Origin of the sequence: Amycolatopsis sp. NPDC051045, assembly GCF_040682955.1 — a bacterium.
Classification (GTDB): domain Bacteria; phylum Actinomycetota; class Actinomycetes; order Mycobacteriales; family Pseudonocardiaceae; genus Amycolatopsis.
Genome location: NZ_JBFBCC010000008.1, coordinates 269204 through 380532, shown reverse-complemented (window position 1 = coordinate 380532; position 111329 = coordinate 269204). Strand labels below are relative to the sequence as shown.

Sequence of the window (111329 nt, the reverse complement as noted above, 5' to 3'; positions counted from 1 at the left end):
TGACCGCGTCCGGGCTGTCGTTCGCCCGGGCGTTCGTCTCCGCCGGCACCTACGACGACCCCCTGCCCGGCACCGAGCAGGGCGAGGTCGAGTACGAGATCACCCGGGCCGCCTGGCGGGAACGGCTAGGTCGGTAGCCCGCCGGGGAGGCTCTGCGCCGTCTTCTTGCGGCGCAGCCAGACCCGGCGCGTGCCGTCGGCGTAGAGCCGCACGGTGCGCAGTTCCCAGCCCGCGAACTCCGCGTGGATGGAGAGCTGGATCGCCGCCGCACGCCGGGACACGCCCGGGGGGAGGTGCAGACGGCGATACTCCCAATCCCCTTCGACCACCGCCTCGCTGACCGCTGTCATGGCTGGATCACCTGGGTCCCTTCTCCGGCGGCCGAGCCGACGATCACCCGGCCGCTCTTCTCGTCCACCCCCACCGAGTCCGGCTGGCGCACGGTGGGGAACCGGTACTTCTCCACGGGCTCGCCGCCGCGGACGTCGAACCCGGCCACTTCGTTGCGCGCGGTCAGCGTCACCCACGCCAGGCTCCGCGTCGCGTCGTAGGCGATCCCGTACGCCCCGCCGGGCACCGGGTACCGCTGGCGCAGGATCAGCGGACCGGCCGAGAACGCCAGCAGCGCGCCGGCCCGCGCGTCGGTCACCAGCACCCGCCCGTAGGAATCGGCCACCGCGTTCGCGGCGCCGTCCCCGGCACGCAGACCCTCGCCGACCTTGCCGCCGGCGACGTCCACCGAGAACACCGCCGTCCGCAGCCGGTCCAGCACCACCACGCCGTCCCCGGTGTCGACGACGTCGTCAGCGCTGTAGAGCTGCCCGCCGATGGTCCGCGCCGGACCCGCGGCCGGCAGCACCTGGATGTCCTTCGCCGCCCCCATCGCCACCAGCCGGTCCGGCCCGTAGGCGATGCTCGACGCCGGCTGCCCGCCCGTCTTCGTCTCGGCCAGCTTCCGGTCCGGCAACGTCAGCTGCTGGACCACACCGCGGCCCGGCTCGGCGATCTCGACCCGCCCCGGCGTCACGGTCAGCTTCCCGGCCTTGCTGTATAACGGCATATTCACCGGGGGTGACGCGAGCGCGTTCAGGTCGTACAGCCGCAGCGATGGCGGCTCCGAAACCGCAACGACGAGGGTGGCCGTCTTCTCGTCCACGGCGACGGCCGACACCGATCCGGAGCCGAGCACCTGACCGGCGGGCCGCACGGTCACCGCGGGGGAGACGGCCGGGCGCGCGGCGACGGGGTTCGCCACGATCTGCAGGTCGTCGGTGGTCGACTTGGCCGACGAGCAGCCCGAGAGCACCAGGACACCGGCGAGCGGGAGCACGATCCACGACACGGCGGCGAACCGACGCACGTTGCTGCCTCCAGGTGTCCCTCGGCGGGCGGTCTTCACCAGCATGCTCCTTGATCCCCGTGCCGTCACGTGCGTGTCACCGAACAGACACCTGGTGCTCATCGCGGCCAGCGTTCGGGGTAGCCGACCTCGATCGCGCTGACGTCGTCGAGCGCGGACCGGATGGCGGGCGGGAGGGTGATCTCCTCCGCCGCCAGCGAACCCGTGAGCTGGCCGGTGTCGCGCGCGCCGACGACCGGGGCGACCACACCCGGCCGGTCGCGGACCCAGGCCAGCGCGACGGCCAGCGGCGACGTGCCCAGCCCGTCGGCGGCGGTCGCGACGGCCTGCACGATCCGGGCGGCCCGGTCGTTGCGGTGGTGCTCGACGTACCCGGCGTAGGCGCTGTTCGCGCCGCGCGAGTCGGCCGGCGTCCCGGTGCGGTACTTGCCGGTCAGCACGCCGCGGCCCAGCGGTGCCCACGGCAGCAGCCCGATGCCGTGGTGCGCGGCCGCGGGCACGACCTCGCGGTCCACCCCACGTTCCAGCAGCGAGTACTCGACCTGGGTGGAGACGAGGGGAGCGACGGCGGAGGCGCCCGCCGCGGCGGTGGCCAGCTGCCAGCCGGCGTAGTTCGAGACGCCGACGTAGCGGACCTTCCCGCAGGTCACGGCGTACTCGAGGGCGGAGAGCGTCTCGGCGAGGGGCACGCAGTCGTCCCAGGCGTGCAGCTGCCAGAGGTCGATGTGGTCGGTGCCGAGGCGTTTGAGCGAGCCGTCGAGGGCGGTGAGCAGGGCGCCGCGGGAGGCGCCGCCGCCGAACGGGCCGTCGGTGCGGCGGGCGACCGCCTTCGTCGCGAGGACGACGTCGTCGCGGGGCACGAGGTCGCCGAGCAGCGACCCGAGCACCCGCTCGCTCTCGCCCTCGCCGTAGATGTCGGCCGTGTCCACCAGGGTGCCGCCGGCGTCGACGAAGGCGACCAGCTGGCTGGCCGCCTCCTCCGCGTCCGTGTCGCCACCCCAGGTCATGGTGCCGAGCGCCATCCGGGAGACGCGCAGTCCCGAGCGGCCGAGCAGTCGCTTTTCCACGACCGCCGAGCCTAGTGGGCGGCCCGGTTCCGGGGAGACCAAGGTGAGTCGTGTCGCGATCATGGCCCCCGTTAGGGTCGGGCCCCGTGCGACTCGGACTGAATCTCGGCTACTGGGGAGCGGGGAACGACCCCGCGAACCTGGCCCTGGCGAAACAAGCGGACGAACTCGGCTACGCGGTCGTGTGGGCCGCGGAGGCCTACGGCTCGGACGCGGTCACCGTGCTCTCGTGGATCGCGGCGCAGACCTCGCGGATCGACGTCGGTGCCGCCGTGCTGCAGATCCCGGCGCGCACCCCGGCGATGACCGCGATGACCGCCGCGACCCTCGACACGCTGTCCGGCGGCCGGTTCCGGCTCGGCCTCGGCGTGTCCGGCCCGCAGGTGTCCGAGGGCTGGCACGGCGTGCGCTTCGCCTCGCCGGTGGGCCGCACCCGTGAGTACGCCGAGATCGTCCGCACGGCCCTGCGCCGCGAGCGCCTGAAGTTCGAGGGCGAGCACTTCACGCTGCCGCTGCCGGACGGGCCCGGCAAGGCGCTGCGGCTGACCGTCCGTCCCGCCCGCAAGCACATCCCGCTCTACCTGGCCGCGATCGGCCCGAAGAACCTGGAGCTGGCCGGCGAGATCGCCGACGGCTGGCTGCCGGTGTTCTTCTCGCCGGCGCACGCGGGGGAGCAGCTGGCCCACGTCCGCGCCGGTGCCGAGCGGGCCGGCCGCACGCTGGACGGCTTCGACGTCGTCCCGTCCGTGCCGCTCGTGCCCGGTGCGGACTGGCGGACCTGCGCGGACGCCGTGCGCGGCTACGCGGCCCTCTACCTGGGCGGGATGGGGAGCAAGGAGAAGAACTTCTACAACCGGCTGGCGTGCCGGATGGGTTTTGCGGCCGAGGCCGCCGAAGTGCAGGAGAAGTACCTGGCCGGCGACCGGGTGGGGGCGATGGCGGCGGTGCCGCCGGAGTTCCTCGACGCGACGTCGCTGCTGGGTCCGAAGGAACGGATCGCGGAGAAGATGAAGGAATACGCCGAAGCCGGCGTGACGACCCTGTCAGTGTCGCCGTACACGCCGGAGCCGGCCGAGGCGCTGTGCACCGCCGTCGAGGCGCTCGAGCTGGCGGGGGTGGCCTGACGTGGGCTGGTTCGAAGCACTGGTGCTGGGCCTGGTCCAGGGCCTGACCGAGTTCCTGCCGATCTCCTCGAGCGCGCACCTGCGGATCGTGGCGGCGCTGGCCGGCTGGGACGACCCGGGCGCGGCGTTCACCGCGGTCACCCAGATCGGCACCGAGCTGGCGGTGATCATCTACTTCGGGCCGAAGATCGGGAAGATCCTGCGGGCCTGGTTCTTTTCGCTGTCCAAGCCGGAGTGGCGCCGCGACCCGGACGCCCGGCTGGGCTGGCTGATCATCGTCGGTTCGCTGCCGATCGTGGTGCTCGGGCTGCTGCTGCAGGATCAGATCGACAGCGCGTTCCGCGACCTGCGGATCACCGCGACCGTGCTGATCGTGTTCGGCGTGATCCTGCTGGTCGCCGACCGGATCGGGAAGCAGGACCGCACGCTGGACGATCTGACCGTGCCGCACGGCCTCGGGTTCGGCTTCGCGCAGGCGCTGGCCCTGATCCCGGGGGTGTCGCGCTCCGGCGGTACCACCAGCGCGGGCCTGTTGCTCGGCTACACCCGCGCCGAGGCGGCGGAGTACTCCTTCCTGCTGGCGCTGCCGGCGGTGTTCGGGTCGGGTGTGTACAAGCTCAAGGACATCGGCTCGGGTGACGTGCCGGCCCAGTGGGGCCCGACGATCCTGGCCACGCTCGTCGCCTTCGGCGTCGGCTACATCGTGATCGCCTGGCTGATGGCCTACATCAAGAAGCGCAGTTTCGTGCCGTTCGTGGTGTACCGGCTGGTTCTCGGCGTGCTGCTGTTCGTGCTGATCTTCGCCGGCGCCCTGGACCCGAACGCCGGCCCCGTCGGGCACTGAGATCCCGCTGATCTCCCCGCGTGGGGACCGCTTGATCGGTCCCCACGTAGGGTGGGGCCCGTGAGTACGGTCATTCTGCTCCGGCACGGCAAGTCGACGGCCAACGGCTCCGGCGTCCTGGCCGGGCGAGCCCCGAAGGTCAACCTCGACGACACCGGCCGCGCCCAGGCGGAGAAGCTGGTGGCGCGCCTCGACGGCGTGCCGCTGGCCGGGCTCGTCGTCTCGCCCATGCTGCGGTGCAAGCAGACCGTCGGCCCGCTGGCCGCCGCGCGCGGGCTCGACAAGGTGGTCGAGCCCGGGTTGTCCGAAGTGGACTACGGCGACTGGACGGGCAAGGAGCTCAAGCACCTGGCGAAGGAGCCGCTCTGGCGGGTCGTCCAGGCGCACGCCTCGGCCGCGGTGTTCCCCGGCGGCGAGGGCCTCGCCCAGATGCAGGCGCGGTCGGTGGCCGCCGTCCGCGCCCACGACCGGCGGATCGCCGCCGAGCACGGCGACCACGCCGTCTGGCTGCTGTGCAGCCACGGCGACGTCATCAAGTCGATCCTGGCCGACGCGCTCGGCCAGCACCTCGACGCCTTCCAGCGGATCGTGGTCGACCCGGCGTCCATCTCGGTCGTGCGCTACACCGAGACGCGGCCCTTCGTCATGCGGGTCAACGACAACAGCGGCGACCTGCGCGGCATCGTGCCGCCGGAACCGAAGCCGAAGCGGGGCAAGAAGGCCGGTAAAGACGCTGTGAGCAGCGACGCGGTGGTGGGCGGTACCACCGGCCGGTGATCCTGGCCACCTCCGGAAAGCGCTGACGTCCGCGCCGGGGAACCCCGTAGGGTGGCGGGACCGAGTGTTTTCCCCGACCAGGAGCCTGCCCGATGATTTCGCCGGACAATCCGTTCGCCGCACCCAGCGAGCTGCCCTACGCCCTGCCGCCCTTCGACCGGATCTCCGACGAGCACTACCGGCCCGCGTTCGAGGCCGGGCTGGCCGAACACGCGGCGGAGATCGAGCAGATCGCGGCGCAGGACGCCGAGCCGACGTTCGAGAACACGATCGTGGCCCTCGAGCGCGCCGGTGAGCTGCTGAGCCGCGTCGCGAGCGTGTTCTACAACCTGGCCGGCTCCAGCAGCACCGACGAGATCCAGGCCATCCAGGCCGAGTTCGCGCCGAAGCTGGCCGCCCACCACGACGCGGTCCACCTGGACCCGCAGCTGTTCGCCCGGATCGACGCCCTCCACGCGCGGCGCGGGGAGCTCGGCCTGGACGAAGAGTCCCTGCGGCTGCTGGAACGGCGGCACACCGACTTCAGCCGGGCCGGTGCCGGCCTCGGCGAGGCCGAACAGGGCCGCCTGCGCGAGCTCAACGAGCAGCTGTCCACCCTGCAGACCCGGTTCCAGCAGAACCTGCTCAAGGACACCAACGACCTGGCCGTCGTGCTCGCCGACCGCGCCGAGCTGGACGGCTTCGGCGAAGGCGCGATCGCCACCGCGGCCGAAGCGGCGTCGGCCCGGGGCGAGGACGGCAAGTACGTGCTCACGCTGAGCCTGCCGACCAGCCAGGCGTCGCCGCTGGAGACGCTGCGGAACCGCGACGTCCGTGAGCGCATCCACGCCGCGTCGATGGCGCGGGGCAACCGCGGCAACGCCTGCGACAACAACGCCGTGGTCGCCGAGATCGTGCGCCTGCGCGCGGAACGGGCCGCCCTGCTCGGCTACCCGAACCACGCCGCGTACGTCATCGCGGACGAGACGGCGAAGACGGCCGAAGCGGCCGCCGGGCTGCTGGAGCGGCTGGCACCCGCCGCGGTCGCGAACGCCCGCGCCGAAGCCGCGGAGCTGCAGCAGCTGCTGGAAGCGGACGTGCCGGGAGCGAAGCTGCGACCCTCGGACTGGCCGTTCTACGCCGCCCAGGTCCGCCGCGAGCGCTTCGACGTCGACACCGAGGCACTGCGCCCGTACTTCGAGGCCGACCGCGTGTACCTCGACGGTGTCTTCTTCGCCGCGACGAAGCTGTACGGCCTGACGTTCACCGAGCGCGACGACCTGCCGAAGTACCACCCGGAGGTCCGGACCTTCGAGGTCTTCGACGCCGACGGCACCCCGCTGGGCCTGTACCTGCTCGACCTGTACACCCGCGACGCCAAGCGCGGCGGCGCCTGGATGAACACCTTCGTCGACCAGTCCGAGCTGCTCGGCCGCAAAACGGTCGTGGTCAACGTGCTCAACGTGAACAAGCCGCCGGCGGGGGAGCCGACCCTGCTCACCTTCGACGAGGTCGTCACCGCCTTCCACGAGTTCGGCCACGCCCTCCACGCGCTCGTTTCGTCGGGCCGCTACCCGACGTTCTCCGGCACCAACGTGCCCCGCGACTTCGTCGAATACCCCTCGCAGGTCAACGAAATGTGGATGCTGTGGCCGGAAGTCCTGGCCCACTACGCGAAGCACCACGAGACGGGGGAGGCCCTGCCGCAGGAGCAGGTCGAGAAGCTGCTCGCCGCCCAGCAGTACGGCGAAGGGTTCTCCACCACGGAATACCTCGCGGCGTCCCTGCTCGACCAGGCCTGGCACGGCCTCGGCGTCGACGACCGGGTGGGGGAGGTGCAGCCGTTCGAGGCGGAGGCGCTCGTGAAGGCCGGCGTGGCCGTCGACGCGATCCCGCCCCGCTACCGCACGACGTACTTCGCCCACATCTTCAGCGGCGGCTACAGCGCCGGGTACTACTCCTACATCTGGAGCGAAGTCCTCGACGCCGACACCGTCCAGTGGTTCCGCGAGAACGGCGGCCTCACCCGCGAAAACGGCGACCACTTCCGCCGCACCCTGCTGGGCCGGGGCGGAAGCATCGACCCCATGGACGCCTTCCGCGCCTTCCGCGGCCGCGACCCCGAGATCGAACCCCTCCTGGCCCGCCGCGGCCTCGGCGGAGTCCGATCTTCAACTGTATAACGACCTATACGGCGGGGCTGGTTTTTAAAACAAGCCCCGCCGTAACACAAAAACAAAGCAGAGAAGCAGGTCAGGCCGTCTCGGCTCGCGCGCCCGCGACGATGTGGTCGACGAAACCGTAGGAGAGGGCTTCGTCGGCGTCGAACCAGCGGTCGCGGTCGGCGTCGGCGGTGATCCGCTCGACGGTCTGGCCGGTCTGCCTCGCCGTGATCTCCGCGATGCGGCGCTTCATCTTGCCGAACACCTCGGCTTGGATGGCGATGTCGGTGGCGGCGCCGCCGATTCCGGCCGACGGCTGGTGCATGACGATCCGCGTGTTGGGCAGGAGGTAGCGCTTCCCGGGGGTGCCGGAGGAGAGCAGGAACTGGCCCATGGAGGCGACGAACCCGAGGCCGTACGTGGCGACGTCGGGCTGGACGAGCTGCATGGTGTCGTAGATGGCCATGCCCGCGGTGACCGAGCCGCCGGGTGAGTTGATGTAGAAGGTGATGTCCTTCGCCGGGTCTTCGGCGGCGAGCAGGAGCATCTGGGCGACGATCCGGTTGGCCACTTCGTCGTTGACCTCGGTGCCGAGGAAGACGATGCGGTCGCGCAGGAGCTGGTGGTAGACCGTGTCGTCGGGTGACTGGGTGGGTGTCTGCATGTCGGGTACGGCGAGAAGGGTCATGGGCCTGACGGTAGGGCGCAAGATCAGGTTTCCGGGGCCGGTTTCGCTGTGAGCGTGTGGTGTTCGCCGGGCGCGAAAAGGGGCCGCCGTCCGCAGTGGACGGCGGCCCCTTCCGGTGCGTCGGGTGTCAGATGAGGCCGAGCTTCTGCACGGTGTCGCGCTCCTCGACGAGCTCCGCGACGGAGGCGTCGATGCGGGCGCGGGAGAAGTCGTCGATCTCCAGGCCCTGGACGATCTCGTACTTGCCGTTCTTCGCGGTGACCGGGAAGGACGAGATGAGGCCCTCGGGGACGCCGTAGGAGCCGTCGGAGGCGACCGCGGCGGAGGTCCAGTCGCCGGCCGGGGTGCCGTTGACCCAGGTGTGGACGTGGTCGATGGCGGCGGAGGCGGCCGAGGCGGCGGAGGAGAGGCCGCGGGCTTCGATGATCGCCGCGCCGCGCTTGGCGACGGTGGGGATGAAGTCGTTCTCGAGCCAGGCCTGGTCGACGGCGTCGGCGATGCTCTTGCCGCCGAATTCGGCGTGCTGGACCGAGGGGTACTGGGTGGCGGAGTGGTTGCCCCAGATGGCGACCTTCTTGAGCTCGGTCACCGGGACGCCGAGCTTCTTGGCGAGCTGGGCGAGGGCGCGGTTGTGGTCGAGGCGGGTCATCGCGGTGAAGCGCTCGGCCGGTACGTCGGGGGCGTGCGAGCGGGCGATGAGGGCGTTGGTGTTGGCGGGGTTGCCGACGACGAGGACCTTGATGTCGTCGGCGGCGCCGGCGTTGATGGCTTCGCCCTGGGGCTTGAAGATGCCGCCGTTGGCTTCGAGGAGGTCGCCGCGCTCCATGCCCTTGCTGCGGGGGCGGGCGCCGACGAGGAGGGCGATGTTGGTGCCTTCGAAGGCCTGCTTGGGGTCGTCGAAGATGTCGGTGCCGGCCAGGAGCGGGAATGCGCCGTCTTCGAGCTCCATTGCGGTGCCCTCGGCCGCCTTGACCGCCTGCGGGATCTCGAGGAGCCGCAGTTTCACCGGGACGTCCTGGCCGAGGAGCTGACCGGACGCGATGCGGAACAGCAGCGCGTAGCCGATCTGGCCGGCGGCGCCGGTGACGGTCACGTTGACAGGGGCTTGGGTCATTGCGGTTCTCCAGCTTGAGACGACTTTGGCTAGTGCAGTGGAGCCTATCCCTCCTGGGCGTCGCCGGTCGGGTGCGTCCAGTCACTGTTGTGAGGATCGCTTTTGGGGGGTCCGGGTGGCGAAGCCCCCGGCCCGGGGCCAAGCCCCGGTTGTCACAGCTCGCTTTCAGGTGTCGGTGACGTTGTGGGCGAGGCGGGTGAGCAGGTCGGCGAGCTGGGCGATCTCGGTGTCGGAGAAGCCTCGGCGCATGCGCTGGTCGTGGGCGATGGCGGCGGTGGCGAGGCGGTGGAAGAGCTTTTCGCCGTCGTCGGTGAGTTCGACGAGGTGGACGCGGCGGTTGGCGGGGTCGCGGCGGCGGGTGACGAGTCCGGCGGTTTCCATGCCGTTGAGGTGGTGGGTGAGGGTGGCGCCTTGGATGCCGACGGTGTCGGCGAGTTCGCGCTGGTTGGCGGTGGATGTGGTTTTGAGGGAGATGAGGATCTGCCAGATGGGCTGGGAGCCGCCGGCGGCGGCGAGGGCCTGGTCGAAGGCGCGGCCGGCGGTTTTGGCGGTGCGGGCGAGGACGACGCCGATGGGGGCGGTGGTGGGTGGTGGCACGGTCGGACCCTACCGCAGTTGCTGAGAGCCCTAAGCGTTTGACATCTAATGGTTAGACTTCTAACGTTGAGGCATCGAACGGAAGGGGAAGGCGATGAGCACCGAAGAGCAGGTCCGTGAGTTCGGCCGGGTGTGGGCCGCGGCGGAGGAACGCGGCGACACCGAGGTGTTGGCCGGCCTGGCCACCGACGGGTTCCGCCTGGTCGGACCACTGGGGTTCGTGCTGGACCGCGAGCAGTGGCTGGCGCGCTACGGCGACGGCGGGCTGGTCACCGAGAAGCTGGACTGGGCCGAGGTCGAGGTGCGCGACTTCGGTGGCGCCGCGATCGCGATCGGGCTGCACGAGCAGATCGCGACGCACCGGGGGGACCCGGTGAACGGCCGGTTCCGCGCCACGCACGTGCTGGTCCGCGAGGACGACCGCTGGCGGCTGGCCGGCATCCACCTGAGCCCGATCGGCGGCCTGCCGCCGTTCGCTTCCGGGGGGCCGCGGCGATGAGCGTCGAGCTGGAGCTGCTGACGAGGGGGTAGACCCCGGAACACGCGTGTCGACCCTTCCTGCACCGGGCGGCCGGGAGGAAGACGGTTCCGCGGCCGGACGTCGCGGGGGTGATCGTTGCCGGTGGCCGGGGTACCGGTGGCGCGAAATCGTTTTCCCTCCCCCTTTTTCCGCGTTCGCCGGAATGTGGGCGGTCGAAAATTGTCGAAACATGAGCAATGTCGCGTGGTGGGACGGCTACGCGGCGTTGCTCCGTTCAGCGGGGTTTGCTTCCATGATCCTTTCGCTACCATGGTCGACGCCCCCGTCCCCAATTCGCGTGTATTGGGAAGGATTCCGATGCTGTCTGCGGTCGTTGCTGCCGTAATGGCGCTGTCCTCTGTGGTCACCCCGCATGCGTGGAACACTCCTCCGCCACCCGACAAAATCGTCATCGACGTCGTGAACGCCATCGGCAGCGGCTGCCCGCTCGGCACGTCCGCGGTCGCTGTTTCGCAGGACAACACGGCGTTCACCGTGACCTACAGCGCTTATACGGCGTTGGTCGGGGTCGGTGCCGGGCCGCTGGACGCCCGGAAGAACTGCCAGATCGGCCTGCGGGTGCACGTACCACAGGGGTTCACCTACGGAATCGCGCAGGCGGACTACCGTGGATTCGCGCACTTGGAAAAGGGTTCCACGGGCCTGGAGAGAGCGAACTACTATTTCCAGGGCAATTCGCCGACGGCCTACATTCAGCACCCGCTGACGGGGCCTTTCGAGGACGACTGGCATTACACCGATTCGACGGAGGTGGGCGCGATCGCGTTCAAGCCGTGCGGTGAGGAACGCAACCTGAACATCAACACGGAATTGCGGGCCGCGGCCGGGACGTCGGATCCGAAGAAGACGACGAGCTACGTCACGATGGACTCGACCGACGGCAGCATCACCACGACGTACCACTTCGCGTGGCTGACCTGTCCGTGATCGGCTCCGGGTGACCGGAGGTGGAGAGGGGCGGCGCGGCGGGATGGCTGCGCCGCCCCGGCCGGTCACGGCTTCGCCGGGGCCCGGGGATCGGTGGCCTCGACGCCGAAGACGCGGCCGAGGGAGACGAGGGCCTCGTCGAGGTGGCTGAGGCTGGAGAGGACAGCGCGGGTCTCGGCCGCGTCGACGCGGTCGGAGACGGGGGTGCCGTCGTCGCGCACGAGCGTGCCGGGTGTGGGGCCACCCGGGGCGTCCAGTGCTTTGCGGAGCACGTCGATGTTGGCCAGCAGCCGCCCGGTGAACCGGCGGAGCCGGTCGGCGTCGGCGCCGATGAGCTGGCCCGGCTGGGCGCGGGCGGCGACGTGGCGGGCCCGGAAGGCGATGGTTTCCAGCGTGGTGAGCACGTGCCAGCCGTAGTCGCGGCGGGCGCTGCGGAGGTTCACCGGGTGGGTCAGCGGTTCGATGGTGGTGCGGACCTGTTCGACGCCGCGGTCGAGGTCGCGGGAGAGTTCGATGATGTTGACGTTCTCCTCGCCGGCGAGGAGGCCGCGGGTGTGTTCGAGGAACTCTTCGAGGTCGTCGAGCACCTCGCCGATGTCGTCGAGCATGACCGAGCGGGTGCGGACCGGGACGATGACGACCGCGGCGAGGATGCCGGCGGCGGCGCCGACGGCGGTTTCGGCGACCCGGATCCAGAGCACCTCGAGGCTGAACGTGCCGAGCAGGCTGTAGAGCAGGCCGAGCATGCTGGTGACGAAGAAGGCCATCACCACCTGGGAGATCCGGGCGGTGTAGACCATTCCGAACACGCACACGAGGATGAGGCCGAGCGTGGCCGGGGTGTTGCCGCCGACCAGCAGGGCGAGCAGGACACCGCCGACGATGCCGATCAGGGTGCCGCCGAGGCGGCGGACGCCCTTGACGAAGGTGGCGCCGGCGCTGGAGGCGCCGATGAACACGACGAACACCGTGAGGACGGCCCAGTACCAGCGCTGGTGGGAGACGAGTTCGCCGCCGAGCACGGCAAGGCCGCCGCCGACGACGGCCTGGATCGCGCTGCGGGTCCGGTTGTCGTAGGCGAACTTCGGCGTCGGCTCGGCGTCGTCGGGCTCGAGCGGGTCCGGCGTGGACTCCGGCGCGGCGGCGCGCTGGGCGCGGTCGTCGGCCAGTGCCAGTTCGGCCAGTGCCCTGCGGACGCCGTCGCCGGGAGCGGCGTGGGAGTCGATGCGGCTGCCTTCGACGAGCATGCGGCTGTATTCGCCGGTCTCGCTGATCAGCGGCAGCTCGCGCGGGTCGCGTTCCATGAGGGCGCGGAAGCGGGCGAGCCGGGCGATGAGGTCGTCGCGGACCTCGACGGTGAGCTCTTCGGAGCAGGTGCGCTGGACGGTGCTGGCCAGCCAGCCGACGGCGAGCTCGACTTCGATGGCGCGGCGGCGGAGCCGGTCGGCGGCGCGGGCGTCGACGACGTCGGGGGCGGCGTCCTCGATGAGCAGGACGCACTCGTGGAGCCGGCTGATGGCCGAGCGCAGCTGCTTGCGGGTGCGCTCGCTGCCGTTCACGGCGAGGTAAGCCTCGGTGGCGCGGACGACGGCACCGAGGCGGGCGCGGAAGGCGCGGCGCACGCGGAGGAACTCGGCTTCGGCGTTGTGTCGCAACAGGACGAACCGGACGACGGCGTTGGCGAGGACCCCGACGCCGAGGGCCATCAGCAGCTGCGGCACCTGCTTGACGTGCGCCTGCAGGAACATCGGGAAGAAGAACAGGAAGAAGGCGATCGAGCCGAGTGCGGTGCCGCGGGCGCCGAAGCGCTGGGCGTAGACGGCGACGAAGATCAGCAGGACGAACACGATGCTGTCGAGCGGCGCCAGGGCCGAGCCGAGGCTGGCGACGGTGATCGACGCGGCCCCGGTGAGGAAGGCCAGGACGAGGGTGACGGCCTGGCCGCCCGGGGTGGGGTCGTTGACGGTGAACGCGGTCATCATCGCGGCGATGGCGCCGACGAGCATGACGGTGAGCGGGACGTGCGCGGGCAGCAGTGCGGCCACGGCGAGGACGATGCCGAGCACGGCGGAGCCGGCCAGGCGCAGCCGGACCAGGCCGGGGTCGGCCGCCGCGAGCCGGTCGAGGGCGGCGGTGCGGAAGTGGTTCATCGGGCGAGCAGCTCCCACTGGGCGAGGGTGGCGCGGCGGCCACGGGTGGCGGTGATCCGCAACCGGTAGCGGGCGTGCGCGGCCGGGGTGGCGAGGACGAACGGGCGGGTCTGGCGGCGCCAGCGGAACAGCTCGCCGTCGCGTTCGTCGAGGGTGGTCCATGCGACGCCGTCGTCGGACCCTTCCAGCACCCACGCGCTCGCGTCGCCACGGCGGGCGCCGGAGGTCAGGGTGTACATCGTGACTTCGCGGGGTTCGCCGGTGACGGTGAACTCGATGGCCGGGGTGGCGCTGCGGAAGGTCACCTGGGTGCGGGTGGTGTCGTCGAACAGCGCGCCGACGCCGGTGCCGTCCGAGCTGGTCGCGGTGCCGGTCAGGTCGGTGACCGGGTGCGGGTGCTCGGCGGGGGGCGGCGGGGCGCCCCAGCCGGTGGGTTCGGTCGTCAGGTCGAAGACGAGTTCGGCGCCGCGGGCGAGGGTGGCGTGGGCGATCGAGGTGCTCTCGTGCGGTTCGCCGTCGACGGTGAGCCCGCGGACGTAGACGGTGTCGCCGGTGTTGCCGGGGGCGTGGACGACCAGTTTTCTGCCGCCGCCCAGGTGCACGGTCGCCTTTTCGAACAGCGGTGAGCCGATGGCGTAGTGCGGGCTGCCGACGGCCAGCGGGTAGAAACCGAGGGCGCTGAAGACGTACCAGGCGGACATCTCGCCGTTGTCCTCGTCGCCGGGGTAGCCCTGGCCGATTTCGCTGCCGAGGTAGAGCCGCCGCAGCACCTCCCGCACGACGGCTTGCGTCTTCGCGGGTGCGCCGGCGAGGTGGTAGACGTAGGGGATGTGGTGGGACGGCTGGTTGGAGTGGCCGTACTGGCCCATGCGGACGTCGCGGGCCTCGGTCATCTCGTGGATCAGGCCGCCGTACGCGCCGGGGCGGCGGCCGGTTTCCGGGGTGGCGAAGAAGGTGTCGAGCTTGGCTTCGAGGCCGGCGGTGCCGCCGTGGAGGGCGGCGAGGCCGGGGCCGTCGTGGGGTGCGGTGAAGGCGGTGTTCCAGGCGTTGGTCTCGACGAAGTCGCCGCCCCAGGCGGCGGGGTCGTAGCCCTCGGGCGCGAACTTGCGGCGGCCGTCGCGGTGGCGGCCCTGGAAGAAGCCGATCTTCGGGTCGAAGTGGTGGACGTAGTGCTTCGCGCGCTCGCGGAAGTAGGCGGCGTAGTCGGCGTACATCCGGGCTCGTGGCCCGTCGCTTTCGCGGGAGAGGGCTTCGGAGAGGTTGGCCAGGCCGAAGTCGTTGAGGCAGCCTTCCAGTGCCCAGGACAGTCCTTCGTGGACCGATACCGGGGTGTAGTGGAGGAAGATCGACTCTTCGAGGCCCTTGCGGCCGACCGCGCGGCGCGGCGGGGTGACGGTGGCGTTCTTCAGCCCGGCGTCGAAGGCGGCCTCGACGTCGAACTCGCGGACGCCCTTGAGGTAGGCGTCGGCGAAGGCGACGTCCGAGCTGGTGCCGGTCATCAGGTCCGCGTAGCCGGGTGAGGACCAGCGGGAGATCCAGCCGCCTTCGCGGTACTGCTGGACGAAGCCGTCGATCATCCGGCCGCAGCGTTGCGGGGTGAGCAGCGCGTAGGCGGGCCAGGTGGTGCGGTAGGTGTCCCAGAAGCCGTTGTTGACGTACAGCTCGCCGTCGACGACTTTCGCGCCGGTGCGCCGCCCGGTGCTCGGCCACCACCGGCGCGTGACCGGGCTGGCGTGGCGGATGCCGTCCGGCGTGTTCTCGTGCGCCACGTTCGGGTACAGGAACAGCCGGTAGAGGTTCGAGTACAGCGTCGTGCGCTGGTCTTCGGTGGCGCCTTCGACCTCGACGCGGCCGAGCTCCTCCTGCCACAGCCCGCGTGCCTGCGCCCGCACCTGCTCGAACGTCGTCCCGGCCGGGATCTCCAGCTCCAGGTTGCGCTTGGCCTGGGCGAGGCTGATCAGCGACGTCGCGATCCGCAGCGTGACCTCAGGACCGTCGAACTCGAAGTAGCCCGAGACCCGCCGCCACGGCGGGAAGCGGACCTTGGCGCCGCGGGTGGCCGGGGCGTCGGTCACCGCGTAGACGAACATCCGGCGCGCCCCGGCCGACAGCCGGCTGCGGACCCGGGTGTACCCGGTGATCACGCCGGTGTCGGGGTTCAGGCGGACGCGGCCGCGGTTGCGGACGTTGTCGAACAGCAGCCAGCCGTGCTTGTCGGGGAAGGTGAACCGCATGATCGCCGCGTGCGACGTGGGCGCGAGGTCGGCGGTCATCCCGTTGGCGAACCGGACGCCGTAGTGGTGCGGCGAGTCGGTTTCGTCGGCGTGGGAGAAGGCCAGGGCGCGCTTGCGGCGGTCGGGCTCGACCGGGCCGGTGCCGGGCATGACGTGGAAGGTGTGCCGGTCGCCCATCCACGGGCTGGGCTGGTGGGACAGCGCGAACGCCTGCAGCGCGGGACGGTTCCGGTCGTCGTTGTGGCGGTGGTAGGAGTAGAGCCAGTTGGTCACACCGGCGTCGGTGACCGGGGTCCAGAAGTTGAACCCGTGCGGCACGGCGGTGGCCGGGATGTTGTTGCCCCGGGAGAAGTCGCTACTGGAGTGCGTGCCGCGGGTCGTGCGGACGCAGTCGATCGCGTCGCGCGGCGGCTCGGGGCGTTCGGCGATCCGGACGTCGTCCAGCCAGCCGGTGATCTCTCCGGGCGCGTCGGTGCGCAGCACGATCCGGCTGATCCGGCGCCCGGCGAAGGCGCCCAGCGGGCGGCGGACGAGGTTCCACTGGTCCACCCACAGCGTCTTGTCGTCTTCCGGGGCGAACCCGGCGGAGGTGCCGTCGGCGAACTCGATGTCGAGGCTGACGCGGGTGGCGTGGTAGGCGGGGATGTCGCCGTCGGCCACCGGGAAGACCACATAGGACAGCTCGGTGCGCCCGGTCACGGGTGCGTCGAGTTCGAACAGGACGGCGCGGGGCCGGGCGGTGTAGCGCAGGGCGTGCGTGCCGGTGAAGCCGACGCCGGTCTTGGCCGTGGGAGAGCGGTCCGGGCCGCTGCCGACGTGCAGGCCGGGGTCCACCGGCTGCGGGTCACCGGTTTCGAAGGAAGAGAAGAACACGGCGTCGGACATGCGCCCACCGTAACCGCCGCCGAACGGCGCAGCGTGTTGAACGCTGCTGCCCGCACCGGTGCGGGCAGCAGCGTCCTTTCTAGACGACGGCGGTTCCCTCCAGCTCGACCAGCTGGCCCGGGATCGCCAGCCGGCTCACCCCGAGCATCGTGGTGGCCGGGGCCACCCCGGCCGCGCCCAGCCGCGCGGCCAGCACGCCGTAGTGCGGGAACAGCCGGTCGACGTCGGTGGTGTAGACGTTGAGCCGGACGAGGTTCGCCAAGGACATGCCGGCCTCGGCGAGCACGGCCTCCAGGTTGTCCAGGCTCAACGCGAGCTGGGCGGCGATGTCCCCCTCGTGCTGGGGCTTGCCCTCGGCGTCCATCGACGTCTGTCCGGAGCAGTACAGGGTGCGGGTCTGCCCCGAGACGACCTCCCCCTGGTTGAAGCCCAGCTCCAGTGACCACGTCACCGGGTTGACCGCCGTTCGTTCCAGTGCCACATCAGCTCCGTTCGTTGCGATTGCTGCACGGAGGAGCTTTCCGGCGAATCACGACATCCTCTGTCGGGTATTCGCTACGGTCTCGAGGTGCGTGCCGACCGGCTGGTCTCCCTGGTGCTGCTGCTCCGGCAGCGCGGCCGGTCGACCGCGGAGGCGCTGGCCCGCGAGCTGGAGGTGTCCACCCGCACGGTGCTGCGCGACATCGACGCGTTGTCGGCGGCGGGTGTCCCCGTCTACGCCGAACGCGGCCGCCACGGCGGGTTCGCGCTGCTGCCCGGCTTCCGGACCGAGCTCACCGGGCTGAACCACGACGAAGCCCTCGCCCTGCTGACCACCGGGCGCGCTTTCGGCCTCGGCCCGGCGCTGGCCTCGGCCATGCGCAAGGTGGCCGACGCCCTGCCCGCGACCCACCTGGCCACCGCCGGGCGGTTTCTCGTCGAGCCGGAGACCGACCTGCTCTCCCGCCACTCAGCTGCCGAGGAGGTGGACCGCCCGACGATGGTCGAGGTCCGCCGCGCGGTCCTCGATGGTCGCCGGCTGCGCCTCCACTACGCGGCCACGGGCCAGGAGCCGCAGTGGCGCACGGTGGACCCGCTCGGCCTGGTCACCGTGCGCGACCGCGGGTACCTGCTGGCCACGAGGGCGGGCGCGGACCGGACGTACCGGCTGTCGCGGATCCTGGCCGCCGAATCGCTCGGCGAACCGGCCCAGCGGCCGGACGAGGTCGACCTGGACCGCATCTGGCGCCAACGCTGCGCCGCCTTCCTGGCCGACGGTCACCTCGCGGTGCAGGTCCGGGTCCGCCCGGCCCGCCGAGAAGACCTGCTGGGCACGGCGGTGGCGGTCCGCGCGGAGGAATTCGAGGCCGACGGCTGGCTGCGGTTGGAGGTCACCTACCAGGACGCGTGGCACGCGGAGTGGGCGCTGTGGCAGCTGGGCACGGACGCCGAAGCGATGGCTCCGCAGTCGCTGCGCACGGCCTTGCGCGAGCGAGCGGCGGCGATCGCCGCGCGCTACGGGGATGACCAACCCCGGAAACGGTGAAGGCCACCCCGGGAACCCCGGGATGGCCTTCACCGCACTACCGCGGACCTACATCTTCGTGCACTGTCCGACGGCCGGGCCGCGGACCGTGTTCGGCAGGTCGTGGTCCGTCGGCGCCGGGGTGTTCACCGCGCAGGCCAGCGGGCCGGCGATGGTGCTCGAGGTGAGCACCGGCCCGTGGTTGCCGGTCAGCGCCACCGGGCCGCCGATGTCGGTCAGCTCGATCGACACCGTCCCGGTCGCTCCGGTGATCGCCACCGGGCCGCCCACCTTGGTCCGGTTGAGTACGACCTGGCCGGCGCCGGTCGCCGCGAGCGGGCCCTTGATCTGGCCGCCGCGGACGATCAGCGAAGCGCCGCCGGACACGGTGACCGGGCCGGACACCGTCGCGTCCTGCAGGCAGACCGTGCCCGAATTGATCGACAGCGGACCGGAAGACGGACCGGTGATCGTCTTCGTGCAGGCGGCGTCCGGCTTGCCCAGCAGCTCGAACTCGGCCAGCTGCGCCGGGGCGCCGGTGCTGGTCGCGGTCACTTCGAGCCGGTAGTAGGCGTAGTGCGCCGGGTCGGCCACCTTGAACGCGCGGGTCTGCTGCCGCCAGCTGAACGCCTGGTCCGTCTGCCGGTCGGCCACGGCCCAGGTCTTGCCGTCGTAGGAGCCCTTCAGCACCCAGCTCTTCGGATCGCCCGCACCGGTCTGGGACGTCAGCGTGTAGTTCGTGACGGCTTCGTCGGTGTTGTTGAGCTGGTACTGCACGGCGCCGGTGACGGCGGCCTGGGTGCGCGAGGTGTTGTCCACCAGCGCGCCCGCGTTCGAGCCGTCCGAAGTGGACAGCGTGCCCCTGCCGGGGCCGGTCTCGTCGTGCAGCGGCGCCGGGGCGGCGTCACCCTTGGTGATCGACGTCGGCGCGTCGTTCGGGCCGGTGCCCCAGGACGAGGGGTTCGGGCCCATGTCGAAGTCGATCTTCCCGCCGCGCGCGATCAGCTCGTGCGGCAGCGACGTCGAGGAGTACGCCTTGCCGTTGACCTTCACGCCCTGGACGTAGACGTTTTTCGCGCTGTTCTTCGGCGCGTTGATCACCAGGTCCTTGCCGCCGGCCAGGTGGATGGTGGCCTTCTTGAACAGCGGCGACCCGATCGCGTAGTTCGGGCTGCCCATCTGCAGCGGGTAGAAGCCCAGCGCGCTGAACGTCCACCACGCCGACTGCTCGCCGTTGTCCTCGTCACCGGCGTAGCCCTGGCCGATTTCACTGCCGGTGTAGAGCCGGGAGAGCGCCTCGCGGACCTTCTCCTGCGTCTTGGCCGGCTGGCCCGCGTAGTCGTACATGTAGAGCGTGTGGTGCGAGGCCTGGTTGGAGTGGCCGAGCTGGCCCATCCGGACGTCGCGGGCCTCCCGCATCTCGTGGATCACCCCGCCGTAGGAGCCCGGGAAGTTCGCGGTCTCCTGGTCGGCGAAGAACGCGTCCAGCTTCTTCGCCAGCCCCGCCTTGCCGCCGTAGAGGTTCGCCAGGCCCTGACCGTCCTGCGGCACGGAGAACGCCATGCCCCAGCCGTTGGTCTCGGTGTAGTCGATGCCCCACACCCGCGGGTCGTAGTCCTGCGGCGACCGGCTGAACTTGCCCGCCGCGTCGCGGCCCTGGAAGAACCCGACAGCCGGGTCGAACAGGTTGACGTACTGCTGCGCGCGGCTGGTGAAGTACTCGTAGTTGGACAGGTACTCCTGCTTGCGCGGATCGCTCGCCGGGGCCTCGTCGTAGAGCTTCTTCGACAGGTTCGCGATGCCGAAGTCGTTGACGTAGCCCTCGATCGACCACGAGAACCCGTGGTCGGCGGTGTTCGGCGCGTAGCCGAGGAACATGCCCTCGTCGACGCCCTTGCGGCCGACCGCGTTGTTCGGCGGGGTCACCGTCGCATCCTTCAGCGCCGCGTCGTAGAACGACTTGACGTCGAAGTTCTTCACGCCCTTGAGGTAGGCGTCGGCGAACGCGACGTCGGCGCTGGTGCCGGTCATCAGGTCGGCGTAGCCCGGCGAGGACCACCGCGAGATCCAGCCGCCGTCGCGGTACTGCTGCACGAACCCGTCGACCATCTTCCCGGCCATGTCCGGCGTGAGCAGCGAGTACGCCGGCCAGGTGGTGCGGTAGGTGTCCCAGAACCCGTTGTTGACGTAGGTCTGGCCGTCGACGATCTTCGACCCCGTCTGCGTCGGGGTGTCCGCACCGGCCTTCGGCGAGACGAAGCTCGCGTACCGGTAGACCGGCTTCTCGGGCGTGCCGGTGTTCTCGAACCCGGAGTTCGGGTAGAGGAACAGCCGGTACAGGTTCGAGTACAGCGTCGTGAGCTGGTCCTTCGACGCGCCCTCGACCTCGATCACCTTCAGCTGGTCGTCCCAGATCCGCTGGGCGGCGTCGCGGACGGTGTCGAAGGTCGCGGTCGGCGCGATCTCCTGCGCCAGGTTCTTCCTCGCCTGCTCGACGCTGAGCAGCGACGTCGCGATCCGCATGGTCACCGTCTTGTCGGCGCCGGCGGCGAACCGCAGGTAACCGGTGACGTTGTCGCGACCTTGCCCGGTGAGCTTCCCGCCCGCGGTGACCGGCTTGTCGAAGGTGGCGTAGACGAACATCCGCCCCGCACCGGCCGACAGACCGCTCTTGGCGTCGGTGAAGCCCGACAACGTGCCCGTCGCCGGGTCGAGCGTCAGCCCGCCGGAGTTGTTCACGTTGTCGAAGATCAGGCTGGAGTCCGCGCCCGGGAAGCCGAACCGCATGACCGCGGCGTGGTCGGTCGGGGCGATTTCGGTCTTGATCCCGTTTTGGAACTGGACACCGTAGTAGTGCGCCCGCGCCGTTTCGTCGCTGTGCTTGAACGCCAGCGCCCGCTTGTCGCGTGCGGCGTCCGGTACCCCGGCCGCCGCGGACGGCATCACCTGGAAGCTCTGCCGGTCACCCATCCACGGGCTCGGCTCGTGGCTGACGCTGAACGCCTGCAGGGCCGGGAGGTTGTCGGCGTTGTTCTGGGTGCTGTAGTTGTACAGCCAGCTGTCCGACCCGGCGTCGGTCACCGGCGTCCAGAAGTTGAACCCGTGCGGCACCGCGGTGGCCGGGAAGTTGTTGCCCCGGGAGAAGGTGCTGTTGGCCATCGTGCCGCGCGTGGTGAGCACGTTGTCGGTCGGGCGCGTGCTGGCCGGCGGGGTCGGCGTGGCCGAGATCTTCACGTCGTCGAGCCAGCCCTGCAACGAGCCGGGGCCGTCCGGGTTGTCGAAGCCGACCAGGATCCGGTCGATCGTCTTGCCCTTGGCGACCGTGCCGATCGCCGAGCGCACCAGGTTCCACTGGTTGGTGTAGAGCACCTTCGAAGCGCCCTGGCCCTCCGGCGTCAGCGGGAAGCCGTACTGGTCGGTGGCGCCCAGGTCGCGCAGCCGGGTGCCGTCGGTGAAGACCAGGTCGATGGCGACGTTCGTGCTCTGGTACTTCAGGTCACCGGTGATGAACTGCGGCTGCACCTTGTACGACAGCTCGGTCGAGGGCACGACCGGGACGTTCACGTCGAAGACCTTGTTGTAGGACCAGCCGTGCCCGGCCGCGGTCTGGCTGCCCGAGTAGCGGAACGCCTTGAGCCCGGTGAAGCCGACGCGGTTCTTGTTCGTGTACCCGCTGGTCGGGCCGGCGTCGGTGAAGCTGCGCATGTTCGGCAGGGGCGGCGGCGCCGGCTCGTCGTTGGCCAGCAGCAGCTCCGACAGCTGCAGGATGGGCCCGCCGTTGTTGCGGGTGATGTCCAGCCGGAAGAACTTGTACGGCGCGCTCGGCGCGGCCAGCTGGTAGTCCTTCTGCTGGAACCGGGCGGTGAACGCCTGGTCGGCCTGCTTGTCCAGGTCGGTCCAGGCCAGGGCGTCGTTGGAGCCCTGCAGCGTCCAGTCCCTCGGGTCGCGGTTGTCGAAGTCGTTGGCCGAGGAGATCGCGTAGTGCGTGATCGAGGTGGCTTCCGACAGCGTGACCTGCGCCGACGCCGTCGGGTCCCAGGAGAGCCACTTCGTGTCCGTGGTGCCGTCGAAGAGGTTCGACACCACCTCGCCGCCGCTGGTGTTCTCGCTGCTCGCGCTGGTCTCGGTCACCTTGCCGCGGATGTCGCCGGGGATGGCGGTGCCGTTCGCGCCGTTGATGCCGGACGCGCGCGGCTTGCCGGCGGCATCGGTGTCGACCGTGTCGGTCCACGTCGGCTGGACGTCACCCGCCTCGAAGGAGGACGAGAAGTCGGGGGGAAGGGCGTCTTCGGCGGCGGACGAGGCCGCGGGGAGGGCGACCAGGCCGGCGGCGACCACGGCGGCGGTCACCAGGAAAGCGACCGGCGGTCTGGCGCTTCGGGGCATCGTTGCTCCAAGCTCGGGAGTGGCGGATTCAGCAGCGCCGCGCAGGCGGGGACCGGCGGCGCCAACGAAGGGAAACGCGCGGGTGACATCGATGTCAAGACCGCCCGGCAAACCTGGCCAAAAACAGACAACGCGGAAAACGGGGGCCCGATGAGACCAGTCAAGATCTTCACCGCCATCGCCGCACTCACGCTCGTCACCACCACGTTCACCCCGTCGGCCGCCACCGCCGCGACCGGCTCCACCGTCCGGCCGGTGACCGCCTGCGCCGACCTGGTCCGCGGCTTCGCCCTCCCGGGCGCCGCCACCCACGTCACTTCGGCGGCCGTCGTCGCCGCGACCGCCACCGACCCCGAATACTGCGGCGTCGAGGGCTACGTCGAACCCGCCGTGCACTTCGACCTGCGGCTGCCCACCAAGACCTACGCCGGGCGCTACCTGCAGTACGGCTGCGGCGGCTTCTGCGGCACCATCACCCCGCCGGAATTCGCCGACTGCGGCCTGCCGCACGGCGCCGACGTCGCGGTCGCCGCCACCGACGACGGGCACATCGGCAGCACCCCGTTCGTCGTCGACGACGGCAGCTGGGGCGCGAACGACCAGGCCGCCCGCGACGACTTCGCCTTCCGCGCACCCCACGTCGTCTCCCGCGCCTCGAAGACGATCATCCAGGCCTTCTACGGCGCCCCGCCGCGCAAGTCCTACTTCACCGGCTGCTCCGACGGCGGCCGCGAAGGCCTCCTGCTGGCCCAGCGGTACCCGGCGGACTTCGACGGCATCGTCGCCGGCGCGCCCGCGGGCTACTGGGACCCGCTCGTCGGGGTGTACCAGACCTGGCTCGCGCGGGCGAACACCGCCGCCGACGGCCGGCCGATCCTCACGGCCGCGAAGCTGCCCGCCCTCCACGACGCCGTCGTCGCCGCCTGCGACCGCCTCGACGGGCTCGCCGACGGCCAGCTCGACGATCCGCGCGCCTGCCGCTTCGACCCGGCGACGCTGGCCTGCACCGGCCCCGACACCCCGGCGTGCCTCACCCCGGCGCAGGTCACCGCGGTCCGCAAGCTGTACTCGCCGCCCGTCGACGAACACGGCAAGCTGCTCTACCCCGGCGGCCAGCAGCCGGGATCCGAACTGGCGTGGGCGGGCTGGATCATCGGCGTGCCCGAGACCGGCGGAGCCGCCTTCGCCCGCAATCTAGGCGACAACTACCTCCGCTACCTCGCCTACCCGATCGGCGCGCCCACCTCCACCGTCGACACGTTCGCCTTCACCAGGCGGGAATTCGACCGGCTCACCCCGGAAGGGGCCCGCTCCAACGCGATGAGCCTCGACCTCACGGCGTTCCAGCGGCGCGGCGGCAAGCTCGTGCTCTGGCACGGCTGGGCCGACCAGGCCATCCCGCCGACCGGGACGCTCGACTACTACCAGCGGCTCACCCACGGCCGTCCGCAGGATTGGGCGCGGCTGTTCATGGTCCCGTCGCTCTACCACTGCGGCGGCGGCACGACGCTCACCGAGTTCGACCCGTTGCGCGAGCTGGTCAGCTGGGTCGAACGCGGCACCGCGCCCACCCGGGTGACGGCGACCGGCCGGGACACCGCCGGGAACGTCACCCGCACCCGGCCGGTGTTCGCCTACCCGCAGCGGGCGGTCTACGACGGCACCGGCAGCGTCGACGACGCGGCCAACTTCCGTCCCGCCCCGCCCGCCGCCCCGACCCGCGACGTCGTCCACTGGGCAGGGGAGCAGCTGTACCGCATCCCCGGGCCGGTCGCGCCGTAAAACCGGTCACCCGGGTCCGGCGTCGTCGCTAAGGTCACGATCATGACGACGCCGGACCCCGCCGACCGCGTACTCGCCCGAGCCTCCCTCGCCGAGGGCAACCCCACCGGGTGGTTCGAGCAGCTCTACACCGCCGCCTCCCGCGGCGAGGCCGACTTGCCCTGGGCCCGCAACGTGCCGAACCCGGAACTGGCCGGCTGGCTGCGCCCCGGCGAGGGCCGCCGCGCCTTGGTCGTCGGCAGCGCACTCGGCGACGACGCCGAACACCTGGCCTCCGCCGGCTGGGCGGTGACGGCGTTCGACGTCGCGCCGACCGCGATCGAGGCCGCCCGCACCCGGTTCCCGGAGTCACGGGTGGACTACGTGGTCGCGGACCTGCTGAACCCGCCGGGTGCCTGGCACCAGGCGTTCGACCTGGTCGTGGAGATCATGAACATCCAGGCGATGCCCCGGGAGTTCCGGCCCGCGGCGGTGGCGTCCCTGGCCGGGTTCCTCGCCCCGGGCGGCACGGCGCTGGTCTGCGAGGTGGCGGAGGAGAGCACGGACGTCGAGACGTGGGTGGGCCCGCCGTGGCCGTTCAGCCGCGCCGAGATCGAATCGGTCGCCCAGGGCGGCGTCCGGCTGGTGAGCCTGCAGACCATTCGCGCGGGCGCCCGCTACTGGGCCACCTTCACCCGTTAGCCCGGTGACGGCCGGGCGTGGTCCCGACGACGGTCGTGAACGCCGCGATGAAGTGGCTGGGGTTGGACCAGCCGCAGGCGTGGGCGACGTGGGTGGTGTCGTGGCCGTCGGCCAGCAGGACCAGCGCGTGGTGGATGCGCAGCTGGGTGCGCCACTCGTAGAACGTCATGCCGAGTTCGTCGCGGAACAGGCGGCTGAGCGTGCGGGCGCCGGCTCCGACCGCCGGCCCCAGCCGCGCGAGGGTGGTGTTGTCCCCGGGCTTTTCGTACAGCACCCGCGCCAGGGCCCGCAGCCGGTCGTCGCGGGGCTCCGGCAGCTGCAACGGCTGCTCGGGCGCTTCCCGCAGTTCGTCGACCAGGACCCGGCGGAGGCGAGCGCTCGCGGCGCGGTCGTACTCACGCGGCCCGGTGAGGGCGAGCAGCACCTCGCGGGCCAGGTCCGAGGCGGTGAACACCGCGGGACGGCCGGGGACGAGCCGGGCCAGGGAAGCCGGCAGGAAGACGATCCGCATGTCGGTGTCCCCGTGCGCGCGGTGCCGGTGACCGAACCCGGCCGGAGTCCACGCGACCCGGTTGGCCGGCACGATCGACGTGCCCCGCCCGGTGTGCACCGACAGCACGCCCCGCGCCGCGTACACCAGGTGCCCGCGGGAATGCGAGTGCACCGGGCTCGTCCCGCCCGACGGCCACGAGTGCACCCCGCCGGACGGCCAGAGCCGCACCACGGACGGATGGCGGCCGATGGGCATGGCTTGGCATTCTACCGGTGGCCGGCCACCGCTCCCGCCGGTGACAGTGGGACGCATGAAGACGATGCGAGCGGCGGTCTGTGTCCGGGCGGGCGGCCCGGAAGTGCTGGAACTGCGGGAGCTGCCGGTCCCGGCGGTCCGGCCGGGCTGGAGCCTGGTGCGGGTGCGGGGCGCCGGCCTGAACCGGTCGGAGCTGAGGACCCGGCAGGGCCATTCCCCGGCCGTGACGTTCCCGCGGGTGCTCGGGATCGAATGCGTGGGCACCGTGGCTGTCTCGACCGACCCGCGGATCCCGGACGGGACGACCGTCGCGGCGGTGATGGGGGAGATGGGCCGGGAGTTCGACGGCGGCTATGCGGAGTACGCGTTGCTGCCGAACTCGCTGCTGATGCCGGTCACCACCACCCTGTCCTGGGAAACCCTGGCCGCGCTGCCCGAGACGTACTTGACCGCGCAGGGCGCGCTGGACGCGCTGGGGATCCGGCCGGGTGAGCGGTTGCTGATCCGCGGCGGCACCTCCTCGGTGGGACTGGCGGCCGCGTCGATCGCGGCCGGCCACGGGCTCGAGGTCGCCGCCACGACCCGCCGGCCGGACAAGGCCGGCGCACTGACCGCGGCCGGAGCCGCCCACGTGCTCATCGACGACGGCGGACCACTGGCGGCGCTCTGGCCCGAAGGCCCCGACCACGTCCTCGACCTCGTCGGCGCGACCACGGCCACGGACTCCCTGCGCCTGGTCCGCCGGGGCGGCACGGTGTGCGTGGCCGGCTCGCTCAGCGGCTGGCTCATCCCGGACTTCGAACCGATCGCGAAGATCCCGTCCGGCACCAAGCTGACCGCCTTCCACAGCAACGACCGCACCGGCAGCACGGCCCTGCTGCAGCGGATCGTCGACGAAGTCGAGGCCGGCACCCATCGCCCCCACCTCGACCAGGTCTTCGACCTGGACGACATCGCCGCGGCGCACCGGTACATGGAAGAGAACCGGGCCGCCGGGAAGCTCGTCGTGCTGCCCTGATCAGCAGCTCTCGAGGAACCGGGACAGCACCCGGGTGCCGAAGTGCAGGCCCTCCACCGGCACCCGCTCGTCCACCCCGTGCGCCATCGCCCGGTACGGGAACCCCTTCGGCAGCCACAACGGCGCGAACCCGTAGCAGTCGATCCCCAGCTGCGCGAACGCCTTCGCGTCCGTCCCACCGCCCAGGCAGTACGGCACCACGACGGCTTCCGGGTCCTCCGCCCGCAACGCCGCGGCCATCGCGTCGAACCACGGGGAATCCACCGGCGCCTGCACCGGCGGCTGGCGCGCGACGAACTCGCGCGTCACGCCCTCGCCGAGCAGCTCGTCCAGCGCGGCGAACAACGGCTCCTCGGTCCCCGGCAGCACCCGCACGTCGATCTGCGCCGTCGCCGTCGAGGGGATCACGTTCACCTTGTAGCCCGCCTCGAGCATCGTCGGGGTGGTGCTGTTGCGGATCGTCGGGACCACCAGCGCACCCGCCGGGCCGAGCGCGGCCACCACAGCGTCCACAGTGTCCCTTTCGGACAGATCCACGGGGACACCCAGCGCCGCACCGGTCCGCTCCAGGAACGCCCGCACTGCCGGCGTCAGCGACACCGGCCAGCGGTGCGCGGCGATCCGGTGCAACGCATCCACCAGCCGGGTGACGGCGTTCTCGTCGTTCGGGCGCGACCCGTGCCCCGCCCGGCCCCGCGCGGTCAGGCGCAGGTGCGCCGTCCCGCGCTCGGCCGTCCCGACCGGGTACAGGTGCACGTCCCGGCCGTCGGCGGCGGGCACGTGGTAGGTGTAGCCGCCGGACTCGCTGATCGCCGCCGCGCAGCCCTCGAACAGCTCCGGGTGCTCGGCGACCAGCCAGTGCGCGCCCCAGTCCCCGCGGTCCTCCTCGTCGGCGACGAACGCCAGCACCAGCTCGCGCCGCGGCCGCACACCGCCGGCGAGGGCGGCGAGCACCATCGCCACGAAGTCCTTCATGTCGGTCGCGCCGCGGCCCCACAGGTACCCGTCGCGCACCTCGCCGGCGAACGGCGGCACCGACCAGTCCGCGCCGTCCGCCGGAACGACGTCCAGGTGCCCCTGCACCAGCAGCGCCGGCAGTGACGGGTCGGTGCCGGGCACGCGGGCGATCACGCTGGCCCGCCCCGGCGCGGCTTCGAGGATCCTGGACCGGATGCCGAGCCCGTCGAGGAACGCGGCGACGTACTCCGCGGCCGGCCGCTCGCCTTCGGCGTCGTTCCCCCCGCGGTTGGTCGTGTCGAACCGGATGAGGTCCGCGCACAGCTCGACGACGTCAGCCATAGATGCCCTGCACCGCCCCCGCCGCGATCGCCGTGACGACCTTGAACGCCTTCATCGCCTCGGTCATGTTCACCGCGTCGAAGCCGACCCGCCGCGTCCCGATCTGCTCCACCGTCGGGATCACCGCCGTCGCCTGGGCCAGGTGGCTCGCATCGAACTCCACCTCGATCCGGTGCCCGCCGACCCGGCGTTCCTCCCGGCCCGCGCGCGCCATCGCGTCGGCCGCCGCGCCGGTCAGCAGCTCCGCCGTGCGCGACGGCGGCAGGCAGATCGCCGCGTACCGGCTCACGCACTCCTTCACCTGGACGAGCTCCGCCTCCGGTGCGTAATCACGCGCGTCGTCACACGTTTTGTCGTCACCCGAAACGAGCAGGACAGGCACGCCGTACTCCGCGGCCACGCCCGCGTTCAGCCGCCCCTCGCTCGCCGGGACGTCGTCCAGCCACACCCCGGTGATCTGGTTCTCCAGGTACGTGTGGGAAAGCACCCCGTCGAAGCCCGCGCCGGCGTGGTAGCCGAGGAACACCACACCATCCACCCCGGAATCGATGCCCTGCATCATCGACAGCGGCTTGTGCCGCCCGGTGAGCATCCGCGCCCGCGGATCGAGGTCCTCCAGCAGCAGGTTCCGCTGCGACGAATGCGCCTCGTTGACCAGCACGTCCGTGGCCCCGGCCGCGAACAGCCCGGCCAGCACGGCGTTGACGTCGCCGGTGAACAGCCGCCGGAAGCGGTCCCACTGCGGCGAACCGGGCACGACGTCGTCGGTCCAGGTGACGCCGGTGGCGCCCTCCATGTCCGCCGAGATCATGATGCGCATGCCGGGCACTCTAACCAGGGCGCCCCGGCCCCGGGCACGGAAGCTCCGATTACCCTCGGTCACGAAATCCGATCGATAACGATCGGACACCTGCCGAGGCGGCAACATATTGCGCGGTTGTCCCGGTATGTGGTTACTTCTCGTCCTTGGGGAGGTTCACAGCGAATGATGGGGTGGTTTTCGGTGCAGTTCCAACGCAGGACCGGGCGGTTCGCCCGAGTGGGCGCGGTCGTCGCGGCCGCGACCTTGACGGCGATCCCGCTCGCCGTTCCCGCTCAAGCCCAGCAGGGCAAAGTGCTGCGGGTCGCGCTGACCACCGGCATCGACCACCTCAACCCCTTCACCGCGGTGCTGTCGGCGTCGACGCAGATCGGCCGGTTCACCTACGAGTTCCTCACCGTCCCGAACGCCGAGAAGGCCGAGGCCTCGCCCGCGCTCGCCGAGTCCTGGACCCCGTCGCCGGACAAGCTGACCTGGACGTTCAAGATCCGCAGCGGCGTCAAGTGGAGCGACGGCAAGCCGGTGACCGCCAAGGACGCGGCGTTCACCTTCAACCGCATGCTCACCGACGAGAACGCCCGCACCGCCAACGGCAACTACGTGGCCAATTTCGAGACGGTCACCGCGCCCGACGACACCACGCTGGTCATCAAGACCAAGACCGTGCAGGTCAACATGAACCTGCTCGACGTGCCGATCGTGCCCCAGCACATCTGGGAGCCGGTCAAGGACCTCAAGGACCCCAAGACCGATGACCTGGCCGTCGCCGGCGTCTCCGACGGTCCCTTCCAGGTCACCGAGTACAAGCCGAACGAGTACGTCAAGTTCAAGGCCAACAAGGACTACTGGCGCGGCGCCCCGAAGATCGACGAACTGCAGCTGCTGCAGTTCAAGGACACCGAGGCCGCGGTCAACGCGCTCAAGCAGGGCGAAGTCGACGTCATCAACCGGCTCAACCCCAACCAGTTCGCCGCGCTGCAGGGCCAGCAGGGCATCACCACCAACGCCGCGCCCGGCCGCCGCTACGACGAGCTGTCGATCAACTTCGGCGTCACCGACAACGCGAACAACCCGATCGGTGACGGCAACCCGGTCCTGAAGGACATCAACCTCCGCAAGGCCATCACCCAGGCCGTCGACACGCAGTCCATCGTGGACAAGGTGCTCAAGGGCCTCGGCCAGGTCGGCGGCGGCGTCGTGCCGGCGATCTACGCCGACTACCACTGGGACCCCAGCGACAGCGAGAAGGTCAAGTTCGACCTCGCCGCCGCCAACGCCACCCTCGACCAGGCCGGCTACGCCAAGGGCCCCGACGGCGTCCGCACCGCCCCCGGCGGCGCGAAGCTGGAACTGCGCCTCACCGGCCACGCCAACCGCAGCTACGACCAGGGCGTCGCCCAGTACGTCACCGGCTGGCTCAAGGACATCGGCATCACCGTCAAGCAGGACCTCGTCTCCGACGACGAGCTGTCCGACCGCACCGCCGTCGGCAAGTACGACCTCGCCATCGGCGGCTACGGCACCAGCCCCGACCCGGACTACGCGCTGTCGCTGCACACCTGCGCCGCGCGCCCCGCCCCGGACGGCAAGGGCGGCAGCACCGACACGTTCTTCTGCGACGCCCAGTACGACGACCTCTACCGCAAGCAGCTCACCGAGACCGACGACGCCAAGCGCGCCGAGTACGTCAAGCAGGCCCAAGCCCGGCTCTACACCCAGCACCCGACCATCGTGCTCGACTACCAGAACGCGCTCGAGGCCTACCGCTCCGACAAGTTCGCGGCCTTCACCACCCAGCCGCAGCCCAAGGGCGCGATCCTCGAGCAGTCCGGCTACTGGGGCGTCTACGGCGCCACGCCGGCCGGCACCGAGAACACCGCCGGCTCCGGATCCGGCAACACCGTGCTCTGGATCGTCATCGGCGCGGTCGTCGTGGTGGTCCTCGTCGGCGGCGGCATCGCGTTCAGCCGCCGCGGCAAGACGGCGGAAGACCGCGAGTAGAACATGACCACGCCCGATCAGGCCGCGGTGCTCGTCGACCCCGACGAGCACCGCGGCGGGACCGGTACGGCCCGGTTCGTGCTCAAGAAGGTCGCCGAAGCGCTCATCAGCGTCGTGCTGGTGGTCGTGCTGTTCTTCTTCCTCTTCCGCATGCTGCCGGGCGACCCGGTCGCGGCGATGACCCGCGACCGCGTCACCAGCCCCCAGCAGATCGCCGAACTGCGCGAGAAGATGGGCGTCGACAAGCCCGTCTTCGTCCAGTTCGGCCAGTACTTCTGGAACCTGCTGCACGGCGACCTCGGCGAGTCCCGGCTGCTCAACAACGGCCGCCCGGTCGCCGACATGATCGGCGAACGGCTCTGGCCGACCATCCTGCTCGTCGGCAGCGCCACCGTGCTCGCCGTGCTCCTCGGGCTGTGGCTGGGCATCCGCGCCGCCTGGCGCCGCGACAGCGTCTTCGACCGCACCCAGACCGGGATCGCGCTGACCCTGTGGTCGGTCCCGCAGTTCTGGCTCGGCCTGATGCTGCTCGTGGTGACCAACGGCCTGTTCCCCAGCCGCGGCATGCACTCCCCGGACGCCGCACCGGACGCCTTCTCCCAGACCCTCGACGTGCTGCACCACCTGGTGCTGCCGTGCGTGACGCTGCTGGCGGTGTTCTACGCCCAGTACATGCTGATCATGCGGTCGTCGCTGCTGGGGGAGATGAACGCCGACTACCTCACCACCGCCCGCGCCAAGGGCCTGCGCGACGACCTCGTCCGCCGCCGCCACGCCGTCCCCAACGCGCTGCTGCCCACCACCACGCTGGTGTTCATGCAGATCGGCTCGGTCGTCGCCGGCGCGGTCACGGTCGAAGCCGTGTTCAGCTGGCCCGGCCTCGGCCAGCTCACCTACGACGCGCTGCACGGCCCCGACCTGCCGGTCCTGCAGGGCGTGTTCACCGTGCTGGCGAGCGCGGTGGTGCTGATGAACCTGCTCGCGGAACTGCTCTACCGCGTGCTCGACCCCAGGGTGCGTACCTCATGACCACCGCCGAGACACCGCGGCAGATCGCGTGGAGCCGCCGCCGCGCGTCCATCGCCCGGACCTGGCAGGAGTTCGCCGGGCAGCGAGCCGCGCTGATCGGGCTCGTCCTGCTCGGCGCCACCGTGCTCGTCGCGCTGCTCCTGCCGCTGATCAGCGACGAGAGCGGCCTCGACGTCACCAAGGCCACCGGGCAGCCGCTGTCCCCGCCGAACGCCGACTTCTGGCTCGGCACCGACAACTTCGGCCGGTCGGTGCTGCTCATGACGATCTGGGGCAGCCGCGTCTCCCTGCTCGTCGGGTTCTCCGCGGCCCTGCTGTCGGTCGTCATCGGCACCCTGATCGGCATCACCGCCGCGCACTTCGGCGGCTGGGTGTCGGGGACGCTGCTGCGGTTCACCGACTTCTTCCTGGTCCTGCCGTCGCTGATCCTCGCGATCGCGCTCTCGGCGGTGCTGCCCAAGGGCGTCGGCACGATCATCCTCGCCATCGGCCTGACCGCGTGGCCCAGCACCGCCCGGCTGGTCCGGGCCCAGACGCTGACCATCGAGAGCCGCCCTTACATCGAGCGCGCCCACGCACTCGGCGGCGGGCACCTCCACATCATCGGCAGGCACGTCCTGCCCGGCGTGATGCCGCTGGTGCTGGCCAACACCACCCTGGTGGTCGGCAACGCCGTCATCGCCGACGCGACCCTGTCGTTCCTCGGCGTCGGCGACCCCAACTCGGTCACCTGGGGCCTGGTGCTGCAAAGCGCGCTCAACGACGGCGCGATCAGCCGCGGCGCCTGGTGGAACGTCCTCCCGCCGGGCATCGCCATCGTGCTCGTCGTCCTCTTCTTCACCCTGGTCGGCCGGGGACTGGAGACCGTGTTCAACCCGAGGTTGAAGAAGTGACCCCGCTGCTGCAGCTCAAGGACCTGGCCGTCACCTACCGCGTGGGCGACCAGGACGTCACCGCCGTGCGCGGCGTCGACCTCACCCTCGACCCCGGTGGCACCCTCGGCGTCGCCGGCGAATCCGGGTCCGGCAAGTCCACCGTCGCGATGAGCGTCCTGCGGCTCCTGCCGGGCACCGCGAAGATCACCGGCGAGATCCTCCTCGACGGCGAAGACGTCACCGCCATGAAGTGGGGGCGCCTGCGCGCGCTCCGCTGGGCCGAGGCGTCCGTGGTGTTCCAGGGCGCCATGCACGCGCTCAACCCGGTCCGCAAGATCGGCGAGCAGATCGCCGAACCCCTCCGGCTGCACCCGCCCGAGGGCAAGGCCCTCACCGACGCCGCGGTCGACGCCCGCGTCGCCGAACTGCTCACCCAGGTCGACCTGCCCCCGAGCCGGGCCGGCGCCTACCCCCACGAGCTCTCCGGCGGGCAGAAGCAGCGCGTCATGATCGCCATGGCCCTGGCCTGCTCACCCCGGCTGATCATCGCCGACGAGCCCACCACGGCCCTCGACGTCATCGTCCAGGCCCAGGTCCTGGCCCTGCTCTCGCGGCTGGTCGCCGAGCAGGACATCGGGCTGATCATGATCAGCCACGACCTGTCCGTGCTCGCCGCCACCTGCGAGCGCATCGCGGTGATGTACGACGGGCAGATCGTCGAAGAAGGCCCCAGCGCCGACGTCATGGGGTCGCCGAAGCACGAACACACCCGGGCGCTGGCCGCGGCGTTCCCCACCGTCGGCGACCCGGTGTCCCGCTTCGCCCCCGCCACCAGCACCCCCCTGCCACCCGAACCCGAGGACCGCGTTCCGAGCGGGGAGCCGCTGCTGGCCGCGGAAAACCTGCGCGTGTCCTTCCGCGACCGCACCGGCAAGCGCATCGACGCCGTCGCCGGGGTCGACCTCACGGTGTCCCGCGACGAGATCGTCGCCCTGGTCGGCCAGTCCGGCTCCGGCAAGACCACTCTCGCCCGCACCCTGCTCGGCCTCCAGAAACCCGACTCCGGGGTGGTCCGCTACGCCGGGAAGCCCGTCCCCGCCGGCGGCGCCGGGCTCAAGGCCTACCGCCGCCAGGTCCAGCTCGTCCTGCAGGACCCCACGAGTGCGCTGAACCCGGCCCACACCGTGTACGAAGCCGTCGCCGAAGGCCCCCGCATCCACAAGCTCGCCGACGAGCGGGACGTCGTCCACCGGGCACTGGAAGCCGCCGAGCTGCGGCCCGCCGAGAAGTACGCCGACCGGCTCCCGCACCAGCTCTCCGGCGGCCAGCGCCAGCGCGTCGTCATCGCCGGGGCACTGGCGCTCGCACCGTCGGTGGTGGTGGCCGACGAGCCGGTCGCCTCGCTCGACGCCTCCGTCCGCGGCGAAATCCTGGCCCTGCTGCTGCGGTTGCGCCGCGAACTCGGCCTCGCCGCCCTCGTGATCACCCACGACCTCGGCCTGGCCTGGAACATCGCCGACCGCGTCGCCGTGATGTACCGCGGCGAGCTCGTCGAAACCGGGACCGTCGAACAGGTTCTGCTCGACCCGCACCACGAATACACGAAGTCCCTGCTGGCCGCCCTGCCCGGCGGTACCGCCCAGCACCGGACCGTCGACCGCTGACCCGCGCGGCTACCCCGGACTGTGCCCCCCAAAAAACCGGCACTGCGGTCAACCCGCGCGAGCGCAGTGTGTAATCTCCGAACGGAAATGGCGACCACCACCGACCCCGCACAGACGCCCTCGGCCGGACTGGCCGAGCGGCTCCGCGTGCCCTCGCGATTCCCGTACCGCACGATCGCGATGGGCACGGTCGGCAGCACCCTGCTGATGATCGCCGCCCTCGGCGCCGGCGGCACCCTGATCTCCGACCCCGTGCTCGGCCACGGCCCCCTCTCGTGGGTCCGCTACGGCCACGGGCGCATGCTCGCCAACGCCGTCCTCTACACCGGCTTCGGCATGGTCGTCTGGGCGTGGGTCCGGCTGGGCCGCTACGTGCTCGCCGGCCGTGTCGGCAGCCGCCCGGTCCTGGTCGCCGCCGGCTGCTGGATGGCGCCGCTGCTGGTCTCGCCGCCGCTGTTCACCCGCGACGTTTTCTCCTACCTCGGCCAAGGTGCCCAGCTGCTCTACGGGCTCGACCCGTACGCGAACGGCCCCGCCGAGCTCGACGTGCTGCCGAACGTGGTGCAGAACGTCCACCCGCTCTGGCAGACCACCCCGGCCCCGTACGGGCCGCTGTTCCTGCTGATTTCGAAGGGCGTCGTCGCCACCACCGGCGACAACATGATCCTCGGCGTCATCCTGATGCGCGTCGTGCTGCTCGCCGGCCTCGCCGGGACGCTGTGGGCGCTGCCACGGCTGGTCAAGCACCTCGGCGGCAAGCTCCCGGTCGCGCTGTGGCTCGCGGTGGCCAGCCCGATGATGGTCATCCACCTCTTCGGCGGCCCGCACAACGACCTGATGATGCTCGCCTTCCTCACCATCGGCGTCCTCGCCGCACTGGAACGCAAGCACGTGCTCGCGGTCGTCCTGGTGACGATCGGCATGCTGATCAAGCCCACCGCGGCCATCGCGCTGCCGTTCATCGTCTGGATGTGGGCCAACCACCTCACGGGCGAGTCGAAGGTCCGCAACTTCCTGCGCGCCGGCGCCGCCTCGGTGGGGCTGTTCCTCCCGGTGTTCGTCGCGGGCACCTGGATCTCGCTCGGCTCCCTCAACCTCGGCTGGTGGTCCGGGCTCAAGGCCCCCCAGCTCATCGCCAACTGGCTCAACATCCCGACCGGGATCGGCGAGGTGTTCTACAACCTCGTCCACCTGATCGTCGACGTCCAGGTGTCCCCGTTCGTCACGGTCGCCCGCGCGGCGGGCATGCTGCTGCTGATCGGCTTCGGCATCCGCCAGTGGTGGCTCGCCCGCGGCGGCGGCACGGAAGCGGTGTACCGGGCCGGGATCTCGCTGCTGGCGGTCGCGATCCTCATGCCCCCGACCCTGCCGTGGTACCTGACCTGGGGCTTCGTGCTCCTCTCGGCGTTCAAGTGGCAGCCGCGCCACCTGGCACTGGTCGTGGCGGTGTCGGTGTTCGTGACGCTCGTGTACTACCCGACGGGCGAGCAGGCCCTGTACGACTGGTGGTTCATCGCGCTGGTCGTGGTGGCGAGCCTGTACTCGGCGGCTTCGCTGCTGCGCCCGGACCCGCTGGCCCTGATCGACGCCTGGCGCCGCCCGGAGAAGTTCCTCCGCCACTAGCCATCAGCCGGAGCCCGCCCAGCCGCGCCAGGTGTGCACGTCCGTGACCACCGCCGCGTGCTCCGGCGGCCGCGCCGCGTACTGCTCGTACTTCGCGACCAGCCACGACACGGGTTCGGCGCGCTCGGTGTCGGGAAGCACCCGCGCGACGCCGTCCGCGCGGACCCACCACAGCCGCGACCAGTCCTCGTCGTAGCCGTCGGTCAGGAAGCACACCGCCGGGTTCTCCGCGATGTTGCGCAGCCGCCGCAGCGACGTCGTCGACTTCGGCTTGTGGTCCACCGCGAACACCACCGTGTCCCCGTGGACCGCGAACGTCACCGGCACCAGGTGCGGCACCCCGTCCGACGACACCGTCGCCAGCCGGGCCACCCGCGCGGCGGCGAACCGCGAACGAGCCTCCGCCGACGACAGCCTCATGTCAGCGCCGGGGCGTCGAACGTCAGCGTCCCCAGGTCCGCGTCGAGGGTCACCGGCACCCCCAGCGGCAGCGTCGGCGACGACGCCACGTGCCCGAACCCGAACTCCTCGACCAACGGCACCCCCAGCGGCGCCAGCCGGTCCACCATCAGCGCCCGGATTTCCGCAGGGTCCCCGCACGCCGCCCACGAGCCCAGCACGATCCCGCGAACCCCCTCGAACCAGCCGCTGCGCAGCAGCTGCGTCAGCATCCGGTCCAGCCGGTACACGCTCTCCGTCACGTCCTCCAGCAGCACGATCGCATCCCGCGCCGACCCGTGCTCCGGCGTCCCGATCCCCGCCGCCAGCAGCGACAGGTTCCCACCCGTCAGCACCCCCGAAGCCCGGCCCGGCACCAGCGCCGACCCGCCGCGGACCACCAGGTTCCGCTCGGGGTCGAACAGCCAGCGCCGCAGGTGCTCGACCGCGAAGTCGTCGAACAGCACACTCGCCGGCATCGGCGAGAACAAAGTGGACAGTCCCAGGTGGACGTCCACCGCCCGGTGCAGCGCCGTGATGTCACTCGACCCGGCCAGGACCTTCGGGCCCGCCGCCCGCAGCGCCGCCCAGTCCACCAGGTCCAGCATCCGCTGCACGCCGTAACCGCCACGCGCCGCCAGCACGCACCGCACCCCGGGGTCCAGCCACGCCTCGGTGAACTCCGCCGCCCGCGCGGCGTCGGTACCGGACAGGTACGGCGGCGCCCCCCGCTCCGCCCGCACGCACGGCCCGACCCGCACCTCGACGCCCCAGCCGCGCAGCACCGGCAATGCCTTCTCCAGCAGGTCCGCCGGCACCGGCCCGGCCGGCGCCACCAACGCCAGCGTGTCGCCGGCCCGCAACCGCGGCGGCCTCACCGCGACAGCTCCAGCCGCGCCACACCCGGGGTGTCGAAGCCGAACACCTGACCGTAGAACGACAACTCCGCCTCCAACGCCGCCACGATCGTCGAAGCCTGCCGGAACCCGTGCTGCTCCCCGGCGAACCGCTGGTAGGCGTACGGGATCCCGCGCCCGGCCAGCCGGGCCACGAACCGGTCGGCCTGCTCCGGCGGGCAGATCCGGTCCTCCAGGCCCTGCTGGAACAGCACCGGCCCGGCCAGGCTCCCGGTGTTCGCCAGCGGCGAACGCTCCTCGTACCGCTGCCGCGCTTCGGGCAGCGGCCCGACCAGCCCGTCGAGGTAGCGCGACTCGAAGTCGTGCGTGTCGCCCTCCGTGCCGGTCCAGCCGGCCAGGTCCAGCACCGGGAACATCACCGTGCCCGCCCGGTACGTCTTCGTCGTCGTGAGCGACGCGGCCGCGGTGAACCCGCCCGCGCTGCCGCCGCGGATCCCCAGCCGGTCGCCGTCGGCCAGCCCGGCCGCCACCAGTGCTTCGGCCACCGCGACGCAGTCGGCGACGTCCACCACGCCCCACTGCCCGCGCAGCCGCTCGCGGTAGGCGCGCCCGAACCCGGTCGACCCGCCGTAGTTGACCGCCGCCACGCCGATGCCGCGGCTGGTGAAGTACGCGATCTCCAGGTCCAGCACCGGGAACTGCTGCCCGGTCGGGCCGCCGTGGACGTGCACCAGCAGTGGCGGCCGGTCACCCTCGGGTGCGGTGAAATCCGGGTTCCGCGGCGGGTACAGCACGACGGGCACGGTCTCGCCGCCGTCGGTGGTGAACACCCGCTCCTGCGGCTCCGGCAGGAACGTCGCGGGCAACTCCGGTTGCGGCGTCAGGTCAGTCACCGTGCCGTCGAGGGAAACCCGCACCACGGCGGACTCCCGAGCCGGGCCGCCCGCGACGCCGAAGACCGCGTCGCCGAGCGCCGCGAACCCGGTGCTCGACCAGGCCGTCAGCTCGTCGGCCACCGGCGTCACCGACCTGTCCGCCTCGTCGAGCACCGCCAGCCGCCCCGACGCGAGCACCGCGTGCCGCCCGCCGCCGAGCGGCACGAACCACCGCGACCCGGCCTTCCACAACGGCCCGCCGAGCTCCTGCTCCACCGGCGCGAGGGGCACCACCGAGCCGTCCAGGCCGACCCGGTGCAGGTTCCACCAGCCGTCCGGGTCCAGCAACGCCAGCAGCGCCGCCGGCGTCTCCCACTCGACCTGGCACACCGCGACGTCCGCGCCGCCGGCGAGCACCCGGTGCGGCCCGAACGACCCGTCGGCGGCCACCTCGGCCACGCACAGCTCGGTGCCGTCCCACGGCATCCGCGGGTGGTCCCAGCCGAACCAGGCCGCGTGCCGCCCGTCCGGCGACAGCTTCGGCACCGTCAGGAACCGGTGGCTCGCGGCCAGCACCCGCTCGCCGCCGCCGTCCACGGCGATCGCCACCAGTTCCCGCTCGACGTCGGTCGGCCGCGGCCCGGTGCTGCGCTCCCGGACCGCCCACACCTCGCCCGGCCGCCCGGCCCGCAGATCGCCGTACCGGACGCTCTGGGGCTCGGCGGGGGAAGGCGTGAGCGGCACCACGCCGGTTTCGCTCTGCGCGTACACGCGCTGATCGGCCCAGTGCGTGAACACCACGGCACCCCCGGCGACCGTCCACGGCCGACCGCCGTACTCGTGCAGCCGGTTGCGGACGTTCCACGGCGCCGGCAGCACGTCCTCGGTGCCGCCCGGCACCGCCCGGACCAGCGCGACCCGGCCCTGCTCGCCCGGCCGCGCCTCGGCCCACCACACCTCGTCCCCGACGACGTCGAGCCATTGCGGGCCGCCACCGGCGGCGGCCACCTCGGCGGCGGTGATGGGCGAAGACCAGGTTCCGTACGGGGAGATCCGAGACACCCCCCGAGGCTAGCGGCCCGCCAACGGTGGGGCGGCGGATGCCGATCATGCGCCGGTGGCCTAGGGTCGTCAGTGCTATGTCTCGCGTAATCCACGTCTTCCGCCAGCCGGATCGGTTCGTCGCCGGCACCGTCGGTGAGCCCGGCGATCGCACGTTCTACCTCCAGGCGTCGGAGGACGTGCGCACCATCAGCGTCACCATCGAAAAACAGCAGGTCGTCGTCCTCGCGGAGCGACTGAGCTCACTGCTGGAGGAGGTCGCCAGCCGCTTCGGCGCCGACGTGCCCGACGACGCCCCCGAGGACCTCGTCGACCTCGACCCCCTCACCGTCCCGGTCGAGGAGGAGTTCCGCGTCGGCACCATGGGCCTGGGCTGGGACGCCGACAGCAGCGCGGTCGTCATCGAGCTGCTCGCCATCACCGAGGGCGAGGTCGACGAAACGGTCGTGCTCGACGACACCGAGGAAGGCCCGGACGCCGTCCGCGTCTTCCTGTCCCCGGCCGCGGCCCGCGCCTTCGCCGAGCGGGCCGACCGCGTCGTCAACGCCGGCCGCAAGCCGTGCCCGCTGTGCGGGGAGCCGCTCGACCCGACCGGGCACATCTGCCCCCGGCAGAACGGCTACCGGCGCGAAACCGACGCGGGCGAAGACTGACCATGCCGCCCACCCCGGCCGACCCCGCGGCCCGCGAGCTCGTCACCCACGGCCGCATCGACGTCGAGGGCCGGCTCGTCGACGCCTCCAACGTCACGCTCTTCTGCGCCATCGAGCTCGACGGCGTCACCGGCCGGGTCGTGTACAAGCCGGTGTCGGGGGAGCGGCCCCTGTGGGACTTCCCCGACGGCACCCTGGCCGGGCGCGAGGTCGCCACCGCGATCATCGCCGACGCCGCCGGCATCGGCGCGATCCCGCCGACCGTGCTGCGCGACGGGCCGTTCGGGCCCGGCATGGTCCAGCTGTGGGTCGAAACCACCGAAGACGACCTCGTCGACGTCATCACCCCGGACGAGGTCCCCGACGGCTGGCGCGTGGTCCTGCACGCCCACGACCGGCTCGGCGAACCGGCGGTGCTGGCCCACGCCGACCACCCCGGCCTGCGCGACCTGGCCGTGCTCGACATCATCGCCAACAACACCGACCGCAAGGGCGGCCACCTGCTGGCCGGCGCCGACGGGCACGTCTACGGCGTCGACCACGGCATCTGCCTGCACACCGACCCGAAGCTGCGGACCGTCCTGTGGGGCTGGATCGGCGAACCGGTGCCACCGGACACGGTCGAGAAGCTGCGCAAGCTGCGTTCGGAGCTCGACGGCAGCCTCGGCAAGACCCTCTCCGAGCACATCACCAAGTTCGAGATCCAGGCCCTGGCCGAACGCACCGACCTGCTGCTCGCCGAGGGCATCTTCCCCGAACCGGGCGACGACTGGCGCGCCATCCCGTGGCCCCTGTTCTGATCGACGCCCCGGCCCGCGCCCGGCTCGCCGACCGCTTCGGCCCCCAGCTGGCCGAACCCTGGTGCGACGCCCTCCCGGACCTGGTCACCCGGCTGGCCGCGAAGTGGCAGCTCGAAGTCCGCGAAGCCCGGCCCGGCAACACCGGCCGCACCCTGCTGTGCACCGGCCCCGGCGGTGACCTGCGGGTCCTGAAGCTGACGCCGGACCCGGAAGTCGCCCGGCTCGAATTCACCGGGCTGAGCGCCTGGGCCGGGTGCTCCCGCGTCGTCCAGGTGCTCGACGCCGACCTCGACGCCAACGCCATCCTGCTGGAAGGCCTCGTCCCCGGCACCCAGCTGACCGGCCGGGACGTCCCGTGGGCCCAGCTCGGCGACCTGCTGAACCAGCTCCACGCCGTCGAGCCACCCCGTGGGTTCCGGCGGCTGGCCGAGGGCATCGAGTTCATCTTCACGCTGTCGGAGCGCCGCCGCCGCGAGTCACCGGCCGCGGCGCACCTGAGTGCCGAAGTGCTGGCCAAGGGACGGGAACGCGCGCTCGCGCTCGCCACCAGCGGGCCGGTCACGCTCGTCCACGGCGACCTGCACCCGGCCAACGTCCTCGACGCCGGCCCCGGGCGCGGCATCGTGGCGATCGACCCGCGGCCCGGCCTCGGCGACCCCGCGCTCGACGTCGTCGACTGGATGTTCCTCCCCATGGCGGCGGGCGGCACGCTCGACGACGGCCTCGCCGCGCTCGCCCCGCACGTGACCGGGTTCGACGCCGAGCGCGTCCGGGCCTGGTGCGTCGCGATGGCCCCGCTGGTCGCGCTCGCGCCGTTGCGCAGGGGCGAGCGGACGCCGTTCACCGACGCCGTCCTGGAGTTGGCGCGCTGACCGGCGTGGCATAACCCGTCCGGAGCGCCGCGGCCACTAGGTTGCCTGGTCGTGCGCCCCCATTCCTATGACGACGTACTCGCCGGCCGCCGCCGCAAGAAGGTGCCGGAAGTCCCCGCCGAACCCGGTCTGGTGGTCGAAGACCCGGCCGGCGGCTACTGCGGCGCGGTGGTGAAGATCGAGTACGGGAACGTCGTGCTCGAGGACGCCAAGGGCCGCCACCGCGTCTTCCCGCTCGTCCCCGCGGGGTTCCTCCTCGAAGGCAAGCCGGTCACGCTGGTGCCGGTCAAAGCCCCGGCGAAGGCCCCGGTCCGGCAGATCTCGGCGTCCGGGTCCGTGCGCGTCCAAGGCCTGCAGGCCCGCGTCGCCCGCGACTCGCGCATCTGGGTCGAGGGCAAGCACGACGCCGAGCTCGTCGAGCGCGTCTGGGGCCACGACCTGCGCGTCGAAGGCGTCGTCGTCGAGCCGCTCGACGGCGTGGACGAACTCGCCGACCGGATCGCCGAGTTCGGCACCGGCGCCGGCCGTCGACTGGGTGTGCTGGTCGACCACCTCGTGCCCGGCAGCAAGGAATCCCGGCTCGTCGAGGCCGTGCACGACGAGAACGTGCTGGTCACCGGCCACCCCTACATCGACGTCTGGGAGGCCGTGCGGCCGGAAGCCGTCGGCATCGAAGCCTGGCCGAAGATCCCGCGCGGCACCGAGTGGAAGCAGGGGATCTGCGACGCGCTCGGCTGGGGGCAACCTTTCGAAGGCTGGCAACGTGTGCTGAGCGGGGTGAGCAGTTTCCGCGACCTCGAGACCCCGCTCATCGGGGCCGTGGAACGGCTCATCGACTTCGTCACCGAGCCGACGGAAGAGGGCTGAATGTCCGGTTTGTCCAAGGTCACGCGTGGGTCACGTCCCGTCACTGCGCCGGTGCGAACCGGCGCGATCTGAGAGCATGAAGCCATGGCTTGGGCACTGGTCTGGTTGATCATCGGCATCGCCCTGATGATCGCCGAAGTCGTCTCCGGCGACTTCGTGCTGATCATGCTGGGGGTCGCCGCGCTGTTCGGCGCCGGTGCCGAGGTCCTCACCGGCAACCTCGTCATCGACGTCGCCGTGTTCGCCGTCGCCTCCGTCGGCATGCTCCTGCTGGTCCGCCCCGCGCTCAAACGGCGCTTGCTGTCCGGGCCGAGCCACCACACCGGCATCGACGCGCTCATCGGCGCCCGCGCCGTCGTCGTCTCCACAGTGGACTCCGAGGCGGGCCGGGTGAAGCTGGCCGGCGACGTCTGGTCGGCCCGCAGCCTGGGGGAGCACTGCCCGCCCATCGCGCCCGGCACCCCGGTCACGGTCGTCGAGATCTCCGGCGCCACCGCCGTCGTGTCGGCCGAGCCGTGAGCCTGGGACTCGTCATCGTCGGCGAGGGCCACGCCGCGGTGCTCGAACGCGGCGGGCGGTTCCGCGCCGTGCTCGGCCCCGGCCGCCACTTCGTGCTCCCGTTCGCCGACCGGGTCCGCGCCCGCGTCCACCTCGGCGAGCAGATCCTCTCCGCCCCGCCCCGCGCGGTCGAAGCCGGCGACGGGCAGGAGGTCCTCATCGGCTTCGAGGTCACCTTCGCGGTGACCGACCCGCGCCTGGCCACCTACGAGATCGCCGATCCCGCACTGGCGATCGAGCAGCTGACCCGCACCGCGCTGCGGCAGGAAGCCGGCCTGACCACCGCCGAGCGCGCCGTCACCGCGCCCGGGGACCTGCACCGTACAGTGTGGACGGTCCTGCGCGACACCACCGGCCGCTGGGGCATCACCGCGAAGGAACTGAAACTCGGGGTGCGCCCGCCGTCGGCACCCGGAACGCCGTCAACCGCACAAGAATGGTACTAGGTAAGGGGAAATTCTCTTGACCGGATTTGTGATCGGCCTGGTCATAGCCCTGGCTTTGCTCGTGGTCATCACCATAGCCAAGGCGGTCATGGTGGTGCCGCAGGCGCAGTCGGCCGTGATCGAACGGCTCGGCCGGTTCCGCACGGTCGCCTCGCCCGGCCTCAACATCCTCGTGCCGTTCCTGGACAAGGTGCGCGCCCGGATCGACCTGCGCGAGCAGGTCGTCTCGTTCCCGCCGCAGCCGGTGATCACCGAGGACAACCTGACGGTGTCGATCGACACCGTGGTGTACTTCCAGGTCACCGACTCGCGCGCGGCGGTGTACGAGATCTCCAACTACATCGTCGGTGTCGAGCAGCTGGCCACCACGACGCTGCGCAACGTGGTCGGTGGCATGAGCCTCGAGCAGACCCTGACCTCCCGCGACTCCATCAACACCCAGCTGCGCGGCGTGCTGGACGAAGCCACCGGCCGCTGGGGCATCCGCGTCAGCCGCGTCGAGCTCAAGGCGATCGACCCGCCGCCCTCCATCCAGGACTCGATGGAGAAGCAGATGCGCGCCGACCGCGAGAAGCGCGCGATGATCCTCACCGCCGAAGGTCAGCGGGAGTCGGCGATCAAGACCGCGGAAGGCCAGAAGCAGAGCCAGATCCTGTCCGCCGAAGGTGCCCGCCAGGCGACCATCCTCGCCGCCGAGGCCGAGCGGCAGTCCCGCATCCTGCGGGCGCAGGGTGAGCGGGCCGCGCGCTACCTGCAGGCGCAGGGCCAGGCGAAGGCCATCGAGAAGGTGTTCGCCGCGATCAAGGCCGGCCGCCCGACCCCGGAGGTGCTGGCCTACCAGTACCTGCAGACGCTGCCGCAGATGGCGCAGGGCGACGCGAACAAGGTCTGGATGATCCCCAGCGACTACGGCAAGGCCCTCGAAGGCTTCGCCCGCGCACTCGGCGCCCCGGGCGACGACGGCGTGTTCCGGTACGAGCCGCCGCAGGAAGACGTCCCGGACAAGCCGGACCTCGAGGACGAGGAGGTCGCCAGCTGGTTCGAAACCAAGAGCGACCCGAAGGTCGCCGAGGCGGTCGCGGCCGCGGAAGCCGTGGCGCGCCAGGAGGTCCCGGCCCTCGGTGCCCCGTCGACGCCGCCCGCGCGGCCGTCGATCCCGCGGCCGTCCCAGCAGCAGAGCGAGCCGGAGGCCGACGAGGACCGCGGCACGGAGGTCACGCCGTCGCCGCAGCAGCCGCGGACCCCGCAGAGCGGTCAGCCCGCACTGCCCCAGCCGCAGGCCCCCGCCGGCCCGCCCCCGGGTGGCCAGTACCAGGGTCCGCCGCCGCAGGCGCCGCCGCCGGGCCAGTTCGGCGGCCCGCAGCAGAACCCGGGCGGCGGGCCGTTCCCGCAGCAGCCCCCGTTCGGCGGACCCCAGGGCCCGCGCCGCTGACCTCCGGTCGTGCCGTGAATGCCACCTTGAGGGACTTAGCGTCCGTCAAGGTGGCATTCACGGCTTTTCAGGTCCGCTGGTAGACACTCGCGTCGTCGATGTCCGCCTTCGAGCGGTCCTTCAGCCAGATCACGCACACGATCGTGACCACCGCGGACAGGACGATGTAGGCCGAGATCGAGTACGGCGTCCCGGTCGTGTGCAGCAGCCACGTCGCCAGCAGCGGCGCCGGTCCGCCGGCGAACACCGAGGCCAGCTGGTAGCCCAGCCCCGCGCCGCCGTAGCGCAGGTGCGTCGGGAAGCTCTCGCCGATCAAGGCCGCCTGCGGGCCGTACTGCAGCGCGTGCGGGACGAACGACACGACGACCGCGACGAACACCAGCGCGTGGCTGCCGTGCGTGAGGATCTGGAAGTACGGGAAGGCGATCACCCCGGTCAGCACCGCCCCGCACAGGTAGACCCGTTTGCGGCCGAAGCGGTCCGACAACGACGAGAACAGCGGGATCAGCGCCAGCTCGCACGCCGCGCCGACGAGGACCGCGTTGAGCACGAACGTCCTGCTGAACTCGTGCCGCGACACGACGTAGATCAGCACGTAGCTGGTGAACAGGTAGAACGGCATCTGCTCGCTGAACCGGACACCGGCCGAAAGCAGGATTTCGCGCCAGTGGTACCGGATCGCGTCGAGCACCGGCGTGCGGGCGGTCTGCCGGTTCTCGACCAGCTTCGCGAACATCGGCGTCTCGAGGATCTTCAACCGGATGACCAGGCCGACCGCGACGAGCACCAGGCTGGCCAGGAACGGCAGCCGCCAGCCCCAGGAGTCGAACGCCTCCGGCGAGAGCGTCGCCGACAGCAGCGTCATCCCGCCGGTGCCCAGCACCAGCCCGACCGGCACGCCGATCTGCGCGAAACTGCCGAGCAAGCCGCGTTTGCGCTGGTCACCCCACTCCATCGCGAGCAGTACCGAGCCGCTCCACTCGCCACCGATGGCGATGCCCTGCACCAGCCGCAGCAGCACCAGGATGAGCGGGGCGGCGATCCCGATCGCCGACGTCCCGGGCAGCATCCCCACCACACCGGAGGAGATGCCCATCAGCAGCAGCGTGACGATCAGCGTCGCCTTCCGCCCGATCCGGTCACCCCAGTGCCCGAAGATGGCGGCCCCGACCGGGCGCGCGGCGAACCCGACCGCGTAGGTCGCGAAGGACTGCATGGCCCCCGCGTACGCGCTCGAGGCGGGGAAGAACAGGTGCGGGAAGACCAGGGCCGCCGCGGTGTTGTAGAGGAAGAAGTCGTACCACTCGATGGTCGTGCCGACGGCGCTCGCCAGCGCCGCCCGCCGCACCTGCACTCGTCTTGTCCTGCTGTCGGTTGCCGCCTTGTGAGTGACGCTGTTGTCTCCCAGAACCATCTCGCAACACCTCCGGTGACCGATGTCACACAACAGTGTGGCGTCCGCCGACGGATTCGGCGATCGTTGGCCGGTTTCTCGTCCGGTCAGTGACGAACTGGATGCAGATTCGGCAACTTTGCAGATTCGGCAAGTTGCGGTACGGTGGCGCCATGGACACCGACCGGGCCGGGCTGCGGGAGCGCAAGAAGCAGGAGACGCGCATCGCGCTGAGCTGGGCGGCGATCCGGCTGACCGTCGAACGCGGGCTCGACAACGTCCGGATCGAAGACATCGCCGCCGAAGCCGGGGTGTCCACCCGCACCTTCAGCAACTACTTCGGCAGCAAGGGCGAGGCCATCGTGGCCCGCCACCACGACCGGGCCCGCGCGATCGCCGCGGCGTTGCGGGAACGCCCCGCCGCCGAGCCGATCTGGGACGCCATCACCCAGGCCGCGCTCGAGGGGTTCGCCCTCGGTCAGCCGGTCCCCCAAGGGCACGCCGCCGACCAGTCGTGGCTGGAAGGGCTGCGGCTGATGGTCGCCGAACCCGCGCTGCAGGGGGAGTTCCAGAAGGCCGGCGCGGCGGCCGAGGCCGAGTTCGCCGCCGCGATCGCCGAACGCACCGGCACCGACGTCGCGCAGGACGTCTACCCGCGGCTCGTCGCCGGGGTCGTCGGGGCCGCGCTCAACGTCGTGACCCAGCAGTGGCTCGTCGCGGAGCCGCCGCAATCCCTCGAAGCTCTCCTGCGGGACGTGTTCGGCCGGCTCGCCGCCGGTCTGCCCGAACCGCACTAGCTCCCCATCGAAGACGCCCGCACGACGGGCTGCTTCGCCCTGCCCAAAAGGAGTCCGTCATGGAAGACGTCGTCATCGCCGGAGCCGGCCCCAACGGCCTCATGCTCGCCTGCGAACTCGCCCTCGCCGGCATCCGCCCGCTGGTTCTGGAACGGCTGCCCGAGCCCACCACCGAGAACCGCGCCAACGGGCTCGTCGGCCAGGTCGTCCGCCTCTTCGACCGCCGGGGCCTGCACGAGCGCCTGGCCGGGCCGATCGGACCGCCCGTGCCGGCGTTCGTCTTCGGGGCGATGCGCCTCGACCTCACCCTCGCCGAGCGCAACCCGGTGAACATCCTCGGCGTGCCGCAGCGCCGGGTCGAAGCGATGCTCAACGAACGCGCCGCCGAACTGGGGGTCGAGGTCCGGCGCGGGCACGCGCTCAGCGGCCTGGTCCAGGACGCCGAAGCGGTCACCCTCGACGTCGCCGGTCCCGAAGGTGACTACCGGCTCACGACCCGGTACCTCGTCGGCGCGGACGGCGGCCGCAGCGTCACGCGCAAGCTCGCCGGCATCGGCTTCCCCGGCGTCACCGAAGACCACACCCTGTCCTGCACCGCGAACGCCACCGTGCCCGCGGAGTTCGCCGACGCCGCGTCCGGCGGCCTGCGGGTGCCGGGCCACGGCGTCATCCCGCCGTTCTTCCACTACCGCACCGAAACCGGCCTGTTCGTCTACGCGCCGTTCCCGACCGGCACGCTGGTCACCACGATGGAGTGGACCGACGAGCCGGAGACCGGCGACGAGCGCCCGATGACCCTCGACGAGCAGCGGGCGAGCATCCGGCGCGTCCTCGGCTTCGACTTGCCCCTCGGCCCGCCGGAGGGCGACGGGCCCCACCTGCTGCGGCGGCTGCGCGGCCGCAACACCCGGCTGGCCGATCGCTTCCGCGAAGGACGGGTCCTGCTGGTCGGCGACGCGGCGCACGTCCACTCCGCGATCGGCGGGCCCGGGCTCAACCTCGGCCTGCAGGACGCCGTCGGGCTCGGCTGGAAGCTCGCCGCCGAGCTGCACGGCTGGGCACCGGCGGGCCTGCTCGACACCTACGAGAGCGAACGCCGCCCGGTCGCCGAGCGCGTGGTCATGCACACGCAGGCGCAGTCCGCGCTGATCACCCCGGGCGGCGACGTCACCGCCCTGCGCGAGCTGTTCGGCGAACTGCTCCGCCTTCCAGGCACCGTGCAGCACATCGCGGACCTCATGGCCGGCGCGGACATCCGGTACGCACCGGCCACCGGCCACCCGCTCGACGGCCGCTGGGCCCCGGACCTCGTGCTGGCCGACGGGACCCGGCTCGCCGAGCTGACTCGGACCGCCCGGCCGCTCCTGCTCGACGCCACCGCCTCCCTCGGCACCGAGCTGCGGGGCTGGACCGACCGCGTCGACGCCGTCACCGCCGGGTTCGACGGGGAAGCCACGGCGTTGCTCATCCGCCCCGACGGGTACGTGGCCTGGGCCTCCAGCTCGGCGGAGCCGGACGACACCGAGCGCAAGGCCCTGCGGGTGGCTCTCGAACGGTGGTTCGGCACCCCCCTTGACGCGTAGGAGATTCCCTACGTATGGTCGGCGGCATGACGATCACCCATGTGCAGTTCCTGACCCTGCCGGTCGCCGACCACGCCCGCGCGCGGGAGTTCTACGTCGGCAAACTCGGGTTCGAAGCGCTCGTCGACCGCCGCACGCCCGAGGGCGGCCGGTTCGTGCTGGTCGCGCCGAAGGGCGCGAAGACCGGCGTGGTGCTGACCGACCAGCAGGTCACCGGCACCGGGGGCGGACCGCGGCACTTCCAGCTGCAGACCACCGACGTCGACGCCGATGTCGCCGCGCTGCGGGCGGCCGGGGTGGAGGTCGCCGAGCCGCGGCAGTGGCCGTGGGGCCGCGCGACCTCGTTCACCGACGTCGACGGGCACACCCTCGGCCTGCTCGAGCCGTCGGACTTCGGTGCCGTGCCACGCTGATGCCGGTCAACGACGACGTCTTCGCCGCACTCGCCAGTCCGGCGCGGCGCGAAGTGCTGCGGCTGCTGCTCGACGGCCCGCTGGCCGCCGGCGCGATCGCGGAGCGGTTCGCCATGGCCCGGCCCAGCCTTTCGGAACACCTCCGGGTGCTCCGCGAGGCCGGCCTGGTCACCGAGCAGCGTCACGGCCGCAACCGCGTGTACCGCCTCGACGCGTCCCCGCTCGAAGAAGTCGCGGACTGGCTCACCCCGTACGAGCGCTTCTGGCGCACCAAGCTCGCCAACCTGCGTGACCTGCTGGACGAGGAGGAAGACCGGTGACCGAGGACGACCCGACCGCGGTCCACGTCGACCAGTTCCTCGCCCACCCGCCCCGCAAGGTGTGGCGGGCCCTGACCGAGCCGGACCTCCTGGAACGCTGGATCACCATGCCCAACGACATCAAACCCGTGGTGGGGCACCGGTTCGAGCTGCTGGCCGAGCCGGTGCCGGCGGCCGGGTTCGCCGGTGGCCCGGTGGCGTGCGAGGTCCTGGAGGTCGAGCCCGAGCGCAAGCTCAGCTTCCGCTGGGGTCCGCAGTGGACGGTCACCTGGCGGCTCGAGCGGGAGGGCACCGGCACCCGGCTGTTCCTCAGCCACGAAGGGTTCGACCCGGACGACGAGTTCCAGCGCGTCTCCCGGCGGATCATGGGCGGCGGCTGGCGCTCCCACGTGCCGCGGGCGCTGGCCCGGTTGCTGGACACGCTGCCCGAACCGGCCCCGTTACGATCGGGTGGTGACCCCCGCCCCGGCTGATCCTCATGCGTCGAAACCGCTGCGCGCCGACGCCCGGCGCAACCGGGCGCGCGTGCTCGAGGCGGCCGAAAACGTGTTCGCCGCCAAGGGCACCGGGGCGCCCACCGAGGAGGTCGCCCGCGTCGCCGGCGTCGGCATCGGCACGGTGTTCCGGCACTTCCCGACGAAGGAGGCACTGCTCGAAGCGGTGCTCTTCGACCGGCTGCGCCGGTTCGTCGACGAGGCCGAAGCGGCCGTGGCCGCGGAGTCCGTCGAGCCGGGCGGCGCGTTCTTCACGTTCCTCACCAGCTGGATCGAGATGTCGAGCGCGAAGAACGCCTACTTCGAGGCGCTCACCGCAGCCGGGGTCACGGTGCCGTCGGCGAAGTCCGACATCGGCGCGCGGCTGACGTCGGCCCTCGGCGTGCTGCTCTCGCGCGCGCAGGAGGCGGGCGCGGTCCGGAAGGACCTCGTCGTCGGCGAGCTGATCCCGGTGATCATCGGCGTCGCGAAGGCCGCCGAGTACGCCGGCCCGGACGCACCCCTGCGCGACCGGGCCGTGGAAATCCTCTTCGACGGCTTGCGCCCGTCAGCGGGGGAGCGGCGCTGAGTCCACCGGCGCCAGCGCCGGGCGCTTCGCGGTCAGGGTGTCGCCGGAGGACTCGCCCCGCAGGCGCCGCCGCACCCACGGCAGCGCGTGCTCCTGCGCCCACTGGAGGTTCTGGCTGCGGCGCTGCGCCGGGCTGAGCAGGTCCCGCGGCCCCAGCTCGGCGGCCGTCAGCGGGTGTTCGACGCCGAGGACGTCCAGCACCGCGATGGCCACCTCGGCGTGGCCGAGCGCGTTGAGGTGCAGGCGGTCCGGCGCCCACAGCCGCCGGTCGCGCAGCTGCCGCATGGCCCACAGGTCCACCAGCAGCGCGCCGTGCCGGGCGGCGATCCCGCGCACGTGCTCGTTGTAGATCGCGACCCGGCCCCGGATCCGGCGGAACAGCGCGTCCTCGACCCCGTCGACCCCGGTGAACAGCACCAGCCAGGCCCCGGTCGCGCGGATCCGCCCGACCGCGGTCTCGTAGCTGTCCATCAGCCCGTCGATGTCGACCTTGGGGCGCATCAGGTCGTTGCCGCCGGCGTAGAGGGTGACGAGATCGGGTTCCATGGCCAGCGCCGGCTCGAGCTGTTCGGCCAGCACCTGGGACAGCAGCTTCCCGCGGATGGCGAGATTGGCGTACCGGAATTCCGGCTCGCGGGCGGCGAGCTGCTCGGCGGTGCGATCGGCCCACCCGCGCACGCCGTTCGGCGCGGCCGGATCGTCGTCCCCGACGCCTTCGGTGAACGAGTCCCCCAGGGTCACTAAGCGCTTGCTCATGTGTCCAGTCTAAGCAGGACGCGCGGCCGGTCGCCGGAACCCCGGCGATCGTCGCGCTGCGCGCTGGGCAGGATCATCGCCCTAGGCCCGGGGAACCGCTCGGGCCAGCGCGTCGCACATCCAGTTCGACGTGCCGAAGCGCATGACGACGACGGGCCGGTCGAGTGGCAGGACCGAGCCGGCGCACGCGTGGTTCTCGAACGGTTGCGAGGCGGAGCCGAGGGACTTGCCCGACAGGCCGAACAGGTAGCACCGCCCGACGTCGACCGCCGTGCCGAGGTCGCGCCCGACCGCGATGACGACCCCCACGGACGAGGGGTGGTCGGCGTGCCGGTAGATCCCGATGGCCAACCGGTCCGCCTCGTACAGGCACCGGATCTCGTTCGCCAGGCCGGCGTAGCGGCCGGCCAGGTCTCGCACCGCCGTGACGAACTGCCTGGTGACCTTCTTCGCCGCGGTGGTCTTCCCTTCACCGACCTCCGGGACGAGGGTGGCGACCTGGTCGATGAGGTCGGCGAAGGGCAGGCACGGGTTCGCCGCCACCGGCGTGATCGAGGCCTCGTGCGGCCTGCCCGGGTCGAATTTCGGCAACCAGTGCCGCATCTGCCCGCCGACGTGGTCACAGCCGCTCTTGCCGGCGCTCGAGGTGGCGGGGGCCGGGCTGCCGACGGCCGGGGCGGCTCCGGCGTCGGCCGGTTCGTGGCAGCCGGCCAACGCCAGCAACAGCGTGAGCGGGAGCGCCCACCGCGGAAGTCTCCTGGGGTTTCGCATACCCCTCAGAGCCGTCGGGGGCGCTGTTGATACCCCGGATTCCGGTGGAACCCGAGGTATCAACGTCCACCGTGGACGCTCTGACCCGGTGACACCCCGGCGAAAGGAGCGGTGATGAAAGTGCGCGACGCCGTGGGCGATCTCCCCGCGATGCCGCCCGGCTCGTCCGGGAGCGTCTGCATCGCCGTTCTGGACGGCCCGGTCGACTTGTCCCACCCCTGTTTCGCCGGCGCGCACCTCGAGGTGATCGACACGCTGGTCCAGGACCCCGCGAGCCGGGGCGCGATGTCGGTGCACGGCACGCACGTCACCAGCCTGATCTTCGGGCAGCCGGGCTCGCCGGTGGTGGGTGTCCTGCCGGGCTGCCGCGGCCTGATCGTGCCGGTGTTCCGCGACGACGGGCTGCGCCTGTCCCAGCTCGACCTCGCGCGGGCGATCGAAGCCGCCGTGGCCGCGGGCGCGGACATCATCACCATCAGCGGTGGCGAGCGCACACCGGACGGCGAGCCCGATGCGCTGCTGGCGAACGCGTTGCGGTTGTGCGCCGCCCACGACGTGCTCGTGGTCGCCGCCGTCGGCAACGACGGTGACGCCACCGTGCAGGTGCCGGCCGCCGATCCCACCGTGCTCGCCGTCGGCGCGTGCACGGCCGGCGGCGTCCCGCTCGCGACGAACAACTGGGGCGCGCCGTACCGGCTGAACGGCGTGCTGGCGCCGGGGCACGACATCGAGGGCGCCCGGCCGGACGGCGGCACGGTGCGGCTGTCCGGAAGCAGCTTCGCCACGCCGATCGTGGCCGGCGTCGCAGGGCTCCTGCTCGCGCAGGCCCGGAGCCGGGGCGAAGACCTCGTCCCGGCCACGCTCCGGCACCTCATCGTCAGTACCGCGGCCGGCGGCGACACGCCCCGGCACCTCGCCGGCGTCCTCGACGTCCCGGCGGCATTCACCCCTCTCAAGGAAAGCGAGACGACCGTGGAACAACTCGAAGCGACTCCGCCACCGCAGGACGGCGGCGTGGTCGCCGCGTGCGCCGACACCCCGGCCGGGCAGACCGCCTGCGAGGGCCGGCCCCTCCCGAGCCACATCTACGCCATCGGCACCATCGGGTGGGATTTCGGTTCCGAAGCGCGGCGTGACGGCTTCATCCAGCAGATGGACGTCACCCCGGTCGGCGATCACCTGATGCCGGGGAACCCGTACGACCCGGCGCAACTGTTCCGCTACCTCGCGGAGAACCCGTGGGCGTCGGACAAGCTGATCTGGACGTGCAACCTGGACGGCCGGATGCCGATCTACGCACTGGAAGCCGAAACCCCGTTCGGCATGACCTGGGGCGGCCCACGCACCGACGAGACCGACGGGGCCGACTTCGGCTATCCGCCGGTTTCCCTGGTGCACAAGACGTTCCGGGAGGCGATCGTCGGCCAGTCGCTCGGCCCCGACAACCCGAGTTACGTGGCGCGGGTGTCGGTGCCGGGCACGCTGACCAACCGCACGGTCCGGCTGTTCTCCGGGCAGGTCGTGCCGGTCGTCGTCGTGCACGCCCAGGGCCTCTACACCTGGAACGAAGCCGTGCTGCTGGACGATCTGATCGACACGATCAACAAGGACTACGACGCGAGGAACGCGGGCCGGCCGGACGAGCAGACGGTCCGGCTGCTGGTCCGGGCCTTCCTCGACAAGGTCTACTACCAGTTCCGCAACCTCGGCCAGAGCTCACCGGACCGGGCGCTGAACTACGCCGCGACCAACGCCTTCGAGCTCACGCGTGAGCTGGCCAACGGCTTCCTGTCGGGCAGGCTCACGCCGCGCCGGGCGGACGAGCCGGAGGTGCTCTACGCCCTCGACGACATCACGGTCACCAAGAGCCGCTACGCGCGGCCGGACGCCGACGCCTGGGACGTCAAGATCACCTACTTCGATCCGGAGAACGACCGCCGCTCCCGGGTCGCCTACCTGCAGACCTTCGACGTCAGCACCAGTCCTCCGGTGAGCCTGGCGCCTTCGCACCAGTTCCTCGTCGGAAGTTAGGAGACCACGATGAACCCCACTCTGGCGCTGCCCAGACTCGCCCGCGGGATCGACCGCTCCGAGAACGCGGCGCCCTCCAGCCTGCGGGACGGCCCCGGGCTCGACGCCGCCCGCGCCGACTGCCGCAAGCTGCGCGGTCCCGCGAGGGACATGTGCTACAAGGCGCTGGCCCTGGCGAAACGGCCGTGACAACGCCACCGGAACTTCGGCTGCCGCGGCCGGCCGAAGGAATTCACCGCACCCGGCCACCGGGCCCGGTCGCGGATACGCCCGGAGTCCGGGCGGCATTCGCCGATCCCTGTGGCGACGCCGAGACGTTCGAGGATTGGCTCACTTGCCAGTCCGCGAAGGATCCATTCGTGCTCTATTGACCAGAAAGGACCATCATGTCCCACACCACAGTTCCGTTCGCCCCGGCGTTGCGGATGCCGCGCCAGTCGGCGGGAATCGACCGCCACGGCTCGTCCACCGCAGCGCTGGGCGGTGACAGCGGGGTGGAGCCCGCGATCCTTCCGGTTCTGCTCGGCGGGTTGCTGACCTCGTTGCTGACCTCCGACCCGGTGCAGAACACCATCAGCGACGTCGTGGACGGTATCGGCGACTTCTTCAGCGGCCTTTTCGGCTAGGCCGTGCCCTTTTCGGTGGAAAGGATCGGGAGAATGCCGCTGAGACTGCCCGTACAGGCATCGGTGAATCGTTCGCTGCCGATCAGTCCGTTCACGATCCCGGATCCCGACGGTAGCCCCGTCGACCTCGTCTACGGGGCTCACCCGGGAGATCCGGCACCACTATCACGCCCGATCCGCGGGGGTCGGGCCTGCCCATCGCGATTGTGAGGTTTCCATTATCCCGGGAACGATTTCCTGAGCGGCCTGATGCAGAACACCAATCTGCTGTAGACCGGGCGCCGGCGCCTTCACAGGGCAACCGGAGCTGGATGATCCACCTGGCCGACCTGCGGGCCATGGCGCCGGGGTGGGGAATCGCGCCGATCTTCGTCGGCCAACACCACCCCGGCATCACCACCCCGGGCGTGTCCCACACCCGGACCGCCGAGCAGGGCCGCCGGGACGCCCTGCTGGCGGCGCAGCCGGCCGACCAGGCGGGCTTCACCAGTGGCGCGGAGGCCGACCTGACCGGGCCGCCGCTCGGCGTCGACGTCTCCGCCGGGATGCTGCGCTACGCGGCGGCGCGGCTGCCGATCGTGCTCGGCGATGCCGGGGCGCTACCGATCGCCACCGGCGCGCTGCCCGCCGTCGTCGCGATCATGGTCCACACCGACATGCCCAGCTATCCCGCGGTGCTGCGGGAAGCGGCCCGTGTCCTGGCGCCCGGCGGGGTGTTCGTGCACATCGGCGTGCACCCGTGCTTCTGCGGCGGCTTCGCCGACCGCACCAACAGCCGGGGCTGGGCGCGGTCCTCGATGCGGGCCTGGTGTTCGAGCGGTTCGCCGAAGGCGGCGCGCCCACGCCGACGGTCTTCGCCTGGCGCACGAGAAAGCCTTACGCCGAAGGAACTAACGGCTGACCTGCCGCTCCGGCTCGCTATGCTCCCGCGATGGCAGGCAATGCACGTCGCGCGGAGGCGCGGATCGGCCACGACGCCCGCACGGCGGCCACCCGCACGCTGGATGCGGCGTTGCGCGAAGGCCGGCTCGATCTGGCCGAGTACGAACGGCGGCTGGTGGTCGTCCAGGCCGCCCGGGTGCGGAAGGACCTGACGCCGGCCGTCGCCGATCTGCCCGATGGTTCCGGCCGGACGGGCCCGGGACTGCGGATCTCCGCCGCGGACCGGGAACGGGCGCTGGTCCGGCTGGCCGGCGCCCTGACCGACGGACGCCTGCAGGCGCGCGCCTACACCGACGCCGAGGAACTGCTGAACCGAGCCGTCACGTACTCGGACGTCGACGCCGTCGTCGGCAACCTGGACGCGAAGGCGAGTCACGCCGAACGCGATCAGGCCATCGCACGCATCGAGGCCGCGGTCGCCGGCGGGCTGCTGGATCCGGCCGAACGGCACGACCGCTTGGCCGCGGTCCGGCGGGCGACCACCGACGCCCAGCTGGCCGCGCTGGTGGCCGACCTCCCCGCCGGTGCGGGCGCGGCCCGCTCGCCGCGGGCCTCCCACGCCGACCGGGAAGCCGCGGTCGCGCACCTGCACGACGCCGTCGAGGCCGGGGTGCTCGACCTGCCGGAGTTCGACGAGCGGGTGCGCGCGGTCTACGCGGCGCGGTTGCGCGACGAGCTGGCGAGGGTGGTGGCGGACCTGCCGGACCCGGCCACCGAACCGGCTCCGACACCGGCTTTCCTGCCGTCGGCGCCGCCGGTCGTCCTGGCGCCGCAGCCGCCGTCGTTCGAGGCCGGGATGACCGCGGCCCGGGTCGCGGGCTTCGGGCTGTTCCTCATGATCGGCATCGTGATCGTCTTGGGGATGGCGGGGTTGACCGCCCTGGCCATCGTGGTCGGGTCGGTGTCGGCGATCGTGTTCGTCGGGGTCCTGCTGTGGACCCGGCGCACCATGACCGCGGCCATCGCCGCAGAAAGCGTCCCCCAGGCCGAAAACCGGTTCCCCGTGGGGGTCGAACCGTTCCCCAGCCGGGCGACGTGGGTCGACGTGGACCCGGCCGAGTGGACACCGGAGGAGGAGCCGCCGCGCACGCGGACGCTGGGCAAGCACAAAGGCGACCTGCTGGCGATGACGGCCCTGGTCCTGCCCGACGGCACCCCGGTGGCGATCACCGGCGGCCGCGACAACACAGCCCGGGTGTGGGACCTGTCCGACGACTCGTGGCGGCACACGCTCGACGGCCACACCCACGACGTGGTGGGCATCGCGGCCATGGTTCTGCCGGACGGCGTCCCGGTCGCGGTGACGATCAGCCCGGACCGGACCGCCCGGGTGTGGGACCTCCGTGACGGTTCGCCCCGCGACGCCCCGCTGAAAGTGGGTTTCGAGCCGCACGGGGTGAGCTGCCTGTCCCTGGCCGACGGCACGCCGGTCGTGGTCGTCCACAACGTGACCGACGGAATCCGGCGGTGGGACCTGCGGGATCACAAACTGCTCGGAAAGGTCGCCCACGGCTCTTATGACGGCTTCGTCGACGCGATGTTCCCGGTGGTGCTCCCCGACGGCACGGCGATCGCACTCGGCACCGACTGGGAAGGCCCGATCAAGGCGTTCGACCTGAAGACCGGGGAGACCCGGTTCACCCTGCTCGGCCACACCCACGCGGTGCGGTCGATCGACACCGCGGTGCTGCCGGACGGCACTCCGGTGGCCGTGTCCGTGAGCGGGGACAAGACGATCCGCATCTGGGACCTGCACCGCCACACCCTGCGCCACACCATCACGGGCCTGCTCCACACCCAGGAGGCGGTGGTGTGCACGTCCCTGCCGGACGGCACCCCGATCGCGGTCGCCTGCGACTACGAGCGGAACAAGGCGGTGCGGGACCTCCGCGACGGTTCGGAGCTGCCGTACCGGCTCGCGCTGGGAGGAGACCTCCTCATCCCGGTGACGCTCCCGGACGAGACCCTGATCCTGGGCCTGTCCGAGGACCCCTCCGCGGCGGTGGTCCACCCGCTGACCTAGGCGCCGGCCTGGTTGGCGATCCCTGCTGCCAAGAGTCTTGAAGGGCGCCGTCCCCCTCCCGGCGCGAGCCGTTGAACTGCAGCTTCCGCACCAGGCCGGCTCAGCCGCCTACCCGGACATTCTCTAGGCGCTGACCTGCCGCGCCCGGTGCTCGGCCACGTGCACCCGAGTCGCGCATCGCGTCGAACAGAACCGGCGGCGGCCGTTGCGGGAGGTGTCGACGTACGCCGTTTCGCAGCCTTCGCGGCTGCAGATGCCCAGGCGATCCGGGGCTTCACACACGAGGTGGGCCAGGCCGCCCGCGGTGTACGCGCGGACCCGGCCGACCGGTCCGGCGTCCTCCGCCGAGTAGTGCAGGTGGGGCGGCTTGCCGTCGTGGGTGGTGATGTACGGGCGGCACGCCGCTTCGGCCAGCAGATCGTTGACCAGGTCCGGGCGTGCGGCGGGGTCTGCGGCGAACACCGGCCGCAGGCGGTGGGCCCACGCGCCGATCAGGGCCGCTTCGCCGTCGGTCAGTGCGTTGATGGCCATGCCGTTGCGGACCATTCCGTCGAGGAGGTCGCTCGCGGAGCCGGCGTTGACCAGGTCGGCGGCCACCAGCGCCGCCGGGCCGCCGTAATGGTTGAAGTGCACTGACTCATTACAGCACGATCGGGGCATGGATCGAAACCGTTGCCCCCGCTGCGGCTGGCCGCTCGCCGAACTCCCGGCAGCCGCGGCGCGGCCCGTCACCCACCGGCTCGACTACGTGCGCTGCGTCTGCGGCAGCTGGCTCGCCCGCCTCGACGGCGAAGTCGTCGGCGCCACCCGCGCGCGACCGGCCCGGTGAATCAGAGGTCGAGCGCACCCGCCGCGTTGTCGTCCCACTGGTCGACGCGGCGGATGTACTCGTACAGCGCCCGGCTGCCGCGCACCCAGCGGCCCTGGTCGGCGATCGCGAGGTCGTCGGCCCCGGCCCGGCGCGCCTCGGTGGCGAACCCGGACCGCAGGGAGTGCCCGGTCACCGGGTACGGCAGGCCCGCACGGACGCCGGCCCGGGTCAGGATCTGGTTGACGCCCGTTGTGGTCAGCGCCGGCGCGCCGACGTTGCCGTGCCGGTCAACGCGGCGGAACGCGGGCCCCTCGGAGATCCCGGCGCCGGACCGCCACGCGTGCCACGCCCGCACCGGGTCGGTGTCGGGGCTCTCGCGCCGCGGGACGACCATGTCGCCGGTGCTCTTGCCGTGCCGGACGGTCACCGCCAGCCCCCGGTCGTCGACCGGCTGCACGTCGGTGACCAGCAGGTTCGCCAGGTCCGAGCAGCGGGCGGCGATCGGGAAGCCGATCAGCAGCATGGCCCGGTCGCGGGCGCCGGCGAGCGTGTCGGGACACGCGCGCGACATCGCCCGCAGGTCGGTGAGGGTGACCATGGTGGCCTTGCCGCGGCCGCGCTGGATCCCTTCCCGGGCCAGCCGCTGCCGGTACCCCTTCAGCGCCCGCCAGGCGGCACGGCTCGCTTCGGGATCGACGAGGACCTTGTGGTGGCGCAGCCCGGCGAGCGCCCCGGTGAGCCGCCGCTCGATCGTCGACGGCGCCGCCGGCGCGGCCCGTTCGGGCACCTCGGGCACCGCCCGTTCGCTCGGCCGCAGCGTGCGGCCCCGTTCCAGCCACACGACGAACCCGGTCAGCGCACCGATCGACGCCGAGAGCGGCGGAATCCCGGCTTCGGCGGTGTAGTCCTGCCACACCTGCCAGTCCTGGGCGTAGGCCTTGAGCGTGTTCGGCGGCCGCTGCCCGTCGACGTGCCGGGCCGCGGCCTCGTCCAGCAGCGCGAGCCGGTCCTGCGGGCTCAGCGCGCCGTCGATCACCGGTTCGAGGTCGGGCACGCGCCGAGGTTACGGGATGTCGATCTCCACGGGCGGGAACCTGGGCCAGGGCGTCGGCTGCGATGGGTTCACTGCTCCTGACTCGCGCGGATCGGCCCTCCGCTGTTACTCCGGGCCCCCGGGTTCCACCAGGCGGTTCTGGGTTTGGATATGTGACCTTATCCCAACCTAGAGCTGCGATAGCTAATCTTCTGATTTCGAACAGCTATATCTAGTTCTGATTAGAAGCTTTGATAGAGTGCTGATCATGACGGAAGATGCTGGTCAGGTGCGCGTGTGCGAGTACCGGAGGTGTGGGGCGCCGTTGCCGCCCGCGGTGGGGCGAGGGAGCCGTGCGCGCTTCTGCCAGGACGGGAAGACGTGGGGGCGCCGGAACCTCAGCTGCCGGGACGCCGAGGCCGTGCTCTCGGACGCCGAGTCGCTGCGGGAGAGCGACACCGAGCTGGACGACACCGCCGTCACCGCGCTCGCGGGCCAGGTCGATCGCGTGCTCGAACCGGCTCGCGGACTCGTCGAAACCCTCACGACACTGCGCCACCAGCTCGCGGCGACGACCGCCGCCGCGCTCGCGGAACGAGACGCGGCCTTGGTCGAGGCCGACGAGCACCGCCGTGAACGCGGCCTGGCCGAAGCCGAAGCCGCGCGGGCCCGGCAGGTCGCGGACGAGGCCGCCGAGACCGCGGCCGTCGCCGAGAAGGAGAAAGCCGCGGCCCTGCGGGAGCGGGACGCCGACCGCGCCGCCCGCCGGGCCGCGCTGCAGGAGCAGCAACGCGCCGAGGGGCAGCTGGCCGCGGTCCGCGACGAGCTGGCCCGGGTCGGCGAGCGAGCCGAAGCCACGGCCGCGCTCGCCGGCGAACGAGCCGCGGTGATCGCCACCTTGACCGCGGAACTGGCGGCCGCGCGCACGGCGCTCGAGGAGGAGCGCGGGCGCGGCCAGGTCGCCGTGTCCCGGGCCGAAGCGGCCGAGTCCCGCGCCGACGCCGTCACCGAACGGCTCGAGGCGGCTCGCGAGGAGCAGGTCAGGACGACCGCGGCTCATCAGGCCGCGCAGGCGGCGGTTCTCGAGCGGGCGAAGGCGGAAGCCGAGCAGCTGCGTGCGGCGTCCGACCGCCGGCTGGCCGAGGTGCAGGCGGCGCACGAGCAGACCGTCCGGTCGATGCACGAGACCACCACGACGCTCGGCGCCGAACTCCGCGCGTGCACGGCCAGGGCCGACGCCGCCGAGCGTGGGTTGAGCCGGACGCTGGCCGTGCTGCGGGACATCCCCGAAGCCGGGTTGCCCGAGGACGTCCTCGAGATGCTTAAGTAGTTGCTTGACTATTGGGAACAACGAGGTATAACTTAAGTACATGCTTAACCATGAAGAGTCGCTGGACCTGGTGTTCCGCGCCCTGGGTGACCGGACGCGGCGGGCACTGGTGGAGCGGCTCGTGCGTGGCCCGGCGTCGGTCAGTGAACTGGCCGCGCCGCTGACCATGTCGCTCGCCGCGGTGGTGCAGCACCTACAGGTGCTGGAGACCGCCGGGATCGTGCGGTCGGAGAAGGTCGGCCGCGTCCGCACCTGCCGGATCGAACCGGAGGTGCTGCGCGCCGGCGAGCACTGGCTGGGGCGGCAGCGCACCACGTGGGAAGGCAGGCTCGACCGGCTCGGTGACTTCCTCACCGGGCCGGAGACCTCGGAAGGAAGCACGTCATGACCGTCTTGCACAGCACTTTCACCCTCGAACGCACCTACCCCGTGCCGCCGGGACAGGTGTTCGCCGCCTGGGCGGACCCGGCGACGAAGGCCCGCTGGTTCGGCGCCGGGGAGGGGCACGAGCTGGACTTCCGCGTCGGCGGCCGCGAGCTGACCCGCGGCCGCACCCCGGACGGCAAACCGCTCGCCGCGGCCTCGACCTACCACGACATCGTGCGGGACGAGCGGATCGTCTACACCACGACGCTGACCGGCGGCGACGTCCTGGCCACGGTCTCGACGACCACGGTCGAACTCGTCCCCGACGGCGAGGGCACCCGCCTGGTCCTGACCGAGCAGGACACCTTCCTCGACGGCGCGGAGGAGCCGGCCTGGCGGGAACAGGGCACCGGCGATTGGCTGGCGAAGCTGGGCAAGGAACTGGCCGGTGGCCTCAGCGGTCCCTCCGGTAGTGCTGAGGGCTGACGCCGAACTCGCGCTTGAACGCCGCACTGAGGGCGAACGCGCTGCCGTACCCCACCTGGCGGGCGAGCGAGGCGATGGTGGCGTCCGGGTGCTGGCGCAGCAGGTCCGCGGCGAGGGCGAGGCGCCAGCCCGTGAGGTAGGCCATCGGTGTCTCGCCGACCGCGGCCGCGAACCGCCGGGCCAGCGCGGCCCGGGAGACGCCGACGTCGGCCGCGAGCTTGGCGACCGTCCACGGCTCGGCCGGCTGGTGCTGCAGCAGCCGCAGCGCCTGCCCGACGACCGGGTCCTCGTGCGCCCGGTACCAGGCCGGTGCGCCGGTGCCGGGCCGGTCGAACCAGGCGCGCAACGCGGCGATCAGCAGCAGGTCGAGCAGCCGGTCGAGGACGGCTTCCTGGCCCGGCAGGTCCTTGCCGATCTCGGCGGCGAGCAGCTCGACCAGCGGGGTCGGCCAGTCGGCCGCGCGCAGCACGAGCACCGCCGGCAGCGCGGCCAGCAGCCGTTTGCTCAGCTCGCCTTCCATGCCGTAGGTGCCGGTGAGCAGCACGACCGGGCCGTCGGCGCCGTGGCCCCAGGTGCGGACCCCCACGTCGGTGAGCTCGGTCAGGTGAGCGCCGTCGGGGGTGCGGCACTCCTGGCCGGGCAGGATGAGCGCCTGCGGCGGGGTGCCGGGGTGGTCGGCGACCAGGTACGGATCCGGGCCACGGGCGATCGCGACGTCGCCTTCGCCCATCAAGACGCCTTCCCCGCCTTCGGGCACGATCCACGCTTCACCCCGGACGACCGACACCACGGTCAGCGGCGCCCGGTCCTCGATGCGCAGCGACCACGGCGGGGTCAGCACCGAACGCAGCAGGAACGCGCCGTGCGCGCGGGGGCCCTCGAGGAGTGCGGCGAGCGGATCCATGCCGACGACTTTAGACGCTGAAACATGCGATCGAGGCTTTGAGCTATGGAGAGTCTCACCGGGCGCCGCTTGACTGGCACGGTGACGGAGAGGGAGAGACCGATGTCGATGGTGGTGCTGGTGGCCGCGCTGGTCGCGGCCGGGCTGGTCGCCGGGTTGTTCTACGCCTACGCCTGCTCGGTCATGCCGGGGCTGGCGCGCGGGGACGACAAGACGTTCGTCGAAGGGATGCGCGGGATCAACATCGCCATCGTGAACCCGGTGTTCCTGCTGACGTTCCTGGGCGCGCCCCTGCTGGCGGGGGTGGCGGTGTTCGTGAACCCGGGCCCGCGGCCGTGGGTGATCGCGGGGTTCGCGTTCCTGGTGGCGATGGTGGTGATCACCGGGGTGGTGAACATCCCGCTGAACAACGCGCTGGACAGCGGTGGCGACGACTACGCGGCGCTGCGGGCGCGGTTCGAGACGACGTGGGTGCGCTGGAACGTGCTGCGTGCGCTGGTCAGCACGGCGGGCTTCGGCTGCCTGGTCGCGGCCGTGGTCACCGGGCGCGGTTAGCCGGCCGGGCCGCCGGACGGCGCTCCGCGAGCAGCCCGGAACGCCGACCGGCGGGCCGTCAAGCGAAGTCTTCCGGTCCCAGCATCGGGCGGACCTCGATGCTGCCGTAGCCGGCGGCGGGGTGTTTGGCCGCGAGTTCGAGGGCTTCGTCGAGGTCGGCGCAGTCGAGGACGACGAAGCCGCCGATCTGTTCCTTGGCTTCGGTGAACGGTCCGTCGGTGAGCAGCACCTCGCCGTCGCGGACGCGGACCGTCGTGGCTTCCGCCGGCGGGCGGAGGCCACCGCCGCCGTGGATCTTGCCTCGGCGTTGGAGGTCTTCGCTCCAGCCGCCGCAGCCGTCGTCGCGGTGCTCGGCGGCGGTTTCGTCACCGCAGATCATCAGCAGGTACTGCATGGTCAGCGTCCTTCCGGTCGGGGTTCATCCTGCCGACGAACGGACCCGCCCGCGACCGACACCACCTCCGAGATTCTTCGCGTGAGGTAGGTGCGTTCGGCTTCGGTGCCGGCGAGGTCGCGGGCTTTCCCGTACCAGTGTGCGGCTTCGGTGTGGCGGCCGAGACGGCGCAGGAAGTCGGCGCGGGTGGCGGGCAGCAGGTGGTAGCCCTCGAGCGTCAGTGCGTCGAGGAGGGCGAGCCCGGCCGCCGGGCCGTCGGCCATGCCGACCGCGATGGCGCGGTTGAGGTCGACGACGGCACTGGGGACGTGTTTGCGCAGCTCGTCGTAGAGGCCGGCGATCTGGGGCCAGTCGGTGTCGGCGGCGCGGGCGGCGGTGGCGTGGCAGGCGGCGATGGCGGCTTGGATCTGGTACGGCCCGGGACGGCGGCGGCGCAGGGCGGTCTCCAGGATGCGGGTGCCTTCGGTGATCGCGGCGGTGTCCCAGCGGGTGCGGTCCTGCTGTTCGAGGGGGACCAGGACGCCGCCGGCGTCGACGCGGGTGGCGCGGCGGGCGTGCTGGAGCAGCATCAGGGCGAGCAGGCCGAGGGCTTCGGGTTCGTCGGGCATCAGCCGGGCGAGGACCCGGGCGAGCCGGAGGGCTTCGGCGGCGAGGTCCGGGCGGAGCAGGTCGGGGCCGGCGCTGGCGGAGTAGCCCTCGTTGAACGTCAGGTACAGCACGCCGAGCACGGCGGCGGTGCGTTCGGGCAGCAGGTGCGCGGGCGGGACGCGGTAGGGGATGCGGGCGTGGCGGATCTTGCGCTTCACCCGCACGAGCCGCTGGGACATGGTCGCTTCCGGGACGAGGAAGGCGCGGGCGATCTCGGCGGTGGACAGGCCGGCGAGGGTGCGCAGCGCGAGCGCGACCTGCGCTTCGGTGGCCAGCGCCGGGTGGCAGCAGGTGAAGATGAGCCGCAGCCGGTCGTCGGTGACCCCGCTGTCGTCGGGTTCGGGTTCGTCGTGGATGGGCACGAGGGCGGCCTCCCGGAGCTTGGCGGCGCCGACGGCGTCGCGGCGGAGCCGGTCGGTGGCGCGGTTGCGGGCGGCGGTGGTGAGCCAGGCGCCGGGCCGGGCCGGGACGCCGTCGCGGGGCCAGGTGCGCAGGGCGAGGGCGAAGGCGTCCTGCGCGCACTCCTCGGCGAGGTCCCAGTCGCCGGTGATCCGGATGAGGGTGGCCACGACCTGGCCCCACTCCTCGCGGAACGCTTCGGCGACCGCGGTCTCGACGTCCACCACCCGCTCCTTCCCCACCGGCCGGTCACCTGCCCGACGAACGGGCGGCCCCGGAACCGACACCTACCCGGTCGCTGCCGCGTGAGAGGCGCCGAACCCTTCGGCACGCACCACGATCCGGCCGGCTTCGACGCGGACGGCGGTCTCGGTGGCGTCGCTGACGGCGGTGACGCCGGCGGCCGCGGCGAGTTCGCCGGTGGCGTCGCAGACGATCCGCAGCCGTGGCCGGGCCGGGGGCGCGATCGCCTGGTCGAGGCAGCTGCGCAGGTCGGCGACGGCGAGCCGGGCGAGCGGGGCGAGTTCGCCGGGGTCGCTGGTGACCAAGGCGACGGTGACGTCGGCACCGGCGCGGACGGCCTCTTCGAAGGCGGCGGCGCGGTGCAGGCCGAGGACGGTGACGACGCCGTCGCCGGGGCGCACGGTCTGCCCGGTCAGCAGGTCGGTCGCGGCCGGCGGGTCCCACGGCTGCCCGGCGGGCCGGGCCTGGCTGGTGATCGGCGGCGCGGACGGCCAGTCGTCGGTCAGGTCCAGATCGAGCAGGGCGGCGCACGCGGTGACGAGGTGGAACGGCTCGCCGAAGCCCGGCGCGGCGGCGGCGAGCTGGCTCGCGCCGTGCAGCGTGGTGAGGACGGCTTCGGCGACCCGCACGAGGCGCCGCCCCGGGCGGAGGCGTTCGAGGGCGAGCCCGAGCAGGATCGCCTCGACCCGCATGAGCTGCGCGAACGGCCGGCGGGTGTGGTCGTCGGCGAGGATTTCCGGGAGCAGGTCGCGGGCGAGCCGGGCGTCCTGGCCGTCGCTGTCGGTGGCCAGCGGGAGCCGCGCGACCCAGGCGCGGGCGAAGGCGGCCAGCGCGTCGGCGGCGCCGGGGTGCGGTGGTGGGGTGGCGGGCCGGGGTGCGCGTTCGGCGAGGTCGGCCAGGACGGCGAAGTACAGGGCTCGTTTGCCGGGGAAGTTGGAGTAGACCGCGCCGCGGGTGAGTTCGGCGCGTTCGGCGATGACGTCGATCTTCGCTTCGCGGAAGCCGCGGCCGGCGAACTCGTCGCGGGCGGCGGCGAGCACCTTCGCGCGGTTGCGCTCCTGGGTCTCCGCCCTGCTGAGCCTGACCATCGTCCTCCTTGCCGTGGGGTCGGGAGCCAAGATACCGTGACCACTGAGATGATCTGAACATCTGATTTTAACATCTGGAGTGGTGGATGACCCCCGAGATCGACTTGACCGACCTGAAGGTGCTGACCGACCCGTTCACCGCCTACGACCGGGCGCGGGAAGTGAGCGCGGTGGCCAAACTGGTCATCCCCGGTTTCGGCCCGTTCTGGGCCCTGACCCGCTACGCCGAAGCGCGCGCGATGCTGGCCGACCCCCGCTTCGAGGTGAACTCCGGCAGCTTCATGCGCCCGCCCGGCGTTCCCGAGCACTGCCAGGAGTACTTGCGGACGATGGCCGAGCAGGACGGGCCGGAGCACCTGCGGCTGCGGCGGCTGGTGGCGCCGGCGTTCACGCCGAAGCGGGCCGCGCAGCTGCGGCCGCGGCTGGTGGCGATCACCGAGCGGCTGCTCGACGAGCTGCCCGGGCACGCCGAAGACGGCGTGGTCGACTTGGTGCCGCACTTCGCGCGGCCGCTGCCGATCGACGTCATCTGCGAGCTGGTCGGCATTCCCGAAGCCGACCGGCCCCGCTGGCGGGGATACGGTGCCGCGGTGGCCGGCGGGCTGGGCCCCGACTTCGCCGAGGCGATCCCGGCGATCATCGAGGGCGCCAAGGAGGCGGTGGCGCGCAGCCGGATCGAGCCGGGGGACGACCTCATCGGCGACCTGGTGCGGGCCCAGGCCGAGGACGGTGACCGGCTCACCGACACCGAGCTGATCACCGTGGTCTGGCACCTGGTCCTGGGCGGGCAGACGCCGGTGAACCTCATCGCCAACTCCGTCGAAGCTCTGCTCGGGCACCCCGGGCAGCTGGCCGCGCTGCGGGCGGATCCGGCGCTGTGGCCGGGGGCGGTCGAGGAGCTGATGCGCTGGTGCAGCCCGCAGCTGCTGACCACGCCGCGGTTCGCGCGCGAAGACGTCGAGATCGACGGGCAGCTGATCCGGAAGGGCGAGCGGGTGACGGCGGCGATGGTGGCCGCCGACCGCGACCCGCGCGCGTTCACCGATCCGGACCGCTTCGACATCACCCGTTCGGGGCCGGCGCAGCTCGGGTTCTCGTACGGGCCGCACTTCTGCCTGGGCGCCTCGATCTCGCGGGTGCAGACCGAAGTGGCGTTGTCGTCGCTGTTCGCCCGCTTCCCCGGCCTGACCTTGGCCGGGGACGTTCCCCGGGCACCGGACGGCGGGACCTGGCGGCCGGCCGCGCTGTTGCTGAAGCTCTGACCTCAGCCCGGGTCGCGGGTGCCGACCAGTGCTTCGATGCCGTCGAGGACGCGGGCGAGGCCGAAGCGGAAGGTGTAGGCCGGGTCTTCGGCGGCGTTGTGGAACTGGCCCGCGGCCTGGCCGACGCGGGAGGAGATCGGGTAGTGCGCCGCGTCGGCGGCCGGGATGCCGGCCAGGACCGGCGCGGCGCGTTCCCACCACTGGGCGTCGGTCATGCCGCTGGTGCGGATCAGGCGGGCGTTGTCGAGTGAGCTGCGCGCGGTGGCCCGGACCAGGCCCGTGACGAGGCTGACCACGGCGTCCATCTCGACGTCGCCGAGGCCGATGCCTTCGACCGCGCGCAGCTCGTGCTCGTACTTCGCGAAGCTGTGGGGGCCCAGCGCCGAGCGGCTGGTGGTGACCTGCAGCAGCCAGGGGTGGCGGTGCAGCAGCGCCCACTGGTCTTCGGCGATCGCGGTCAGCGCCGCGCGCCAGCCGAGCCCTTCGGTCGGGGCCGGCAGCTCGCCGTGGGCGTGGTCGATCATCAGGTCCAGCAGCTCGGCCCGGCCCGGCACGTAGGTGTAGAGCGACATGGGGGAGACGCCGAGCTGCTCGGCGACCCGGCGGATGGTGACGGCCTCGATGCCGTCGGCGTCGGCCAGCCGCACGGCCGTCTTGACGACGTCGGGGGTGGCCAGTTTCGGTTTGGGGCCGCGGCGCGGGGGTGCCGAGACGCCCCAGAGCAGCTCGATCGCCCGCCGCGGGTCGCCGTCGCCGTTGTCCTGCGTGCTCACGCCGGCCATTCTGCCCACCTGAATTCCGTACGACGTACAGAGTTGTGCTAACCTGTTCTTCGTACAAGGTACAGAGTTAGGGGCAGGATGACTCCGCAGATCCACGCCGAGGGACTTCGCAAGCGCTACGGCGACGCGTACGCCCTCGAGGGGTTCGATCTCTCCGTCCCGGCCGGCACCCTGTGCGGCCTGCTGGGACCCAACGGCGCGGGCAAGACGACGGCGGTCCGCGTGCTGTCGACGCTGCTGCGCCACGACAGCGGCGTCGCGCGGGTGGCCGGGTTCGACGTCGCCACCGAATCGGCGAAAGTGCGCTCGGCGATCGGGCTGGTCGGGCAGCAGGCCGCCGTCGACGAGATCCTGTCCGGGCGGCAGAACCTGATCCTCTTCGGACGGCTGCACCACCTGGGCCGCCGGGAGGCTGCCCGCCGCGCCGACGACCTGCTCGAACGGTTCGGCCTGGCCGATACCGGGCCGAAGCCGGTGTCGGCCTACTCGGGCGGGATGCGGCGGCGCCTGGACCTGGCCGCCTCGCTCCTGGCGGCCCCGCGGGTGCTGTTCCTCGACGAGCCGACGACCGGGCTGGATCCTCGCAGCCGCAACGAGGTCTGGCGGGCGGTGCGGTCGCTGGTCGCGGACGGGACAACGGTGCTGCTCACGACGCAATACCTGGAGGAGGCCGATCAGCTGGCCGACCGGATTTCCCTCGTCGAGCACGGCCGGGTGATCGCCGAAGGCACCCCGGCCGAGCTGAAGGGCTCGCTCGGGGCGACCCGGATCGAGCTGGTGCTGACCGATCCGGACGCGCTCGGCGCGGCGGCGGGGCTGCTCGCCCGGGTCACCGGGGCCGAGCCGGTCACCGAACAGCTGCGGGTGAGCGCGGCCGCGCCGGACGAGGCGTCGGTGCTCACCGACGTCGTCCGCGAGGTGGCGGCGGCCGGGCTGGCCGTGGCGGACGTGGCGCTGCGGCGCCCGACGCTGGACGAAGTGTTCCTGCAGCTGACCGGCCAGGCGGAGGGGGCGCGATGAGGTGGGCGATCGAGGACGGCTGGACGTTGACCCAGCGCTATCTGGCGCAGCTGGCGCGGCGCCCGGCCCGGCTGGCCACGGTGGTGGCCTTCCCGATCCTGATGGTGCTGATCTTCGCCTACCTGCTCGGTGGCGGGATGAGCGTGCCCGGTGGCGGGTCCTACCGCGAGTTCCTGATGCCGGGGATGTTCGCGATGACGATGGCGTTCGGGCTGTCGGGGACGATGATCGCGGTGCTGGACGACGCCGCCAAGGGCGTCACCGACCGGTTCCGGTCGCTGCCGATGGCGCCGTCGGCGGTGCTGACCGGGCGGGTGGCGGCGGACCTGGTGAACGCGGTGCTCGCGCTGGCGGTGCTGCTCGGCTGCGGGTACGCCGTCGGCTGGCGGCCGCACGGCAGCCTGGGCGAAACCCTGGCGGCGCTCGGTCTGCTGCTCCTGCTGCGGACCGCGCTGGTGTGGGCCGGGATCTACCTGGGCCTGCTGACTTCCGACCCGTCGATGGTGACGCTCGCGCAGACGCTGGAGTTCCCGTTCGGGTTCCTCTCCAGCGCGTTCGTGGCGACCTCGACGATGCCGGCGTGGCTGGGAACCGTGGCGGAGTGGAACCCGTTGTCCTCCACGGTGACCGCGGCGCGGGTGCTGTTCGGCAACCCCGGCGCGGCCGGGACGTCCTGGGTGAGCGCGCACGCGGTGCCGATGGCGGTGGGGTGGCCGCTGGTGCTGCTGGCGGTGTTCGTGCCGTTGTCGGTGCGCCGATACAGGAGGCTGGGGAACTGAACGTCTACTTCGAACCGGGCGAACCACCGCGGATGGGCCGGCTGGTCCTCGACGGCCGCGCACTGTCCATTCCGGACGCCCTGCCGGAACTGCTGCGCAACGCCGATGCGTTCTGGACCACCGCGGCCAAGGCGGCGCTGCGGCTGGTGGCGGCGGGGCGGCTGCTGCCGGGCGTGACCGAGGCCGGGCACGACGCCTGGCGCGTCGGACCCCTGGAACCGGCGGAAGCCGCGTGGCTGCGGGACCTCGCGGCCGCGAGGCCCCCCGACGAGCGCGCGCCGGGGCCGCTGCTGCGGGCGTTCCTCGACGCCGTCGCCGACTCACTGCCCCGCACGCCCGCCGCGGCGAAGGCGGCCGGGACGCGGTTGTTCGCCGCCGTCGCGCCGCAGCGCGCGGATTCCCTGCGCGACTGGGCGGACGAGCTGGCCGCGGGCCTGGACTCGGGAATCCGGGTGTCGCTGCGGGTGGAGGCGCCCGACGGCTTCGACGCCGGGCGCTTCCGCGCCGTGGTCCAGGTGCACAGCCTCACCGACCCGGGGCAGGTCGCCGACGCGGCGCAGCTGTGGGCGACCGGGCGGTTCGGGCCGCGGGCGCGCATCGACGTCGTGCTGGCCCTGCGCCGCGGTGCCCAGGTGTGGCCGGCGCTGGGCCCGCTGCTGACCTCGGCGGTGCCGGACGAGCTGGCGCTCGGCGAGGACGACGTGACCGAGCTGGTCGCGACCGCGGCCCCGCGGTTGGCGGCGGCCGGGATCGACCTGCACTGGCCGGGGGAGCTGGCGGGGTCGCTGACCGCGCGGGCGGTCGTCCGCGCCGGGGACGCACCGGGTGACCTGCCGTCGTTCTTCGGCGGTGGGCGCGCGTTGGCGTTCGACTGGCAGCTCGCGCTGGGCGGGGAGGTGCTGACCGAGGCCGAGCTGGACGCACTCGCCGAGGCCCGCCGCCCGGTGGTGCGGCTGCGTGAGAAGTGGGTGCTGGTCGACCCGGCACTGGCGGCGAAGGCGCGGGAGCGGGCGCTCAAGCCGCTGACGCCGGTCGACGCCCTCGGGGCGGTGCTGTCCGGGACGACCGAGGTCGACGGCGAGCCGGTCGAGGTCGTCACCGACGGCTGGCTGGCGCGGCTGCGGGAGCGGCTGTCCGCACCGCCGGAGCCGCAGGTCCCGCCGGCGGGGCTGGCCGCGACGCTGCGGGACTACCAGCTGCGGGGACTGCAGTGGCTGGCCACCGTCACCGGGCTCGGCCTCGGCGGTTGCCTCGCCGACGACATGGGCCTGGGCAAGACGGTCACGCTGATCGCGCTGCACCTGCACCGGGCTTCGGGTGCGACCTTGGTGGTGTGCCCGGCTTCCCTGCTGGGCAACTGGGAACGCGAGATCCGCCGGTTCGCCCCCGGCGTGCCGGTGCGGCGCTTCCACGGCAGCGCCCGTTCGCTCGACGGCGTCGAGGACGCCGCCGGGTTCGTCCTGACCACCTACGGCACGCTGCGCACCGATCCGGCGCCGCTGGCCGGGGTGCGCTGGGGGCTGCTGGTCGCCGACGAGGCCCAGCACGTCAAGAACCACCGCTCGGGCACGGCGAAGGCACTGCGGCTGGTGCCGGCGGCGGCCCGGGTGGCGCTGACCGGGACGCCGGTGGAGAACACGCTCTCGGAGCTGTGGGCGATCCTCGACTGGACCGCACCCGGCCTGCTGGGGTCGCTCGGCGAGTTCCGGGCGCGCTGGGCGAAACCGATCGAGGCCGGCGACCCGGGCGCCGCGGACCGCCTGGCCCGGTTGCTGCGGCCGTTCCTGCTGCGGCGCCGCAAGTCCGACCCCGGGATCGCGCCCGAATTGCCGGCGAAGACCGAGACCGACCGGCCGGTGGCGCTCAGCCCGGATCAGGTGGCGCTGTACGAGGCGGTCGTGCGGGAGATGATGGCCGGCATCGCCGAGAGTGACGGCATGGCCCGGCGCGGCCGGATCGTCAAGCTGCTGACCGCGCTCAAGCAGATCTGCAACCACCCGGCGCAGTACCTCAAGGCCCTGTCTCCGCAAGAGGGCGGCGGCCGTTCGGGCAAGGTGGAGCTGCTCGACGAGCTGCTGGACACGATCCTCGCCGAGGGCGGCGCGGTGCTGGTGTTCACCCAGTACGTCGCCATGGCGCGGCTGCTGGAGAAGCACCTGGCCGGCCGTGGGATCGCGACGCAGCTGCTGCACGGCGGCACGCCGGTGGCCCGCCGCGAAGACCTGGTGACCCGCTTCCAGAACGGTGAGGTGCCGGTGTTCCTGTTGTCGCTGAAGGCGGCGGGCACCGGGCTGAACCTCACCCGCGCCGACCACGTCGTGCACTTCGACCGCTGGTGGAACCCGGCGGTGGAGGACCAGGCGACCGACCGGGCGTACCGGATCGGGCAGACCCGGCCGGTGCAGGTGCACCGGCTCGTCGCCGAAGGCACGGTCGAGGACCGGATCGCGGCGATGCTGCGGGAGAAGCGGGCCCTGGCTGACGCGGTGCTGGCCGGCGGCGAGGCCGCGCTCACGGAACTGTCGGACACCGAGCTCGCGGAGCTCGTCGAACTCAGGAGCCGCGGATGAGTGAAGACCGGGTACGCGGATTTCCCGCCTTCGGGGCCGCCGGGGCGCGGGGGCGGTTCGCGAAGTCGTGGTGGGGCCGGGCGTGGCTGAGCGCGATGGAGGACACCGCGCTGGACCTGCGGCAGCTCAAGCAGGGCCGCAAGTACGCCGCGGCCGGGCTGGTCGGGCCGATCACGGTCAGCCCGGGCCGGATCGCGGCGGTGGTCGAGGACGCCGACGGCGGCCCGTACCGGACACAGGTGCGGCTGGCGGAACTGTCCGAACCGGACTGGACCCGGTTCTTCGACCGGGTCGCCTCGCGCGCCGGGCACCTGGCGGCGCTGCTGGACCGGGACATGCCGCACGACCTGGTCGAGGCGGCCGCCGACGCCGGCGTCGACCTGCTGCCCGGGATCGGCGACCTCGACCCCGAGTGCGACTGCCCCGGCTGGGAGCTGCCGTGCCAGCACGCGGCGGCGTTGTCGTTCCAGGTGTCGTGGCTGCTCGACGCGGACCCGTTCGTGCTGCTGCTGATGCGGGGCAAGGGTGAGCGGGAGATCCGCGGCGAACTGGAAAGCCGCACCGCGCCCGGGTCGCTCTCCGAGCCGGTCGCGGCCGGCCGGACGCCGGGTGAGCTGCCCGACCTGGCCGGGTTCGAGCCCGCCGGGGCACCGTCGATCCCGGCGGCGCCGGGAGTGCCCGCCGAGGCGTTCGCGCTGCTGGCCGCCAACGCGGCCGGGCAGGCTCGGACGCTGCTGGCGGGGCAGCCGTGGCCGGGACGGCGGCACGACGCGGTCCGCCTGGCCGCCGAGTTCCCTTCAGCGGCCGGGCGGCTGGGCGAGGGGAGTGGCTTCGAGCGGGCGGTCGCGGCCTGGACGCACGGCGGGCCGGACGGTCTGGACGTCCTCGAATCGCCGTGGACACCGCCGAAAGCGGCACTGGCGGCCGCGCGGACCGCGCTCGCCGACGTCACCGACGAGCAACCGGTGTTCGAACGCAACCACTGCACGGTCGGTGAGGTGCAGCTGCGGCTGGACCACCGCGGCCGGTGGCACCCGTACCGGCTCGAAGGGGACACGTGGTGGCCCGCGGGAGCGCCGGAAACCGATCCGGGTCTGCTGCTGGGGTGAAGGTTCGCGGGGTGTCCGGTCTGCTGCCGGGCGGAAATCCGCCGGGTTGCCCGGTATCCAGGGCGGTACTCGTTGTCTCCTGTCCCCTGACGGCGGGTTCCGCCGGGCCACTGGGGGTGCGGGCGCGCGGGATTGCTTCCGCGCGCCCGCCCGGTTTCCACCGGTGTCCGGCAGTGTCCGGAAAGGCCCGCTGTCGAGCTGGAGGGGGCTTCCGCGCTCCGGGGGCCTCCTCCAGCGTCAGGCCGGAGCTTTCACCGCGTAGTCCTTGACGTGCATGGAATCGTGCATGCGCACACCGCCGGAGTTGAGCTTCGCGATCGCCCGGGTCAGCCCGGCCGGCAGCGCCGAGACGAGCTGGCCGCCGCGCGCCAGGGCCCACACCCCGGCGCGGGAAGCCGGGATCAGGCTCCGGGCCGCGCCAACGGCGAAGGCCCGGCTCTGCCGCACCAGCTCGCCCATTTCCCGTTCGTAGGCGGCGAAGGCGCGTTCGTGGTCGCCGCCCGCCGCGGCCAGCTCGCCGGCCAAGACGTACGCGCCGAGCACGGCGAGGCTGGTGCTGCCGCCGACGGCCGGGCCGGGGCAGTAGCCGGCGTCGCCCACGAGCGTGACGCGCCCGCGTGACCAGGTGTCGAGCTGGAGCTGGGTGATGGAGTCGAAGTAGAACGGGCCTGGACCGTCCAGCTCGGCGAGCCAGCCGTCGACCTGCGGGTGCATCCCGGCGAACGCCTCGCGCAGCAGCTCCTTCTGCCGCGGGACGTCCCGGTGGTGGTAGTCGAGCTCCTCGTCGCGGCGGAACAGGAACACCGCGCGGGCCTCGTCCAAGTGCCGGGCACTGTAGAGCCCCGTCGTGCGGCCGATCCCGAGGTGCATGACGGTCTCGCCGTCGAGGCCGAGGGTGTCCGGCAGGGACAGCACGGCCAGGTACGCCCCGATGAACTTCGTCAGCCCCGCCTCCTCCCCGAACACCAGGCGCCGCACGTTCGAGTGCAGCCCGTCGGCGCCGACGACGAGGTCGAACCGGCGCGGCGCGGCGTGCTCGAAGGTGACCTCGCCGTCGGGGGAGATGGCGGTGATCGAGTCGCCGAAGAGGTACTCGACGTCGTCGCGGCCGGCGTCGTAGTAGATCTCGCTGAGGTCGTCGCGCATGACCTCGACGTGCCGGTCCGACGTGGCCTGGAAGATCTTCGCCAGGTCGATCCGCACGGGCCGCCGTGCTCCCTGCCGGTGCAGCGTCAACCGGGTCGTGCCGGTGGCGAGGGCCTCGACCCGGGGCAGCACGCCCATCCGGTCGGTGATGTCCATGGCGGGCCGGAACAGGTCGACGGCGTGGCCGCCGGTTTTGCGCAGCGCCGGCGCACGCTCGACGACGGTGACGTCGAAGCCGTGCCGGGTGAGCCAGTACGCCAGCACCGGACCCGCGATGCTGGCGCCGGAGATGAGAATCCGCATGAGTACCTCCCTGACTTAACGGTAGGTAAGTTGTACCACGGCTCCTTACCTATCGTTAAGTCAGTTATGCTGGGGCCGTGCCGAAACCCTCCGACACCAAGCAGCGCATCCTCGACGTCGCCCGCGACCTGTTCGCGACCCAGGGGGTGCAGCGCACCAGCCTCCAGGACATCGCCGACCGGCTGGGCATCACCAAACCCGCGCTCTACTACCACTTCCCGTCGCGGGAGGACCTGGTGCGCAGCATCATCCAGCCACTGCTCGACGACGGCGAGGAATTCCTCCTCACCCAGGAGGCCCGCGGCGACGCACCGGCGCGCGAGCTGATCGAGGGTTTCTTCGACTTCAACTACCGGCACCGCGCGCCCGTCCTCATGCTGCTGGCCGAAATGCCGACACTGGCCGACCTCGGGCTCATCGACCGGGTCCTGGGCTGGCGCACCCGGCTGACCAGCCTGATCTGCGGTCCTTCGCCGACTCTCGAACAGCAGGCCAGGGCGATCCTCGCGCTGGGCGGCCTCCAGGACGTCTGCATGCAGTTCCCCGACGCTCCCGTCGAGGAACTCAAGGCCGCCGCCGTCGCCGGGGCCCTCGACGCGCTCGGCCGCTGAGACTTCTCCGGCCGCGCGTGTCGAAAACGCGCCGGCAGCTCCGTCCCCGGGACAGCAAGCGACCACGTCCGGAGAAGGAGACCACCATGCAGCCGAACGAAGTCACCGAGGTGCTCGACCAGCCGCTCAGCCGCGAACTGCTGAACCGCGACCTGACCCGGCTCGCCTACGTCGCCCAGGACGGCACTCCGCGCTCGATCCCGATCGCGTTCACCTGGAACGGCTCGCAGATCGTCCTGTGCACGACGAAGAACGCCCCGAAACTGCCGTCCCTGCGCGCCAACCCCGCGGTCGCCCTCACCATCGACACCGAGGTGCACCCGCCCAAGATCCTCCTCCTGCGCGGCCGCGCCGAGCTGGACGCCCTCGACGGCATCCCGGAGGAGTACCTGCAGGTGAACGGCAGCTACCAGATGACCCCCGAGCAGCGCGTCGAGTGGGAACGGGAGGTCCGCTCGCTCTACGACGGCATGGTCCGGATCGTCGTCACCCCGACGTGGGCGAAGCTGATCGACTTCGAGAACACCTTGCCCAGCGCGGTCGAAGAGCTGGTCAAGCAGCGGGCCGAACGCGTGGCCTAACGGACCGCGGCCCGCTCGAGGATCGCTCCCGTGTCGACGCCGGCCGGGAGCGTGCCGAACGCGATGCCCCAGTCCCCGCCGAAGCGGGACGCGCAGAACGCATCGGCGACCGCCGGGTGACCGTGGCGCACCAGCAGCGATCCCTGCAGCACCAGCGCCATCGCCTCCACCAGCCGCCGCGCCCGGTACTCGATGCCACCGGTGTCGGTCAGCTCCTTACGGATCCGGTCGACGGCGTCGTCCAGCCGGGCGTCCCCGCCCGCGGCCCGCTCGACCTCGGCGAAGAACGCCGCCACCGACTCCGGCTGCTTGCCCATCGCCCGCAGCGCGTCCAACGCGGCGACGTTGCCCGAGCCCTCCCAGATCGACGACAGCGGCGCCTCCCGGTACAGCCGCGGCATGCCCGACTCCTCGACGTACCCGTTGCCGCCGAAGCACTCCAGGGCCTCCGCCGCGTGCGCCGGCGCCCGCTTGCACACCCAGTACTTCGACACCGCGAGCCCGAGCCGCCGGAACGCCTGCTCGTGGGCATCGCCGCGCCGGTCGCCCGCCGCGGCCAGCCGCATCGCCACCGTCGTCGCCGCCTCCGACTCGATCACCAGGTCGGCCAGGACGTTCGCCATCAGCGGCTGGTCCACCAGCGCCCCGCCGAACGCACGTCGGTGGGTCGCGTGGTGCACCGCGCGCACCGCACCCAGCCGCATCCCGGACGCACTGCCCAGCGTGCAGTCCAGCCGGGTGTTGTTGACCATCTCGATGATCGTGCGGACCCCGCGGCCCTCCTCGCCGACCAGCCAGCCCACGGCGTCGTCGTACTCGATCTCCGACGACGCGTTCGACCGGTTGCCGAGCTTGTCCTTCAGCCGCTGCAGCCGGATCGGGTTGCGCGAGCCGTCCGGCAGGACCCGGGGGAGCAGGAAGCACGAAAGGCCGCCAGGCGCCTGCGCCAGCGTCAGGAACAGGTCCGACATCGGCGCCGAGGTGAACCACTTGTGCCCGACCAGGGTGTAGCTGCCGTCGGCACTCGGGGTCGCCGTCGTCGTGTTGGCCCGGACGTCCGAACCGCCCTGCTTCTCGGTCATCGACATGCCCGCGATCAGCCCGCGCTTGGTGCCCGGCTCGCGCAGCCCGAAGTCGTACTCGGTCGCCGCCAGCAGCGGCTCGTACCGCGCCGCCAGCTCCGGGTTCGCCCGCAACGCCGGGACCGCCGCGTACGTCATCGAAATCGGGCAGCTGTGCCCGGCCTCCACCTGCCCCCAAACGTAGAACTTCGCCGCCCGCGCCGCGTGCGCGCCGACGCGGGAGTCCCGCCAGGGCGTGCCGTGCAGCCCGTGCGACACCGCGACCGTCATCAGCTCGTGCCAGTACGGGTGGAACTCCACCTCGTCGATCCGGTGGCCGTACCGGTCGTGCGTGCGCAGCACCGGCTCGTTCTCGTTGACCAGCCGGCCCCACTCCTGCGCCTGCTCGCTCCCCGCCAGCCGGCCCAGCTCGTGCAGTTCGCCGGCCGCCCAGCCCGCGCCGGCTCGCTCGAGCCCGGCCAGTAGCGCCGGGTCGTCGGCGACGTCGTGCCCCGCCAGCGGCGGGACCTGGTTGGTGACCTCATGCGTGGCGGGCATCGGAACCTCCTAGAGCGCGGACGACGAACGTGCGGAGCTCGGCCACGTCACCGGCGTTGCCGCTGGTCAACGGGCCGATCAGAACCTCGGCGGCGGCACCCACCAGCGCCGCCGCGGTGAGCCGGCCGTCCTGCGCCGGCAGCGCGCCCGCCCGCACCCCGGCGGCGACGTGCTCGGCGACGACCTCGGTGAACGCCCGCCGGAACTCCAGCCGCTCGGCGTCGATCAGCGCGTCGACCGGCTCGGCGAGCAGCGCATAAGCCTGCCGCGGGGCCTTGAGCGCTCGTTGGGCGAACGTTTCGAACACGGCCAGCACCCGCTCGACGGGCTCGTCCTCCCCGCCGGCCGCGGCTCGGACCGCTTCGACTTCCCGCGTCACCACCTGCCGGAACACGTGGACCACCAGCTCGGCCTTGGTGGGGAAGTGGCGGTAGACGCTGCCGACGGCCACCCCGGCGCCCTCGGCGACCGCGGCGACGGAACACCCGCCGTAGCCGTGCTCGGCCAGCCGGCGCGTCGCCGCGGCGACGATCATCTCGCGCTGGGCGTCGAGGCGTTCCTGCACCTTCGCGGTGCGGCGGTAGGGCACGGCAAGAAGTGAAGCACTGATTCACTCCTTCAGTCAACGCTCCAGCAGCCGCTTCGCGCCCCGCACCTCGGCCTCGACGTCGGCCCGCAGCTTCCGCCGCAACACCGGCTCCACCAGCCGGCGCAGGGGAGCGGCGAACCCGAACGCGATCCGCCGACGCACCCGGATCCCCCCGTCCACCGGCACGCACTCGAACTGCGCCTCGAACGTCGAGACCCGGCGCGCGAGCCGGTTCTCCGGCCGGTCGGGCAGCCGCACCTCGACCCGCCGGCCCGGGGTCAGCGTCATCCGGGACACCACCTTCGGCCCGCGCCCCAGCCCGGGCAGCACCGAGCGGAACCGGAACTCGGTGACGTCGCCCTCCCGGTGCACCCAGTCGATCCGGCCCAGCTTGCGGTCGACCTCCGCGTACCGCCGCGGGTCCATGACCAGCGCGAGAAAGGCGTCCGGAGTACACGACACGGTCTCTTCCACGATCACCTCCACCATAGAAAGAGAGTAGTTTCTCACTATGGCTCGGACAACCCCCGGCGTCACCCGCCGCCGCATCCTCGACGAAGCCGTCCACCTCTTCGCCACCCGCGGCTACGACGCCACCTCCGTTGCCGACATCCAGACCGCCTGCGGCCTCCACCCCGGCAGCGGTGCGCTCTACAAGCACTTCCCGTCCAAAGCCGCCCTCCTCGAGGCGGCCGTGCACGACAACCTTTCCCGCCTGGCTGCCCGCACCGCCGAAACCGCGGACGCCCGGCTGCCCGACAACCCGCGCGAAGCCCTGCGCGTGCTCGCCGACGTCGTCTGGACGTTCATGGCCGCCGACCGCGACCTCATCCGCCTGATGATCCGCGAATTCACCGGCTTCCCGGAGCTGTTCGAACGCATGTGGCAAGCCGTCGTCGCCACCGTCTACCGCCGCGGCACCGAATGGATCACCACGCTGCGGGACCAGGGGAGAGCCGACGTCACCGACCCGGAAGCCACCGCGGCGGTACTGGTGGCCTCACTGACCTACTACCCGATCCTCGACGTCCTCATCGGACACACCCCGGGCGACCTCGCCCCGGACCGCTTCCTCGCCGCGTGGACCGACCACGCCCTCGCCACACTGCGGCTCACCTCCGGGTAACCCGGGTCAGCCACCCCGCTTCACCAGCGCCACCAGGTACCGGCAGGGCAGCGACCCCGGGTTCGCGAACACGCAGTCCGCCGCGGCCCCCAGCTGCAGGCAGTCCCCGGCGTCCAGCTCGTGCACCTGCGCACCCTCGTGGAACCGCAGGTGCCCCGCCAGCACCCAGATCTGCTGGTGCAGGAACGCATACGTCCCCGACACCAGCGGCACCTCCACACCCGGCGGCAGCTCCACCTCCACCAGCTCCAGCGGCCGCCCGGCCGCGGGGGAGACCGACCGCCGCCGGTAGCCGGTGTCCGGATCCACCCACACCGGCTGCTCCGCCGCGCGCACCAGCCGCCGCTCGTCACCCTCGGCCCGCGCGATCAGCTCCGACAACGTCAGGCCCAGCGCGGCCGACAGCTTCGCCAGCAACGCCGCCGTCGGCTGCACGTCACCCCGCTCGATCTTGCCGATCATCGCCCGCGAGACCCCCGACCGATCGGCGAGCGCCGCGGCCGACAGACCTCGCGACGTCCGTGCGGCGTGCACGGTGGCGGCCAGGCGAGCAGTCAGAGGATCGGTCATAGCTCTTGATACTATACGAGCCATCGTGGCTACCATAAGAGCCATGATCCGAGAAGCCACCGCTCACGACGCCGCCCACTGTGCCGCTCTCTACGCGCCCTACGTCACCGACACGGTCATCTCCTTCGAGACCGAACCACCCGACGCCGGCGAAATGGCCCGCCGCATCACCGGCGCCCACGCCTGGCTCGTCCTCGAAGACCGCGGAACGATCGCCGGGTACGCCTACGCCAACCGCTTCGCCGAACGCGCCGCCTACCGCTGGTCCTGCGAGACGAGCATCTACCTCGAACAAGGCCGCCGCCGCACCGGCGCGGGACGCGCGCTCTACGAAGCCCTGTTCGAGCGGCTGCGCGAACGCGGGTTCCACCGCGCCTTCGCGGGCATGACCCTGCCGAACGACGCCAGCGCCGGACTGCACCGCGCACTCGGGTTCGAGCCCGCCGGCGTCTACCGCCGCGTCGGCTGGAAGCACGGCGCCTGGCGCGACGTCGCCTGGGTCCAGAAGGACCTTCGTGCAACTGAAGGTTGCACATCCGCGCCGGGCGAGCTAACGTGAAACGCAACCAAACGTTGCACAAGGAGCTCGCATGGAACACGGCACCCTCGAACGGGAAATCCACATCGACGCCACCCCCGACGTCGTCTTCGACGTCATCAGCAGCCCCGGCCACCTCCGCGAATGGTGGCCGGACGAAGCCGAATACCCCGCCGAACCCGGGGGAGCAGGACGCATCGGCTTCGGCGGCTCCTGGGTCCAGTTCACCGTCGTCGACGCCGTCCCCCCGAAACTCTTCTCCTTCCGGTGGACCCACGCCGAAGGCGAGACCGCCGCACCGGGCAACTCCTTCCTCGTCGTCTTCGAACTCGAACCCGCCGGCACCGGAACCCGGCTGCGGATGACCGAAACCGGCTTCCGCGAACGCGGCTGGGACGAAGCCAAGATCGCCGCCGAATACGCCGACCACGGCGCCGGCTGGGACCACTTCCTGCCCCGGCTGCCGGCCTACGCCGCCAAGGTCGGAGCCACCGCGTGAGCACCGCCGTGGACGACGACCTCTGGTCGGCGATCGGCGACCCCACCCGGCGCCGGATGCTCGACCTGCTGCTGAACCAGGGGAGCGGCACGGCGACCAGCCTCAGCGACCACCTCCCCGTGACCCGCCAGGCCGTGGCCAAGCACCTCGCCGTCCTCGACCGCGCCGGCCTCGTGCACGCCCACAGCGCCGGACGCGAAAAACAGTTCCGCGTCGACGAAACCCAGCTCGCCCGCGCCGTCGCCCAGCTCACCGAGGTCGGCAACACCTGGGACGCCCGGCTCCGCCGCATCAAGCGCATCGCCGAAACCATCGAAAGGAAACGGTGAAAATGGACATCCTGCACCGCATCGGCGTCCGGAACGCCACCACGGACAAGGTCTACGACGCGATCGCCACGATCGACGGCCTGGCCGGCTGGTGGACCGAGGAAACCGTGGGGGACACCGAACCCGGCGGCGTCATCACGTTCCGCTTCATCCCGGGCGGGTTCGACATGAAGGTCCTCGAACTCGACCCGGGCCGGCTCGTCCGCTGGGAAGTCGCCGAGGGCCCGCCGGAGTGGATCGGCACGACGATCCGCTGGGAGCTCGAGCAGCGCGACGACTACACGATCGTCCTGTTCAAGCACGAGGACTGGCGCGAGGCGGGCGAGTTCATGCACCACTGCAGCACCAAGTGGGCCAGTTATCTCCTCAGCCTCAAGCAGCTCGTCGAAACCGGGGAGGGGGCCCCGAGCCCGCGGGACGTGCAGATCAGCGACTGGCATTGACGTTACTTGACATAATGTACATTATCGGCACTTGGTGACCTGCTGCGGCGAGGGCCGAGAGGGGCCTCGAAGTGACCCGGGGTGCCAGGGAGGGTTGTTTCGGGAGAACCGCTCATCCGCTGGGTGTGCAGGCGGCAAACCCCTCCGATGGCCGCCGGGCCGCCCGGGGTCCGACGAGATGGCACCTAAGAGCGCCGGGCGGCGTCCCCTGGAGTCGTGATTCCGACATCCGGTCACCCGACCTTAAAACGTCACGGTGACGAAATGGCGTCGGGGAATCCGGCCTTGAGGTGTGGAACATCGTGGTGGACACCTCGGATCCGGGACGCATCCTCCCAGGGCTCGCCTGAGACGCCCCGGCGAGCGGTCGAACACCTGTGCGCATGCCTGCCGCGTGTCTTCGAGGCCCTCAAGGGGTCGAAACGGCGACTCGGAGGGTTTTGATCCCCCGGAGGGGCACATCCCAGGCTACCCCGGTGTTTCATGCATAATGGCAATTATGCATGAAACACCAGGCCCGGCCGCGGGAACTGTCGGTGGTGTGCGGTACAAGATCCACATGAAGGTTTCCGAGGCCCAGCAAGCCTTCTTCGCCGCCCGCCGTCCCCGCAAGGACTCTCCGCACACGACCGACGCCTACCGCCGGGATCTCGCCGGCATCACCACTCTCCTGGTTTCGGAGCTCGGCCGCCCCGCCGAGGACCTGGAGGTCGCCGACCTCACCGGGCCGGCGCTGCGGTCGGCGTTCGGCGCGTTCGCGGACGGGCACGCGAAGAGCTCGGTGCTGCGGGCGTGGTCGACGTGGAACCAGTTCCTCACGTTCTGCGTGGCCGACGGGCTGCTGGCGGGCAACCCGATGGGGGCGGTGGCGCGGCCGCGGACGCCGGCGTTGACGCCGAAACCGTTGCGGGGCGAGGAAACCCCGGAGCAGCTGCTGTCGGCGGCGGCCGCGGGGTCGCGCCGGGCGCGTGACCCGTGGCCGGAGCGGGACGTGCTGGTGATCGCGCTGGGGCTGGTGGCGGGGCTGCGGGCGGCGGAGATGCGGGCGCTGACGTCGCGGTCGCTGGTGGGGCGGGCCGGTGAGCTGCGGTTGCACGTGAAGGGCAAGGGCAGCCGGGACCGGTCGATCCCGGTGCAGCCGGTGCTGGCGGAGCTGATCGAGCGGTACCGGGAGTCGTGCCGGGTGCGGTTCCCGCACGCGCGCTTCTCCCCTGGTTCGCCGTTGCTGCTGGATCGGGCGGGTGAGCCGATCGGGCGGGGTGCGCTGGAGTACCTGGTGAAGTCGTGTTACCGGGGTGCGGGGTTGCACGACCGGGTGCCGGCGGGGGCGAATCTGCACGCGTTGCGGCACACGTTCGCGACGCGGCTGGCGGAGGACGGGGCGACGGCGTCGGAGATCATGGCGTTGCTGGGGCACGCGAGCTTGGCGACGAGCCAGAACTACATCGAGGCGACGGGTCGTGAGCAGCGGGCGGCGGCGGCGAGCAACCGGACGTACCGGGCGTTGGACGGGCTGGGCTAGCGCAGTTGTTCGAGGTCCTTCGCCGCGCGGGCGATTTCCTGGGCCAGTGCGCGTAGTTCGCGGGCGTCGGCGCCGTCGTCGGCCGCGGTGACGATGTCTTCGGCTGCGCAGCGGAGCTGGAACAGCCGGTCCTGCAGGGCGGCGATTTCGGTGTCGGACAGGACGACCGCGTCTTCGGGGAGCCCGCTTCGTTGCAGGGCGGTGCGGCGTTCGTAGGCGCGTTGGCGGCAGGATTGGCCGCAGTAGCGGCGGCGGCGGCCGACGTTGCCGCCTTCGGGGAGGCGTCGTCCGCACCAGCCGCAGTGCTTGGGGGCGCCTCGGCGGGCCGGGGCGAGGTCGATCGTGGTCGGCTGGGTCAGTTCGGCGGCTTCCCTCACCCGGGAGACCCTAGCTGGCCATCGTTTGCTCATGCCGGGGTCATGGCGGAAGGGCACACTTGGAGGATGCACGCGTCGTTCCCGTACCTGGCTGATCCGCTCCCCCGTGCTTTCGCCCACCGGGGGTGGCACCTCGATGAGCTCGAGGGGCTGGAGAACTCGTTGCCGGCGTTCAAGCGGGCGTGTGCGGAGGGCTACCGGTACCTCGAGACGGATGTGCACGCGACGGCGGACGGTGTGGTGGTGGTGCACCACGACGCGAATCTGGATCGGACGACCGACGGTGCGGGTGCGATCGCGACGCAGACGTGGGCGCAGCTGAAGCGCGTCAAGGTGGGCGGGAAGGTGCCGTTGTCGCGGCTGGAGGACCTGCTGGAGGAGTTGCCGGATGCGCGGTTCAACGTCGATGTGAAGGCCGATCGGGCGGTGGAGCCGTTCGTGCGGGTGCTGGAGCGGACGAAGGCGTTCGACCGGGTGGCGGGGGCGGCGTTCTCGGACGCGCGGCTGGTGCGGTTGCGGAAGCTGGCGGGGCCGGAGCTGGTGACGGCGATGGGGCCGCGGTCGGCGCTGGCGTTGTGGGCGCGGGGGAAGCTGCCGTTGCTGCCGCTGGGGCGGCTGGTGCTGGGGGCGATGGCTCAGGTGCCGGTGCGGCAGGGGGTGTTGCGGGTGGTGGACAAGGCGTTCGTGTCGATCGCGGGGCGGTCCGGGATCGAGGTGCACACGTGGACGATCGATGATCCGGCGGAGATGCGGATGCTGCTGGACCTGGGGGTGCACGGGATCGTGACGGATCGGCCGGATCTGCTGCGCGAGGTGTTGATCGAGCGGGGTGCGTGGCAGCGGTCGCAGGAGCCGTGAGCGTCAGCGGGGTGGTTTGCCGGTCCAGGCGGCTTCCCAGGTCTTGGGGCCGAGGAGGCCGCTGTCCTTGATGCCGTTGGCGCGTTGGAGGTCGAGGACGGCGGTGCGGGTCTTTTCGAGGTAGCAGCCGGTGCCGGTGAAGCCGTAGCCGAAGGCGTTCATGCGGAGCTGGAAGGTCTTGAGCGGGGTGGCGCAGTCGCCGTAGCGGTAGACGACGCCGGGCCAGGCGGGTTTGGTGCCGCCCGGGTCCGGGGGTGGTGCGGGCCGGCCTCCCCCGCCGATGTAGGCGGATTCGGTGTAGGTGGGGACGCGTTTGCTGCGGGCGTCGGCGTCGCCGGCGAGTTTGAGCATGCCGGCGCACTGCCAGGGTTGCCAGCCGCGCATGCGGTAGAGGTAGAGGGCGCGGTAGTCCTGTTCGGCGGGGGTGGCCCGGTCGGGGCGGCCTTGGCCGCCGACGCTGCGCCAGGTGGGCAGGTCGAACTGGTAGGCGCCGTAGTAGCCGTTGCCGGTGTTGGTGGCGTAGCGGTTGCTCGACTCGCACATGCGGAGCTTGGTCCAGGCGGTCGCCGTGGGGTCGGCGGCTGCGACGGCGGGGGTGGTGAGCGGCAGAACCGTGGCGGCGAACGCGAGGAGCAGGAGTCTCGTCACGGTGCGTCGACGGTTCTGGATCATGGGAGCACAGTAAGAGCGGGTCCCGTGGACCACAACAGACACAGTGCGCGCTTGAGCCGCACGTGTAACACCGTGATTTTTGCCGGGGCCGCGCTGTGGAGCGTGGACGGGGTGGTCCGCGGGTGCGGCGGATGATCACGAGGCGACGAACCGGACACGGTTTCGGTGGGGCGGTCACGGGGGTCGCCGCCTCCCCGTAGTCTCCGCGCTGACCTGGAAGATCCCGAGGTGAAGGAGCCGTGGATGACGCTGGCCGGGACGCGCTCGACCAAGCGCGAGCGGTGGGGCTGGTATTTCTACGACTGGGCGAATTCGCCGTTCTATTCGTCGACGACGACGGTGTTCGGTGCGCTGTCGATGAGTTCGATCGCGGCGGAGGACGCGAAGACGAACTTCACCCTTAACGGGGACCGTCCGTGCGTGAACGCGGCCGGTGAGGTGGACACGCTGCAGCACTGCGACGTGACGTTGTTCGGGCTGCACTTCCCGGCCGGTTCGGTGTGGGGTTACCTGCTGTCGGTGGCGACGGTGGTGCAGGTGCTGGTCCTGCCGATCGCCGGTGCGGTGGCCGATCGGAGTCACAACAAGCGGCGGATCCTGGGCGGGTTCGCGTTCCTGGGCGCGGTCGCGGCGGCGGCGATGTTCTTCCTGGCGGGTTCGGACTGGCAGCTGGGCGTGGTGCTGTTCATCGTGGCCAACATCGGCTACGGCGGTTCGCTGGTCGTCTACTACTCGTTCCTGGTCGACATCGGCGGGCCGGACGAGCGGGACGGCATTTCGGCGAAGGGCTGGGCGTTCGGGTACCTGGGTGGTGGGCTGGCGCTGGCGTTGCAGCTGGGGTTCTACCTGGGGCACGACGCCTTCGGGGTGGACAAGGGCACCGCGGTGCAGATCTGCTTCCTGACCTCGGGGTTGTGGTGGGCGGTGTTCACCGTCCCCGCGGTGCGGGCGCTCCCCCGCCGCCACGCGCCGGTCGAGGTCGCGCCGGGGCGTTCGGTGTTGCGCGCGGGTTTCGCGGAGCTGCGGCAGACGCTGGTGGCGGCGAAGGCGTATCCGTTGACGCTGGCGTTCCTGGGGAGCTACCTGGTCTTCACCGACGGGATCAACACGGTGGTGACGGTGTCGGCGCAGTACGGCAAGGACGAGCTGGGGTTCGGCAACGAGGTGCTGATCGTCACGATCCTGGTGATCCAGTTCGTGGCGTACCTGGGCGGCACGCTGCACGGGCTGGTGGCGCGGCGGATCGGGGCGAAGCGGACGATCCTGGGCAGCCTGGTGCTGTGGATCGCGGTGCTGGGCGGGGCATACTTCGTGCAGCCGAAGCAGCTGGTGCAGTTCCTCGCGGTGGCGGTCGGGATCGGGCTGGTGCTGGGTGGGACGAACGCGCTGTCGCGGTCGCTGTTCAGCCAGATGATCCCGGCGGGCAAGGACGCGCAGTACTACTCGCTCTACGTCGTGGGCGAGCGCGGGACGTCGTGGCTGGGGCCGCTGGTGTTCGCCGGGGTCGGGCAGGCGACGGGGTCGTTCCGGCTGGCCATCGTGGCGTTGGTGGTCTTCTTCGCGGCGGGGCTGGTGCTGGTCGGGCTGGTGCCGGTGCGGCGGGCGATCGTGGCGGCGGGCAACCGTCCGCCGGAGGTTCTGTGAGCACCGATAGGGTCGGGCGTCGTGACCTTGCTCAACGACCAAGCCGCCGGCCCTGATCCCACGGACGCCCTGTCGTCGGTCCCCGCGGCCGGTTCGCGCCGGGGGACGCCGCCGGTGGGCAGGCTGAAGTTCTGCTACGGCCCGATGGACTGCGGGAAGTCGACGCTGGCGCTGCAGATCGACCACAACCACGCGCGGCAGGGTCGCCGGGGCTTGGTGCTGGTGCGTCACGACCGGTCGGGTGCGCCGCAGATCTCCAGCCGGATCGGGCTGACCCGGCAGGCGGTGGAGGTCGGTGAAGACACCGACGTGCGCGACCTGGTGCGGCAGGAGTGGGCGCGGGGGCAGCACGTGGACTACGTCGTGGTGGACGAGGCGCAGTTCCTCTCCCCCGGCCAGGTCGACCAGCTGGCGGAGCTGGCCGACGACGTCGAGATCGACGTGTACTGCTTCGGGATCGCCACGGACTTCCGGAGCCGGTTGTTCCCGGGCGCCGCTCGTCTGTTCGAACTGGCGGACGAGTTGCAGCCGGTCCAGGTGGAGGTGTTGTGCTGGTGCGGGCTGCCTGGACGGTTCAACGCACGGGTGGTCGACGGCGAGGTCGTACGCGAAGGCGATACCGTCGTGGTGGCAGATACCGAACAATCCGTAGTTGAAACTTCAGCTTCAGCACGTTTTGAGGCCGAATTCGCTACGGTGCGTTATCAGGTATTGTGTCGCCGCCACTTTCGGGCGGGTGACCTGGGACCGGTAACTGCTCATCACGGTCAGTTACGGTTGACCTGACTGAGACGTAAGTAGCCCATCCGGGGGATATCAGCACTAAGAAGGCCGTATTGACGTCACGCCGGAGCGCGAAACGCCTCCTACTAGAGGAAGCTGATGCCGGCGGGTGACGCAGCTCATCGTGAGCAACGACATGGCAGCTCGGGAATCCTTCGGGGCTCCGCGTCGTTGCATAGGGTGAGCAACACCCTGGCTCCACCCCGGAGCTGACTGAAAGGACCCATCATGGCCGACCGTGTTCTTCGTGGAAGCCGGCTGGGAGCGGTCAGCTACGAGACCGACCGCAACCACGACCTCGCCCCACGCCGCACCGTGCGCTACGCCTGCCCGAAGAACCACGAGTTCGAGGTGCCGTTCTCCGACGACGCCGAGATCCCGACGGTCTGGGAGTGCCGCCTGCACGGCAGCGAATCGGAGATCGTCGATGGTGGGCAGCCCGAGCAGAAGAAGGTCAAGCCGCCGCGCACCCACTGGGACATGCTCCTCGAGCGGCGCACGATCCCCGAGCTCGAGGACCTGCTCAACGAACGTCTCGCCGAGCTGAAGGGCCGCCGGACCTCCCGGTCGGCGTGACCCTTCGGGCCTCGGCTCAGTAGCCAAGCTCTCACCACAAGCGAACGGCCCCCGCGACCTCCCTCCGCGGGGGCCGTTCGCTCGCCTGGCGGGTCGGCTATCCGGCCGACCGTTCCGGTACGCGAGCCGGACCTCCAGGTGCGTGCTACCTCACCGTGGCGCGGAACGGGCCGCTCAGGGCCGCCCACTGCAGGAGCATGATCGTCTTCGCGTCGGCGATCTCGCCCGTGCCGATCATCTTCAGCGCGTCCTCGAACCGCAGTTCCACCACCTCGATGTCCTCCCCCTCCGCCGCGATCCCGCCACCCGCGCCCCGGTCCGCGGGGTCGTATGGCGCCGCGTAGCAGTGCAGGCGCTCGGTGACCGAACCCGGGCTGGTGAACACGTCGAACACGTGCTCCAGCTCGCCGATGCGGACGCCGGTCTCTTCCTGCGCCTCCCGGCGGATCGCCGTTTCCGGGTCGTCGGCGTCCAGCAGGCCCGCGGCCGTCTCCAGGAACATGCCGTCCGGGTGGTCGTTGACGTAGACCGGGTAGCGGAACTGGCGGGTCAGCAGCACTTTTCCGCCCGCCACGTCGTACAGCAGCACGGTGGCGCCGTTGCCGCGGTCGTAGGTTTCGCGCTGCTCGGTCGTCCAGCGGCCGTTGCGGTGCTGGTAGTCGAACGTCGTGCGGCGCAGCACGTACCAGGCCGAGGACAGCAGCTCCACGTCGGTGACCCGGACACGCGGGTTGCGGGACAGGCTTGTCGAAGAGGTCATTCCCCGACCATAATGTGCATGACTCGGCAACAACAAGGAGGATCGTGCATGCTGGTCGGCGAACGCCGTGAACTGCTGCTCGGCCGGCTCGCCGCCGACGGCAAGGTGCTGGCGAAAGACGTCGCGGCCGAACTCGGGGTCTCCGAGGACAGCATCCGCCGGGACCTGCGCGACCTGGCCGCCGCCGGGCTCTGCCAGCGGGTCTACGGCGGCGCGCTGCCCGTCTCCCCCGCCGTCGCCGACTACGCGACCCGCACGGCCATCGCCGTGGACGGCAAGGACCGGGTCGCCGCGGCCGCCGCCGACCTGGTCCGCCCCGGATCGACCGTCATCCTCGACGGCGGCACGACGACCCTGGCCGTCGCCAAAGCCCTCCCCCACGATCTCGACGCGACCGTCGTGACCCACAGCCCCACCGTCGCCGTCGCCCTGCTCGAGCACCGCGGCATCGAGGTGTTCCTGCTGGGCGGACGGCTGTTCCGGCACTCCGCGGTGACCTGCGGCGCCGCCGCGGCCGAGGCCGCTCAGGCGATCAGCGCCGACGTCTTCCTGCTCGGCGTCACCGGCGTCCACCCCGAAGCCGGCCTGACCACCGGCGACGCCGACGAAGCCGCGATGAAGCGCACCCTGGCCCGGCGCGCGGCGGACACCTACGTGCTGGCGAGCGCCGAGAAGCTCGGCGCGGCCTCGCGGTTCGCCGTGCTGCCCTTCGCCGACGTCGCCGGTGTGATCACCGACGCCGAAGACTCAACCGACTCAACCGTGCAGGAACTTGCAGCGCAGGGCGTGCGGATCCTCCGGGCGTGACCTCGGTGTACCACTCGCGGCCCGCCACCACCGCGAACAGCGGCGCGGGCAGCCACACCAGCAGCCGCAGCACCGCCGAGAGCCTTCCGGTACCGCGGACGTCCGACACGTGCGCGGCGAGCGCCGCCTGCTTGCGCCCCGCGAACCGCCGCACGTCGAAGCGGTGGGTGACGGCCGAGGCCGGGCTGTAGGCGTGGTCGAGCGCCTCGACGTCGTACCGGAACGGGATCCGCAGCGCGCGGACGATCCGGACGAACCGCAGCGCGTAGTCGCGGGGAATCGTGGCTTCCAGCAGCCGCGTCCCGGTCAGGCGGGCCGCCCGCCGGGCGACTTCGTGCACCTTCACGTGGTCGCGGTGCCCGTAGCCGCCGTTGGCGTCGTAGCCGAGCAGCAGGTCGGCCCGCTCCTCCTGCAGGATTGCGCCGAGCCGGTGCGCGGCCTCCTCGGTGTCCGCGCGGACGAACCGCTGCCGGCCGGGCGGGTCCGCAGTCAGGACGGGGCCGTGCCCGCTGTCGGCGTAGCCCAGGTGCACGACGCGCCGGACCCCCAGGATGGCCGCCGCGGCCTCCAGTTCGGCCCAGCGCGGTGTGGGGGTCTCGGCGTTCATGCCGTCGGTGGCCACGACGACCACCACCCGGTGCCCGTCGGCCGCGGCGCGGGCCAGCGTGCCGCCGCTGAGCAGAACGGGGTCGTCGGCGTGGGCGTGGAAGGCCACGATGGTCGTCATCGGCCCCATGATGGCCGAGAACGGGAGAAAACGGCATGGGTGAGCACCGGGTCCGGTTCGCGGCGATCTTCGACGCGGAGGTGCGCCGGCAGAACGAGCGGTTCCGCACGGCGGCCGCGGTGCACCCCGGCGAGGACGTCCTCGACGTCGGCTGCGGCACCGGCGAGTCCACCCGGCAGGCCGCCGAGGACGGCGGGACCGCGCTGGGCGTCGATGTCTCGGCCCCGGCCATCACGCGGGCCCGTGAACTGGGCGGGGCGGCCTTCGAGGTCGCCGACGCGCAGACGCACCCGTTCCCGTCGGCGGCGTTCGACGTGGTGCTGTCCCGGTTCGGGGCGATGTTCTTCGCCGATCCGCCCGCGGCGTTCGCCAACCTCGCCCGCGCGCTGCGCCCCGGCGGCCGCCTGGTGCTGCTGGTGTGGCAGGAGCGGGACCGCAACGAGTGGTATTCGGTGCTGCACGACGCCGTGGCGCCCGGCACCCCCGCGCCGCCGGCCGGTCCGCACTTCTCCCTCGGCGACCCCGATCGCACGCGGGCGCTGCTCGAAGGCGCCGGATTCGCCGAAGTCGCGTTCACCGAGCTGCGCGACCCCGTCTGCTACGGCCCGGACGCCGCGACGGCGTGCGAGTTCGCCCTGGGGCTGCTGGACGTCAAGCAGCTGTTCGCCGCCGGGGACGAGCAGTCGGTGTCCCGGCTCCGGAACGCCTTCGCCGCACGCGAAACCCCGGAGGGGGTGCTGCTCGGCGCCCGGACCTGGATCGTGACCGCGCGGGTCAGGCCCGCTTGACGAGCTTGCGCAGCTGGTGCCAGCGGCGCTCGGCGCCCCACTTGGCCACCCGCAGGAACGCTTCGCGGATGATCGAGCCGCTCATCTTCGACTCGCCGATCTCGCGTTCGGTGAACGTGATCGGCACCTCGACGATCTCGAACCCGGCGTCGGCGGTGCGGATCGTCAGGTCGATCTGGAAGCAGTAGCCGTGGGAGTTGACCTCGTCCAGGGCCAGCTTCTCCAGCACCGGACGGCGGTAGGCGCGGAAGCCGGCGGTGATGTCGCGCGTGCGCATGCCCAGCGCGATCTGCGAGTAGATGTTGGCGCCGCGGGAGAGGACCTGGCGGTTGACCGGCCAGTTCACCACGCTGCCGCCCGGCACGTAGCGCGAGCCGATCGCCAGGTCGGCGTCGCCGACCGCGTCCAGCAGGCGGGGCAGGTCCTCGGGGGCGTGCGAGCCGTCGGCGTCCATCTCGACGATGGTGTTGTACTCGCGGGCCAGGCCCCAGCGGAACCCGGCGATGTAGGCGGCGCCCAGCCCGGCCTTCTCGGTGCGGTGCAGCACCTTGATGTGGTCGTTGGCCGCGGCGCGCTCGTCGGCGAGTTCGCCGGTGCCGTCCGGGCTGCCGTCGTCCACCACGAGCACGTGCACGTCCGGGAGTACCTTGTGCAGGCGATCCAGGATCGGGCCGAGGTTCTCCCGCTCGTTGTAGGTCGGGATCACCACCAGCACCGGCTCGATTTCCCGGGCCCCCCGCGGCGCCTGCGACATCCGTGCTCCTCCGATATCCGCGGCGGTCAGTCCGCCGCTTCCCCTGTCGTGCCGGCGCTGGTGCGCCGGGTGCGAAAACGGAGTACGAGCCCGCCGGCCACCCCGGCGATCGCCAGTGCCAGCAGCCCGTACTCCGTCCACGCACCGAGTCGATCCGACAGCGTAGTCTGCGTCCGCAGCGGGACGCGCCCGACCAGGGAATCCGCTGTGAAAAGGCCCGTTGAGCTGGTCACCGAGCCATCGGGCGCGACGAGGGCGCTCACGCCTGAGACGGCGCTCACCACGACGGCCCGGCCGTGTTCGACCGCCCGCAGCCGCGACATCGCCAGCTGCTGCTCGCTCATCTCGCTGCGGCCGTACCAGGCGTTGTTGGTCGGCACCACCAGCAGCTCGGCGCCCTGGCGGACGGCGTCGCGGCCCGGGTAGTCGAACGCGGTCTCGTAGCAGATGAACACGCCGACCTTCGTGCCCGCGACGTCCAGCCGCTGGTTCGAGCCGTCGCCCGGGAGCATGTCGACGGTCTCGGCGTCGAGGAACGGCGTGACCAGCTCGGCGACCTTGCGGGCCGGCACGTACTCGCCGAACGGCACCAGCTGCTGCTTGGCGTAGCGCCGGCCGGGCCCGGTCTGCGGGTCCCAGGCGATGACGGAGTTCTGGATGTGCCCGTCCGGGAGCACGTAGAGCGCCCCGATCAGGGCCGGCACGCCGAAGTTCGCCACGAGCTGGTCGACCTGCGGGTCCGGGCCGGTGACGGTGGTGGCGCTCTCCGGCCACACCACCAGGTCCGGCTTCGGCACCTTCCCGGCCCGGACGGCCGCCAGCAGCCGCTCGCTCTCGGCGATGGTGTTGCGGCGCAGTACCGCCCGCTCCCCCTGCAGTGCGAGCCCGATGTCGGGCGCGTTGCCCTGGACGGCGGCGACGGTGAGCTCGCCGTCCTGCGCGCCGGTCCCGATCGACGGCCACAGCGCCAGGCCCGCGACGACGGGCAGCAGCGTGCCGGCAGCGGCGAAGACCGCCGGCCGGGTGACCTTGCGGGCCGCCCACAGCCGGGCGGCCAGCGCGGCCAGGCCGAACCCGGTGAGGACGACGGCGAGACCGACCAGCGGCGCGCCCCCGATCGAGGCGAGCGGCAGGAACGCGCCTTCGGGCTGGCTGAACGCGACCCGGCCCCAGGGGAAGCCGCCGAAGGGGAACCACGTGCGGGGCGTCTCCATCGCGATGATCACCAGCGCCGCCCACAGCGGCGCGGCCGGCAGCCGGGACACCAGCGTGATCAGGCCGCCCGCCAGGCCGTGGTAAAGCGCCAGCGCGAACGACAGGCCCAGCCACGGCCACGGGCCGAAGTCGGGGCCCAGGAAGTCCAGCAGCCAGGTCAGCAGCGGCAGGAAGAACGGGAAACCGAACGCGAAGCCGTAGCCGAAGCCGGCCCGGAAGCGGCGTCCGCGCAGCACCAGGGCCAGCCCGGCGAAGGCCAAGGGCGCCAGCCACCACAGCGGGCGCGGCGCGAAGCTCAGGTAGTAGGCGAAACCGGACACCGCGGCCGCGGCCGCGCGCAGCAGCCAGGCCGGGGGGAACCGCCGCGTGCCGGCGGGCTGGTGCGGGGCGCCCGGTTCGGGGTCCGCCACGGTGACTGCCACGGCTGACAACTCTAGGTGATGGCGTCGTGGAGGACTTCACCCGCGCGGACCGTGCGCAGGCACCGCGGGAGGGCGGCTTCCGGTTCGAGTCGCGGCAGGGGCGGCATCCCGGCCCGCGGGTCGGTCGACCAGCGCTGCACGCGGCTGTCCGGGGTGGCCACGACGAGGTCGGTGGCGTCCCAGATCGCGTAGTGCGCCGGCGCGCCCGGGACGAGGCTGCCGGTGACGCCGTCGTTGACCCCGGCCGCCCGGTGCCCGGCCCGGGTGTGGGCGGTGAACGCCGCCCGCGGGGACAGGCCCGCGCCGGGCGTCCGGTGGTAGGCCGCGGCGCGGACGCTCGCCCACGGGTCGAGCGGCGTCACCGGCGCGTCGGAGCCGAAGGCCAGCACGACGCCTTCCGCGGCCAGCGCCGAGAACGGGTTCAGCCCGGCCGCGCGGTCCGCGCCGAGCCGCTCGGCGTACATGCCTTCCGAACCGCCCCACCGCGCGTCGAACAGCGGCTGTGCCGAGGCGACCACACCCCAGCCCGCCAGCTGCTTCGCCTGCTCGGCGGTGACCATCTCCAGGTGCTCGAGCCGGTGGTGGCGGGCGGCCAGCGCGCGCTGGCTGACTTCTTTCTCCGCCAGGCGGAAGCCTTCGACCACCTCCGCGACCGCGGCGTCGCCGATGACGTGGAAGCCGGCCTGCAGCCCGGCTTCGGTGCAGGCGGTGAGGTGTTCGGCGATGCGGTGCGCGTCGAGGTAGAGCGTGCCCGAGCCGGGGTGGTCGGCGTAGGGCGTCGTGAGGGCGGCGGTGTGGGAGCCGAGGGCACCGTCGACGAACAGGTCGCCGGCCAGGCCGCGGGCGCCGAGTTCGCGGGCGGTCTCGACGGCGCCGAGCTCGCCCCAGTACCCGACGACCTCGGGGGTCCGCGCTCCGGCGAGGGCGAGGAGGGCGGCGAGGTCGGCGCGGCCGGAGATGTCGGGACCGGCGCATTCGTGGACGCTCACGATGCCTTGCTTCGCGGCCTCGGCGAGAAAGGCCCGCTGGGCGCGTGCGCGCTGCTCCGGGGTGATCGCGGCGCGCACGGCGACCCGGACGGCGTGGTGGGCGGCGCGGGTCAGGGGGCCCTCGGGCGACCAGCCGTCGGCGTCGCGGGCGGCCGGAGCCAGTTCGACCAGTGCGGTGGAGACCAGCGCGGAGTGGACGTCGACGCGGCTGAGGTAGACGGGCGCGCCGCCGGCGACGTCGTCGAGCTCGGCGCGGCTGGGCAGCCGCGGGTCGGTCCAGGTGGTCTCGTCCCAGCCGTGGGCGAGCAGGACCTGGCCGGGGGTGGCGGTGGCGCGCACGCGCGCCAGCAGCTCGGCGCCGCTGCGGACGCCGGTGAGGTCGAGGCCGGTCAGGTGCAGGCCGGTGGCGGTGGCGTGGACGTGCGCGTCGACGAACGCGGGCGCGACGAACGCGCCGTCGAGGTCGACGACCTCGGCGCCGGGGTGCAGGGCGCGGGCCGGGGCGTCCTGCCCGACCCAGACCACGGTGCCGCCGGTGACCGCCATCGCCGTGGCGTCCGGGCCGGCGGGGGTGTAGATGCGCCCGCCGAGCAGGAGCGTCGTGCTGTCGTCCGTCACTCCTTGAGTCTGCCCCGCCCGCCGGGTCGTTCTCCACGTGGGGGCGCGACCGCAACACGCAGGAAGATTTACTCTTCCAGAACGATATGACAGGATATTTTCACGTGATCTAGACGATTGGGAGTACATGTGACTGCGATCCAGGAACCTGTGACGCCTGCCGCCGCCTTCGACCAGCCCTACGAGTACGCCCGCGCCGAGCTGGTGGAACCCGACTGGCGCCGCTTTCCTGGCTGGCACGACGTGACCGAGGCCGAGTGGCGCGACGCGCAGTGGCAGCGGGTGCACTGCGTCCGCAACGTCAAGCAGCTGCGCGCGCTCATGGGCGACCTGCTGGAGGACCGCTTCTACGACGACCTGCTCGCCGACCAGCGCGAGCTGGCGACGATGTCGATGCTGCTGCCCCCGCAGATGCTCAACACGATGGCCCCGACGGCCGGCACCGACCCGGCCAAGGTGACCGAGGCCTTCTACGCCGACCCGATCCGCCGCTACATGCTCCCGGTGAAGAGCGATCGCGACGCGAGGTGGCCGAGTCACCCGCACTCGGAACGCGACTCCCTGCACGAAGCCGAGATGTGGGTGGTGGAGGGGCTGACCCACCGCTACCCGACGAAGGTGCTGGCCGAGATGATCTCGACCTGCCCCCAGTACTGCGGCCACTGCACCCGCATGGACCTGGTCGGCAACTCGACCGAGCAGGTCGAGAAGCACAAGCTGACGCTCAAGCCGGTCGACCGCCAGGACGCGATGATCGCCTACCTGAAGAAAACCCCGGGCGTGCGCGACGTGGTCGTCTCGGGCGGCGACGTGGCCAACGTGCCGTGGCCGCAGCTGGAGTCGTTCCTGATGCGCCTGATGGACATCGACACGGTCCGCGACATCCGCCTGGCGACCAAGGCGCTGGCGGCCCTACCGCAGCACTGGCTCCAGCCGAAGGTCGTCGAAGGCCTCGAGCGCGTCGCCGTGACCGCCCAGCGCCGGGGCGTGAACCTGGCCATCCACACGCACGTCAACCACGCCCAGTCGGTGACACCGCTGGTGGCGGAGGCAGCCCAGACGGCCCTCAACGTGGGGGTCCGCGACGTCCGCAACCAGGGCGTGCTGATGCGCGGAGTCAACGCGACCCCGGCGGCGCTGCTGGACCTGTGCTTCGCCCTGCAGGGCGAAGCGAACATCCTCCCGTACTACTTCTACATGTGCGACATGATCCCGAACGCCGAGCACTGGCGGGTTTCGGTGTGGGAGGCCCAGGAGCTGCAGCACGCGATCATGGGGTACCTGCCGGGGTACGCGACGCCGCGGATCGTGTGTGACGTGCCTTATGTGGGGAAGCGGTGGGTGCACCAGCTCGCCGAGTACGACCGGGAGCTGGGGATTTCTTACTGGACCAAGAACTACCTGACCAGCGTCGATAAGGCTGACGCCGAGGACCGTAGTGAGGCGCTGCAGCGGCGCTACCCCTACTACGACCCGATCCCCACCCTGCCCGAAGCCGGGCAGCAGTGGTGGGCGAACCGCTCCAGCTGACGCCGGCGCGTCAGCGTTCAAGAGTAGGCCGAGGGGGTCCCGCGGAGCCCGATTGGGGCCGCGCGCACCCCCTCGGTCCTCTCGGACGTTTTGGCTGGTCAGGGCCGACGAGGACCGGTTGGGACCGATCGCGATATGGCCCAGAAAAGGCCCAGAGATTCCACTGTGGACGGAGCGGCGTGCCCGGCGACCACGGCGGCTCAGTCAGTCGACCAATTGCTCCAAGCACCTTTTCATCTCGACCAGACATCTACCTTGTAATCAGGGCACCGCCGCCACCGCCACATTCCGTTCGGCTGGAACCGCGTCGCGCCACTTGCCGAGAGGCAAACCGGACGCGTCGGCCGCAAACACACGATGGCCCGTCCACCAGGCTCCGGCGGACGGGCCATCCTCGTCTCCAGCGGTCAGCGCCGAGAGCCGGTCCCGGTTCCGCGGCGAAGCCGGGGCCAGGTCAGGCAGCGCGATCAGATTTAGCTGCCCGGGCGCCGGTATGCGGCGGGCCGCGCCCTCAAGGCAGCGGCCGCAGGTGACCTCCTCGCCGGTGGCCTACAGCCGGTCCCGGAAGTCCGAGCCGCCGATCGCGGCGGCCAGCCACCGTCGTTAACCTCGTGGACGGTGCCCGAGGGCGCGCGGTGGCGCGCACCCGGGTGCGCCGCGGCCCAGACCGCCGGCTCCGGCACCCCGTCGGCGGACCGGGCGTGGCGGGTACGCCGCCGGAACACGCCAATCCGCCGCCCGGCCGCGCGACCGGGGTCAGCTCCGGAAACAGGGTCGGCTCCGGGACCGCCGCCAAGTTAGGCGGTAGTAGCCGACGACACGCCGAAGTCCTCCGTCGTCGCATACGGCAGCTGCGTGGGCGGGTTGTCGGTGCGCGCGGTGGTGCTGGGATTGCTGAGACCCGGCGGGGCCGGCCGTGCTGATCTTGTTACCCTCGGTCGATGAGTGACGCGTACTCACCCATCCACGAGCTGAACCTGCTCAAGCAGTTTGAAGACGAGGTGCCGGCCTTCAACCTGGAAGGCTTCGAGCTGCGTGAGTACAACGACAAGAAGGCCATCGACAGCTGGTTGGACTCCGACGGACCGAACAAACAGGAGTTCCTCGACCGACTGATCCCCTTCGCCCGCGCCAGTTGGTCCGGCTCGGTCTACGCGTTGTGGCGGTGCGACGACCGGGCCGACCTCGCAGGCCTGCCCGTCGTTCTCCTCGGCGACGAGGGCGGTCTCTCCGTGGCGGCGCGCGATCTCCGAGAGCTCTTCCAGCTGCTGGCGGTCATCGACGAGGAGGATGCGGACGAGGAGGACCTCGACGACCGCCAGGCCTACGTCGACTGGCTGGACCAGAACTTCGGCCTCGCACCGCCCGACGACGATGGCGAAGTCATTTTCCAGGCCGCCCGCGCAGAGTACGGCCAACGGTTCGCCGAGTGGACACAGCGGGTCGAGTCACGCCACCGGTAGCGAAACCACCACGGTCAGCCCGTCGCCCGGGGTGTCCTCCGCGCGCAGTGAGCCACCCATCTTCCCGATCCGCCCGGACAGATGCCGGGTCACCGCGGACTCCGGCAGCCATAACCACCACATCATCGAGGACTTGCCGCCGAGCTCGTCCGGCACCAGCAGCGACCACGACGTCATATCCGGCTTGGCCGCGAGGTCGAGGCCAACACAGGTCCGGCGGCCGGTCGAGAAACCCACCTTCGCCTTCACGCTTGCCCAGGTCCGGGCGTTGCGAGTCGCGGCGCGCAGGCGGCGGCGGCGACGGCCTCGCTGGCCAGCTTCGGCGGACGCGTCGCGCTCGTCGCCCCTTGCGCAATGACCTTGCGTCCACTGTGGACTAAGGTGGCGCCCGGTCCGCCACCGACACAGCAACGCCGAGGGAGGCGAAGGTGCTTCGCGCCTCGTCCCGCCAAGGCCGGGCCGCGTCGTTCCCCTCGGTCAGGTCCGCGAGCACGGTGAGGGCGCGGGCCTCGCCGAGGCGGTGGCCCGTTTCGCGGTGGACTTCCAGGGCGCGCCGGGCGTGTTCGGCGGCCTGCCCGGCCTCTCCCCCGGCGAGCAGGAGCCGCGCCAGGACGGTCAGGACCCGGCCTTCGAGGCCGCGGTAGCCGGCCGCGCGGGCCAGTTCGAGTGCCTGGCGGGCGTCGCCGGTGTTCTCGCGCGCCGTGGCCAGCCCGATCCGGGCTTCGACGGCGCTGTAGTGGATTCCGGTGCGCTGGGCCAGTTCCAGCGCCGCCAGGTGGCAGTGGATCGCCTCCGCCGGGCGCGCGAGGCACTGCTGGACCGTGCCCAGGACGATGAGGACGTCTGCCTCCACCCGCCGGTCACCGACGCGCCGCGCGAGCTCGAGGGCCGTGCGGGCGCGGTCGGCCGCGCGGTCGTGGCGCCCGGCGTCCGAGTCGACGGCCGCCACGCCGCGCAGGGTCGCGGCTTCCGTGCCCGTGTCCCCGATCTCGCGCAGGATCGGGAGGGCTTCGGCGAAGCGGGTCAGCGCCTCGCCGAACTGCCCCAGCGCGTGCAGGGCGTCCCCGAGGTTGCCCAGGGCGGTGGCCTGGCCGGAGACGATCCCGAGGTCCCGGTAGAGCGTCAGGGCCCTGGCGTGCCCGGCGGCGGCGTGGGCGTAGGCCCCCGATTCGTACTGCACGAACCCGAGGTTGCCGAGCGCAGCGGCCTCCCGGAGCGGGCTGCCGGTCCGGGAGGCCAGGGTCAGGGCGCGCCGGTAGCAGACCGCGGCCTCCGCGGTGCTGCCCAACTCGCGGTACACCAGGCCCAGCTTGCCGAACACCACCCCCTGGGCCTCCAGCCAGCCCGCGCGGCGGAGGTGCTCCACCGCGCGCTCGTAGTGCTCGACGGCCCGCTCGTGCCGGTTGCCACGCAGGCACAGGTCGCCGAGGTTCATCCGGGCGACGGCCACGGCCCGTGCGTCGCCGTCCGCCTCGGCCGCGGCCAGCGCGGCGGTCCCCAGGTCGGACCACTCCTGGCGGTGCAGGCTGATCCAGAAGTAGCCGCGCAGGGTGTCGGCCAGCAGCCAGGTCACCGGCCGGAACCCGCGCTCGGCGGCGAGCAGGCCGGCCGCGGTCAGGTTGACCCGTTCGCCCTCCAGCCACGCCAGCGCCGCGGCGCGGTCGATGGACGCCGCCGGCGTCCCGGTGGCGGGCCCGCCGGGCAGGCGAAGCAGCTGCGGGTGGATCACCTTCGCCGCGGCGTCGGCGGTGCGCAGGTACCAGCCGAACAGCCGCCCGAGCGCGGCCTCGGTGTCCCGTTCGCCGTCCTCGGCCCGGCAGCGGTCGCCGGCGTAGCGGCGCAGGAGGTCGTGGAAGGCGAAGCGGGCGGGCCCGTGTTGTTCGAGCAGGTGGGCCGATTCCAGACCGTCGAGCAGCCGCGCCGCCCGCGCGGTGGTCACGTCCGCGAGCGCGGCGACGACGTCGGCGGTGAAGTCCTCCCCGGGGACCAGGCCGAGCAGGCGGAACAACCGTTGGTGGTCCGCCGGCAGGGCGTCGTAGGACAGGTCGAAGGTGGATCGGAGGGCGGTGCGCTCGTCGCCGGGGACCGCCAGGACGTCGAGGTGGTCGCCGGAGCGAAGCCGGACGAGGTGGCCGGCCAGGTCGCCGGGGTGGTGGGCCACTTTCGCGGCGATGATCCGCAGCGCCAGCGGAAGCCGGGCGGTGAGCCCGACCAGCTCGGCGGCCGCCCGTGGTTCGCGCGCGACCCGCTCGGCGCCCAGGAGCCCGCCCAGCAACCGGCCGGCCTCGTCCTCGGTGAGCACGTCCAGGACGAGGCGGTGGGCACCGTCGCAGGCGACCAGGCCGTCGAGCCGGTTCCGGCTGGTCACCAGAACCACACAGCCCGCGCTCCCAGGCAACAGCGGGCGCACCTGCTCCGAGGACGCCGCGTCGTCCAGCAGCAGCAGCGCCTTCCGGTCGGCGAGCAAGGTGCGCAGCAGCCCCGCGGCCTCGTCGACGTCGACCGGCAGCTGCTCCGAAGCCAGCCCCAGCGACCGCAGGCACCGGGTGGCGGCCTCCAACGGGCTCATCGGCGGGCCGGCCCCGTGGCCGCGCAGGTTGACGTACAACTGGGCGTCGGGGAACCGGGCGGCGACCCGGTGCGCCCACTCGACGGCCAGCGCGGTCTTCCCGACCCCGGCGGTGCCCACCAGCACGCGGACCACCACGGCCGGGTGCCGGGACGGCGAAGCGTCCAGCTCCGCCAGGGCCCCGGCCCGCCCGGTGAAGTGGGGAACGGCGGCGGGCAGCTGGCGCGGCGCGGGCAGCTCCGGGCTCGCCCTGGCCGGCGTCGGCGCGATCGAGTCGACGCTCGACCGCAGGATGCGCTGGTGAAGTTCGCGCAGTTCCGGCACGGCGTCGACGCCGAGTTCGCCGGCCAGGCGCCGCCGCAACCCGTCGTAGTGCGCCAGTGCCTCCGCCTGGCGGCCGCACCGGTAGAGGGCGAGCATGAATTGGCCGGCCAGCCGCTCGTCGAGCGGGTGCTCCGCGGTGCGGACGGCCAGTTCGGCGAGCAGCACGGCGTGGTCGCCCCGGCGCAGGCGCAGGTCCGTCCGGTCCAGCTCCGCCGCGTTCCGCTCGGCCTTCAGGACCGTGCGCAGGCCCTCGGCCCACGGCGTGTCCAGGCCCGCCAGCGGTTCACCGCGCCACGTGCCGAGCGCCCGCTCCAGCAGGGCCAGCGCCCGGTCCTCGTCGGCGGTGGCGCGGGCTTCGGTCACCAGCGCGCGGAAGCGGTGCAGGTCCACCGCCGACGGCGGCGCGAGCAGCACGTACCCCTGCGAGCGGTGCTCGATCCGCACGCCCGCGATCCGGCGCAGCCGCGACAGGTAGGTGCGCAGCGGGTTGCGGGCGTCCGCCGGGGCGGGACGCGCGCCCCACACGCGGTCCACCAGCCGGTCGACCTGGACGACCTGGCCCACGTCGGCGAGCAGGGCCGCCAGGACGCATTGCTGGCGGGCGGGGCCGACCGGTTCCGGGACACCGTCGACCCGCACCTCGACGCTGCCCAGGACCCCGAACTCCACCACCACGTCCGACCGCTCCTCCGGTAGGCCGAACACCGGCTTAGCACCCGGCGTCGCCACAATCAATGTTTTCTCAAGGTCCCGGCAACGGCCGGCGCGCACGCTTGCGGACACGGCGCCAGGCCGACGGCGCCGGACCACGCGGAAGCTCCGGCCAGAGGGGGATGAATGCGATCGGAACAACTCCTCACCACGCTCCCGCCGACCGCGCCCACCGCGGCGTCGGCGTCGATCGGTTCGGCGTAGGACGCAGCCGCCCGTGCGCCGAAGTCCGTGGAGGCCGTCGCCGGACGAGCGGAAACCAAGAACCGGAGAACCGCCGGAACGGCCGAACCGAATCGAAGGGGTCGAAATGCGAAAGAAAATCCTTGCTCGCCTCGCAGTGGTGAGCACGATCGCCACTATGGGCCTGACCGCCCTGCCGCAGATGGCACTGGCCGCGGGGAGCAGCAATACCTGCAAAATTCGCGTCTGTCCAGTCACCGGGAGGAACTTCCCCGGCGGGACGATCTCCGTGGACGCGGACTCGGGCGGCACCGCCGACACCGCTTTCTGGGGACTGACCGATTCCACCTCCCCGAATCCCCGGTGCAGCGCCACCTTTTCCACCGAGGGCGGCGTGCGCTCGTGGACGTGCTCCGGCATCCACGCCGGCACGGTCACGGTGATCCTGACCGGGCCCGCACCACTCGCGATCGGTGTCCGGTGGTAGATCCGGTGACGCGGGCAACGAGCTGATCTCGACGTTCTGTCGTCTGGACGACTCCTGGTGGATCGAGCGGTCCGGAGCGCCGTTCTGCCAGGAGTTCCGTCGCTGTCGTGCCGTATCCCGGTCAGTACTGCCCACCCGCAGGGACCGGCGTGTCGCCGATTGGCGAACCGAATCGCCGGTCGCGAAACCCGCACAGCCAGCTCGACGCCATCCCGCTCTGGTCGACCCGCAGCAGGAACGCACAGGATCACGACGCAGGTGAAACCGATTGTGGGCACCGGGCTCCCGACGGCCGCCCGTCGAACGCGAGGTGGTCCTGCTCCAGCCAGCCGAGCTTTTCGCGGCTCGGGCAGTCGGTGAGGATGCTCTGCATGTTGTTCTCGACGGCGGCGCGGGTGAGCCGGTGGATGCCGTCGAGGGTCGCGTCCGAGGAGTCGAAGTCCCCGGCGGAGCCGTTGTCCGCCATCGTGCGCAGGCCGGCGACCGAGAGCTGGGCGTCGTCGGGGACGCCGGCCACTTCGAGGTAGCGGAAGCCGTGGTAGCTGAAGTCCGGGTGCCAGGTCTGCCGGGTGCCCTTGCTCGTGAAGCTGTCCCAGATCGGCGCGCCGACGTTGCTGATGGACTGGTCGACGTGCCCGTCGCGCAAGGCCTCCGCCGGATAGACGCGGATGGCCGTGCCCTTCGGCGCAGCGAGCGTCACCTGGGGCAGGCCGGCGATGTTGCGGCCGACGTCGTAGACGCGCACGCCGGGCGCCGGCCGCGAGATCTCCTTGCCGGGCAGCTGTTCCACGACCCGGACGGGCTCGCTCTGCCGGGCGGTGAGCTTCGCCGTGCTCGTCGCGGGCACCACCGGGGACCAGGTCGTGCGGTCGGCGCCGGGCCGGTCCCAGCCGGGGAGTTCGCGGCGGGCGTCGTAGTCCTCGCCGCCGTACCACTGCGACACGGTCGTGGCGCCGAGTGTGGTGCGCCAGCTCGAATCCGTGCCGATCCGCTGGACCGTGCCGTCGGTCAGCGTCAACTCCAGCTGCGCGATGATCTGTGGGTCGCTCGCCGTGCGCGCGAACTTCCGGTAGCGGCCGGAGGTGTGCAGCGCGTCCGCGGTGCCGTTGCCGACCGCGATGCCGATGGTGTTGGCGCCACCGCGGATCTGCTTCGTGACGTCGTAGGCGGCGTAGGTGACGCGGTCGGCGTAGTCGCTGTCGTCCGGCTCCAGCACGGCGTCGCCGACGCGGGTGCCGTTGAGGCTGGGCACGTAGACGCCGAGGCCACTGACGTAGAGGCGGGCGCCGGCGACGCGGCCGGCCACCGAGAAGTCCTTGGCGAACACCGGGAGCGCGGGCGGCAGCCAGGTGGCGGGGGCCGGCTGGTCCGTGACGGCCTTGGCGACGATGAACGGCCCGTCCGCGGCCGTCTGGACCGTGTAGTCGACCGGGAAGTTCGGCGTCCTGCCGTCGGCGGTGAGCGTGTCGGTGCGCGGGTACAGCACGACCTGGTCGAAGGTGCGCGTGGCACCGAGGTCGATGGTGAGCGAGACGTCGGCATCCGCGCTGGTGTGCACGGCGCTTTGATAGCCGGCGTTCCCGGCGTCCTCGGGGTTGGACGTGGTCAGGCCGTCGGCGACCAGGCCGGGCTCCCACTCCTTGCGCACGGTCTGGGTTTCCGATGCCGTGACGTACTTCTGGCGTCCGTCGGCGAAGTTCACGCCCGGATCAGCCGAGTCGCGCGCCTGCAGCTCGGCCAGCTGCAGGCGGTAGGTCGGATCGGGGAAGCGGCGGGTGCCGCCGGTGGTGACCATCCGGTTCTGGCTGTCCAGGGGCTGTTCGGCCAGCGGGAAGCCGAGCTTGGTGACGTCGAGCCTCACGTACCGCGCGGTCTGCTGGGGCAGCGTCACGACGACCGGGTTCGCGGGTTTGGCGCCGAGCTGCCACTGGCGGTTCGCAACCCAGCCGGCGGACCAGTCCTTTTGGTCCGTCAGGCCGGTTTCGAACCAGGTGGGAGCGCTCCAGGCGGAGGGGACGGCGCCGGACCAGACCCGGACGCGCCAGTAGACGCGCTGGCGGCTGCCGAGGGCACGACCGGCGTAGTCGAACGCGGTGGCGGCGCCGGCGACGCGGCCGGTGTCCCAGAGGTCCGGGCGGGCCAGGCGCGCTTCCGAGGTGGCGGCCTGGACTTCGTAGGCGGTCTGGTCCCGGGCGAGGGTCCGCCAGCTCAGCGTCGGCGTGGTGTCGTCCGTCCCCAGTGGCCGGTCGAGGTGGTCCGAGCGGAGGTCGGTGGCGGCGAAGATGCGGCTACCGACGTCGGCTCGGGTTCCGGCTTCGGCGGGTGCGGCGATGCCGAGGGCGAGGAGCGGGACAAGACGAGGAGACGGCGGGATCTGGGGCGCACAGCAGCTCCTGGAGAGACCAAATCGTTTCAAGTCGAAGCGATGTTTTGCCGCTTCGACTTGAAGTGGAGAAGGGGTTCGAAAGCAGCCGCGGCAACACGCCCGAAGGAGGGTCGACGCTCTCAAGCCGGCAGGACAAGCACGGGCACGTGGCCCAACTTCTGTCGTTCCATCGCGAACTCCGAATTGAAAGGTTTCACAACCTGACGCCGTGACGCTACCGTGCGCCCGAAGAGGTGTGCCAAGGGGTGCCACAGAGCCTGATCGGGGCCGCGGGCACCCCTTCGGCCCCTTTCGGATGTTTTGGCTTGTCAGAGCCGATGAGGACCGGGGCGTGTCGATTGGCTGCCCCCATCACTGCTCGTGGTCGGAATCGGGGTGGGGTTGCGGCGGCGTGTCGCGCACGACGCGCTTGCCGTCGAGCTGGTACACGCCGCGGCTGCGCCGGCGCGGCGTGTACCCGTCGGGGCACAGCCGGGTGGCCTCGTCCGGCGGGGCGGACGTCGGGCCGGGTGGCTGCGGGCGTTCGCCCGGCGGTCTGTCATCGCGGACGCACTCGACGTCCGGGTCGACGGGTGAGGGGATCACCGCCGGGCGATCGTCGCGCTCCATCACGCAACTCCTCCGGGGCCGCCCCAGAAGAAGTTCGAGCCCCAGGTCGAGGTCCCGCTGAAGTCGGCCGCGATCTGGTAGGCGTTCGGGTTCGTGGCCGACGCGAAGCCCTGGTAATTGGTCATCGTGCCGGCCGCATCCGTCTGGTACATGAGGTTGCGCATGTAGGCGGCGCGCTGCCACCCGGCCGCGGGGAACGCGCCGCTGCCCATCCACGTCGAGGTCGGCTCGGGGTGGAAGGCGATGTCGTCGACGATCTCTCCGCCCCAGTCCACCCGGCCCGCCTGGTTGCGCAGGCCGGCGGTGCTGAACAGGCCGGCCGGGTAGTAGCCCATCCACTCGTTGCCGATGCGCACCCACCAGTTGCCGGCGAACAGCGAGACCTTGATGCCGAGGTCGTACTGGTCGCCACCGGCGATGCTCTCCGCCAGGTTCATTCCGGGGAACACCGTTGTCGCCACCTGCACCCAGCCGTCGACGTCGCGGTTGTAGCCGCCGAGGTTGTTGCCGGAGGCCGTGTAGTTGTTCGTCGTGTAGAAGATGAACAGGTGCGGGCCCCAGTCGCCGTAGATGTCCTTGTAGGTCTGGGCACCGACCTCGACGGTCTGCAGGTTGGTGCCCACACCGGTGCCGGCGGAGACCCAGAGCTGCCCGAGTGAGAACTCGTTGGACCACTGCACGTACGGCCGCCAGGTGTTGATGAAGCCCTCGGTGCCGAAGTTCGTGGCGTACTGGACGGCGAGCGCGTACTTGTGGGCCGGGACTGCCGCAGCGGGGACGGCGAACCCCGGATCGTCGGGCGCGGTGAGGCGCCGCTTGTACGGACCCTTGGACAGGTAATCGCCCAGGTCACCGGCCGGCTGGATCCGGTCGAGGGGCTTGCGCAGCAGCGGCACGGTGCCCGGCGGCCCTTGCTGCTCCGGGTCGTCGGCGAGCGGCATCAGGCGGGTCGGGCGGTCGGGGTCCTGGGGGTAGTCCAGCGGCGGGTCCGGCGGCTCGGCGAGCGGTCCGTCGGTCTGCGACTCAGCGGGCACCCAGTCCAGCTCCTGACCCGCGGCGGTCGTGGTGCGGGCCACCACGTCGCGGCGCGTGTACTGGTCGGTGAACCACTGGTGGATCTCATCGAGCCGCTCGGCCGCCTCGCGGTCGAGGTCGCGACCCGAGCGCACAGCGGGGATCGCCTGGGGGGCGTCCGGGTTGCGTTCGATCTTGCCGATGTCCATGGACTGCTCCTTCGTCGGGAACTGTGCGGAATGGGGGGGGGGTGTCATGGCGTTGCCGGCGGCAGGCCACTGGTGGTGATGCGGACGACGTGGTCGTCGGAGGCGGTCGCGAGCAGCGTGCCGTCGCGGCTGAAGGCCATGGCCCGCACCGGCCGGGGGTGCAGCACGCGCGCGAGTTCGAGGCCGCTCGCCGTGTCGTGAACGGTGACGGTGCTCGAGCCGGAGGTGACGACGGCGACGCTGCGGTCGGCCGGGTTGACGGCGAGCAGGGAGATCGGTGCGCCGCAGTCGATCACACGCACTGCGGGCGGTTCCCCGGCCGCGGTGAGGTCCAGGACGGCGACGGTGTTGTCGTCCCACGCGACGGCGAGCAGCGTCGCGTCGACGCTGAACGCCAGGCGGGACACGCCGAACAACCGGCGGGTCCGGCCGCGCTCGACGCCCGCCACGGCGTCGATGACGATCACCGTGCCGTCGTCGTTGCCGGTGGCCAGCAGCGTCGTGGTCGGCGCGAAGGCGAGCGCGCGTACGGCGCCGTCACCGGCCACGGCGAACAGCTCCGCGCCGATGGCGGCGTCGAGCACACGCGTCCTGTGGTCGGCACACGCAGTGGCGATGCGGGTGCCGTCCGCGTTCGCGGCGACGCGCGTGACCGTCTGCGGATGGGCGCTCGGCGCCGTCCAGCGACCCGTCCCGTCGGCGCTGTTCAGCAGGCGAACACTCTTTCCGGCAGCGACCGCGAGCGACGCACCGGCGGGCCCGACGGCGGCGAGCGCGTTGACCGGGCCGAGGGCCTCGACGGTCCAGAACCGGTCGCCGATGATCGAGAACAGCCGCACGCCGGTCGTGCTGCTCACGGCGACGGCCTGCCCGCCGTCGGCGAACGCGACGCCGGTGACGGCTCCGGGGATCGGCTGCTTCGCCAGGGTGACCCCCGTGCGGGCGGCGAACACGGTGACCGCGGGGGTGTCGTCGGCCACGGCGACCACCGGTGTCCCGCCATCGGACATGGCCAGTGCCGCCGGATCCGCCGTGATCTCCAGGCGGGAGACCTCGATGCCGACGTCGTAGAGGTCGATGAAGGGCTCCCCGCCCGTAGCGAGAGTGGTGCCGTCCGGGCTGAACGCGAGCAGGCCGGCGCCGTTCGCCGAGACGACGTGGGGGCGGCCGGTCCGCGCGTCGATCACGCTGATGCCGTTGGCGGGTGCGGGTGGTGCCGGCCAGCCCAGCGGCAGGTTCACGGCGACGTGTCGCAGCGTCGGCGAGTACGCCAGATCGCCGAAGAAGCCGAGCTCGACCGGGGGGAAGCGCAACGTTCCGCGGTCGAGGTCGTGGACGGTGAGCATCCCCGGCACGCCGTGGGCGTCCGGAATGCTCACCGTCCGGTGCGCGGCCACCCAGCGGGAATCGGCGCTGATCGCCACCCGCACGACGCTCTCGTCGTGCTCGGTGATGCGCTGCACCGTCCACAGCGGTGCGCCGCTCGCGGCATCGAAGGCGTGCAGCGTGCCGTCGGCGGCGCCGCCGACGATCCGCCGGTTGTCCGGGCTGTGGGCGATGCGCCGGATCTCCGGGAGCGAGCCGAGCTGTCGCACCACCGCGCCGCTGTCGGTGTCGAGGATCGCGATGCCGTCGGCGAAGGCGACCGCGACCGTCCGGGCGTCCCCGGAGAACGCCATCTGGTTGATCAACCGCAGCTCGCGCCGCCACAGCTCGCGCCCGGTGGCGACGTCGAAGCGGTAGGCTCGCGCGCTTGGCGACCCGAACGCCACCAGCTGCGCGACGACCGAGCCGCCGTCGGGGGTGAAGCCCAGCAGTTGTGAGCTGCGGTCGTCCAGCGTGCCGGTGAACTGGCAGCGCGGCGCGAAGGTCTCGGCGTCGAGGACACGCACCCGCGGCCCGTCCGGCCCGCCGGGGTGGTTGTGGAACTCCGAGGTGGCGAGCCACCTGCTGTCCGGGCTGACCGCGACGTCGACGATCTGCCAGTCGTCGCCGATCTGGCGCAGGACGGTGCCGGAGTGCCGGTCGAGCACTGTGAGCTGGCCGAGGGAGTGTCCGGTCCCCGTGCCGGTCTGGGTGCCCGCCACGATCCACTCGCCCGACGGCGCGAACGCCACCGCGGGGAACGGGGCGTTGCCCTGGATGCCGGCGCGCCACAATCTGCGCAGGGCGGCGGAAGCGCTCACGAGCAGGTCCTCTCTCACTCTCACGCTGGGTAGAGCAGCGACGGGCTCGACCTGATACAGGTGATTCCGTCCTCGCCCGGGGTGGCGAGCAGTGCGCCGTCGGCGCTGAAGGCGGCGTCGCGCACGGGTCCCGGGCGCCGGAACCGGCTGATCTCGGCGCCCGATCGCGGTCGGAGGGGACGAGCTCCGGCCATCAGGCACCGCCGAGCGCGAGCTCGCTCGCCCAGACGCGGACGTCGCCCGCGAGGTCCGCCGTGGCGAGCAGGGCACCGTCGGAGCTGAAAGCGACGTCCCGCACGGGCCGCGGCGCCAAGTACCTGGCCAGCTCGATGCCGGTGCGGAGGTCGTGCACGGCGACCCGGGTGGACGCGGTGGCCACCGCCAGCGCGTCCACCGCCGGGTGGAACGCGAGCGCCGACACCGGGGCCGGGCAGGTGATCTGCCGGATCGCCGGGGGATCACCCGCACCCGTGAGGTTGTGGATCGTGACGGTGTTGTCGTCCCAGGCCACGGCCAGCAGCGTGGGGCCGAACGCGAGCCGCGTGCAGCCGACACCGTGCCGGACCCGGCGCTGCGCCCCGGTCGCGGCGTCCAGGAGGGTGACCGTGCCGTCCTCGTTGCCGGTGGCCAGCAGGGTGTGGCCGGGCTGGAACTCCACCGCCCGGATCCGCCCGTCGGCCCCGACCCGGGCCGTCTCCGTGCCGGTGGCGGCGTCGAGGACGCGGGTGCCGCGGTCGGCGCAGCCCGTGGCGATCCACCGGCCGTCGCCACTGGCCGCGATCCGCAGCACGGACTGGGGATGGGTGTTCGGGCCCGCCCAGTGCTCGCGGCCGTCGGCGCCGGCCAGCAGGCGGGCCGTCCGCCCGGCCGCGACGGCGATCCACTCCCCGGAGCCGACGGCGAGATCGTTCACCTCGCCGATGCCGTCGGCCTTCCACGTCCGGTCGCCGACCACGGCGAACGACCGCACTCCGGCGCTGCCGCCGACCGCGATCGACTCGCCGCCCTGCGCGAACGCGATGGCCGCGATCGTGCCCGGAACCGGCCGGTTCAGCAGCCGCTGCCCGGTGGTGGCGAGCAGGACGGTCAACGCGCTGCCGTTGTCGGCGACGGCGACCAGCGGCGTGCCACGGGGGGACGTGGCGACCGCGGTCGGCGTCGCGGCGACGTGGTGGGTCGCGACCTCCACGGTGGCGTCGTACATCTCGACGAACCCGGTCGGCAGGATGTCCGGATGGCTCTCCGTGGCCTGGATGTGCCCCCCGGCCACCACCCGGCGACCGTCCGGGGAGAACGCGATCTCGGTGACCCCCGTCCGCACGATCGCGTCGACGCGGCGGCCGGTGCGCGCGTCGTGCACGGAGACGTCGCCGATCCGGCCGGACACCGCGATGTGGCGCAACGTCGAGCTGAACTGGATGCGGTTGCCGCGCGACGGCGCCGGCGCCCCGACGAATCGCGGGGTGCCCTGGTCCATGTCGTACACGTCGAGGGTCGCCGGGGCGGGTGACGTCGCGGGGATGACGCAGCCCAGCCAGCGGCCGTCGTCGCTGATCGCCATCGTGGCCGATCGGTCGCGGAGCTGCCGGCGCCACGTCGTGGCCCCCGTGGTGGCATCGATCGCGGACAGCGTGCTGTCGTAGCAGCTCGCGACGATGCGCGCGCCGTCCGAGGTGAAGCTGATGCGGATCGGCTGCGCGGGTGTCGGAAGCCGTCTGCGGACGGCGCCGTCGAGATGATCGTGCACGGTGATGCCGCGGCTGTCGCCGACCGCGATCGATGCCGAATCGGGGCTCCAGGCGAGCGTCATCGCGCGGCGCCCCTCCTCGTCGATCTCGATGGGGACCACCCACCGGCGTCGGCCGTCGGCGGCGTCGAAAGCCCACACCCGGTAAGGGGTCGTATACGGCAGCGACACGTCGCGGTCGGTCCAGCCGATCGCGGCCAGGGAGGTCCCGTCGGGGCTGAACGCCATCGCGGTGGCGGCGGGCAGACCGTCGCACCGCCAGCGTTCGGCGCCCGACTCGACGTCGAGGGCGCGCAACCGCACCGAGGTCACCCCGGTCACCTCGTCGATGCGGCCCTCCATGACGCCGAGCAGGGTGCCGGCCGGGCTCAGCCCCGCGAAGCGCACCTCCCACTCCTGGTCGGTGCGGCGCAGCACGGTGCCGGCGGCGTCGAGGACCGTTATCGTCCCGAGCGAGTGGTAGTAGCTCGCGAAGCCGGTGGTCACCACGATCCGCTCCCCGGACGGCGCGCACACCACCGAGGTGACGGGATAGGGCTGCGGGAGCGAGACCCGTGGCCGCCAGGTGTCCGTCACGGCCGCCACGCTGCCGGCAGCACGATCGTGTCGACGAAGACGCTGCGGCGCCGCAGGTCCGGCGACGCCACCGTGTCCGGATCGCCGAGCCGCTCGGTCTCCCGGATCCGCACCCGCAGCCGTCCCGGGGTGGCCACGAGCGTCAGCGGCGGGATGGTGCCCGTCGCGCCGCGCACGACGGTGGTGACCGGTCGCCACGCCGCCACCTGTGGTTGTGCCGCCGGGTCGTCGACG

Annotated in this window: 107 protein-coding genes (2 of these 107 running past the window's edge); 61 read left to right on the top strand and 46 right to left on the bottom strand. The window is 72.0% G+C overall.

The features are described from left to right. Positions 1–137, top strand: the 3' end of a protein-coding gene (locus AB0M80_RS21775) for a GNAT family N-acetyltransferase (RefSeq protein ID WP_364567585.1). Its footprint begins 433 nt before the window's first position; only the last 137 of its 570 coding nucleotides appear in the window; its start codon lies off the left edge, out of view; it ends in the stop codon at positions 135–137. On the opposite strand, the gene AB0M80_RS21770 is transcribed toward AB0M80_RS21775, so the two are convergent. The 3 genes from AB0M80_RS21770 to AB0M80_RS21760 all read right to left on the bottom strand — a co-directional run bounded on the left by AB0M80_RS21770 (position 126) and on the right by AB0M80_RS21760 (position 2427). Continuing rightward, the gene (locus AB0M80_RS21770; RefSeq protein WP_364567582.1) at positions 126–350 is read right to left on the bottom strand and encodes a DUF5703 family protein; all 225 of its coding nucleotides are present in this window, start codon (positions 348–350) and stop codon (positions 126–128) included. The genes AB0M80_RS21775 and AB0M80_RS21770 overlap by 12 nt on opposite strands. Further along, the gene (locus AB0M80_RS21765; RefSeq protein WP_364567579.1) at positions 347–1360 is read right to left on the bottom strand and encodes a hypothetical protein; all 1014 of its coding nucleotides are present in this window, start codon (positions 1358–1360) and stop codon (positions 347–349) included. The genes AB0M80_RS21770 and AB0M80_RS21765 overlap by 4 nt, the downstream gene beginning before the upstream one ends. A 98-nt stretch (positions 1361–1458) precedes the next feature. Next, positions 1459–2427, bottom strand: a complete 969-nt coding sequence (locus AB0M80_RS21760; protein ID WP_364567576.1) for an aldo/keto reductase — start codon at positions 2425–2427, stop codon at positions 1459–1461. Between the two features lie 86 nt (positions 2428–2513). On the opposite strand from AB0M80_RS21760, the gene AB0M80_RS21755 reads away from it, so the two are divergent. The 4 genes from AB0M80_RS21755 to AB0M80_RS21740 all read left to right on the top strand — a co-directional run bounded on the left by AB0M80_RS21755 (position 2514) and on the right by AB0M80_RS21740 (position 7334). Further along, positions 2514–3551, top strand: a complete 1038-nt coding sequence (locus AB0M80_RS21755) for an LLM class F420-dependent oxidoreductase (protein ID WP_364567573.1) — start codon at positions 2514–2516, stop codon at positions 3549–3551. Position 3552: 1 nt separating this feature from the next. After that, the gene (locus AB0M80_RS21750; protein ID WP_364567570.1) at positions 3553–4395 is read left to right on the top strand and encodes an undecaprenyl-diphosphate phosphatase; all 843 of its coding nucleotides are present in this window, start codon (positions 3553–3555) and stop codon (positions 4393–4395) included. Between the two features lie 60 nt (positions 4396–4455). Further along, entirely contained in the window at positions 4456–5172 is a 717-nt protein-coding gene (locus AB0M80_RS21745) for a histidine phosphatase family protein (protein ID WP_364567567.1), read from the top strand. Positions 5173–5264: 92 nt separating this feature from the next. Next, positions 5265–7334, top strand: a complete 2070-nt coding sequence (locus AB0M80_RS21740; protein WP_364567564.1) for a M3 family metallopeptidase — start codon at positions 5265–5267, stop codon at positions 7332–7334. A 70-nt stretch (positions 7335–7404) separates the two neighbouring features. On the opposite strand, the gene AB0M80_RS21735 is transcribed toward AB0M80_RS21740, so the two are convergent. From AB0M80_RS21735 to AB0M80_RS21725, 3 genes are all read right to left on the bottom strand, one after another. Further along, positions 7405–8001: an ATP-dependent Clp protease proteolytic subunit gene (locus tag AB0M80_RS21735; protein ID WP_364567561.1), complete on the bottom strand. Its 597-nt coding sequence runs from the start codon at positions 7999–8001 to the stop codon at positions 7405–7407. Between the two features lie 127 nt (positions 8002–8128). After that, positions 8129–9115: a malate dehydrogenase gene (locus tag AB0M80_RS21730; protein WP_364567558.1), complete on the bottom strand. Its 987-nt coding sequence runs from the start codon at positions 9113–9115 to the stop codon at positions 8129–8131. Positions 9116–9280: 165 nt separating this feature from the next. Then, positions 9281–9712 (bottom strand): MarR family winged helix-turn-helix transcriptional regulator, encoded by a 432-nt coding sequence (locus AB0M80_RS21725; RefSeq protein WP_364567555.1) that lies wholly within the window; start codon positions 9710–9712, stop codon positions 9281–9283. Between the two features lie 94 nt (positions 9713–9806). On the opposite strand from AB0M80_RS21725, the gene AB0M80_RS21720 reads away from it, so the two are divergent. Together AB0M80_RS21720 and AB0M80_RS21715 are read left to right on the top strand one after the other, a co-directional pair. After that, positions 9807–10211, top strand: a complete 405-nt coding sequence (locus tag AB0M80_RS21720; protein ID WP_364567552.1) for a nuclear transport factor 2 family protein — start codon at positions 9807–9809, stop codon at positions 10209–10211. A gap of 339 nt (positions 10212–10550) precedes the next feature. Then, positions 10551–11180, top strand: coding sequence for a DUF4360 domain-containing protein (locus AB0M80_RS21715; protein WP_364567549.1), 630 nt, complete (start codon positions 10551–10553; stop codon positions 11178–11180). A gap of 65 nt (positions 11181–11245) precedes the next feature. Here AB0M80_RS21715 and AB0M80_RS21710 read toward each other — a convergent pair whose 3' ends face one another. From AB0M80_RS21710 to AB0M80_RS21700, 3 genes are all read right to left on the bottom strand, one after another. Continuing rightward, the gene (locus AB0M80_RS21710; protein ID WP_364567546.1) at positions 11246–13330 is read right to left on the bottom strand and encodes an FUSC family protein; all 2085 of its coding nucleotides are present in this window, start codon (positions 13328–13330) and stop codon (positions 11246–11248) included. Then, positions 13327–16449 (bottom strand): GH92 family glycosyl hydrolase, encoded by a 3123-nt coding sequence (locus AB0M80_RS21705; protein ID WP_364567542.1) that lies wholly within the window; start codon positions 16447–16449, stop codon positions 13327–13329. Before AB0M80_RS21705 ends, AB0M80_RS21710 begins: the two co-directional genes overlap by 4 nt. Before the next feature lie 79 nt (positions 16450–16528). After that, entirely contained in the window at positions 16529–16924 is a 396-nt protein-coding gene (locus tag AB0M80_RS21700; protein ID WP_364567646.1) for a RidA family protein, read from the bottom strand. Positions 16925–17017: 93 nt separating this feature from the next. Between AB0M80_RS21700 and AB0M80_RS21695 the strand changes: the two genes are divergently transcribed. Beyond that, entirely contained in the window at positions 17018–17974 is a 957-nt protein-coding gene (locus tag AB0M80_RS21695) for a WYL domain-containing protein (RefSeq protein ID WP_364567539.1), read from the top strand. Positions 17975–18022: 48 nt separating this feature from the next. Here AB0M80_RS21695 and AB0M80_RS21690 read toward each other — a convergent pair whose 3' ends face one another. Further along, entirely contained in the window at positions 18023–22339 is a 4317-nt protein-coding gene (locus tag AB0M80_RS21690) for a GH92 family glycosyl hydrolase (protein WP_364567537.1), read from the bottom strand. A gap of 150 nt (positions 22340–22489) precedes the next feature. Here AB0M80_RS21690 and AB0M80_RS21685 point away from each other — a divergent pair, with 150 nt between their 5' ends. Both AB0M80_RS21685 and AB0M80_RS21680 read left to right on the top strand, forming a co-directional pair. Beyond that, on the top strand, positions 22490–24121 hold the full coding sequence (locus AB0M80_RS21685) for a tannase/feruloyl esterase family alpha/beta hydrolase (protein WP_364567535.1): 1632 nt from the start codon (positions 22490–22492) through the stop codon (positions 24119–24121). A 42-nt stretch (positions 24122–24163) separates the two neighbouring features. Beyond that, positions 24164–24802, top strand: coding sequence for a class I SAM-dependent methyltransferase (locus tag AB0M80_RS21680; protein ID WP_364567533.1), 639 nt, complete (start codon positions 24164–24166; stop codon positions 24800–24802). Here AB0M80_RS21680 and AB0M80_RS21675 read toward each other — a convergent pair. After that, positions 24792–25550: a helix-turn-helix transcriptional regulator gene (locus tag AB0M80_RS21675; RefSeq protein ID WP_364567530.1), complete on the bottom strand. Its 759-nt coding sequence runs from the start codon at positions 25548–25550 to the stop codon at positions 24792–24794. The two genes, AB0M80_RS21680 and AB0M80_RS21675, sit on opposite strands and share 11 nt — an antisense overlap. A 55-nt stretch (positions 25551–25605) precedes the next feature. Here AB0M80_RS21675 and AB0M80_RS21670 point away from each other — a divergent pair, with 55 nt between their 5' ends. Continuing rightward, positions 25606–26568, top strand: coding sequence for a zinc-binding dehydrogenase (locus tag AB0M80_RS21670; RefSeq protein ID WP_364567527.1), 963 nt, complete (start codon positions 25606–25608; stop codon positions 26566–26568). On the opposite strand, the gene AB0M80_RS21665 is transcribed toward AB0M80_RS21670, so the two are convergent. Continuing rightward, complete coding sequence (locus AB0M80_RS21665; RefSeq protein WP_364567524.1) at positions 26569–27867, bottom strand: M20/M25/M40 family metallo-hydrolase; 1299 nt, start codon at positions 27865–27867, stop codon at positions 26569–26571. It lies immediately after the preceding gene. Beyond that, positions 27860–28687, bottom strand: a complete 828-nt coding sequence (locus tag AB0M80_RS21660) for a M55 family metallopeptidase (protein WP_364567521.1) — start codon at positions 28685–28687, stop codon at positions 27860–27862. Before AB0M80_RS21660 ends, AB0M80_RS21665 begins: the two co-directional genes overlap by 8 nt. Positions 28688–28855: 168 nt before the next feature. On the opposite strand from AB0M80_RS21660, the gene AB0M80_RS21655 reads away from it, so the two are divergent. The 5 genes from AB0M80_RS21655 to mptB all read left to right on the top strand — a co-directional run bounded on the left by AB0M80_RS21655 (position 28856) and on the right by mptB (position 35879). Then, positions 28856–30688, top strand: a complete 1833-nt coding sequence (locus AB0M80_RS21655; protein WP_364567519.1) for an ABC transporter substrate-binding protein — start codon at positions 28856–28858, stop codon at positions 30686–30688. A 3-nt stretch (positions 30689–30691) separates the two neighbouring features. Continuing rightward, on the top strand, positions 30692–31717 hold the full coding sequence (locus AB0M80_RS21650; protein ID WP_364567517.1) for an ABC transporter permease: 1026 nt from the start codon (positions 30692–30694) through the stop codon (positions 31715–31717). After that, entirely contained in the window at positions 31714–32610 is an 897-nt protein-coding gene (locus tag AB0M80_RS21645; protein WP_364567514.1) for an ABC transporter permease, read from the top strand. Before AB0M80_RS21650 ends, AB0M80_RS21645 begins: the two co-directional genes overlap by 4 nt. Continuing rightward, positions 32607–34256: an ABC transporter ATP-binding protein gene (locus AB0M80_RS21640; protein WP_364567511.1), complete on the top strand. Its 1650-nt coding sequence runs from the start codon at positions 32607–32609 to the stop codon at positions 34254–34256. The genes AB0M80_RS21645 and AB0M80_RS21640 overlap by 4 nt, the downstream gene beginning before the upstream one ends. A gap of 87 nt (positions 34257–34343) precedes the next feature. Continuing rightward, the gene (mptB, locus tag AB0M80_RS21635) at positions 34344–35879 is read left to right on the top strand and encodes a polyprenol phosphomannose-dependent alpha 1,6 mannosyltransferase MptB (protein WP_364567508.1); all 1536 of its coding nucleotides are present in this window, start codon (positions 34344–34346) and stop codon (positions 35877–35879) included. A gap of 3 nt (positions 35880–35882) precedes the next feature. On the opposite strand, the gene AB0M80_RS21630 is transcribed toward mptB, so the two are convergent. From AB0M80_RS21630 to AB0M80_RS21620, 3 genes are read right to left on the bottom strand one after another with little or no spacing between them, the layout of a single operon-like run. Next, positions 35883–36299: a TIGR03668 family PPOX class F420-dependent oxidoreductase gene (locus AB0M80_RS21630; RefSeq protein WP_364567505.1), complete on the bottom strand. Its 417-nt coding sequence runs from the start codon at positions 36297–36299 to the stop codon at positions 35883–35885. Further along, positions 36296–37195: an LD-carboxypeptidase gene (locus AB0M80_RS21625; RefSeq protein ID WP_364567503.1), complete on the bottom strand. Its 900-nt coding sequence runs from the start codon at positions 37193–37195 to the stop codon at positions 36296–36298. The genes AB0M80_RS21630 and AB0M80_RS21625 overlap by 4 nt, the downstream gene beginning before the upstream one ends. Continuing rightward, complete coding sequence (locus AB0M80_RS21620; RefSeq protein ID WP_364567501.1) at positions 37192–39111, bottom strand: prolyl oligopeptidase family serine peptidase; 1920 nt, start codon at positions 39109–39111, stop codon at positions 37192–37194. The genes AB0M80_RS21625 and AB0M80_RS21620 overlap by 4 nt, the downstream gene beginning before the upstream one ends. 77 nt (positions 39112–39188) lie before the next feature. Between AB0M80_RS21620 and AB0M80_RS21615 the strand changes: the two genes are divergently transcribed. The 7 genes from AB0M80_RS21615 (at position 39189) to AB0M80_RS21585 (ending at position 44739) form a co-directional block, all read left to right on the top strand. Further along, complete coding sequence (locus tag AB0M80_RS21615) at positions 39189–39764, top strand: DUF3090 domain-containing protein (protein ID WP_364567499.1); 576 nt, start codon at positions 39189–39191, stop codon at positions 39762–39764. Between the two features lie 2 nt (positions 39765–39766). Beyond that, a complete protein-coding gene (locus AB0M80_RS21610) occupies positions 39767–40564 on the top strand; it encodes an SCO1664 family protein (RefSeq protein WP_364567497.1) in 798 nt (265 codons plus the stop codon). Further along, positions 40549–41436, top strand: a complete 888-nt coding sequence (locus AB0M80_RS21605) for an aminoglycoside phosphotransferase family protein (RefSeq protein ID WP_364567494.1) — start codon at positions 40549–40551, stop codon at positions 41434–41436. The genes AB0M80_RS21610 and AB0M80_RS21605 overlap by 16 nt, the downstream gene beginning before the upstream one ends. 51 nt (positions 41437–41487) lie before the next feature. After that, positions 41488–42303, top strand: coding sequence for a DUF3097 domain-containing protein (locus AB0M80_RS21600; RefSeq protein ID WP_364567491.1), 816 nt, complete (start codon positions 41488–41490; stop codon positions 42301–42303). Positions 42304–42387: 84 nt separating this feature from the next. Next, on the top strand, positions 42388–42822 hold the full coding sequence (locus AB0M80_RS21595) for an NfeD family protein (RefSeq protein WP_364567489.1): 435 nt from the start codon (positions 42388–42390) through the stop codon (positions 42820–42822). After that, complete coding sequence (locus tag AB0M80_RS21590; protein WP_364567486.1) at positions 42819–43307, top strand: SPFH domain-containing protein; 489 nt, start codon at positions 42819–42821, stop codon at positions 43305–43307. The genes AB0M80_RS21595 and AB0M80_RS21590 overlap by 4 nt, the downstream gene beginning before the upstream one ends. Positions 43308–43323: 16 nt before the next feature. After that, complete coding sequence (locus AB0M80_RS21585; protein WP_364567483.1) at positions 43324–44739, top strand: SPFH domain-containing protein; 1416 nt, start codon at positions 43324–43326, stop codon at positions 44737–44739. 67 nt (positions 44740–44806) lie between these two features. Here the strand turns inward: AB0M80_RS21585 and AB0M80_RS21580 are convergent, their stop codons facing one another. Then, positions 44807–46153: an MFS transporter gene (locus tag AB0M80_RS21580; RefSeq protein WP_364567480.1), complete on the bottom strand. Its 1347-nt coding sequence runs from the start codon at positions 46151–46153 to the stop codon at positions 44807–44809. Between the two features lie 152 nt (positions 46154–46305). On the opposite strand from AB0M80_RS21580, the gene AB0M80_RS21575 reads away from it, so the two are divergent. From AB0M80_RS21575 to AB0M80_RS21550, 6 genes are read left to right on the top strand one after another with little or no spacing between them, the layout of a single operon-like run. Beyond that, positions 46306–46929, top strand: a complete 624-nt coding sequence (locus AB0M80_RS21575) for a TetR family transcriptional regulator (RefSeq protein WP_364567477.1) — start codon at positions 46306–46308, stop codon at positions 46927–46929. Positions 46930–46988: 59 nt separating this feature from the next. Continuing rightward, positions 46989–48512 carry an FAD-dependent monooxygenase gene (locus tag AB0M80_RS21570; protein ID WP_364567475.1) on the top strand — a complete coding sequence of 508 codons (1524 nt, stop codon included), beginning with the start codon at positions 46989–46991 and terminating at the stop codon, positions 48510–48512. Between the two features lie 26 nt (positions 48513–48538). Beyond that, a complete protein-coding gene (locus tag AB0M80_RS21565; protein ID WP_364567472.1) occupies positions 48539–48925 on the top strand; it encodes a VOC family protein in 387 nt (128 codons plus the stop codon). Continuing rightward, positions 48925–49245, top strand: a complete 321-nt coding sequence (locus AB0M80_RS21560; protein ID WP_364567469.1) for a metalloregulator ArsR/SmtB family transcription factor — start codon at positions 48925–48927, stop codon at positions 49243–49245. Before AB0M80_RS21565 ends, AB0M80_RS21560 begins: the two co-directional genes overlap by 1 nt. Next, positions 49242–49718, top strand: a complete 477-nt coding sequence (locus tag AB0M80_RS21555) for an SRPBCC domain-containing protein (RefSeq protein WP_364567466.1) — start codon at positions 49242–49244, stop codon at positions 49716–49718. Before AB0M80_RS21560 ends, AB0M80_RS21555 begins: the two co-directional genes overlap by 4 nt. Then, positions 49699–50307, top strand: coding sequence for a TetR/AcrR family transcriptional regulator (locus AB0M80_RS21550; RefSeq protein ID WP_364567463.1), 609 nt, complete (start codon positions 49699–49701; stop codon positions 50305–50307). The genes AB0M80_RS21555 and AB0M80_RS21550 overlap by 20 nt, the downstream gene beginning before the upstream one ends. Here the strand turns inward: AB0M80_RS21550 and AB0M80_RS21545 are convergent. Next, positions 50287–51063: an SGNH/GDSL hydrolase family protein gene (locus AB0M80_RS21545; RefSeq protein WP_364567460.1), complete on the bottom strand. Its 777-nt coding sequence runs from the start codon at positions 51061–51063 to the stop codon at positions 50287–50289. The two genes, AB0M80_RS21550 and AB0M80_RS21545, sit on opposite strands and share 21 nt — an antisense overlap. An 81-nt stretch (positions 51064–51144) precedes the next feature. Next, entirely contained in the window at positions 51145–51834 is a 690-nt protein-coding gene (locus AB0M80_RS21540) for a hypothetical protein (protein WP_364567457.1), read from the bottom strand. A gap of 114 nt (positions 51835–51948) precedes the next feature. Here AB0M80_RS21540 and AB0M80_RS21535 point away from each other — a divergent pair, with 114 nt between their 5' ends. The 5 genes from AB0M80_RS21535 (at position 51949) to AB0M80_RS21515 (ending at position 57456) form a co-directional block, all read left to right on the top strand. Continuing rightward, positions 51949–53865 (top strand): S8 family serine peptidase, encoded by a 1917-nt coding sequence (locus AB0M80_RS21535; protein WP_364567454.1) that lies wholly within the window; start codon positions 51949–51951, stop codon positions 53863–53865. Positions 53866–53874: 9 nt separating this feature from the next. Continuing rightward, a complete protein-coding gene (locus AB0M80_RS21530; RefSeq protein ID WP_364567451.1) occupies positions 53875–54054 on the top strand; it encodes a hypothetical protein in 180 nt (59 codons plus the stop codon). 197 nt (positions 54055–54251) lie between these two features. Further along, positions 54252–54491: a hypothetical protein gene (locus AB0M80_RS21525; protein ID WP_364567448.1), complete on the top strand. Its 240-nt coding sequence runs from the start codon at positions 54252–54254 to the stop codon at positions 54489–54491. A 311-nt stretch (positions 54492–54802) separates the two neighbouring features. Beyond that, positions 54803–55585 (top strand): class I SAM-dependent methyltransferase, encoded by a 783-nt coding sequence (locus AB0M80_RS21520; protein WP_364567445.1) that lies wholly within the window; start codon positions 54803–54805, stop codon positions 55583–55585. After that, complete coding sequence (locus tag AB0M80_RS21515; RefSeq protein WP_364567644.1) at positions 55504–57456, top strand: DUF1707 domain-containing protein; 1953 nt, start codon at positions 55504–55506, stop codon at positions 57454–57456. Before AB0M80_RS21520 ends, AB0M80_RS21515 begins: the two co-directional genes overlap by 82 nt. Positions 57457–57579: 123 nt before the next feature. On the opposite strand, the gene AB0M80_RS21510 is transcribed toward AB0M80_RS21515, so the two are convergent. After that, positions 57580–58089, bottom strand: coding sequence for a CGNR zinc finger domain-containing protein (locus AB0M80_RS21510; RefSeq protein ID WP_364567443.1), 510 nt, complete (start codon positions 58087–58089; stop codon positions 57580–57582). A 25-nt stretch (positions 58090–58114) separates the two neighbouring features. Here AB0M80_RS21510 and AB0M80_RS21505 point away from each other — a divergent pair, with 25 nt between their 5' ends. After that, entirely contained in the window at positions 58115–58285 is a 171-nt protein-coding gene (locus tag AB0M80_RS21505; RefSeq protein WP_364567441.1) for a hypothetical protein, read from the top strand. A gap of 1 nt (position 58286) precedes the next feature. Here the strand turns inward: AB0M80_RS21505 and AB0M80_RS21500 are convergent, their stop codons facing one another. Next, positions 58287–59321, bottom strand: coding sequence for a site-specific integrase (locus AB0M80_RS21500; RefSeq protein WP_364567437.1), 1035 nt, complete (start codon positions 59319–59321; stop codon positions 58287–58289). Positions 59322–59568: 247 nt separating this feature from the next. Between AB0M80_RS21500 and AB0M80_RS21495 the strand changes: the two genes are divergently transcribed. The 3 genes from AB0M80_RS21495 to AB0M80_RS21485 are packed head-to-tail and all read left to right on the top strand — an operon-like array spanning position 59569 to position 61482. Then, the gene (locus tag AB0M80_RS21495; RefSeq protein WP_364567434.1) at positions 59569–60630 is read left to right on the top strand and encodes a hypothetical protein; all 1062 of its coding nucleotides are present in this window, start codon (positions 59569–59571) and stop codon (positions 60628–60630) included. 40 nt (positions 60631–60670) lie between these two features. Beyond that, positions 60671–61018: a metalloregulator ArsR/SmtB family transcription factor gene (locus AB0M80_RS21490; RefSeq protein WP_364567431.1), complete on the top strand. Its 348-nt coding sequence runs from the start codon at positions 60671–60673 to the stop codon at positions 61016–61018. After that, the gene (locus AB0M80_RS21485; protein ID WP_364567428.1) at positions 61015–61482 is read left to right on the top strand and encodes an SRPBCC family protein; all 468 of its coding nucleotides are present in this window, start codon (positions 61015–61017) and stop codon (positions 61480–61482) included. The genes AB0M80_RS21490 and AB0M80_RS21485 overlap by 4 nt, the downstream gene beginning before the upstream one ends. Here AB0M80_RS21485 and AB0M80_RS21480 read toward each other — a convergent pair. After that, on the bottom strand, positions 61451–62386 hold the full coding sequence (locus AB0M80_RS21480; RefSeq protein WP_364567425.1) for an AraC family transcriptional regulator: 936 nt from the start codon (positions 62384–62386) through the stop codon (positions 61451–61453). The genes AB0M80_RS21485 and AB0M80_RS21480 overlap by 32 nt on opposite strands. 102 nt (positions 62387–62488) lie before the next feature. Between AB0M80_RS21480 and AB0M80_RS21475 the strand changes: the two genes are divergently transcribed. Further along, positions 62489–62941: an anthrone oxygenase family protein gene (locus tag AB0M80_RS21475; protein WP_364567422.1), complete on the top strand. Its 453-nt coding sequence runs from the start codon at positions 62489–62491 to the stop codon at positions 62939–62941. A gap of 58 nt (positions 62942–62999) precedes the next feature. Here AB0M80_RS21475 and AB0M80_RS21470 read toward each other — a convergent pair whose 3' ends face one another. The 3 genes from AB0M80_RS21470 to AB0M80_RS21460 all read right to left on the bottom strand — a co-directional run bounded on the left by AB0M80_RS21470 (position 63000) and on the right by AB0M80_RS21460 (position 65713). Then, complete coding sequence (locus AB0M80_RS21470; RefSeq protein ID WP_364567419.1) at positions 63000–63335, bottom strand: YciI family protein; 336 nt, start codon at positions 63333–63335, stop codon at positions 63000–63002. 2 nt (positions 63336–63337) lie between these two features. Further along, positions 63338–64606, bottom strand: a complete 1269-nt coding sequence (locus tag AB0M80_RS21465; RefSeq protein ID WP_364567416.1) for a sigma-70 family RNA polymerase sigma factor — start codon at positions 64604–64606, stop codon at positions 63338–63340. A 63-nt stretch (positions 64607–64669) separates the two neighbouring features. Then, on the bottom strand, positions 64670–65713 hold the full coding sequence (locus AB0M80_RS21460) for a TetR/AcrR family transcriptional regulator (RefSeq protein WP_364567413.1): 1044 nt from the start codon (positions 65711–65713) through the stop codon (positions 64670–64672). 86 nt (positions 65714–65799) lie between these two features. Between AB0M80_RS21460 and AB0M80_RS21455 the strand changes: the two genes are divergently transcribed. Further along, positions 65800–66975, top strand: coding sequence for a cytochrome P450 (locus tag AB0M80_RS21455; RefSeq protein WP_364567410.1), 1176 nt, complete (start codon positions 65800–65802; stop codon positions 66973–66975). A 2-nt stretch (positions 66976–66977) separates the two neighbouring features. Here the strand turns inward: AB0M80_RS21455 and AB0M80_RS21450 are convergent, their stop codons facing one another. Beyond that, entirely contained in the window at positions 66978–67757 is a 780-nt protein-coding gene (locus tag AB0M80_RS21450; protein WP_364567407.1) for a TetR/AcrR family transcriptional regulator, read from the bottom strand. 78 nt (positions 67758–67835) lie between these two features. On the opposite strand from AB0M80_RS21450, the gene AB0M80_RS21445 reads away from it, so the two are divergent. Genes AB0M80_RS21445 through AB0M80_RS21430 form a run of 4 tightly spaced genes read left to right on the top strand, consistent with a single transcriptional unit; the run spans position 67836 to position 73235 of the window. Then, on the top strand, positions 67836–68777 hold the full coding sequence (locus AB0M80_RS21445; RefSeq protein WP_364567404.1) for an ATP-binding cassette domain-containing protein: 942 nt from the start codon (positions 67836–67838) through the stop codon (positions 68775–68777). After that, on the top strand, positions 68774–69556 hold the full coding sequence (locus tag AB0M80_RS21440; RefSeq protein WP_364567401.1) for an ABC transporter permease: 783 nt from the start codon (positions 68774–68776) through the stop codon (positions 69554–69556). Before AB0M80_RS21445 ends, AB0M80_RS21440 begins: the two co-directional genes overlap by 4 nt. 32 nt (positions 69557–69588) lie before the next feature. Continuing rightward, positions 69589–72126 carry a DEAD/DEAH box helicase gene (locus AB0M80_RS21435; protein WP_364567398.1) on the top strand — a complete coding sequence of 846 codons (2538 nt, stop codon included), beginning with the start codon at positions 69589–69591 and terminating at the stop codon, positions 72124–72126. Then, positions 72123–73235, top strand: a complete 1113-nt coding sequence (locus tag AB0M80_RS21430) for an SWIM zinc finger family protein (protein ID WP_364567395.1) — start codon at positions 72123–72125, stop codon at positions 73233–73235. Before AB0M80_RS21435 ends, AB0M80_RS21430 begins: the two co-directional genes overlap by 4 nt. Before the next feature lie 237 nt (positions 73236–73472). Here the strand turns inward: AB0M80_RS21430 and AB0M80_RS21425 are convergent, their stop codons facing one another. Continuing rightward, positions 73473–74684: an FAD-dependent monooxygenase gene (locus tag AB0M80_RS21425; RefSeq protein WP_364567392.1), complete on the bottom strand. Its 1212-nt coding sequence runs from the start codon at positions 74682–74684 to the stop codon at positions 73473–73475. Between the two features lie 77 nt (positions 74685–74761). Between AB0M80_RS21425 and AB0M80_RS21420 the strand changes: the two genes are divergently transcribed. Together AB0M80_RS21420 and AB0M80_RS21415 are read left to right on the top strand one after the other, a co-directional pair. Then, positions 74762–75295 carry a helix-turn-helix domain-containing protein gene (locus AB0M80_RS21420; RefSeq protein ID WP_364567389.1) on the top strand — a complete coding sequence of 178 codons (534 nt, stop codon included), beginning with the start codon at positions 74762–74764 and terminating at the stop codon, positions 75293–75295. A gap of 86 nt (positions 75296–75381) precedes the next feature. Beyond that, positions 75382–75876 (top strand): pyridoxamine 5'-phosphate oxidase family protein, encoded by a 495-nt coding sequence (locus AB0M80_RS21415; RefSeq protein ID WP_364567386.1) that lies wholly within the window; start codon positions 75382–75384, stop codon positions 75874–75876. On the opposite strand, the gene AB0M80_RS21410 is transcribed toward AB0M80_RS21415, so the two are convergent. Genes AB0M80_RS21410 through AB0M80_RS21400 form a run of 3 tightly spaced genes read right to left on the bottom strand, consistent with a single transcriptional unit; the run spans position 75873 to position 78573 of the window. Continuing rightward, positions 75873–77495 carry an acyl-CoA dehydrogenase family protein gene (locus AB0M80_RS21410; RefSeq protein WP_364567384.1) on the bottom strand — a complete coding sequence of 541 codons (1623 nt, stop codon included), beginning with the start codon at positions 77493–77495 and terminating at the stop codon, positions 75873–75875. The two genes, AB0M80_RS21415 and AB0M80_RS21410, sit on opposite strands and share 4 nt — an antisense overlap. Then, positions 77479–78084, bottom strand: coding sequence for a TetR/AcrR family transcriptional regulator (locus AB0M80_RS21405; protein WP_364567382.1), 606 nt, complete (start codon positions 78082–78084; stop codon positions 77479–77481). Before AB0M80_RS21405 ends, AB0M80_RS21410 begins: the two co-directional genes overlap by 17 nt. 33 nt (positions 78085–78117) lie before the next feature. Next, a complete protein-coding gene (locus AB0M80_RS21400) occupies positions 78118–78573 on the bottom strand; it encodes an SRPBCC family protein (RefSeq protein ID WP_364567380.1) in 456 nt (151 codons plus the stop codon). 22 nt (positions 78574–78595) lie between these two features. Between AB0M80_RS21400 and AB0M80_RS21395 the strand changes: the two genes are divergently transcribed. Next, complete coding sequence (locus tag AB0M80_RS21395) at positions 78596–79210, top strand: TetR/AcrR family transcriptional regulator (RefSeq protein WP_364567377.1); 615 nt, start codon at positions 78596–78598, stop codon at positions 79208–79210. A gap of 6 nt (positions 79211–79216) precedes the next feature. On the opposite strand, the gene AB0M80_RS21390 is transcribed toward AB0M80_RS21395, so the two are convergent. Next, positions 79217–79780, bottom strand: a complete 564-nt coding sequence (locus AB0M80_RS21390) for an XRE family transcriptional regulator (RefSeq protein ID WP_364567374.1) — start codon at positions 79778–79780, stop codon at positions 79217–79219. Between the two features lie 43 nt (positions 79781–79823). On the opposite strand from AB0M80_RS21390, the gene AB0M80_RS21385 reads away from it, so the two are divergent. The 5 genes from AB0M80_RS21385 to AB0M80_RS21365 all read left to right on the top strand — a co-directional run bounded on the left by AB0M80_RS21385 (position 79824) and on the right by AB0M80_RS21365 (position 83111). After that, a complete protein-coding gene (locus tag AB0M80_RS21385) occupies positions 79824–80339 on the top strand; it encodes an N-acetyltransferase family protein (RefSeq protein ID WP_364567372.1) in 516 nt (171 codons plus the stop codon). A gap of 31 nt (positions 80340–80370) precedes the next feature. Continuing rightward, positions 80371–80817: an SRPBCC domain-containing protein gene (locus AB0M80_RS21380; RefSeq protein ID WP_364567370.1), complete on the top strand. Its 447-nt coding sequence runs from the start codon at positions 80371–80373 to the stop codon at positions 80815–80817. Beyond that, the gene (locus AB0M80_RS21375; RefSeq protein ID WP_364567367.1) at positions 80814–81146 is read left to right on the top strand and encodes a metalloregulator ArsR/SmtB family transcription factor; all 333 of its coding nucleotides are present in this window, start codon (positions 80814–80816) and stop codon (positions 81144–81146) included. The genes AB0M80_RS21380 and AB0M80_RS21375 overlap by 4 nt, the downstream gene beginning before the upstream one ends. Before the next feature lie 2 nt (positions 81147–81148). Further along, the gene (locus tag AB0M80_RS21370) at positions 81149–81589 is read left to right on the top strand and encodes an SRPBCC domain-containing protein (RefSeq protein WP_364567365.1); all 441 of its coding nucleotides are present in this window, start codon (positions 81149–81151) and stop codon (positions 81587–81589) included. Between the two features lie 541 nt (positions 81590–82130). Further along, complete coding sequence (locus AB0M80_RS21365; protein WP_364567362.1) at positions 82131–83111, top strand: tyrosine-type recombinase/integrase; 981 nt, start codon at positions 82131–82133, stop codon at positions 83109–83111. On the opposite strand, the gene AB0M80_RS21360 is transcribed toward AB0M80_RS21365, so the two are convergent. After that, positions 83108–83488 (bottom strand): hypothetical protein, encoded by a 381-nt coding sequence (locus AB0M80_RS21360; RefSeq protein WP_364567359.1) that lies wholly within the window; start codon positions 83486–83488, stop codon positions 83108–83110. The genes AB0M80_RS21365 and AB0M80_RS21360 overlap by 4 nt on opposite strands. Positions 83489–83554: 66 nt before the next feature. On the opposite strand from AB0M80_RS21360, the gene AB0M80_RS21355 reads away from it, so the two are divergent. Beyond that, positions 83555–84346: a glycerophosphodiester phosphodiesterase gene (locus tag AB0M80_RS21355; protein ID WP_364567357.1), complete on the top strand. Its 792-nt coding sequence runs from the start codon at positions 83555–83557 to the stop codon at positions 84344–84346. Between the two features lie 3 nt (positions 84347–84349). Here AB0M80_RS21355 and AB0M80_RS21350 read toward each other — a convergent pair whose 3' ends face one another. After that, the gene (locus tag AB0M80_RS21350; RefSeq protein WP_364567354.1) at positions 84350–85018 is read right to left on the bottom strand and encodes a transglycosylase family protein; all 669 of its coding nucleotides are present in this window, start codon (positions 85016–85018) and stop codon (positions 84350–84352) included. 243 nt (positions 85019–85261) lie between these two features. Here AB0M80_RS21350 and AB0M80_RS21345 point away from each other — a divergent pair, with 243 nt between their 5' ends. The 3 genes from AB0M80_RS21345 to AB0M80_RS21335 all read left to right on the top strand — a co-directional run bounded on the left by AB0M80_RS21345 (position 85262) and on the right by AB0M80_RS21335 (position 88021). Then, positions 85262–86662 carry an MFS transporter gene (locus AB0M80_RS21345; protein ID WP_364567641.1) on the top strand — a complete coding sequence of 467 codons (1401 nt, stop codon included), beginning with the start codon at positions 85262–85264 and terminating at the stop codon, positions 86660–86662. A gap of 21 nt (positions 86663–86683) precedes the next feature. Next, a complete protein-coding gene (locus tag AB0M80_RS21340) occupies positions 86684–87448 on the top strand; it encodes a thymidine kinase (protein WP_364567351.1) in 765 nt (254 codons plus the stop codon). A 225-nt stretch (positions 87449–87673) separates the two neighbouring features. Further along, complete coding sequence (locus AB0M80_RS21335; protein ID WP_003081521.1) at positions 87674–88021, top strand: RNA polymerase-binding protein RbpA; 348 nt, start codon at positions 87674–87676, stop codon at positions 88019–88021. Positions 88022–88166: 145 nt separating this feature from the next. Here AB0M80_RS21335 and AB0M80_RS21330 read toward each other — a convergent pair whose 3' ends face one another. Continuing rightward, positions 88167–88781, bottom strand: coding sequence for an NUDIX domain-containing protein (locus AB0M80_RS21330; RefSeq protein WP_364567348.1), 615 nt, complete (start codon positions 88779–88781; stop codon positions 88167–88169). Positions 88782–88829: 48 nt separating this feature from the next. On the opposite strand from AB0M80_RS21330, the gene AB0M80_RS21325 reads away from it, so the two are divergent. Next, positions 88830–89588, top strand: coding sequence for a DeoR/GlpR family DNA-binding transcription regulator (locus AB0M80_RS21325; RefSeq protein ID WP_364567345.1), 759 nt, complete (start codon positions 88830–88832; stop codon positions 89586–89588). On the opposite strand, the gene AB0M80_RS21320 is transcribed toward AB0M80_RS21325, so the two are convergent. Beyond that, positions 89512–90315: a PIG-L family deacetylase gene (locus AB0M80_RS21320; protein ID WP_364567342.1), complete on the bottom strand. Its 804-nt coding sequence runs from the start codon at positions 90313–90315 to the stop codon at positions 89512–89514. The two genes, AB0M80_RS21325 and AB0M80_RS21320, sit on opposite strands and share 77 nt — an antisense overlap. A 35-nt stretch (positions 90316–90350) precedes the next feature. Between AB0M80_RS21320 and AB0M80_RS21315 the strand changes: the two genes are divergently transcribed. Beyond that, the gene (locus AB0M80_RS21315; RefSeq protein ID WP_364567339.1) at positions 90351–91103 is read left to right on the top strand and encodes a class I SAM-dependent methyltransferase; all 753 of its coding nucleotides are present in this window, start codon (positions 90351–90353) and stop codon (positions 91101–91103) included. Here AB0M80_RS21315 and AB0M80_RS21310 read toward each other — a convergent pair. The 3 genes from AB0M80_RS21310 to AB0M80_RS21300 are packed head-to-tail and all read right to left on the bottom strand — an operon-like array spanning position 91090 to position 95101. Further along, positions 91090–91857 (bottom strand): polyprenol monophosphomannose synthase, encoded by a 768-nt coding sequence (locus tag AB0M80_RS21310; RefSeq protein WP_364567337.1) that lies wholly within the window; start codon positions 91855–91857, stop codon positions 91090–91092. The two genes, AB0M80_RS21315 and AB0M80_RS21310, sit on opposite strands and share 14 nt — an antisense overlap. 26 nt (positions 91858–91883) lie before the next feature. Continuing rightward, the gene (gene lnt, locus AB0M80_RS21305; RefSeq protein ID WP_364567334.1) at positions 91884–93494 is read right to left on the bottom strand and encodes an apolipoprotein N-acyltransferase; all 1611 of its coding nucleotides are present in this window, start codon (positions 93492–93494) and stop codon (positions 91884–91886) included. 11 nt (positions 93495–93505) lie between these two features. After that, complete coding sequence (locus AB0M80_RS21300; protein WP_364567331.1) at positions 93506–95101, bottom strand: amidohydrolase; 1596 nt, start codon at positions 95099–95101, stop codon at positions 93506–93508. Between the two features lie 129 nt (positions 95102–95230). Here AB0M80_RS21300 and AB0M80_RS21295 point away from each other — a divergent pair, with 129 nt between their 5' ends. After that, positions 95231–96631, top strand: a complete 1401-nt coding sequence (locus AB0M80_RS21295) for a lysine 2,3-aminomutase (protein ID WP_364567328.1) — start codon at positions 95231–95233, stop codon at positions 96629–96631. Between the two features lie 941 nt (positions 96632–97572). Beyond that, positions 97573–98094 (top strand): hypothetical protein, encoded by a 522-nt coding sequence (locus AB0M80_RS21290; RefSeq protein WP_364567325.1) that lies wholly within the window; start codon positions 97573–97575, stop codon positions 98092–98094. Here the strand turns inward: AB0M80_RS21290 and AB0M80_RS21285 are convergent. After that, positions 98080–98331, bottom strand: a complete 252-nt coding sequence (locus AB0M80_RS21285; RefSeq protein ID WP_364567322.1) for a hypothetical protein — start codon at positions 98329–98331, stop codon at positions 98080–98082. The genes AB0M80_RS21290 and AB0M80_RS21285 overlap by 15 nt on opposite strands. Before the next feature lie 139 nt (positions 98332–98470). Continuing rightward, on the bottom strand, positions 98471–101692 hold the full coding sequence (locus AB0M80_RS21280) for a BTAD domain-containing putative transcriptional regulator (protein ID WP_364567319.1): 3222 nt from the start codon (positions 101690–101692) through the stop codon (positions 98471–98473). Positions 101693–102059: 367 nt separating this feature from the next. On the opposite strand from AB0M80_RS21280, the gene AB0M80_RS21275 reads away from it, so the two are divergent. Continuing rightward, a complete protein-coding gene (locus AB0M80_RS21275) occupies positions 102060–102368 on the top strand; it encodes a hypothetical protein (protein ID WP_364567316.1) in 309 nt (102 codons plus the stop codon). A gap of 247 nt (positions 102369–102615) precedes the next feature. Here the strand turns inward: AB0M80_RS21275 and AB0M80_RS21270 are convergent, their stop codons facing one another. From AB0M80_RS21270 to AB0M80_RS21245, 6 genes are all read right to left on the bottom strand, one after another. Next, positions 102616–104784: a family 78 glycoside hydrolase catalytic domain gene (locus AB0M80_RS21270; RefSeq protein WP_364567314.1), complete on the bottom strand. Its 2169-nt coding sequence runs from the start codon at positions 104782–104784 to the stop codon at positions 102616–102618. 321 nt (positions 104785–105105) lie between these two features. Continuing rightward, a complete protein-coding gene (locus AB0M80_RS21265; RefSeq protein WP_364567311.1) occupies positions 105106–105363 on the bottom strand; it encodes a hypothetical protein in 258 nt (85 codons plus the stop codon). Further along, complete coding sequence (locus AB0M80_RS21260; RefSeq protein WP_364567308.1) at positions 105363–106586, bottom strand: neprosin family prolyl endopeptidase; 1224 nt, start codon at positions 106584–106586, stop codon at positions 105363–105365. Before AB0M80_RS21260 ends, AB0M80_RS21265 begins: the two co-directional genes overlap by 1 nt. Positions 106587–106630: 44 nt before the next feature. Continuing rightward, complete coding sequence (locus AB0M80_RS21255) at positions 106631–108772, bottom strand: PQQ-binding-like beta-propeller repeat protein (RefSeq protein ID WP_364567306.1); 2142 nt, start codon at positions 108770–108772, stop codon at positions 106631–106633. 193 nt (positions 108773–108965) lie between these two features. Next, positions 108966–111095, bottom strand: coding sequence for a PQQ-binding-like beta-propeller repeat protein (locus tag AB0M80_RS21250; RefSeq protein ID WP_364567303.1), 2130 nt, complete (start codon positions 111093–111095; stop codon positions 108966–108968). Continuing rightward, positions 111092–111329, bottom strand: partial view of a hypothetical protein gene (locus tag AB0M80_RS21245; RefSeq protein ID WP_364567300.1) — the final stretch only. It continues 3257 nt past the right edge of the window; only the last 238 of its 3495 coding nucleotides appear in the window; the start codon falls outside the window, past its right edge; its stop codon occupies positions 111092–111094. Before AB0M80_RS21245 ends, AB0M80_RS21250 begins: the two co-directional genes overlap by 4 nt.

Coding starts and splice junctions, on each gene's coding strand:
- AB0M80_RS21615 (WP_364567499.1), top strand. CDS start 39,189: ATGTCTCGCGTAATCCACGTCTTCCGCCAGCCGGATCGGTTCGTCGCC.
- AB0M80_RS21570 (WP_364567475.1), top strand. CDS start 46,989: ATGGAAGACGTCGTCATCGCCGGAGCCGGCCCCAACGGCCTCATGCTC.
- AB0M80_RS21325 (WP_364567345.1), top strand. CDS start 88,830: ATGCTGGTCGGCGAACGCCGTGAACTGCTGCTCGGCCGGCTCGCCGCC.
- AB0M80_RS21660 (WP_364567521.1), bottom strand. CDS start 28,687: ATGCGCATCATGATCTCGGCGGACATGGAGGGCGCCACCGGCGTCACC.
- AB0M80_RS21735 (WP_364567561.1), bottom strand. CDS start 8,001: ATGACCCTTCTCGCCGTACCCGACATGCAGACACCCACCCAGTCACCC.
- AB0M80_RS21565 (WP_364567472.1), top strand. CDS start 48,539: ATGACGATCACCCATGTGCAGTTCCTGACCCTGCCGGTCGCCGACCAC.
- AB0M80_RS21385 (WP_364567372.1), top strand. CDS start 79,824: ATGATCCGAGAAGCCACCGCTCACGACGCCGCCCACTGTGCCGCTCTC.
- AB0M80_RS21540 (WP_364567457.1), bottom strand. CDS start 51,834: ATGCGAAACCCCAGGAGACTTCCGCGGTGGGCGCTCCCGCTCACGCTG.
- AB0M80_RS21395 (WP_364567377.1), top strand. CDS start 78,596: ATGGCTCGGACAACCCCCGGCGTCACCCGCCGCCGCATCCTCGACGAA.
- AB0M80_RS21505 (WP_364567441.1), top strand. CDS start 58,115: ATGGATCGAAACCGTTGCCCCCGCTGCGGCTGGCCGCTCGCCGAACTC.
- AB0M80_RS21390 (WP_364567374.1), bottom strand. CDS start 79,780: ATGACCGATCCTCTGACTGCTCGCCTGGCCGCCACCGTGCACGCCGCA.
- AB0M80_RS21310 (WP_364567337.1), bottom strand. CDS start 91,857: ATGTCGCAGGCGCCGCGGGGGGCCCGGGAAATCGAGCCGGTGCTGGTG.
- AB0M80_RS21440 (WP_364567401.1), top strand. CDS start 68,774: ATGAGGTGGGCGATCGAGGACGGCTGGACGTTGACCCAGCGCTATCTG.
- AB0M80_RS21335 (WP_003081521.1), top strand. CDS start 87,674: ATGGCCGACCGTGTTCTTCGTGGAAGCCGGCTGGGAGCGGTCAGCTAC.
- AB0M80_RS21275 (WP_364567316.1), top strand. CDS start 102,060: ATGGGCCTGACCGCCCTGCCGCAGATGGCACTGGCCGCGGGGAGCAGC.
- AB0M80_RS21645 (WP_364567514.1), top strand. CDS start 31,714: ATGACCACCGCCGAGACACCGCGGCAGATCGCGTGGAGCCGCCGCCGC.
- AB0M80_RS21580 (WP_364567480.1), bottom strand. CDS start 46,153: ATGGTTCTGGGAGACAACAGCGTCACTCACAAGGCGGCAACCGACAGC.
- AB0M80_RS21650 (WP_364567517.1), top strand. CDS start 30,692: ATGACCACGCCCGATCAGGCCGCGGTGCTCGTCGACCCCGACGAGCAC.
- AB0M80_RS21665 (WP_364567524.1), bottom strand. CDS start 27,867: ATGGCTGACGTCGTCGAGCTGTGCGCGGACCTCATCCGGTTCGACACG.
- AB0M80_RS21450 (WP_364567407.1), bottom strand. CDS start 67,757: ATGGCCGGCGTGAGCACGCAGGACAACGGCGACGGCGACCCGCGGCGG.
- AB0M80_RS21445 (WP_364567404.1), top strand. CDS start 67,836: ATGACTCCGCAGATCCACGCCGAGGGACTTCGCAAGCGCTACGGCGAC.
- AB0M80_RS21410 (WP_364567384.1), bottom strand. CDS start 77,495: ATGCCCGCCACGCATGAGGTCACCAACCAGGTCCCGCCGCTGGCGGGG.
- AB0M80_RS21415 (WP_364567386.1), top strand. CDS start 75,382: ATGCAGCCGAACGAAGTCACCGAGGTGCTCGACCAGCCGCTCAGCCGC.
- AB0M80_RS21455 (WP_364567410.1), top strand. CDS start 65,800: ATGACCCCCGAGATCGACTTGACCGACCTGAAGGTGCTGACCGACCCG.
- AB0M80_RS21355 (WP_364567357.1), top strand. CDS start 83,555: ATGCACGCGTCGTTCCCGTACCTGGCTGATCCGCTCCCCCGTGCTTTC.
- AB0M80_RS21740 (WP_364567564.1), top strand. CDS start 5,265: ATGATTTCGCCGGACAATCCGTTCGCCGCACCCAGCGAGCTGCCCTAC.
- AB0M80_RS21470 (WP_364567419.1), bottom strand. CDS start 63,335: ATGCAGTACCTGCTGATGATCTGCGGTGACGAAACCGCCGCCGAGCAC.
- AB0M80_RS21265 (WP_364567311.1), bottom strand. CDS start 105,363: ATGGAGCGCGACGATCGCCCGGCGGTGATCCCCTCACCCGTCGACCCG.
- AB0M80_RS21345 (WP_364567641.1), top strand. CDS start 85,262: ATGACGCTGGCCGGGACGCGCTCGACCAAGCGCGAGCGGTGGGGCTGG.
- AB0M80_RS21685 (WP_364567535.1), top strand. CDS start 22,490: ATGAGACCAGTCAAGATCTTCACCGCCATCGCCGCACTCACGCTCGTC.
- AB0M80_RS21475 (WP_364567422.1), top strand. CDS start 62,489: ATGTCGATGGTGGTGCTGGTGGCCGCGCTGGTCGCGGCCGGGCTGGTC.
- AB0M80_RS21260 (WP_364567308.1), bottom strand. CDS start 106,586: ATGGACATCGGCAAGATCGAACGCAACCCGGACGCCCCCCAGGCGATC.
- AB0M80_RS21730 (WP_364567558.1), bottom strand. CDS start 9,115: ATGACCCAAGCCCCTGTCAACGTGACCGTCACCGGCGCCGCCGGCCAG.
- AB0M80_RS21485 (WP_364567428.1), top strand. CDS start 61,015: ATGACCGTCTTGCACAGCACTTTCACCCTCGAACGCACCTACCCCGTG.
- AB0M80_RS21435 (WP_364567398.1), top strand. CDS start 69,589: ATGGGCCGGCTGGTCCTCGACGGCCGCGCACTGTCCATTCCGGACGCC.
- AB0M80_RS21575 (WP_364567477.1), top strand. CDS start 46,306: ATGGACACCGACCGGGCCGGGCTGCGGGAGCGCAAGAAGCAGGAGACG.
- AB0M80_RS21670 (WP_364567527.1), top strand. CDS start 25,606: ATGAAGACGATGCGAGCGGCGGTCTGTGTCCGGGCGGGCGGCCCGGAA.
- AB0M80_RS21690 (WP_364567537.1), bottom strand. CDS start 22,339: ATGCCCCGAAGCGCCAGACCGCCGGTCGCTTTCCTGGTGACCGCCGCC.
- mptB (WP_364567508.1), top strand. CDS start 34,344: ATGGCGACCACCACCGACCCCGCACAGACGCCCTCGGCCGGACTGGCC.
- AB0M80_RS21380 (WP_364567370.1), top strand. CDS start 80,371: ATGGAACACGGCACCCTCGAACGGGAAATCCACATCGACGCCACCCCC.
- AB0M80_RS21770 (WP_364567582.1), bottom strand. CDS start 350: ATGACAGCGGTCAGCGAGGCGGTGGTCGAAGGGGATTGGGAGTATCGC.
- AB0M80_RS21595 (WP_364567489.1), top strand. CDS start 42,388: ATGGCTTGGGCACTGGTCTGGTTGATCATCGGCATCGCCCTGATGATC.
- AB0M80_RS21495 (WP_364567434.1), top strand. CDS start 59,569: ATGACGGAAGATGCTGGTCAGGTGCGCGTGTGCGAGTACCGGAGGTGT.
- AB0M80_RS21530 (WP_364567451.1), top strand. CDS start 53,875: ATGAACCCCACTCTGGCGCTGCCCAGACTCGCCCGCGGGATCGACCGC.
- AB0M80_RS21320 (WP_364567342.1), bottom strand. CDS start 90,315: ATGACGACCATCGTGGCCTTCCACGCCCACGCCGACGACCCCGTTCTG.
- AB0M80_RS21675 (WP_364567530.1), bottom strand. CDS start 25,550: ATGCCCATCGGCCGCCATCCGTCCGTGGTGCGGCTCTGGCCGTCCGGC.
- AB0M80_RS21370 (WP_364567365.1), top strand. CDS start 81,149: ATGGACATCCTGCACCGCATCGGCGTCCGGAACGCCACCACGGACAAG.
- AB0M80_RS21720 (WP_364567552.1), top strand. CDS start 9,807: ATGAGCACCGAAGAGCAGGTCCGTGAGTTCGGCCGGGTGTGGGCCGCG.
- AB0M80_RS21400 (WP_364567380.1), bottom strand. CDS start 78,573: ATGGTGGAGGTGATCGTGGAAGAGACCGTGTCGTGTACTCCGGACGCC.
- AB0M80_RS21545 (WP_364567460.1), bottom strand. CDS start 51,063: ATGAGCAAGCGCTTAGTGACCCTGGGGGACTCGTTCACCGAAGGCGTC.
- AB0M80_RS21535 (WP_364567454.1), top strand. CDS start 51,949: ATGAAAGTGCGCGACGCCGTGGGCGATCTCCCCGCGATGCCGCCCGGC.
- AB0M80_RS21330 (WP_364567348.1), bottom strand. CDS start 88,781: ATGACCTCTTCGACAAGCCTGTCCCGCAACCCGCGTGTCCGGGTCACC.
- AB0M80_RS21430 (WP_364567395.1), top strand. CDS start 72,123: ATGAGTGAAGACCGGGTACGCGGATTTCCCGCCTTCGGGGCCGCCGGG.
- AB0M80_RS21680 (WP_364567533.1), top strand. CDS start 24,164: ATGACGACGCCGGACCCCGCCGACCGCGTACTCGCCCGAGCCTCCCTC.
- AB0M80_RS21425 (WP_364567392.1), bottom strand. CDS start 74,684: ATGCGGATTCTCATCTCCGGCGCCAGCATCGCGGGTCCGGTGCTGGCG.
- AB0M80_RS21490 (WP_364567431.1), top strand. CDS start 60,671: ATGCTTAACCATGAAGAGTCGCTGGACCTGGTGTTCCGCGCCCTGGGT.
- AB0M80_RS21705 (WP_364567542.1), bottom strand. CDS start 16,449: ATGTCCGACGCCGTGTTCTTCTCTTCCTTCGAAACCGGTGACCCGCAG.
- AB0M80_RS21655 (WP_364567519.1), top strand. CDS start 28,856: ATGGGGTGGTTTTCGGTGCAGTTCCAACGCAGGACCGGGCGGTTCGCC.
- AB0M80_RS21480 (WP_364567425.1), bottom strand. CDS start 62,386: ATGGATCCGCTCGCCGCACTCCTCGAGGGCCCCCGCGCGCACGGCGCG.
- AB0M80_RS21315 (WP_364567339.1), top strand. CDS start 90,351: ATGGGTGAGCACCGGGTCCGGTTCGCGGCGATCTTCGACGCGGAGGTG.
- AB0M80_RS21350 (WP_364567354.1), bottom strand. CDS start 85,018: ATGATCCAGAACCGTCGACGCACCGTGACGAGACTCCTGCTCCTCGCG.
- AB0M80_RS21460 (WP_364567413.1), bottom strand. CDS start 65,713: ATGGTCAGGCTCAGCAGGGCGGAGACCCAGGAGCGCAACCGCGCGAAG.
- AB0M80_RS21715 (WP_364567549.1), top strand. CDS start 10,551: ATGCTGTCTGCGGTCGTTGCTGCCGTAATGGCGCTGTCCTCTGTGGTC.
- AB0M80_RS21525 (WP_364567448.1), top strand. CDS start 54,252: ATGTCCCACACCACAGTTCCGTTCGCCCCGGCGTTGCGGATGCCGCGC.
- AB0M80_RS21290 (WP_364567325.1), top strand. CDS start 97,573: ATGAGTGACGCGTACTCACCCATCCACGAGCTGAACCTGCTCAAGCAG.
- AB0M80_RS21710 (WP_364567546.1), bottom strand. CDS start 13,330: ATGAACCACTTCCGCACCGCCGCCCTCGACCGGCTCGCGGCGGCCGAC.
- AB0M80_RS21610 (WP_364567497.1), top strand. CDS start 39,767: ATGCCGCCCACCCCGGCCGACCCCGCGGCCCGCGAGCTCGTCACCCAC.
- AB0M80_RS21560 (WP_364567469.1), top strand. CDS start 48,925: ATGCCGGTCAACGACGACGTCTTCGCCGCACTCGCCAGTCCGGCGCGG.
- AB0M80_RS21520 (WP_364567445.1), top strand. CDS start 54,803: ATGATCCACCTGGCCGACCTGCGGGCCATGGCGCCGGGGTGGGGAATC.
- AB0M80_RS21630 (WP_364567505.1), bottom strand. CDS start 36,299: ATGAGGCTGTCGTCGGCGGAGGCTCGTTCGCGGTTCGCCGCCGCGCGG.